Source organism: Pedobacter cryoconitis (assembly GCF_003259615.1).
Classification (GTDB): Bacteria; Bacteroidota; Bacteroidia; order Sphingobacteriales; family Sphingobacteriaceae; genus Pedobacter; species Pedobacter cryoconitis.
Map to the genome: position 1 here is coordinate 1 of NZ_QLLR01000028.1, position 84,603 is coordinate 84,603.

The following is an 84,603-nucleotide window of genomic DNA, read 5'->3' on the forward strand; positions in this document are numbered from 1 at the left end:
ACCTCATCATTCAACCGCCGTTTTGAACGGTTGGCACTATTGTAAACTGAACCTGTCCGTAGATATTGGTTCAACAAAGAAGAGGGTTTATCCTGATCACTTAAGGGAGAAGACTTGAACAACTCATATTCTGCCAGTCGCTCCCGCACGGTTCTACGGTGAATATGGAGTTGCTTTGCTATTTTCCGCTGGCTGAGCCCTTCTCGATAATAGAGTAATATAATCTTATGATTTGTCTCCACTTCTAACATGAATTATGGTTCCTTTAGTTCATTCTAAAGGGACGATTTAATCCTTGCTAACTGGTACACTTTTCAACTGGATATTGGTACACTTTTCAATCGGTATATACAAATGCCGAGCTAAGACAGTACAAAAAGAAATATATGATTTGCCTTTAGGTTTAGCAACAAAAAAATACAAATGTTAATGGCAATACTTGGATCACTTATCATAGCGGTTGTGTTTATCGCAGCCATCATAAACTCAGAAAAATAAAAAATGGATATTAATAAAATAAGAAATATAAAGAATTTCATTAGACAATTACAGTTCAGCCAGCTAGATATAATCACAGATTTTATCCTGGCAAATGAATCAGCAACTATAACAGATTTGAGATCTAGCAGCAGAAAGAAATATGTCGTGAATATTAAGCGGAAAATAGCATTTGTAGCTCGTATATGTTACAATATTACAGGTGATACACTGGTTAGCTATCTAAATATTAGTAAGCCACAGGTGTCAGATTATTGCCATTCTGCATATGAAAAATGCAGGAATGATGACAGATATCTCCAAGAAATAAGAGAAATAATGGTGAAGCTAGTACATTATCACAATCATAACTTAAGACCAGTTATTTAATTGGAGCGAAAAAACAGATTTTAATAATGGGTGTGAATTTTTTATTATATTGGTAATATCTAATTAACCAAATATGTCTCTCATAATTACAATTCTACCGCTTTTTATTTTTATTATTTTGGCCATAATTGGCCAACGACTTTTGAAGTTTAAAGGTTATGAGGGATATTATAATTTTTTGCTTATACTTTCAATTACACCTCTTTTTTGGCTAATAGCTGGTTGTTTAACATCAAAAAACACAAAAAATAATACGGGGCTTGCTAGTGTTCTATCAATTATATTTGCGATTTTTTTGTTAGGAGTTTCTGTCTATATGAAAGGTCAAAGTAGAGGTATATAATTTTGATCGAAAGAGAAGTTTCACACTTCTCTCTTATTAAAGTGGATACTCAAAATTTGCTTTTGTTACATTAGTGTTTTTACTTCCTTTTTATGTTTTTTTTAGAAGAAACATTTAACAATCCAATATGGTATAGGGTGAAATATGGTGGCATAAAAAAAAAGTAAGAGCAAAACACAAGTACTTGGTCATAAGAAAAGCCAGGAGGCAATTGAAAAACTTGGTCAGAAACGAACTGATATAACAAAGGCACGTATCAGTTCAGCTCAAAAAAAGAGGTACCAATAAAATCTTAATGTCATTTAAATGTAATAGCTTTAATATTTTAGCTTATATCAAATAGCTAATAGCTACATTTGTTGTATGGAAAAATTAAATATTATGGATCAGAAAAATTTAGGTAAGGAATTGAAAGAAATGTATGACAATGCGCCTCGTGGTGAACAGGTTGCAATGATTCATTTATTTGGAATTAAGTATCCTAAAGAAATTAAAGAAGCTGGAGTGAAAAACGTGGTTATTGAGGCAGGAATCAGTTCCACCTATGTTACTGAAGTCTCAAAAGGAATGAGCTTATCCAAATATGTAAAACTCATTTGAGGCAAATAGTGATTCTTAAAATACATTATTATGAATTGTAGATAGGAGACATTTTAAGAACTGATCAGCAACTCTTTTTAAAATATTCTTTTTTTAGCCCTGCTCATTTGAGTAGGGTTTTTTATTAATCTTTTTTGTTTTTCTTGGTTTGCCGTTTAATATTTCTTTCAGTATCCATAACTGTTGTCCATACATTAGTCAATGTGTCTCGTCTTAAATTGTGTTTGTAATATGGAAATAATACTAGAGCAGAGTCAACAGTGGATATGCCTTTTATAAAAAAATGAAATCGATCTCCGTCACGGCTATAATCTGGTTTTATCTTGTAATTTTCCAAAACTATACCTAGTAAACCTTTATATATGAAGGTCGAATCACTATTGGAAATTGCCTTAACCTGTAGATTGGTGGAGTTTTTCTTGTACTGCTCACTGTAAAATTTCATTATTCTTAAAGAATCTTTATAAACTTCAGCATCAATAATCGCTTTATTAGTAATCTTTAATAACTCAGGTGTACTAATGGATTTTTTGCCAATTTTGAAATTACAATTTGAGACATATTTAGTAATTACTTTTGCATATTCTTTGGTCTTTTCTGCAAAAACAGAGTCGTTCTTTGTGATGTTTTTTGATAAACTGTCCTTTAGTTCGATCTGCCTTATAAGTCGGCTGTTTGATCTTTCTGAATTAAATAAAAGATATGTACTTATCAATAAACAAACAATCAAGAATACATTAAAAATTGCCTTTTTCATTTTTGTTTTTTTAATGTTTCCACCGTTGCTCTGATCTGATTTATATCATCATCATATTTTTTCATTTTGCCCTCACGACATTCATTTATGGCATTTTGGAGTTTTTCACCATATTCTTGCTTAAGCTCAATTTTTTCGATCTTAAATCCTTCACTATCGAAGTGCGAAGCAATTCCGTAACCGATGGCAATCAGACTAACAATTGATGCAAAAGCGGTAAAAGTAGTTTTCCAGGGATTAGCAAACCAGTCATTAAAAGGGTTTGCTGAGCTGGTTCTACTATCAATGCTTTGGAGTGTTGTCGAGCTTTGTGGAGTTTTAGCCATTAAGAAATAAAATATTTTGAAGATAATGATTTTCCCTTTAAAAATAATGAATTTTTAGCCTTAATCAATATATTATCATTCATATCTGAACATTCTTCGGTTCTTGATTGATTTTAATTGCCATCTGCCAACTATTTATCTGAAACATACATCAGATGGCAGCCAAAAGAGGGAACAACTATGCTGAAAAGTGGAACAAAACCACTGTAATAAAAGCATTAAATAAAATATACTTTCACGTCGAAGATAACAAGGTGGTTTACCTGGCTATTTCATTAGTTGATAGTGAGCTATATCCTGACATCTGGCAGTACTGGACAACTAAGTTCAAAGATGATGATGAAGTTATTCGAGCGATAAAAAGAATCGAAGCAAAAATTGAAGCTAATCTTTTGAGCCAGGCATTAACAAACAAAGTAAATGCTACTGTTGCCATTTTTGTATTGAAAAATAAATATAAATGGTCTGATAAGCAGGAGATAGACCATACCACAGGCGGTGATAAAATCACGTGGAATGAGGAGAAAACCTATGTAAAACCAGCTGGAAAGGATACTGAATAATTGAAATTTAGTATCAAACAAACAGAGGTTCTTGATATTCTTGAAGATAATATTCATAATGAAATTGTTTTCGGTGGTGGTGTTTCTGGTGGAAAATCGGTTGTAGGTTGTTACTGGATATTAAAGCAGTGTTACAAATACCCTGGATCAAGGCATCTCATAGGTAGGTCAATGCTTAGTAATTTACGTAATACCACCTTAAAGACATTTTTTGAGGTATGTAAACTTCAAGGTGTAATCAAAGGGGTTGATTTCAATTATAACCAGCAGACCAATACAATATTATTTACTAATGGTAGTGAAATCCTACTTAAAGACCTATTCCAAAAACCATCTGATTTTGAATTTGATGCACTTGGTGGTGTAGAAGTAACAAGCGTTCTGTGTGAGGAAATAGCCGAACTATCATTAAAAGCATGGCAGGTATTAAAGTCGAGAATTCGATATAAACTGGATGAATTTGGTTTGATACCAAAGATAATGGGAACGTGTAACCCTTCAAAGAATTGGGTATATGCGGATTATTATAAACCAAATCTTGATGGGACATTAGAGCCTTATAAAGCTTTTATTCAATCTCTAATAAGCGATAACCCATTTGTATCAAAAGAATATGTGAAGTCACTAAACCAAATGGATAATGCCTCAAAGCAAAGATTATTATTTGGGAATTGGGACTACGACAATGATCCATCTGCATTACTAACATATGATCAAATCCTGGATTTATTTAATAATTCTCACGTTTTATCCGATGTAAGTAAGAAAGCAATCACTGCTGATATAGCAATGGAAGGGGCTGATAAGATGGTATTAACCTACTGGCAGGGATTTGTTGCGGAGAAAATAAAAGTCATTCCAAAGACCACTGGTAAGGATGTCATAGATGCAATAGAATTAATGGCTAAAACCTACGGAGTGCCAAAGAGTAGGATAGTATTTGATGGTGATGGAGTTGGAAACTTCATTGGGTCAAAGGATGGTACAAGTGGATTTCTCCAGGGCGCAAAGTCATTTAAGAATGGATCAAAAGCACTTAACGATGAAAATTATAAGAATCTAAAGACTCAGTGCATTTATAAGTTTGCTCAAAGAGCATCTGAGGCGGGATACTGGATAAAGGATGTGAGATATAGAGATGAAATTGTACCAGAATTGGAGCAGCTTAAAAGAGCTAACAGTGATAACGATACTGGGAAATTAGAGGTGCTATGTAAGGAGAAGATTAAGCAGATCATAGGCCATAGCCCCGATTTTTCAGATTCTCTTATCATGCGTGAATTCTTAGAGCTTAAAAGAGCGGGCTTCTTTGTCTGACAGCTGACTATTTATATACATATAACCTGCATGGCAGGAATAAAACAATACGATGAACAATACAATTAATGGGATTTTTAGACCTCTTCTTTACTACTACACCAACAATAAAACCAGCAGATCCTTTTAAACAAAAGGCTTATAACCCAGCGGCAATGTATCCGATCTTGGGTAATACTGGAATCAACTGGCTTAATGATAATAGCCAGGCATATATTACAAATGGATATGCAGGTAATCCAGTGATCTACTCAATAATAAAACAGATTACGGATAAGATGTCAGCAGTGCCATTTTACCTCTATGAAATCCAGGGCACAAAGAAACTAAAACGATATAAATCATTTACCCTTAATAAGAATCTAATGAGTGCTGAAGCATTAATTGCTAAAGATCAGTCATTAAAAGAGGTTGACTCACATAAGATTATTGACCTGCTGGATCAGCCAAATGAATACCAACAATGGAGTGAATTTGTTAAAAATGTCATTGGATATAAACTGATCACGGGAAATTCATACATCTATGGCTCCAAGCCAGAAATTGGAATAAATATAGATAAGATTATAGGTTTATCAGTATTACCAGCACAGTTAATGAATATTGTAGCAACAGGTAACATTGTTGAATATTATAATTTAAGCGGTAATAACCAACGATTAGAGAAAGATTCAATTCTGCACCTAAAATACTGGAATCCTGATTTCAATAATAGCCTGCATCTGTATGGTCAAAGTCCGCTGAAAGCAGCTCAGAAAGTTATGCAGCTATCTAATACTGCATATGAGACACAAGCCTCAATTATACAGAATAAGGGTGCATATGGGATGTTATTTGATAAATCACAGTCTTTAGACGATACCCAAATGCAGCAATTGAAAGATAGGTTTATGAATGCAACAGCCAATGAGCTAATGATGGTATCAGCTGATCTTCAATTTACTCAATTTGGTCAAACAGCAGAAGATATGCAAATTGTGGAAAGCATGGGAATGAATCTTAGAGACCTATGTAATATCTATTCTTTTCCTTCATTGCTATTAGGCGATGATACACAGAAAACCTATTCCAATTATGAGCAGGCAGAAAAATCACTGATATACAATGTAGTTGTGCCTGAATTAACAACGCTAAGGGATTCGCTAAATAAATGGTTGTGTCCTGCTTATTCAAAAGCAGATGGAAAAAATTATTTCATTGATTTTGACATTACGGTACTACCTCAACTGGCAGCAGATATGGATAAGGTAGTAGCACAACTGGAAAAAATGTGGTGGACAACACCGAATGAAAAGAGATTGGCAACCAATTATGGAGAGGATACAAAGAATCCATTAATGAATGAGTACTTCATCCCTCAGAATCTAGTGCCTTTATCTGATACTTCAATTAGTCTTAATACTGATCCTAACCAAGATTTATCTGATTATCAATAGCAGATACTAAGCTCTTCAACCCCTTTAGACAGGGGTTTATTATTACCTCTTATTCCATTTGAATCCAAAAATATACTATAAGCAATACAATGACCTAATAAAAAAGCATGAACGTATTAGCTACAGGATTGCTTCAAAAGGGTTAGCAGATATCTATGCTAAAGCCAGCAAATTGTATGATAATGGTACGCCTGTTGAATTATTAGTAAAAGAATCCGATACACTGGATATTCTTAAGAAGATATATGATTCTGTAGGTATTGCAACTGCTGTATTTGTTGATTCAACATTTCCCAGGCAGAAATCATTAGGTGTAATCCTTGAAACAAAGGCAGCTAAAAAGCCAAAACCTTATGTAATTGACAATTCTGATAAAATCAATTATTGGAAACAGGAATTTCTTAGATATACTCAGTCTGCTGATTGCGCTAAAAAAGTAAGAGGTGTAACGGATACCACCAGGGATCAGATCAGAAAAATTATGTCTGATGCAGCAGAGACTGGTGCTAAACAGGTAGCTAAATCAATTCTTGGTTTAGGGGGAGAAATCTCTACCAAAAAAAGAGCTTTACTAATAGCCAGGACAGAGAATGCAGTTTCGAGCAATAAAGCAGCTGTATATGCAGCTCAGTCATCAGGTTTAGTGCTTTATAAGCAATGGATTGCCCGTAGTGGTGATGATAGGACTAGGGATGCTCATGCTGCAATGGTCGGATCGGAGCCAATTCCAATGGATGCTTTATTTACTGTTGGAGATCAAAAGATGCTTCATCCAGGAGACAGCTCAAATGGTGCAACTAGTAAGAATATATGCAATTGTAGATGTGTGGTAGCATTTATTCCAGCCAGTGAGGTTATATCTCATGCAATTGTATCTCAACAAGCAGAGCCAATAATCAACAAGCCACATCAGTTGGATATATTTGAAGCAGTAAAACCATTGAAAAAGGTGTTTACACCAGCTAAAAATCTGCTAGAGGCTGAAAAGTTTGTTACCGATAACAGTATAGCTAAAAACGTTGATTTTGTCTGGATCAAAGATATTGATGTAGCAAATCAAATTAACCAAACTCTGTTTGAATTGCAGGAAACATATGGAGTGAGGGAGTTGGACAGCCTAGGTCAAAATGTTAAAAGCAGAACAGCATATATGTCTGCCAATTTTCAGCGGTTATCAATCAACCATACAACGTTTAAGAATATGAATAATATCAGTACTACCTATGACAAATACGAGGCTGGTTATCAGGATATTCTGGATCGTAATATATTCATCGTTAAACGGAATATTGAAGCAGGCAGAAATCCTATGCAATGGAGGAAGAAACTTAAAGAGCTGGAAGAACAGAAGAAATATGCCAGATATACAGTACATTATGGTAAAGAATCGCTTACATCCGATACGCTAGTCCACGAATTTGCCCACATTTTGCATGATCAGCGTACAGGGGGCATAAATGGTACTAAAGCAATTAATAAAAAGATGCAAAACCCTGATGGTAGCCTTAGTGATCTGGCAAAAGAATTGAACAGAGAAAACTATAAAAACTATGTCAAAGCCAGAAGTAATGGGGATAAGTATAAAATATCAGCCTATGCAGCATCGAATGAGCATGAATTTTTTGCTGAAACTTTCACAATGTACCACCGCAAAGACGCAACGTTACCAAGTTACCTGGTTGAATATTTTGATCGATATTTGGCTTTAACCAAGTAAACTAACTATTTATAATTATGGAAGAAAATCAAGATACTAACACCCGATACTGCAATAAATGTCTTCATTTTGATGCAGATACCAAGTCATGCAGCGCTTTTCCTAATGGTATTCCTTCTGCATTGCTTGCTGGCAAGATTAAGCATTTATCTAAATTTCCTGAACAAACAGGAACTGAGGTGTTTGTTGATGCCAGGGAATATTGGATCAGTCAAGGGCTGGAATTGCATCCAATGGAAGGGGTTGATGACTTTATTATTGAGGATTAAACTACGTCAATAAATAATTCAAATTTTAATATTTCTTGATAATTTTCTGCGTGTAATGTTAGATTTAATTTAATAGATGTACCTATCATTTTATCATAAAAATAAAGTCTTATATCCGAAAGTAGTAATAATTGCGGAAGCTTGTGTTTAATATCATCAACATCAATAAATAATTTATTAGATCCGTCTGGAAGCTTGGAAATTTTAGGATAGTATCTTAAGTCATTATCTTTAGCTTTGCCGTACTCTTCCTTGGTCAAAACTCGAGGAACAATATGAAGACCTTCATATTGTGGAATGTCAATTATTAAAGTAGCATTTTTAAGGGGGAAATCCCCATTGTTTAGAATGCCGAAATTCAATTTATTACTAAGAATCTCACCTAATAAGTAGTAATCCTGATATCTATATGTAATAGTGACATTATTTTGTTGAGCTTTAAGAGTGTGTATAGCTCTTTTGCGGTCTTCATTTTGTCTGAGACCAGCATACTGACTATCTACGGCTTCGTTATCTTCATGATGGATTGCATCTTCCAATCGCATTATTGAATCCTGTATCCTTAACCATTCCTTTTTTGATGGTAGTTCAGGACTTCCGATAGATTTTAATTGTATTCTTGTATCTTCATTATCTTTAAAAAATATTTTGACTTTGCCTTGAAAGTTTGGTTTAGAGTCGAATTTCTTACTATAGATTTTTTCTAAATCTTCTAAACGCATATCAATATTGATATTACCTATTCTAATCTTCATAGAATCTTCTTTAAGTACCACTTTATTGGATGGGTCGTTTAATCGCTTTTTCATCGCATATGGCTTATTCTCTGGGTTCAGAATGGTTAGAATTACAATATTCTTATTTAGATATTGATGTTCAGTATAACTTATTTTTAATGAAGGTTTTATATTGTCAGTAATTGTTTGCTGAATTATTCCTGCATCATCGGCATTTTGTACATCGAAAATGGTAACTACATTTTGTACTTTCTCAATACCTATAATAATGAACTTATCCCCTTGATGTTCAGAATTTGCAAAAGATAGGACATCAATAACTAGTTTATGTTTTTTGATACTCTTATACTCTTCTCGTTTAAAATCTAAAAATTCTCCTTCCTGGTGGTATTTGATGAGTTCGTCGATAGTAGGCATATATCAAATATAAAATATTAACCGAATACTATTCTGTTATTCTCCTGATCAATTATCGATACTCCTGCTATTTATCTGAAAGTACCCAGATAAATGTCTAAAAAATTACTTCACAAATCTTTTGAATTTAATGATATAACAGTTGATACCGAAAGCAGAACCATATGTGGTTATGCCTCAGTTTTCAATGTTATTGATTCGGATGGTGATCTGATCACTCAGGGAGCGTTTTCAAAGTCTTTAAATGAAAATGGTGTAGATAGTCTGAAGCCTCGTATTGTTCACTTATATCAACATAACCCTGTACAACTTTTGGGCAGACCATCAGTTCTGAGAGAAGATAGCAAAGGTTTATATTTTGAGACCACTATAGCTGATACAGCCCTTGGAAATGAAGTACTGGAATTATATCGTAATGGAACAATAAAAGAACATTCAATAGGTTTCCAGACTGTAAAATCAAGCAATAAAGGCTCATACAATGAAATCTCTGAAGTAAAGCTGTTTGAATTCAGCTCTGTTACCTGGGGTGCAAATGAGCAGGCACAATTTACAGGCTTTAAATCTCAATTCACAAGTGATTCAATCATTGAGAACTGCGATAAAATGATAAAAATGTTGAAATCAGAAGTCACGAATGACACTATAGATCAACTCCAAATATTTCTGAATCAGGTTAAAACCACACACTTAAATCTTACCGAAAAATCAGTTACAGAGCAATCAGACCCGTTGCAAGACAGTCCAGATACTGATAACCCGATGGAGCTAGAGCCAGCGATTGAGGTTAAAAACAACGATGCAGAACTTATATCATCCTTCTTACAAGGATATAATAAAAAATAAGAATACCCAATCCAAAAATGGAATTAAACGAAAAAATGGAGCAATTAGGTGCTTCAATTAAAGAAGATTTAAACAAATCAAATATTGAATTAAAAAATGAAATCGCTGAATTAAAAACAGCTAATACAGAATTCCAAAATCATTTGGATCAATTGTCTGCAAAAAATGCAGTTATCGAAGCAAAAGGCTTGTCTTTTGCAGACGAGTTGAAAGCTAATTTTAATTCAACAAAACCAGAATTATTAGCTAAGGGATTCGAGTTCCAATTGAAAGCTGTTTTAAAGCCACAAGCTGATATTAACCCAGAATATAAGCCAGGTATCGTTGCAGCACCATCACGTAAAGTAAATGCACGTCAATTATTTGCTGTAGGTTCTACTGGTTCAGATGCTGTTAAATATGTGCGTGAAACAGGTTACACGAATGGTGCAGCTATCAAAGAAGAAGGTGTTGCAGCAGGTGAATCAAGCTTCTCAATTGCACAAGCTACTGCACTAGTAAAAACTATCTCTACATATATCGTTGTTTCAAAAGAAATGCTTGCAGACGTTGATGGTATCACAAGTTATTTGCAAAATCGTGTTCCAGCTAAAATGGCTGAAGCAGAAGATAATGAATTGTTTTTCGGTGTTGGTGATATCAAAGGTGTAGCAACTACAGCGGTACAGTTTACAGGTACAACCTTCGCAATGGGAACAGGTGCAACAATCAACCAGTATGATGTTTTAAGAGTGTCAGCGAATATGATCGCAAAAGCTAACTATTCTGCAACCGCAATCGCCATTAACCCAACAGATAAGACCAAATTAGAATTAGCGAAAGACTCAACAGGTAATTATATTTTTCCATATGGAAATCTATCAGTAGCTGGAATTCCAGTAGTTGAAACTAATGCTATTCCAGAAGGTAAATTCTTAGTAGGTGACTTCAGATTCGGTGCTGAGATCAAAGATCGTCAGGGTTTAACAATCTCTTATTACCCTTCGGATGCTGACAACGTTAAAAAAGGTTTAATCACCATTTTAGCTGAAGAAAGATTAGCATTACCAGTTTATCATCCAGGTGCGTTCGTAACGGGAGATTTTACTAGTGCAATGGTAGCATTGAAAAAATAGTCTTAGGACTCTTAACAAATACAGAAGGTGGTGGGGAAATCCACCACCTTTTTTTATACAATAATATATCATGATAACATTACCTCTGGCAAAGCAATACCTTAATATCCATCCTTCCAATACAACTGATGATGTAATGATCCAATTATTAATGGATGCAGCAATCATCCAGGCAACACAAATCACAGATGCTGACAATTCACTAATAGATTTAAGTTTACTTAAAGACGTTGCGACCAATTATATGCATCGCGAGAATTACCTGGATGTGGACAATGGTGGATTGATATTATCCAATACAACTGTTCAGATCATAAATAAGTATAGAAAGGTCATCATCTACTAATGAAGAATGCAGTAAAATATAATAAGCTAATTAAATTTTGGAAAGCTGACCAGATCAGTGATGGTCAAGGTGGTACTTATCCGTCATATACTTTCCTCTTTACAGACAATGCAAATATTATAGCCAAAACTGAAAAGAGAGGTTTACAGCAAGGGCAATTAGTTTTGGTAGGATATTTCCATATTTCAATCCGTTTTAGACAGGATATTGATATCGATAAATCAATGCTGATAAAATCAGGTAATCAGTATTACACCATTCATTCTATTATAAATGATCAGGATAGAGAATACCAGCTGGTATGCACAACATCCGATAATAATAAAGAGGTTTTCATGATTGAGAACCCCTATGAGAATTTTAAATAATTAAATGTCACAAGTAAATTTTATAGACAAATCACAAAATGTCCCATATGATCCTACAAAAATAAATGCCCAGGATTTAAACGAAATAAAAGTGTCTGTTAATTCCAAAGCAGATCAGACATCATTTGATGCTCTGAAAACTGTTGCGAAAACTGGATCATTTAATGATCTAATTGACAAACCTACAATAGGAGCTGGTAATGCAAGCATTGATGATGCTGTTATATCTCCTGAAAAAACATATAGTTCAACGAAAGTCGAAACGTTACTTATTGGAAAAGCAAGTAAAATAAATGGTCTAATACCAGAAGCAGAATTACCAGAAGTAGTTTTTAGTAATCTATCGGGTAGTGGCACAAGATCTGACCCTTACCTTTTTCAAGGAAATTCCACAGGATTAACAGTTGAGACGTTAACAGCCTTAATGCGATCATTACCGAACTGGGGAGCTGACAAGATATTCCAAGGTAATATGACCTGGATAGATGCGCCAACTGGTGGTGGTGAACAATTAGATAAGCTTAATACATCAACTTTAGTTGCAGGGATAATAGGTGGCGATATTGTTCCTTTATCGTGGAATTATGTCGCTAACGGGACTACATATACTATTCAACGCGATACTAATTTATCCTTCGCTAATGCGGTGCTAGTTTACTCTGGTTCAGCGAACTCAGTTATAGCAACTGGACTGTCTCCGCTCACTGACTATGTATTCAGATTAAGAGTTACGGGTACTGGATTTGCAGGTTCAAATTATTTTATCTTATCTGTGAAGACTGATGTTCAAGGAAAAGCTACACCAGCTGCACCTATTTTTAATGGTAACGACTCTGCTAATACATTAACATTAAGTCATCCATTGGGAAATTCTGAACTTTTAATTAGTGAAAACGGTGGCTCATTTATTCCTTATACTACTCAAATCAACGTAGGTAATGTAAATAGACCTTTCGGATATTGGGTTGGTAAGACAAGATCCAATGCAGATCGAAATGAATCACCTTTAGCAAGTTCACCTGCATTTACTGGTATAGTTTCAACTCCTGCTAAACCTACACTGCCAGTTAATAATAATTCAAGTTATTCATTCAGTTGGACTTACACAGCTGGTTACACAACTCCTAGTGCCTATGAAGGTACAAAAGATGGTGGAGCTACATTTGTTACACTAACCGCTAAACCTTGGAATATTGGTGCTGGTGATTACTCTTCTGGACAAATTGGAGTGAGGGTAAAGGCCGTAGACGGTATAAACAATGCTTCGCCTTGGTTATTTAATACAGTTGGATTTAGCCTACCATTAGTCTCTGTTGCACTGACTCAGTTAGTTAATGATGGGTATTGCGACATTATTGAAAATAATGTGGTAACAGTAAATGAACAAGGTCAATATGCCTATGTTTCTAGCCCTTTAACACTTCCAATTGGAGGTGCAGGATTTATAATGATGGATCTAAATGAGCCTGATGGGGTACAAACTATGTCTATTGGTTTTCAAACTAGCTCTCAGTTGGCTAATGCACCTAGTTATGAAATGTATAGTGGTTCTAATGGAGATCATAAATTTCTAGCTCACAATGGCAATACATATGCGGGAAGTCCGATATTACCAAGAAGTGCTAATACTAAAGGTAGGATTAGAGCAAATGGTACGATAATTTATTTTGAGTATAGTACTGACGCAGGTGTGTCTTGGACTTCGCTAACCAACGTTCCACAGCCCCAATCTGTTTTGTATATCAGAGCTGTAAGTGGTTCACAAGGCTTTGTATTACAGAATCTACAGTATTCAGGAGGTTTTGTATGATCGGTATAAAAGGTAGAAGAATAGTCAATTCAGGTGGGAGTGTTCCACCTGTTGGCTTGGACGTAATAACTATAGAAGTTGTATTTGCTAATACACCTGTATCACCATCATTTCAATTCGCTGATATGAAATATAATAAGCGTGCTGGAATGATTTTAGTTAAAGATGATGGTGCTACTGATGATAATGATGTTTTTGCTGTATGCCACGGTGGGATAACAGCTTCTAATGGTAACATTTATCCAGGATATCGTTACACAGATGGTTGTGGTAATCCTGTAGAATATCATTACACCTTTGCAATTAACGATGCGATTGTTAGAGGTGATTTAAATCCTGGAGCAACCACTTGGGAAAATTATAAGGCAATGTTTCCTTATGATTACAGACTTTCTAACCATAGCTATGCTCACGGAGGAGGAGCAAAAGGATATGATAAGTATTATCAGATCCGACAGAATGAAATAAGTATCTATAATAATTCTGGTGGATTAAGAACAAGAACATTTGTAATACCGACAGCTGATGAGGGGTATTCATATCTAGCACCATACCTTGGTTATAAATTGATTGGGAGCACATTTGGTAGTGAATCTGTTGCTGACGACAACGGTAATCTGGTGCAATATAGTTCTGCTATAGATGTGAAAACTATTAATAAAGCAAGAATAGATAGGTTCTTATTTTCAAGAGCTTTTGCAGCAAACTGGAACGAAGAAGATTTATATGGGTTAAAGGATTTGGTAAACAGGGTTATAACTGATAGTCTTTCTGGTTCAAAAAAAGTAATGGGACATATGTTCAGCCATCAAATTACTGATGGAAATGAAAGCCTTGATACCTTTGTTGAATTTATGAAATACATACAAGAGCATCCAGGTAATCAAGATAGTATGTGGATACCAAATATGTCTGAATTTGCTGAATATTATGAGACTAAGTTAAATGTTGGGAAAACGACTGTTATTGAAGGGAATAAGATGATAATAACATTGGATCTTTCTTCTTTACCAAAGGAAATGGAATATAGAGATATGTCGCTAGTTATAAATGGTGGATTAATTCAACAGGTCAATATCGTTGGTGCAGATAGTTATTCAGCTAATTATCCAACAGGATTAATAAATGTTTTCAACAGGAATAAAAATATTAAAGATCCAAAATTTGATGTTAGTCTACCTCAGATTTTAACAGCAACTGCTTCTGGTAATAGTATTAAATTAACATATGATCGAGGAATAACTCAAACCTTATTTTCTAACGAAGTTGGTAAGGCATATAGTGTCATTAGTAATACTGTTTTATCTGTTACTGGTAGCGGCTCACAATGGGTAATTAATTGTCAAAAACCTGTTCAACAAGTTCAAACCTTTGATTACCGAATGCAACGTGGTAATGCTACAGACAATATTGGTTTAAAGGTTCCAACTTATATTGGGTATCCAATATCTTGATTGTAAGTTGATTATGTCAAGTAGTTAAACTGTTCATTTTTTTCATTTATAGTATTACACATTTTATTTCAAATATTTATAGGATTTATGTCACCGTTAGTCGTCTCTTTTCCACCGCTGTTGATAAGAACTTGCTAAAATTAATAGTAAGCATTTTATATTTGTATAGTTATATCAAATTATAACAACACACATATGTCGAAATCAGCGAGAAGTGCAAAAACAGGAAAATTTGTAACTATTAAGTACGCTAAAAGTCATCCCAACACAACTGTTGTGGAGACCAGTAAAAAGTCGAAATAAAAGTTTAAAACTGTTTTTATGAAAAATCAATGACTGCCCCTTGGAAACGAGGGGCTTTATTGTTTCTGCTCACTATTTATAGTTATGGCAGATAAATTCAACATACGAGTAGAGGGACTCGATACTACCCTTAATAAGCTGGCTAAATTAGCCCAGCAGAATAAAACTGAAGCTAAACAGGCTATCACTGAAACAGCAATCAACATTGAGAGAAAGGCAAAGCAAAATCTTGCTGCATTACCATTTAAAGATTCAGTAGGCGGAATTGCTCAGTCAGGTTACATCTTATATGATGGTGATGGATATGGAGGTGAGGTCGGGTTTAATAAATTCACAAGTCCATATATTGAATATGGTACTGGAAATCAGGTTGTTGTGCCTATTGGCTGGGAGGATTTTGCATTGCAGTTCAAAAAAGGTGATGGAGTAAATATTAAACCAATGCCTTATTTTCATCCAGCAATCAATTCTGAGTTGGAAAATTTAAAAAGGAATTTAAAAAATAGTATGAAACCTTAGCGTATATTTATTGTTGTTAAGGTAAATATTTTTCATATGTCAGACTATTTTTTTGAAATGCAATTGCTTAAATCAATTGAAAAGGCAAGGAAAAATGCGGAATTCAAATTGAAGTACAGTACAATGCATCCAGAAATTGTGCTCAAAAATACGTTAAATGAAGAATTTCATACACTGAATTTTTTCAATGAAAGAAGACTTATCAATCCCACACATACCTATATTAATGAGATTAAATTAGTTAAAGTTGTTGATACAGTCGATAAACACAACTATTCTACATCCATATATGGTACTTCAATGGTTGCATTGGGATTGCCTATTATAAAAAAGAGATTTGTGACACCTGGCGCAAGTCGAGCCACATCCATAGCATCAAAATACCTTTCCAAACTTTTCCCACAAACTTTAGGTAAGGGGGTGCGAATATTAGGTACCAACGTCTTAGGCAGGGCATTGGGTAGGGCGGTTCCCTACGTAGGTTGGGGGCTGGTTGCTATTGATGCAGTCGAATTAATTATTGAAATTAATGAAAGCAAACATCATGATAAGTTTGGTGGTGGTTCTTTCGGTGGTGGTGGTTATAGTAGTAAATGGTAATATTATGGATAACACTGAACTATATAAATTTCTTGAAAAGTATACTAGTAAAAATCATGATGATTCAATGCTGAATAATAGTCTGTCAGACGATTATGGCATTTATGGGGATGATGCAGATGATCTAATTTTGGATTTTTCAAAGAAGTTCAATGTGGATGTTTCTGAATTCCAAATAGAAGATTATTTCGGAGGTGAGGGGGATGTCATATTTAAGTTTTTCGCTAATTTATTTAATAAACAAAAGCCCAAAAAAATATTAACAATCAACGATCTCAGGTTAGCAATTATATCAGGTAGGCTTGTTTAATTAATCGAATAATATTCGGTTAAATATCCAGTAAAACAGCAGTTCTGATGCTATTTATGGGATATGACCGATTTCGCTAAAGACCCTACTAACACATACCGAAAGGCTTATTTTGATAAGCTCAATAATCATATCTCTATTCTTGCAGGTAAATTTATAACTGTATTTGATAGGGTAGCTGATGATGCGGTTGCTCCATTCATTATATTATCTAATGTCACTTTAGCCCCTGTACTGAATTCAGATTGCTTTCTGTTTAATGCGACAATCGTCATAGATATTGTAACTCGTTTCAATTCAGGCGGGGGTAATAAGTTATCCAATGAGATAGCAAATCAGATTTTCCAGAAAATCTTAACTAGGGGTACGTTCTATCAGGATACTGAATGGAATATTTATACAACTTCATTAGCGGATACAAGAACAATTGAATCAGCAAGTACAGACGGTTATGTTATAAGAAAGCTAATCACTTTCAAAAACTCAATTCAACAATTGTAATCATGCAGAGAAATGTAATTACAGGAAGTGAGTTTGTGCTTTATGATATCAATCAGCAACCAGTTGCATATAGTAAGAATTGTGCGTTATCACTGAAACAAAGCCTTATAGATATTTCTACTAAGGATTCTGATTCTTGGAATGATTCAATGGCAGGTAACAGAGACTGGAATATCTCATTTGATGGACTGGTATCGTATAATGATGGGTTTGATGTAGGATTTTTTACTGATAAAATGTTATCTGGTGAACCGTTCTTTATCAAATTCGGTGTTATACAGGCTAACTTTGATTATAGCTATTGGGGTGAGACTGTAATTGAATCAATAAGTCTAAACTCTAAACTTAATGATGTCTGCTCATATGAAGGTAAGCTAGTTGGAGTTGGAGATCTAAAGTCTACCAATGTGGGTTCACCTGAGCAAAATGGATATTTAAAAGTTGAATCAGACCCTATCTTTCGTGGTTCACCTGCATTTTCTATAACAAACCAGAATAAAATAAATTGGAATGAAGCAAATTCAAAGATTATACAATCAAATGAGTTTAGCACATCAGACAATCGGGTTACTTTAACAACCATTCTCAAAGACGGATCAAAATACACCAGTGGTTTCAATTACAATTTAACGAGTTATTATAACAAGAATCAAACTGATACTAAGATAGCAACTGCTCAGGAAGCAGCAGATACAGCGAATCAGCTATTACTTGATATTGCAGCTGATTATAAATTATCGGCAGGTGAGAAGCCAAACGTATTAAAGGAGTGGCAGATCATAAGCGATGAAAAGCCAAAACTAGAGGAACAGGCAATCACCTATGGTGTTGAAATATTGGATTATGATATTTCATTTACCGAGCTGGATATCTATTTGAAGCCTCTTTTAGTGGATCTTAGTATTACCAGTGATATTGTGCCTGTTCAATTTAGATCATTTTTTAGGAAATATTACGATCAAAAAATACTGCTATTAAAGGCTATTTCCGAAGCAACCAAAAGTTATGTAGACAATATTCAGTTTGGTTTAAGAAATTACTTCATCAATGGAGACAGATCTAAATTTATAAATTCTGTAGTTCCAGAATTGTTGCAGGAAGGAAATTTCCTGTTAAATAGCGAATTTGCCATTTCATTTTTAGCTAAATCTACATCCAATACATTGTTGACGCTATATTTCGAAGGTAGATCAGGTGTAGAGTTTATTATTGACGAGGAATGGAGAAGATATTCTGGTGTATTCAAAACTGGTGATTCTTCTAAATTATTTTCATTTATACCAATTTCTGTTACAAGTGATCAATCATTTCCTTATTCAATGCCTGTCAATTTGAATTATGGTATTGAAATGAAGGATATAATGATTGTTGCTGGTAATAAGCCAATCGATTTTACTCATGCACCAGAGGATTTTTACGATTTAATATCAAGTGCAAAACACGAAGCTATATTGGTGTCAAATGACTATGCTGAAGCCCAAAAAAAATTAGCGATAACTACTGCTAATGCTTACGCTGATGGTAAGATAACAGACGTTGAGCAGATTCAAATTGACCTTGCTAACCAAAATTTGGTCGCTATTAAAGCTTATAGTGATTCACAAGACCTGTACAGTAGGACAATAGCAGCAGCTTATGCAGATGGTAAAATAACCGCAGAAGAGCAAAAAAGAATTAATGCCGTACAATCTTCATTAGATGCATCAAAGGCTTATGCTGAGGCGCAAAAGCAATTAGCAGTTGTCACTTCTAATGCATTTGCAGATGGTATTGTAACTGCTGAGGAAGCCAGGGCTATTGCTGATGCGCAGCTCAAACTAGCAACAGCTAAAGCATATGCAGAAGCACAGGCCGCTAAAGTAAGGGGCGAATTAATTGTAATTATTGATAATAGCATTGCTGTGTCTACTGCTAATTTAATTGCCAAATATACTGCTGCAATCAATGTAGCTAATACAGCAGCGTTAAATTCTGCTCAGGCAGATGCAACAAATAAAGCTGATGCAGCAAAAGCAGCAAGTATTCTTTCAGCCAAAACATATACGAATGCACAAGCAGCTTATGAAAGAGAGGTAGCAATTGCGAACGCAGATGGAAAGATTACTCAGGAAGAACGGGCCAGAATATTCCAGGCTCAGAACAATTTAGAGGCAGCTAAGGCGGATGCAACAAATAAAGCTAATGCAGCAGCTGCATATGGACAGGCTGCAACAGATCTTCACAATGCACTTGTCGGTAATTTAAGGGATTTAGCCTATCAGGATGTTGTAGAAGTAGGGAAATTAGGTACAACAATCGTATCTGGTGGCTACATAAAGGGGACATTATTGGATGTAGAATATATCAAAGCATCAATTATTAACGCTGAATATATTAATGCTTTAGTGACAACATCCAACACTTTACAGACTTCTGCATCAGGTAAGCGTATTGTAATTTCTGGACTTAACAACAATATGATCTTCTATGATCAGGACAATCACGAATCACTGAGGATCGATTCTAACATTGATTCTGGGCAAGCTGGTAATCCGCTTGGTGGAATAAAGATGAATACTCCAGCTGGTGATACAGCTTATTGTTCAGGCAATGGATTCTTTGCTAATGGATCTGGAATGCAGTTCCTTTCTTCAACTGTTGGTGTTGCCACCAATGCTTCAGTTGTAGGATTATTACGTTATCGTAATAATGATTCTAGCGGAATAAGTGCTGCTGTTGTTGGAGTAGATCAAAGCACAGGAGGAAGTAGTAAATCGTATGCAGGTTACTTTAATGGAAAGGTTAAAATAACAAATGGTATTGAAGTCAGTACTGGACAAGAAGGAATTAATGCAACCCAAGATATAAGGGTAGGAGGTGATGCCTTTTATCGAATGACTTGGGTTAATGGTTTATTAGTTTCCTCAACAAGAAATTAAAAAGGGGAAAAAGTAAATCTGAATCCCCAATTTTAGGTGTGTTTTGTTAATACTTAAATATACTAATTATAAACTCTTATTCTTAATTGTGTAAGAGTTTTTTTTATGATTAAAAATTAATAGCAAAATACATTTCTGTTTTATCAGCCTTTGTGCACTCCATTTCGAGCTATTTATCTGAAATGACCTCATCAAAAGAGGATTAAAATTCAAATAAATACAAAAAAATATGAGTGCACCAATACTATTCAATGGATCTGATCTATTATTCTTCATCGGGGAGTTACCGATAGCAATGAGCAGATCATGCTCAATTAGCCTAAATGCAACACTTGTTGATGTCACGACTAAAGATTCAGGTAGTTGGGGAGAGAGTATGCCAACCTCAAAGAAATGGACAGGAAGCTGTTCAGGCCTTGTAGTATGGAATGAAAACTTAGTGAAATTTACAGATGCTTTTATTAATAAAGAAATGCTTGCAGTATCATTTAAACAGCGTGTTGGAGAAGCTGGTGATATGATTTACAGTGGTAATTGCTTCTTAGAATCAATTGAAATTTCAGCTGAACAAGATGCTGCGGTAACATTTACTATTAAAATGACTGGCACAGGAGCACTAGCTAAAACTATTAAAGCATAATGAAAGGATTATTAAATATTGAAGTCAATGGCCAAAAGATCATTGCTCTGTTTGGAATGTTCGCTATTAAGCTTTTAACTGAGAAAAGGAAAATCACAATGAACGAGATCGGTGATCTATTCAATGGGGTAGAAGACGATGCAATAAAAGCATTTGATCTAATGGTAGATCTTCTATGGTCTGGAATTATGAATCATAATCTAGTTAACGGTATTGAAGAAGCGGTCAACTATCACAAATTATATAATGATTTTGGATCAGTGCCAGAAACCAAGTATAAGGACATTTTTGATAAGTTCTTAGAAACACAGATTTCTGGTAAAGCTTTATCAGGAAGCAATGATGATATGGACAAAGAAGCAACAACTCCTGCTAAAAAAAAGTAGAGTTTGTTGATCTGCTTGGGATGGCAGTAGGTGAAATTGGAATGAGTTTAAAAGATTTTTATTCAATCACTTACATAGAATACCATTACATCTGTAAAAGTTATATGGCTAAAGATGAACGTGAGTGGCTGAGAACGAGATTGCATGCAAGTTTAATGATCAATCTTCAAATGCCAAAAGATCAACATATCAAGCCAGAGGACTTATTTAGTTTACCATCAGATAAAATTATAAAGGAAAAAAAAGACCTTCCAACTCTAGAAGAAATGCTGAAAGCAGCAGAAAGATACCGAAAGGAATAACAGGTTTAAGACCTGATTGAAGCCCCTTAACCTTAAAAAGATAAGGGGTTTTTTAATACAACAATACATTGTCTGAGAATTTAAATTTCAAATTTACCGCTGACATATCATCATTTCAATCTGCAATCGCAACAGTCCAATCTGGTCTAAAAGCTACAGGCGAGAAGATGAAAGATATTGGTGGGCAATTGTCTACCTATGTTTCACTTCCTTTAGCTGCACTAGGTACTGCTGCAATCAAAGCATTTGGAGACATTCAATCATTGAAGAATGGTTTAACTGCTGTTACTGGATCTGCTTCATTAGCTGAAAAGCAATTTATCAGGTTAAAAGATATTGCAAGATTACCTGGATTAGGTTTGGAAGAGGCTGTCGCTGGATCGATTAATTTACAAGTAATTGGATTCAGTGCAGAAAAAGCTGAAAAGGCAATGAAGGCATTTGGTAATGCAGTTGCTACAGTTGGGAAAGGTAAAGAAGATTTTAAAGGAGCTCTTTATGGCCTTCAACAATTAGCGAACACTGATTTACCATTGGCCGAAGATTTAAACATCATCAAGGAACGGATACCACAGGTAACACCATTGTTAAAAGAAGCATTCGGTACGGCTCGTTCTGATGAATTAGCTAAAATGGGTATTACCTCTGCTCAACTTGTTGATACTATTATAGATGGTCTGGCCAAACTACCACCAGTAACAGGAGGTATTAATGCAGCGTTTGAAAACCTAGGCGATGGTATAAAGAATAATCTGGCTGATGTTGGGCAAGTAATTAATAACGCATTTGATATTTCTGGAATCATTGACTCTGTTGTTGAGAGTATAACTGAGTTAGTAACCTATTTTAAAGATTTAAGTCCTGAAATTCAGAAGACCATAGTCATATTTGGTGGCTTAGGTGTGGTCATACCACCACTTTTAGTCGCATTAGGCGTATTTGTTGGAACAATTTTGCCTGCATTAATAGCTGGTTTTGCTGCATTATTATCACCCGTTGGTTTTGTTGTGGTTGCTATTGCTGGTGCAGCAGTTCTTATTGTTGAAAATTGGGATTCTGTTGTAGCATATTTCAAATCTGGTGAAGGTGCTGAAATTTGGCAAGGTATAAAGGATGGAGCGATAGAACTCTTCAATTCATTGAAAAACATCTTTATTTCCATTAAAGATTTTGTTAAAACAGTATGGAATCTGATTGGTATTGATCTCATCGCAATTATAACAACGGCTTTTGGAGAAATAAAATCAATTATTGTAAATGTATTGGACGGTATTTCTGCAATAGTTAAAGTATTCACCTCAATATTTAAAGGTGATTGGGCTGGTTTAGGTGAAGGATTAGCAACATTAACTCATGCTATCTGGAACGGTGTAGTAGATATCATCAAAAACGCACTGAAAATTACAGCCAACTTATTGGGTGCTTTTTTCAAAATCATTGGAATGACTCAATTGGGCGATGCTTTATCCGCTACTTCTAAAGGGTATGATAAAATGTTTGATTCTATCAAATTTGGTGCTGACAAAGCGTCTAAAGCGATAAAATCACTTAAAAAAGAAGCTTTGTCTGATGATGAAGTTAGCCCTAAAACAACTGCTAAATCTGTAACCAAGAAATCAAAAGATGAAAAGAAGATTGATGATGTTTATTCCAATTTAGAGATTGGTCTAAAACAGGTTGATGTTTCATTTCAAACAACATTCGATGAGAGAGCATTACAAAAGATTGGTGAATACCAGCAAGCTATTAATGGCTTAATCAAAAATGGAGTTAATCCTTTATCTGACGCAGTAAAAGCGTTGCAGGAACAACAGCAAAGGCACGTTCAGTTACCTCAATTAAAAAATGCTCCTTCTGTTGCATCAGCTGCACCAGAAACAAGAAATTCTAAAGGTACTATAGGTGTAAAGTTTGATGGAACGAGAGCAAAAGATGCCTTCAAAGAAATCACTGATGAACAGCGTAAAATATTTAGAGAGACTCAAAAATTCAACGAAGAATTCAATTCAATGGTTACATCTGGATTGGGGACAGGTATAGCTGACGCGTTTAATTCTATAGGTGAAGCTTTCGCAAGTGGTGGTAATGCAATGCAATCTTTCGGTGAATCAATCATCAAATCATTTGCGGGGTTTTTAAGTTCATTTGGTGATTTACTGATCAAATACGGTATTGCAGCAGTCATCAAAGGTAAATTGGATATAGCAGCAGCTTTGCCAGTAGTAGGTATAGGTGCAGGTATAGCAGCAATTGCAGCAGGTGCGGCTTTGAAATTAGCAGCAGGTGCATTTAGTGGTTTAATGGGAACGGGATCAAAAGGTTCATCATCAAAAGCCAGTAAAGAAAATCAAACTGCATTTGCAAATGGAGGTATTGTTTCAGGTCGTTTAACAAATGCAATGGTAGGTGAATATCCTTCAGCGGGACGTGGGAATCCTGAAATTATCGCACCATTAAATAAGCTTAAATCATTGATTGGTGAAACAGGTGGTATGAGTGGGGACGTAATATTTACTGTGCAAGGCGACAAGCTAGTAGGGGTCTTGAATAACTATAATAAACGTCAATATAGGGCAAGTTAATGAGTTACGGTATCAAATATAAATGTGAATTCACTTCAACATTAAACAAAAATATAAAGGTTTATATCCTTAAAAAGGATTATAATTCAGCACAGATTGAACTTAGAATGGGTGGTGAACCTGCTCGTATTAATTATACTGGTGGTTCAGAATCTAAGTTTGATATCATAAGAGGTAGCGAATGTATTCTGGAATTCTATTCCGAATATGATGGACAATTTCAGGAAATAATGCTTGCGGATGCTCAGGATTATCAGGTGCAAATTTGGAAATCCGATCAAATGATTTGGCAAGGTTATGTAATTCAGGATAATTATTCTGAACCGTTTCTTGCTGCACCATACTTAGTTTCAATTCGTGCAACTGATGGACTTGGTAATTTAAAGCATAATGATTTTATGGCTGATGATACTTCATTTTATTTAGATAAGATGACTTGTATTGAAGTGATCCAGAAATGTTTAGCTAAATTGAAAAATGGCACGCAGGTAATAACATCTGTTGATCTTTTTGAAACCAGAATTAGTAGATCAGAGGCAAATAATGAGGCTTTAAACTGTATTTCAGTTAACCCATATTTGTTCATTAAAGACGACTTAAACGCGCTTAAATGTAATGTGGCCTTATCTTATATACTAGAAGTTTTTAACGCTTACATCTATTATAAAGCAGGTAAATACTACATTGAAAGACTTAGTTACAAACTGAATGATATAATCACTAGGCGTGTCTATAATATCAATTTTGATGGTTCAATATCTGCTGTTGTAAAATCTTACACGGAAAATATATCAAGAATAATAAGCAGGGACAGTGGATTGAGATTAATCAATGCTGATCATAATATCACTTATCAAACACCATTTAATAAAGTTCAGATTGATTCTGATGTGGTGAATAGTAATAATATCGTTGTAAACTCATTCTTTAGAAATTGGAACAACAGTATTGGTATTCCTTTCAATTGGGTAAAATCAGGAATATTCGCAATCAGTAAACTTACCTATATAACTACAGGTGATGCGATCAGAGTTACTCAGAAGGCAACAGATGCTCAGTTAAACTATACGACTAATAAACTAACTGCTGGTAATGTTAATTTTTCTGGATATAAAACCACAGCCAAATTATCTATAAAGTTTGCCTCAAATGGTAACGCAAGATTTATGGTTAAGGCTTCAACTGCAACAAAGAGCTATTACTTGTATTGTACCAGCTCTGTTCAGACTGGGGATATTACTGATCCAAATTTTGAATTTAAATACACTGGAAGTTGGAAAGATTATGCTACCCATTGTACCATAGAGAGAGGAACAGATTCTCGTTCTGAGATTGATGCTTGGTATGTAAGTAATATCACCGATATGAATTTACCAGCAGATATCAAAAGTTTAGAGTTTTCATTATTGCCAGCTTTTGATACTAGCAAGTTTACTGGTGGATACAGAGTCCGACAGTTTACACCAATCATTACCACTAGTGAGGCAAGTGATTATTATGGGCAGAGGTATAATATATCATCCAGTAAGGTAAACAGAGAAACTTTTACCGATTTAAAACCTGCTTTGGGGGAGTTTGGTAATGTTTCGTTAGTTAATCAAACCAGGTTAAATGATGATTTTACACTAAACTGGTACAGAGATGGGAAGACAGAAACTAGGCCATTATTAGAGCTCGTAGGACAAACCATTTTGAATCAATATAGATGCCCTTTTAGGCAGTTCTCAGGTAGTCTTTATGGTGAGTTTGATTTCTCTATGGTATATAAAATAAATGGATTAGACGGTAGATATATCCCTTTCAAAGCTGGGATAAGCTTAAAGTCTGATACAATAGATGTTGAATTTTTTGAATTATTAAATGATACTGATGAGGTGTCAGATAAGATTGGGAAGGTTACAAATTATAAGGATTCAAATTATACAACTAATCCAGATCCGACAAGTGAGTACCGTCCGCAACCTAGTAGAAGCGGAGGTGGTAGAAATTAACAGAATAATACATTGAAAATTAACAAATTAGGTAGGGATTTTATTTACCATGAAGAGGGAGTTGTACTCAAAGCATACCTAGACCAGGTTAAAATCCCAACAATAGGAGTAGGGTTTACCTTTTATCCAGGCACAGGTAAAAAAGTAAAAATGGGTGATAAAATCACTCAGACAGAATGTGATCAGATATTTGATCAAATCATAAAAATATATGAAGAGGGTGTCAATGGTGCTGTTAAATTAGTTTTAACACAAAATCAGTTTAATGCATTGGTATCGCTATGTTTCAACATTGGTGTCGCTGCATTTAGCAAATCAACATTGGTGAAAAAGATTAACGCTAAATCTCCTATTGCTGAGATTGAAAAGTGGCTACTGGTATGGTGTAATGCAGGTGGTAGACCTATCCTGTTACCACGCAGAAAGCGGGAATTTAAATTGTATACATCATGATATCAGAAATTCTTAAACAGGCTGTAGTCTGGTTTTTAAAACTCTGTACTTTCATTTTGATTTATATAACCCCGATTCACTCAATTTTGATTACAGTCTATCTGCTATTGAGTTTTGACCTGGTCAGCGGAATAACAAAAGCGTTAAAAGTTGGAGAGAAAATAACAGCTGCAAAATTGAAATTATCAATAATCAAATTTATGTATTATAGCCTGGGCATAATTGCAGCATTCCAAATTGATACTGCTATGATCAGTCCTGATTCATTGTTATTGACCAGGATTATTGCTGGTTATATTACTATGGTAGAATTTAAAAGTCTAATTGAAAATATCAGCGTTATCACTGGTAGAGATATTTGGATGGCAGTAAAAGATAAAATAATTGATATTTTTAATCTGAAGGTGATGAAGAAAGGGGAGTAATTATTACATTTTGGCTTTATTATATATATCTAATAAGTCAATATTATCATGCACATAAGGCTCAAGTCTGGTTCTGTAAAAATTCTTCAAATCACCTTTATATCCTTGCGTTTTTGAGTAAAAATTTAGGAGAAACAGTGATGGGTAAAATGCTATAGCTTGTGGTTCTGAATTTGCTTCAGCACCTGTCTTAAGTCCAAATAAATTATTGGATTTTAAAATTGACATTTCAGCATGAAGTTGATAAACATCGTCAATACCAGTTAATTTACATAATTCATCGACAAGCAAGATATATTTCTTGCCTACAAGAGTCGAGTTTGATTCTCCATAATCGAACACTTTGCAGTTTTCACACACATTATTAATCATTTTGGCTTGTGTAGGGGTTAAGTTTTTAAGGATATTAGTAAACAATAAATTTGTTTCATCAGCCGCTGGATTTGCAGACGCAACTAAAAGTCCAGCCCACATATCTTGCAATTCTTCTTTTTCACATAATGATCCTGATTCCAAAAAATCATTCATAATTCGTGGGTGAATAGTCAATTCATTATTTGTGAAATCAATTTTTTTGTCAGCCTTTTCAACCATCTCAATGATGTTTTTAAGTCGCCAATGCCTTACTTTGTCCTTTAAATATAGGCCAAATTCTTCTGTAGCGGGAAGACAAACACGACTTAATATTGCGCTTACGCCATCAAAAGATTTTTCTACAAATAACTTTACTGTTTCACCATAAGGTGCTATTCCAAATAGGTCTACTGATTTTGTAGTTGATTTTTCTTCCATTCAATCTTAATTACTGCTTACCAATATTACAAAAACTTTTCAACATCATATTCGTTTACTAAAAATATTAGTAATATTTGTATGTGGATTGGTCTGAGCAAACAATTGATAAATTTAATATTAGATGTAAATCGTTTATTACAGGTAATAAATATCTGAGGGGGCACACTTGTGATTGGGGCGAAATAATTACCCTGGGTGCTGATAATTTTGTTCACATTAAGCTTGATTATATGAGTTCTCATTATCATGAAAAATGGATTACTGATAAAGCTTTGGAATATTGTGCAGCTTTTGTAAACAAGCTAAAACCTACAATACAAGAGTTTATGATTGAAAATAATCTTCCAACCCGACCTTTCACATTTAGATTTTTAATTGATAATAAGCCTAGTTTTCAATTTTTGACCGTTGAGAACGAAGTAGTATATAAATAATATCAGTATGAATAACGATGTATATTTTGCGAATCGAGATAGGGTTTTAAAGCATTTTGTAAATGAAGCGATCAAATCTGGCTACTGGATTTATGAGCCTGACTCTAAAATGTGGTACACGCCAGAAGAATTTCTTCACAAATATTCTGATCGAAAATTGAATCTAAGAGATGGTTGGTTAGATGCATTTAAAATAATGAATCCGCTTAGAGGCTTGGATGCTGCTGACACTATAGTTCAAAAAATCAATGAAAAGAAAGCTGGATTTCAGAAGAAAATACTTGAATATTATCAATCTAAAATCAAATAACTATGGAAACGCTATACTATAACACAGGAGAAATGATTCTTACTATTAATTATCCAATTGATGAAAGTGGTCATTACTGCATAGAGACCGAATATGACACGGAGATAGGACATTTATTTGTTGATGGTATTAATGAAGCCACCCAAACTCCAATTTGGAAAGGCACCACTGAAGAGGTGAATCAAATCGCTGCCGAATTAGGAGAATTTATAGAACGTTCTGATCTGTAATTTTCCTTATGAGTCCAGGGGATTATTAGGGGATAAAAAAGGGGATAAAATGCTCTAAAAATATATACTTTTCAACACTTTTAATTTTTAAAATACCTCTCTAAGTATATTTAAAGAGGCTTTTGTTTTGCTCTTCTTTAAACAGTTTAAAGTATGATTTTAACGGAAAAATATTTTTAACGTCACAAATGTTGATAATTTTCATGACACCGCTCAAACAGATTCCTCTTAACAACGGCAGATTTCAGGCTTTTAATTTATCTTTCATCCCCATGATCCCCAATAAGCCGCCAGTATGCAAAGCCACAATTTTTTCCTCCTTCGCAAAATAACCCTGAAGCGCTAAATCGTTAATTGCGAAAAACATTTTTGCCGTATAAACAGGGTCGATCAACATTCCATGCTCAGCCGTAAAACCCTTTATAAAGTCCAGCAAACCGGGAGTAGTTTTTGCATAACCACCAAAATGATAATCCGTATGTAAAATCAATCGCGGATCATCCGTAGCAACATAACTGCTCATTTCCTCCCTGATAAACTCACCACCCTTTAAGACAGGAATCACATGGAGCTTCGTTTTTAAACCAGCCTTTTGAATTCCCTGTAACAAACCTGCAGCCGTTGTACCAGTTCCCGCTGCACAAAACAAATGAGCAGTATCCTGCGGCAGCCCGGCAATAATTTCAGCACAACCCAGTACTGCTTCAGCACAAGCACCACCCTCATCTATAAAATAAGTGTCAGGATGTTTTAATGAAAACGACGAATAGCAACCAGCCTTATCCTTATAAGTTTCCCTGTCAATGAAAATCAGTTCCATCCCATATAAAGAACAAAGCACCAGCATTTCATTGTTTACCTTTTCACCCCTCACAAAAGCCGTTGCCTTTAATCCTGATCTCGCAGCTGCGGATGCAGCAGCCACCAGGTGATTCGAATAAGCCCCGCCAAAAGTGACCAGATGCGTTTTTCTTTTGGCTATAACATCCTGTAAAATATACTTCAGTTTACGCCACTTATTCCCTGAAATATAAGGATCAATTAAATCATCTCTTTTGACCCAGAACTCAGATAAATGCGCATGTTTTAACTGCTGTAACGGGCTATGTAAATCTGTAAACATGAACAAATTTAACGCGTTTAGCTTAAAATTAAACTATAAACAATTTTATCAACTAAATTTCAACTTTTCTACAACTTAAAGATTAGTTTTGTAAAATGGTATTATTATAGGGTCTGCTCTCCTGAAGAGTGCCAGGCTGTGTATTTGTCCATAACATTTGACAAAATAAATAATGGAAAACAATAACAACGGACTGGAATTAGAAGAGCAGGATTTATACGAACATTTTAATATTGTTGTAGACAAAGGGCAGTCCTTATTGCGAATAGATAAATTTTTGATGCACCGTATGGAGAATGCTTCAAGAAATCGTATACAAAATGCGATTGAAGCAGGGAACGTACTGGTGAATAAAGCCACTATAAAAGCAAGCTATAAAGTTAAACCAGCTGATGAGATTTCGATCGTGTTTCCTCATCCGCCAAGAGATACTGAAGTTTATCCCGAAGATATTCCTTTAAATATCGTCTATGAAGATGATGATTTACTGATTGTGAATAAGGTGGCAGGAATGGTTGTACACCCTGGATTTAACAACTATACAGGAACATTGGTCAATGCACTTGCCTTCCATTTTGAATCCTTACCACAATTACCAGGTAATGAAGGCAGACCGGGACTGGTACACCGTATTGACAAAGATACTTCGGGACTGCTGATTATCAGTAAGAACGAAATTACGATGACTAAACTGGCTAAACAGTTTTTTGACCACAGTATCACCAGAAAATACCTGGCACTGGCCTGGGGTGACATTAAAGAAAATGGTACCGTTTCCGGTTATATTGGCCGTAGCGCTAAAAACAGGATCGTCATGGATGTTTATGACGAAGAAGACAAAGGAAAATGGTCAGTTACACACTATACTGTATTAGAGCGTTTAGGTTATGTGACTTTAATCAGTTGCCAGCTTGAAACAGGACGTACACATCAGATCAGAGCTCACATGCAGCACATCGGTCACCCTTTATTTAACGATGCGAATTACGGTGGAGATAAGATCCTTAAAGGAACGACGTTTACAAAGTATAAACAATATGTAGCCAACTGCTTTGAAATGTTACCGCGACAAGCCTTACATGCACAGACTTTAGGTTTTATACACCCAACCACCAAGGAATATATGGAGTTTGAAGCACCATTGCCTCCGGACTTTGATTCTGTACTTAACAAATGGAGAAACTACATCGCACAGCCATAACAATTTAATGCAACAAGAATATATTTTACATAACGATCAATTCATTGCGATAGACCAGGCTATCCTGACAGCCAAAAACAGAGGCTTCAGGTATGGCGACGGCCTGTTTGAATCTATGCGCATGTCTGGCGGTAAACTAAAGTTTGCTGAACTGCATGCGGATCGTTTGCAAGCGGGGATGAATGCGTTAAAAATGGAAGGGGGGATTCTGTTTGATGATTACTTCCTGAAACAGAAAACTGCTGAGCTTTGTAAGCGCAATAAACTAAAAGATAATGTGAGGTTCCGCCTGTCCGTTTACCGCGAAGGTGAAGGGCTTTATACCCCTGATGGTAACAAATCAGGATACGTACTGGAAGCAGGCCCGCTCGCTCCGGGAGGTTACGAACTGAATAAAAAGGGGCTGATCATCAATGTTTACGACGAGATCACTAAACCGATTAATAAACTTTCTACTTATAAGACCAGTAATTCCTTACTCTATGTGATGGCAGGTTTATATAAACAACAAAACCGGCTGGATGAAGCTTTTATATTAAACCAGCATGGGTTTCTTTGCGAAAGTATCAGCTCCAATGTTTTTGTGGTTTACGATAAGCAGATTTATACCCCAGCCCTTTCCGAAGGATGTATAGCCGGGGTAATGCGTAACGTAGTGATGAAAGTGGCTAAAACCAACCAGATTCCTGTAATCGAAGCACAAATTAATCCTGAAGTCTTAAATGAGGCAGACGAGGTATTTATTACCAACGCCACATCCGGTATACGCTGGGTGATGGGCTATGGTAAAAAGCGATATTTTAATGAAATCACCAAGTCTTTAAGTTCTTTACTCAATGCGTTATAGCTGATTAGCTATAAACGCATTCCTCTTAAAAATTCATCAACCAGCATTCTTTTTTTACCCTCATACTGTACATCTAGTAAAGTAATATAGCCATCCTGAGCAGCAAACTTTAAATAGGTCTTACCATCTGTCAGAAATGTTCCCGGAGCTGCCGAAGGAGCTGTTTCTTCAAAACCTGCTTTGAAAATCTTAATTGTTTTTTCATTCAGTTCTGCAAATGCAGTAGGGTATGGACTAAGCCCTCTGATCAGGTTATAGATTGTTTTTACAGGATTGTTCCAGTCTACTTTACAGAACTCTTTGAATATTTTAGGCGCATGTTTCAGCTCAGCAGAAAAAATCTGAGGTTGTTCTTTATAATCATTGGCTTCAATTGCTTTGACTGTTTTAACCAGTAAACCAGCACCAGCTTCCATCAAATGATCATGCAGATCGCCAGCTGTATCATCTTCAGCAATAGGCACTGTCTCTGAGAAAATTACATCCCCGGTATCGATTTCATGTTTCAGGAAGAACGTAGTTACTCCGCTTTCTTTTTCCCCATTGATGATCGCATGATTAATTGGCGCGGCCCCACGGTATTGTGGTAAAAGGGAACCATGCAGATTAATAGTTCCTTTGGCAGGCATATTCCATACGACTTCCGGTAACATACGGAAAGCCACAACCACATGCAGGTCTGCATTTAAAGCTTTCAGCTCCGCGATAAAATCAGGATCTTTTAACTTCAATGGCTGCAATACCTTTAAACCTTTTTCTACAGCATATTTTTTAACCGCACTTTCCTGTAATTTCTGCCCTCTTCCTGCTGGTTTATCCGCTGCGGTAACGACTCCCACGATTTCAAATCCGGCTTCCGCTAAAGCATTTAAAGAAGCAACGGCAAAATCTGGCGTTCCCATGAAAACTATTTTCATATGTGTTTGTTTGGTTTATTCGTGATCAAATTATTGTAAGGCCATGATGTTTGAACATCCTGTCTTTCTTTAGCAAAATAACTAAAAATTTAACGCATATTTTGTTTAATCTATATGGTTCAGACTTCAGAAGAAATTAAAGAAATTGGTTTGGTATATGTTACTGACAGTATGCCTGGTCTTTACCGTAAAGGAAAACCCGGAAAGTTTTATTACGAAGACCATAACGGTCAGCGGGTAAAAGACGAGGCGCAGCTGGAAAGAATTAAGGCACTGGTCTTACCACCCGCCTGGACTGAAGTGTGGATTGCTGCAAAAAAGAATGCCTATTTGCAGGCAACAGGAATGGATGCCGCAAAACGCAAACAATACCGTTACCATACCAAATGGACTTCCAGAAGGTCTGATCTTAAATATTACCGGTTGCTGGAATTCGGGAAAGCTTTGCCGCAAGCCAGGAAGAGAATTGCAAAAGACCTGAAGAGGCCTGTATACGACGAACAAAAGGTTTTGGCTATTTGTGTGCAGCTGATGCAAAAGACGCTTATCAGGGTAGGTAATGAGGCTTATGCGCAACTCTATGGTAGCTATGGTTTATCCACCTTAAGAAACAAACACGCTAAAATAAATGGAAATGTGCTCCAGTTAAAATTTGTAGGTAAGAAAGGGGTGAAGCAAAAAGTTGCACTGAACGATAAGAATCTGGCAAAAATGGTGAAAAGTTGTATGGAGATTCCAGGGCAGGACTTATTCCAGTATTATACAGCCGATTCAGAACGCAGGGCGATAGATTCAGGGATGATTAATAACTATATCAAAGAAATTACCGGGAGTGATTTTACCGCTAAAGACTTTCGTACCTGGGGCGGCACGCTCGAAGCACTAAGGCAGCTTGCTATTTGTACCGGCAATGTGGAAGAAGAACGGCCTAAGAAAAAGATTGTTACCGAAGTTTTGAAATGTGTAGCCAGTAAATTAGGAAATACACCCGCTGTCTGTAAAAGTTCTTATGTATATCCGCTGCTGCTGGAAGCTTTTGAAAATGACAGGCTATTAAAGTATATGAAGAAAATACATACCACCAAACCTGATACTATTCAGGCGATGGAAAACGACGAAAAAGTATTAATGCAGTTTCTCAAAGCCGTCCAGAAGAAAGTATAACCAGTTTCTTTATTCCAGCCTGATGCCCAGATCACGATAACTTTTAAGGTTTTCATGGTTAGGGTCTGTATCCGTAATAATAATATCAAGGTCACTTGTACTGGTGATATAATAAGACTCTGTGGTGTCCAGCTTTTCAAATGTGGCAATCGCGATAACTTGTTTGGAAGTCTCTACCATTGCTTTTTTAATCTGGCAGTCTTCATAACTGATACCCGTTACCCCAGAGATCAGATCGATGCTGCATATACCAAGAAAACAGATGTCCGGCCGGATACCGCGGATAGTTTGTATCACTTCAAAACCTGTTGTGGAAAAAGAGGATTTATTTAACCTGCCGCCTAAAAAGATAACTTCAATGAAAGGGTGATCTTCCAGTACAGTTGCCACAGGAAAACTATTGGTGACCACGGTGATCTGCAAATCTCTCGGCAAATGTGTTGCAATAGCCAGCACAGAAGTACCTGAGTCAAATAAAACCACCTGACCGTTTTTAATCAGCTTTATTGCCTTTTGGGCGATGATTTCTTTATGAGATACGTCGTAATGTTCTCTTTCCCGGAAATGCTGCGGGATGGGGGAGCGGGAAATCGCCCCGCCACGCACTGCTTTTAACAATCCCTGGTCAGATAATTCTTTAATATCACGTCTTACAGTATCTTCAGAAACTGCTAATAATGTACTTAAATCACCTAAAAGTACTTTTCGCTCTTTACGGATATGCTCAATAATCAGTTGTAATCTTTCTGCCTTAATCATCTTAGTTGCAAAGATACAAATAAAAACTATTCTATTATTGCAATATATTGCAGCTTATTGCTATATTTGTTGCAATATATTACGAATTATGAATAGAAATAGAAAAACAATAGCCATCGATATGGATGGTGTGATTGCCGATACAGAAGCACAGTTTATGGATTGGTATGAAAAAGAACATGGAATACGGGTTCCAAGAGAAGAAAGATTAGGAGTACCAGAACCTGATGGGTTTCCTGACAAAACTGCGATCAGAAGATATGTTTATACCTCTGGGTTTTTCAGGACAATCCCTGTTATGCCGGGAGCAATTGAAGCGGTGAAGACTTTAATGGAAGATTACGAGGTTTTCATTGTATCTGCAGCAACAGAATTTCCGCAATGTTTATCCGAAAAACTGGAATGGTTAAATGAATATTTTCCTTTTATCAGCTGGACAAATATTGTTTTGTGTGGTGATAAGAGTATCATTGATACCGATTACCTGATTGATGACCATTGTAAGAACCTTGACTTTTGCAAAGGCAGGCCAATTATGTTTAATGGATCACATAATGTAAATCAGTTGCACCATACCCGGGTAATGAATTGGGATGAAGTACTGGATTTGTTTGAGAAAGAAAAGCTTTCAGTCGTATAGCTATTTAATATAGCCGGATAAAGATAAAAACCTCCTCCCGATTTGGGAAGAGAGTTCTTTATGCGTCTTTTTTAGGTGCTTTCTTTATAGATTCAACAGGTTGTTCTTCCCGTTCTCTCTTTTTTGCAGGATTTTTAAAATGAGGCTCATCCTGAGTATAATCTTCATCCTCAGGTTTTTTTACTGCCTTATTTCCTTCATCAACCTCAGGAACCGGCTCTTGAAAGTTGCTGCTTGGTTTCTCATTTTTTCTTTTAGGGTCCTTGTTCATCACTGATCAGTTTAAGGTTAAGGATACAGCAAGTATTTCTTGCGCATCTTTTTATACTGACTTAATCCTGGTTCCCAGCTTGCCCTGATTTCTTTTTCAGATTTGCCTGCAATAATTTGCTCCCTTAAGCTATAAACACCAGCAAGCTTATCAAAATTATTCATTTGCTTGCTGAGCTTGAAGTTGAAGAAATCTGCTTTATCGGGATAAGCCTGGTACAATTCAATAAGCCACTTAAGATTTAACACCTTATCCTTCCTAAGGTTTGAAATATTATAATTTCTCAGATCTAAACCATAACATTCCTGGTTTTGATGTAAGGGAGTTTCTGCCATTCCCTTGATACTTTTGGGCGTAAACGAAAAACTATATTTTCCTTTCAATGCTGGTGCACCTAAAACTGTAAATGGAAACAGGGTTCCCCGTCCCTGGCTCAGATACGTGCCTTCAAAAAGACAAAGCGTAGGGTAAAGTAAAATTGATTGTTGTGTATTTAGATTTGGAGACGGCTTCACAGGTAAATCGTAGGGCATATCGTGGTTATAATCTGCCACTTTAATAATCGTGATTTTACACTGGACTTTATTTTTCAGCCAGCCTTCCCCATTTAACATTTGTGCGTATTCGCCGACAGTCAATCCATGGACAATTGGAATTGGTTTCAAACCGATACCCGATACCAGTCTGGAATCCAGAATAGGGCCGTCTATATAAAACCCGTTAGGATTTGGTCTGTCCAGAATAATCAGTTCTTTCTTATTTTCTGCGCAGGCCTGCATCACATACTGCAGGGTATTGATATAAGTGTAGAAACGTACGCCCACATCCTGAATGTCAAAAACCATTATATCGACATCAGCTAAGTCTGCCGGGGTAGGGATTTCATGTTTACCATATAAGGAAACTGCTTTAATCCCTGTTTTCTGATCGATCGCATCGTCTACTTTTATTCCCGCACTGGCATCACCTCTGAAACCATGTTCCGGGCCGAAGATTTTGACAATATTTACACCGCGTTTTAAAAGGCTGTCTACCGATGTGGTTTCATTAATCACAGAAGTTGGGTTGACTACCATTCCGACCCGTTTTCCTTTCAGCAACGGCAGATATTTCTCCGTTTGCGCTGCCCCGGTCAGCATTTCATGGCCAGTGGTTTTTTGTACTGCTGGTTTGACGCTGGAACTATCACTATCAGTCATTTTGGAATTAGCACAGGCCTGTATGCTGAGCATAGCCAGGCAAATCGGGAATATTACGGAAGAAGATAGTTTCATAAGACCTTTTTTTACTTATTATAGTTGAATTCAAAATCAAATAACCATTTTTGCTATTGTCTGTTTTTGTTTAACCAGGCTCTAAGTTACAGTTTATTAAAAATTTTGAATACAGAATATTTCATAGCCAGGCGAATTGCCATCAAATCAGAACGCACATTTTCTAAGCTTATCGTCCGTATTGCTATTGCGGGGGTAATGCTGAGTCTTGCGGTCATGATGTTATCGATTGCCATTATCAAAGGCTTTAAAACAGAAATACAAGAAAAAGTAAGAGGATTTGTTGGGGATGTAAGAATTTTTAAACTCGATTTAAACAATTCTTTTGAACTGACACCTTTTGTTCCTACCGCCAAAACTCTGGCTGATCTGAAACAAAATAAGGATATTGCTTACTTCCAGGCTTATGCTACAAAACCAGCTATTATTTCGGCGAACGACGAAGTAGAAGGGATTAATTTCAAAGGTATAGACCGTAATTTTAACTGGGATTATATCACCAAACACTTAGTGAGTGGCAGGATCATGGATTTTTCAGACAGCACTAAAGCGACAAAAGAAATCCTGATTTCTTCTTTCACTGCCAACCGGCTGAAGCTTAAAACCGGAGATAGCTTTGTCATGTACTTTGTACAGAACCCGCCGCGTAAACGTCCTTTTAAAATTGTAGGTATTTATGATATTGGCGTAGAAGAAATTGATAAAAGTTTTGTACTGGGAGATATTAACATCATCAGGCGTTTAAATAACTGGCAGCCCAATGAGATTGGCGCTATTGAAATCAAACTTAAAAACTTTTCACGTCTGCAGGCTGCCTCTGACAAGATTTATTCTTCGATGGAGATTAACCTTAAATCAGAATCTGTCAAAGAATATTTTCCCAATATCTTCACCTGGTTATCCTTGCTGGATGTGAATACCAGGGTATTGCTTGTTTTAATGATGATTGTCGGGGTAATTAATATGATTACTGCCTTGCTGATCATGATTCTGGAAAGAACCAATATGATTGGCATGTTAAAAGCCTTTGGGATGACTGATTTTAGTGTGATGAAAGTCTTTTTATACAATGCTTTGTACCTGGTTGGGGTAGGCCTGGTACTCGGCAACATCCTGGGTCTGGGTTTGGGCTTCCTGCAACAATATACCCATGTCTTCAGGCTGAACCAGGGGTCTTATTATTTGTCTTATGTGCCGATAGAATTTCATTTTACTGATGTGCTGCTTCTTAATGTTGCAATAATTGTAATTTGTTTCGTGGTATTGATCCTGCCATCCCTGCTGGTGAGCAGAATATCTCCGCTCAAAGCGATACGCTTTAAATAACGGTTTTACTCTTATAAAAAAAGGTTGCAATCTATGTAGATGCAACCTTTTTTTATAAGAGTATTTAGTCTTTTACTTTGCGTTTTTTACATATTTATCTAACCACGCATTCATTTCCCAAAGGCAGTGCAAGATGTTTTCTTTACCACGGTAACCGTGTGCCTCATAAGGTAGAAAGACTAATCTTGTTGTTCCGCCATGGCCTTTGATCGCATTGAACAAACGCTCACTGTTAATTGGGAAAGTACCTGTATTATCATCAGAGTCTCCATGAATCAATAAAAGCGGGGTTTTAATCTTATCCGCATAACTGAAAGGGCTCATTTCATAATATAGCTTTGGCACTTCCCAGTAAGTACGGTCTTCATTCTGGAACCCAAAAGGGGTCAAAGTTCTGTTATAAGCACCACTGCGTGCAATACCAGCTTTAAACAGGTTGGTATGCGCCAGTAAATTTGCAGTCATGAATGCGCCATAACTATGTCCGCCTACAGCCATTCTGTTTCTATCTCCAACACCAAGGTCGGCAAGTTTATTGATCGCGGCTTCTGCATTTAATTTTAACTGATCCACGAAAGTATCATTAGGTTTTTTTCCTTCTTTCGCTACAATTGGCATTTCAGCATTGTCAAGGACTGCATACCCTTGGGTAACCCAGTAAATCGGAGTACCCCAGCTCAGTACTGTAAAACGATCTTTAGATCCTCTGATTTGTGCTGCATCTGCTGCAGAGTTAAATTCACGTGGATAAGCCCAGATCAGTGTTGGCAACGGGCCGTCTTTGGCTTTGTCATAACCTTTCGGCAAATATAAATTACCAGTAAGATCTATACCATCAGCACGTTTGTAAGTGATTTTTTCTTTAGTAGTTCCTTCCAGACCCGGGTATGGGTTAATAAAATCAGTTACTGGTCTGTCGGCCATTCTAAGTACCAGGTTTTTAATGTAATAGTTTGGTACTTCTTTTTGCGACTCTTTCCTGGTTAACAATACTAACTTGTTAGCATCCAGCACATCTACCACATATTCATAAGAACCTTCCGCACTGCGCCAGATAATCTCGTTCTTTTTAGAAGCCAGATCAAATTTCGCCAGGAACGGTAAATCGCCTTTTGGAGAAGAACCAGTTATATTGTTCATTAATAACTTAGTACCGTTATCGACAGTTTGCACTACCTTCCGGCCAAATGCGTTCTTTTCTGTAACCGGGTTACCTGGGTTATTGTAATTATCAGTCTCATTCAATTCATAAAGAGTTTCTATTGTACCTGTAGTTGGGTTATAGCGGCTCAGTTTGATGGTTTGTTTCCCATGAAGTTCTTCTTTAACCAGGGCCAGGGTTTCATTTCCCCAGATGGTTTCGCGGTAACGGGTTGCTGTTTTAAAAAGCTCTTTAGCCTCACCAGAGAATGGTGCACTTAAGGCAAAAACCGCATCATGAAAAGGTACTGTTTTTTTGATCAGCCCGCTGTCCAGTGGTTGAGCCCAGGTAATGGTAGCCGCCTGATCTGCTCTCCACTCGTAGTTGCGGGGAACGTTTTGTGTATTGTCATAGCCCGACGGAGTACTTTCTTTAGAAGGTAATTCTGCCAGAACTTTAATCGATTTACCAGACAGATCCGTGATTTTTACTGTAGTTGGAAAACCATAAGCAGGAACCAGGTAAGAGAAAGGCTTGCTGATTGTTTCCTGCAGCAGATATTTTTTATCCGGAGAAACATTAACATCAGCATACATTGCCGGCTGGCCGATTAAAGTTTGCTTTCCACTTTTATATTGAACCAATTGCGAGGTTGCAAAGAATTCAAATAACTGCTCATCAAACGGAGTTTTGATTAAATCCTGGTAAGTTGGGTTTGGTGCCGCTTTACCAATATTCTGTTGTATGGAAGGGCCTTTAGGTAATAATGGCTTAACCGGGATCGCACTGGCTGGTTTTGTAGCTACCCTGTATAAAATGGTCTGATCATCTACCCAGGTAATTCCAGCTCCTAAAGTTACATTTAAAGGTTGTTGGTTAATTTTAACAGCTTTTAAAGTGGCAATATCTATAGTATATAAATCAACACCCTTTTGAGTAGTCTGTGTGAAAGATATTTTATTTTGTGAAGGATTCCATGCTGCGTTAGCTGCAGCTAATGGAACAGGAAGACCAGTAATTTTGGCGATTTTTCCTGTTTTAATATTTTTCAGCGTAAAGTCGTTAATAAATGTCTGTCTGCTCGGAGAGAAATTATTAGGGTTGATGCGTAATCCTGCAATACGGAATTCAGGCATGGCTAATTCTTCCACAGAAGGATAAGAGTCTCTGGTGCTTAGCAGCATCCATTCTGCTTTACTGTCAAGACTAACAGTAGGTGTGGGTTTGGCTAATAAAAGATCAGCAATTGCTTTTGGCGGCAGTTGGTAATTGACCGCATCCTGTGCAAATACGCCAGTTGCAGCCGTAAATAAAAATAAGGTGAGTAGTGATTTTTTCATATTGATGGGAATTTGTTAATCTGGTAAAACTACAAAATCCCGTTACCTGATTAGCTTTAATCGTATCAAAATATTGATACAATAGGAATTTAAACCTGATATTTTACGGTTTCGTATAGATTATACCGGATATTGTGCTTATTTCCGTAAATTTGGCGAAATATCAATTTTAACTGAAATACTGTGTCGTTAGATAAATTAAAACTAAGTAAGCCCCTGATCACCGCAATGACTGATGCAGGGTACTTAACTCCCAAAGAAATCCAGGCGAAAACTATGTCTAGAATTCTGGGTGGGCAGGATATACTTGCTGTAGGTCCGGAGGGATCAGGTAAAACAACAGCCTATATCCTTGGCGTTTTAATGCGTTTGAAGTATACCAAAGATGATGCGCCAAAAGTATTAATCCTGGTGGCAGATAAAGATCGTGCAATTGCTGTAATCGATCAGTTTATCTCCTTAAGTAAAAATAGAGATCTGAATATTGTTGGTCTTTATGGTACTGGTGGGGTAGAAGCTGAAGTTAATGAATTGGTTCTGGGTATCGATATTGTTGTCGCTACCCCAACCAGAGCAAGAGCTATCTATTTAAAACTTGGTTTAAACTTAAGTAAGCTTCAGACTTTTATTGTGGATGATGCCGCGCTAATTGTACAGCAGGGAATGCAATTGCCTGTTTGTGAATTGGCGAGAAGTGCGGGTAAATGTCAGCACCTGGTTTTCACAGAAGTTATTCATGAAAAATTAACTAAAATGACTGATCAGTTCCTGAATTTCCCTACTGTAATTGAAGTAGAGGATTTTGGGGATTCAAAAACTGAAACTGTTGCACAAGTTCTTTACCAGGTTCCAAACTATAAGACTAAAATAAATCTGCTGCGTCATTTATTACGTGATGATGAAGTATTCGATAAGGTAGTGGTCTTTGTGAATTCAAGACTTACTGCACAAAAAGTGGCTATCAGTATTGCAAGCCCTAAGGAAATGGAATTTTCTATGTTCAGACCGTTACATTTTGATGAGAATGGTTTTGATGATTTTGAAGATTTCAAACAAAGTGAGGCTGCCAGAGTACTGGTTGTTGCCAATCAGGGTGAAGGCCCGTTAAATCTGGATGGTATTCCGTTTATCTTCCATTTTGATGTACCTGAAGAAAAGGAAACTTTCTTAAGCCGTATTATTAAAAACAAAGAAAACCCTGATGAAGTGGTTGCCATTACTTTTGCTACAGATATGGAGCTTGTTCAGGTGAAAAAGATTGAGCAGTCTATTGGTCAGAAACTTGAATTAATGGAACTGCCAGAAGAACTTTTGGTAGAGAAGACATTGAGGCCAAAAGGTTTTGATAAAAACCGCGTGGTCAAAGTGAAAGCTGAAGAACCTGCTGGTGGCGGAGCTTACCATGAGAAAAAAGAAAGTAATTCAAAGAATTATAATTATGGTATCGGCCAGAAGGCAAAGATGACCATGAAGAAAAAACATTCTTAATCCTATAAAAAAAGAAGGGGCCTGTTTTTATGAACAGGCCCCTTCTTTTTTGTAGTTTAAGCTGGCTACAAGGCTTCGATTTCGCTGATTTTCAGATCAGTAATTTCTGCGATCTGCTGAAAAGATAAGCCCTTCTCTTTCATTTTAACAGCAGTTTTTCGGATGCTCTCCCTGGCTCCCTGTTCAATACCTGATTGATGACCTTCCTGATGACCTTCCTGGTGACCTTCCTGGTGACCTTCCTGGTGACCTAGTTCATGACCTTTCTCTCTGGCTTCGTTAAGCGCATAATCCAATACATTTTGATTATCCCATTTTCGCTTTAAATTGTTATCCCACAACATTTTTTCCTCCTTTGTTAGATTAGTGTATTGAGCAATATTAAATAGTTTTTCAAATACCGGTGTGGCGAAACCAGCTGGTACTTTATCCATGGTGCCCATGTTTTTGAGTGCAAACAGCCATTTATCAAGACCAGTCTCCAGTTCATCGGCTGTCTTTACAAACTTATGTAATTCTATGTAAATATAGCCTAGTTTTTCATAAAATACTTTTCCTGTATTTCTGTCGCATAGGTTTATTTCGTGAAGATATTGTTCTTTTGAGAAATCACTGGCAATAGTGTCTTCCAGTAAAGCAATCAGAAATACTTCGGTTAACTTATATCCCCAGGCGCTTCTCTTGCCCTTAGGAGCCTGGTCGCTAATTAAACGGCTGGTATAAAACAGCGCACGCTGTTTAAAATTCTGCTGTTTACCGCGCTGTATCTCAATGATGAAATGATCATTATGATCCCCGGTACAAAGTAAGTCAAAGATGACCCCTCCATCTTTTTTGAGTTCACCCGGATGTTCATTCTTATTGTAAATTAAATCTACAATATGCTTTCGGCCATTAAACACCTCATTCAGAAAATCTATCAATAAATCTTTATTAGAATCACTTCCGAATATCTTTTTAAAGGCGAAATCGATCAGCGGATCTATATACTTTGTGGTTTGGAGCATAAGAACTAAGTTTGAAAAGAATCATTATTATTTCTTTTGAGCAAACTTAATTCACTTTAATGTAATGTTGGTAATTTTTTATGTAATATTTATCGTTGTAAAAATAATTCAGGTCAGTTACAGTTTTTTAGCCTCATTCCAGTACACATCCATTTCTGCTAAAGTCATGTCCTGCAGTGCCTTTCCATTATCCTTTGCCTTACTCTCTATATATTGAAAACGCTTGATGAATTTCCTGTTTGTTTTTTCCAGTGCATTCTCAGGATTGATCCCAATAAACCTTGCATAATTGACCAGGGAGAAAATAAGGTCCCCAAATTCCGATTCCGCTTTTTCAAGATCTATCGCTTCATTAGCAATGACATTATACTCATTTTTAAACTCCTGAAGTTCCTCTTCTACCTTTTCCCAAACCTGTGTTTTATTTTCCCAGTCGAAGCCGATTCCCCTGGCTTTTTCCTGAATCCTGCTGGCCTTCACCAAAGCGGGAAGAGAAGCAGGTACACCACCCAATACAGACTTATTGCCTTCCTTTAACTTAATCTGTTCCCAATTGCGTTTCACATCATTTTCATCCTGTACCTCCACATCACCATAGATATGAGGATGGCGGTTTATCAATTTATCACAAACACTATTCAGTACATCAACTATAGTGAAATCGTTCGTTTCTGAAGCGATCTTTGCGTAGAAAACCAGGTGCATCATCACATCGCCCAATTCCTTTTTAACCTCCGTTAAATCCCCGTCCAGAATCGCATCAGACAACTCATAGGTTTCCTCTATGGTGAGGTGACGCAAAGTTTCCATCGTTTGCTTTTTGTCCCACGGGCACTCCGTTCTTAAAGTATCCAGTACAGTTAATAACCTTTGAAATGCAGCAGAAGGATCGGCTGCGGTAATAGGAGGAATGTTGTTTGGCATGGGATTTTATTTAATATATGGTGCTAAAATAACAAACCCATTCTATTTAAAAGAATGGGTTTGTCCGGGAAAAATGCTGTAAACCTATTACTCAGGCTCTTCCAGCTTAATTTTCTTTGTAATATGGTATACCTTTCTTTTGCGCTCCGGCTTTTCGTGCTCACCCAGGAGAATGCCCCAGGGCTTTAACTCATCCACGCGGTCGAATATGATCTTCAGCATTGCCAGGTAAGGGATACATAAGAACATTCCTGAGATCCCCCAAATCATTTCGCCAACAACAATTCCGATAAAGGCGAATAAAGCATTGATTTTTACTTTCGAACCCACCACCAGCGGCATCAGAATATTGCCATCCAGTGCATGTATAGCTACATAGGCAATAAGAACGAATAAAACTTTAGTTGCACCAGCTGTAGCGAATGTAATCAGTACACTAATCAGTAAGGAAGAGAATATCCCGATATAAGGCACCAGGTTAAAAATACCTGTAATCAAACCCAGCAATACCGCGTACTTTACCCCAAGTAATGACAGTACCACAATTGTCAAGGTAGTCACAATCAGCATCTGAAGGAATAACCCTAAAATATAACGCTTAATAATGTACTGTATTTGCTCCACTATTTGTTTTACCTTTTCCGCATGTTCCTCTTTAAAAACAGTGATCAGGAAAGTAAACAGGATACCGCGGTAATTTAAAATGAAGAAGGTAAACAGTAAAAGGAAAGCCAGAAATAATAAAGTCGAAGACAGCGTCATTAAAGTAGCCCCTAATACAGTTGCACTGGATGCCAGTGCACTAGTTGCGCTATCTTTCAAATAATCAATCTGTTTATGCGCATTTACATTAAAAGTATGGGAAACCCACACTTGAAGTGACTCAAATGAATGTATGGCCTGTTGCTTCAATAAAGGCCAGTCCTGCCCTAAATCAGTAAGTTGGCTGGCCAGAAAAAGCATAATGCAGGCAATGACCGCAATCATGAGGATAACGGAAACAATAGAAGCCAGGCTTCTTTTAAACCTCCATTTCTTTTCCAGGAAATTTGCCAGCGGCAATAACAAGAGTGCTAATAAAAAAGAAGCCAGTAACGGTGCCAGAAGACTATGGCCCAAAATGGCCAGATACCCCAAACAGATAATTGAAAATAAAACCAAAGCAAGTTTGGCGTAAAAAGGAGGAGAGATGTTTTTCATGCTTAGGTGAATTTAATAATAAAGTCTGGCTAAAAACAAATGCCCTGCCAAAATAATTGGCAGGGCATGATAAACAGCATGTTATTAAAATCTTATTCCTACGCGCTTGCCGCATCCAATATAGAAATGACTTCCACATCAAGCCGTAAAGCTGCTGCTTTGGTCAGGTTATTTAACTGCGCCAGGCTGGTTACACTCGCAATTGGCGAAGTAACCGATGGTCTGGCCATTAACCAGGCTAAAGCAACACTTGCCAGTGAAGAATTATATTGCTCTGAAACTTCATCCAAAGCCTTTAAAATGCGGAAGCCTCTTGGGTTCATAAATTCTTTGACAGCACTGCCTCTCTGACTTTTGCCCAGGTCAGCCTCTGAACGATATTTTCCTGTCAAAAATCCGCTGGCTAATGAATAATAATTGATCACACCAACTTGGTTGTCCAGGCAAATCTGTTCCAGTTCTTTTTCAAATCCCTCCCTTTTGTATAAATTATATTCCGGCTGGAAAGTCTGATACTTTGGTAAGCTCAAACGCGCACTGGTTTCCAAAGACTCTTTAAATCTTTCAGCGCTGAAATTTGACGCGCCTATCCACCGTACTTTTCCTGCTCTGATCAATTGATCATAAGCCTCCAGTGTTTCCTGTACCGGAGTTTCCAGATCATCATAATGAGACTGATAAAGATCGATATAATCAGTTTTTAACCTCAGCAGAGAAGCATCAACAGCTTCCAGTATATATTTTTTTGAAAGGCACTTTTTTCCGTCCAAAGCCATATTGCTGCCCACCTTTGTGGCTAATATGATTTGATTACGGTTATTCCGTGCCTTCATCCAATTTCCAATAATAATTTCAGATTCGCCGCCCTTGTTTCCCGGTACCCATCTGGAGTATACATCAGCAGTATCAATAAAATTGAATCCCGCTGCTATAAAACCATCAAGAACCTCAAAAGATTTTTTCTCGTCTAACGTCCATCCAAAAACATTTCCCCCAAAAGTTACCGGCGAAACCAGTAAATCTGTATTACCTAATTTTCTTTTCTCCATTTTTAAATATTTGTTTCTCTTAGTAAGTAGTTTTATCCAAGGTCGCCCTCAAAACAAATCTAAATGGCAAAAGTTCAAATATAGTCCGGAAATTGTAAATTAAATCTCCGTCTGTTCCGCAGGGACTTTAGTTGCGCGCAGCATTTCACGTTTTCCAGGAGCTCCGGGAAGTTTTTCGATTTTCATCCCGCAACTCTTTAACGCACGCTTTAGTTTTCCGGTAATCGCGTAGGTTACAAAGATCCCGTTTGGTTTCAAAAATGAGCAAACATGGCAAATGATTTCATCCGACCACATTTCCGGTTGATGTTGTACCGAGAAAGCATCAAAATAAACCAGGTCAAACAGCTTCTCGGCCTTAAAAGCATCCAGCGTAGTATGCGCGATAGTAAGTTCCTGATCCGTATTCAAAGCAGTTGCTGCACATAATGCGCTCGCATAAACATTCATCAGGCTATCCCAGATCGGCGCAGGCACATATTGGTGATACTGAGTAGAGATTAATTCTTCTTTACTTAGCGGATAAGCCTCAATTCCAGTATAACTCAAGGAAAGTCCATGCTCATCAGCATAAGCAGAAGTCAGCAGGAAATTCAGCCCCGTACCAAACCCGATTTCCAGGATCGCTATAGTCTGATCAGGGAACGTTAACTCGGCCTGTTTTAAGCCTGCATCAATAAATACATGTTTACTTTCCTGTAATGCACCATGTTTAGAATGGTAGTGTTCACCAATAGTTTCATTATATAAGGTGTTAGAGCCGTCTGCAGTTTGGGTGATGATATTCATTTCTACAAATTTACCACATAAATTCTAAACAAGCTTTGTAGATTAGCGCCAAATTATTAAGATTAAAATACAATTATGAATAAAAAGATTTACCTGATCATTATTGTTTCAATATTTTCAAGTACTATAGCATTCGCACAAGGAAGCCTTGACATCCATTTCAATGGAATGGGCTTTATGGATAACAGGGAATATAAAGATTACATTTCCAGATCTAACACTTATTCAGGCACCAGGCTTGCCCTTGATGTAGGATTAAACCTGGACAGCAATAACCACTTCATTGTGGGGGTAAACGGATTACATGAATTCGGTTCCAGCCGTTTTATGAAGGTAGACCCTGTTGCTTATTACAACTATACCAACAAAAACTGGAATTTTAATATTGGTGCATTTTCCAGAGAAGGACTGCTCAGTGACTATCCGCGTGCCTTATTAAATGATACTTTGCGCTATTACCGTCCGAATGTACAAGGGATGTTATTAAAGTATCAAAATGAACACTTTACAGAGACAGTATGGATTGATTGGCTGAGTAAACAATCACCAACCGACAGAGAGCAGTTTTTAGTAGGATTATCGGGTAAATATCGCCCGGTCACTACAGGACCTTTTTATATCACGCATTATTTTCAGCTGATGCACAATGCGTATACATCCAATGAACAAGCAGGTGATCATATCGAAGATAACGGAGGTTTACAAGTGAAATTAGGACTGGATTTCAGCCATAAAACCTTTCTGGATTCCCTGACTATTGAAGCCGGGGCGCTGATGTCTATTGAAAGGATCAGAAATGTCACAGATCTGAATACTCCAAAAGGATTTGTAGCCAGCGCTTATCTGGGTTACAAACGTTTTGCTTTATATGATGAATTTTACAAAGGCCAGGGATCTCATATCAATTATGGTGATGGCTTTTATCAGAACAAAACTTATAACAGGCTTGATTTAATGTTTACTCCTTTGATTTTTAAGAATATCAAAGGATCATTTGTCTTTAGTTTGCATAATACGCCATCCAGAATGAGCAGTCAGCAAGCATTCCGGTTAACCTTTGACTTAGGCAGAAAAGTCTTAACCAGGTTTTAAACAAAAAAGGCCGCTGTGATTTTTTCACAGCGGCCTTTTTTGTTAACCGGATAATTTACCAAAGACGGATTCTGTCTTCTGGTTTTTTATATAACTTATCACCAGGCTTCACATCGAATGCTTTATACCAGGCATCCATATTTACAGGCGCTCCGATAGTTCTGAATTCTCCTGGAGAATGCGGATCAGTTTTAATCAACTGTGCAGCATTGTCCGGTAAAATATTACCTCTCCATACCTGTGCCCACGACAAGAAGAAACGCTGATCAGGTGTGAACCCGTCAATTTTCTCTTCAGACTGACCTTGTTTAGTTAATTTAAAAGCAGTATAAGCCGCATTTAAACCTCCTAAATCACCAATATTTTCACCCATAGTCAGTTTACCATTCACATGAATAGTATCCAGTACTGCGTATGAATCATACTGCTCACCCAAAGCTTTCGTTTTGGCTTCAAATTTTGTACGGTCCTGATCTGTCCACCAGTTACGCAGATTACCATCTTTATCATACTGGCTGCCGCTATCATCAAAACCATGCGACATTTCATGGCCAATTACTGCACCAATACCACCATAATTAATTGCATCATCAGCGTTTGCTGCAAAGAAAGGGAACTGTAAAATTCCTGCAGGGAATACAATCTCGTTCATTGTTGGGCTATAATAAGCATTTACCGTTGGCGGAGTCATGCCAAAACGCTTGCGGTCAACAGGTTTGCCTAACTGATCAACCATGTCATTATATCCCCATGCCCCTACATTTCTAAGGTTCTGGAAATAAGTTTTGCGGTCAATATTTAATCCATCGTAAGTTTTCCACTGATCAGGATAGCCAATTTTAGGGACAAAAGCATTTAGCTTGGCCAGCGCTTTTTCCTTGGTTACCTCGCTCATCCATTCTAACCCTTTAATTCTGATTTCGAATGCAGTACGCAGATTTTTGATCATTTCAGTCATGCGTGCCTTAGCCTCAGGCTTAAAGTATTTAGCCACATAAAGTTGTCCCAATAACTCACCGATTGAACCATCAGTTTTGGAAGACATCGTTTGCCACCTTGGTGTTTGTACTTTCTGTCCGGTTTGTGCCTGGTTGAAGGCGAAAGTTGCTTTTACAAAAGGAGAACTTAAGTTTGATGCTGAATTTTTAAGCACGTTCCATTCCAGGTAAGTTTTCCAGTCTGAAACAGGTACAGTACTCAGCATGCCATTCAGGCTGACAAAAAACTTAGGAGCACCTACTAAAACAGTATCCTGTCCTTTGACCAAAAGTTTTGGTAAAGTCGCAGTCCAGTTAATATTTGGTGTTGTTTTATCAAAATCAGCAACTGTAAATTTATTATAGGTCTTGTAAGGGTCACGCATTTCAAGACGTGACATCTGAGCCTCAGCAAGCTTTTTCTCAATCGAAAGTACCGTGTTTGCCTTTTGTTTTGCATCCGTAGCAGAACTGCCCGTCAGCGTAAACAAAGTAGTCATGTAATTCAGATAAGCCTCACGGATTTTTAAGGTCCTGCTATCATCTTTTAAATAATAATCGCGGTCAGGCAAAGTTGTTCCACCCTGACCAAGCTGGGCTACATACTTCGTTACATTTTTCCTGTCCTGTCCTATATAAAAGCTATACATCGGAGATCCGATACCAGAAACCCGCATAGCGACAACTTCATCCAGTATACCCTGTATATCTTTAATCTTGTTAATTTTAGCCAGGTCAGCTTTAATAGGTGTGTACCCTAACTTTTCAATCGTAAGGCTATCCATTGCAGCGGCATAAAAATCACCTACGCGTCTTTTTGCTGATCCCGCAGGCGCAGAACGATCTGCAGCGGCCTCTTCCACAATGCCTTTGACTGCATTGATGTTAAAATCTCTTAACTCATTGAAACTTCCCCAGCGTGTTTCCTTGGCAGGGACAGGGTTGTTTTTAATCCAGGTTCCACTGGCATATTCGTAAAAATCGTCTCCGGGTTTTACCGTAAGATCCATATTTGCAGGATCAATAAACTTTGTGGGAACCTTTTGTGCATAAGAAGAATAGCTTGCTGCTAATATTCCTAAGACTGCAAAATAGTTTTTCAGGTGTTTTGTATTCATCAGTTTTTTTAATAAGGCTTGCCTAATGCGCTCAAAATAGCGAATGAGATTTACAAAAACTTATTCTAATGAAAATATTACTGAGAAAACGCGTACTTTTTCCGCTATCTGTTAAACCAATAATAGAGTTTGGTCAGTCCCAGTTTTTTAATGATTAATCCCGGAAGGAGGAATACTTTGATCGCTTTCATAAAATATAACCAGATGAATTAATTACAGTATTAACATAATTTAACATTTATTATTGTGCTGATACGAAAAATTAGTTTATCAAGGCATTTTCCAAATTGGGTAAAATTCATCCCGCTAAGCCATAATTGCTATATTTGGCCATCAAATTCAAATCAATGAAGAAACTAGTTTTATTCGCCGTATTGCTTTCTGCCGCTGTAATTGTAAACGGTCAGCAGAAAAATCTGAGCATGACCGATGCCATGTTCAATGCACGTACGACGCTTGCCCCACAAAAATTAAATAAACTGCAATTCCTTTACGGAAAAGAAGATTATGTATATAGTAAAGCTGTAAATGGGGGAACGGCCTGGTTTACAGGGAGTGCAGCAGCAAAAGAAGAAAAACTATTATTGAACTTAACTCAACTCAATCAAAAACTACGTTCAGCAAAGCAGGATACCTTAAAGGCGATGCCTGATATTTCTTTCAACCAGGGAGCAGACTGGATTATTCCTGTGAGCGGGGCATCCTTAGCTTATAACCCGGTAAAAAATACTTTCACCACTTTGATGGACTGTAAACTGGCCGGTCAAAGTAAAGCAGAAAGAAGTGTTGCCGGTTATACCGCTTACCTGGATCATTACAATTTATTTGTGAACGATGGGAAAACAGCCAGACAAGTAACCACTGATGGCACCAACGATATAGTTTATGCTTCATCAGTACACCGTGACGAATTTGGAATTACAAAAGGGACTTTCTGGAGTAACCAAGGTAAAAAACTTGCTTTTTACCGGATGGATCAAAGTATGGTTTCGGATTATCCAATTATTGACTGGACCACCCGTCCTGCAAAAAATATCAATATTAAATATCCTATGGCGGGGGATAAAATCCATGAAGTAACCGTAGGTGTTTACAATGCCGAAACCCAGACTGTTGTTTATCTTCAAACCGGCCAGCCTGCAGAACAATACCTTACTAATATCGCCTGGAGCCCGGATGATAAATTTGTATATATCGCTGTTTTAAACCGCGGACAAAATCATATGGAATTTAAGCAGTTTGATGCGCAAACCGGTCACTCTATAAAAACACTTTTCGAAGAGCGGGATGAGAAATATGTAGAACCACTTGTTCCGGCATTATTCCTTAAAAATGATCCTCAGCAATTTATCTGGCAAAGTAACCGTGATGGATGGAATCAATTATACTTATACAATACCAGCGGTAAACTGGTTAAACAATTGACTAAAGGAAACTGGGAAGTTACTGAAGTAAAAGGCTTTGATGCAGCAGGTGAGAATTTATTTTATGTTTCCACAGCTGAATCTCCGATTACCAGGAACCTGTATGTCGTGAATATCAAATCTGGTCAGTCGAAGAGAATTACCTCAGGTTTTGCAGTACATAAACCAGAAATCAGTACTTCGGGAAATACAGTCCTTGATAATTTCAGCTCCACTAAAAATCCCGGTACTATTGAACTGCTGGACGTTAAAAAAGGAGCGAAGAAATTAATCTTCCAATCAGCAGATCCGCTGAAGGATTATACTTTGGGTGCGTCTTCAATTTTTACGATCAAAGGGAAAAATGGCGATCCTATCTATTGTAATTTATTCAAGCCTGTAGCGCTCGACAGCACTAAAAAACATCCTGTCATAGTTTACTGGTATGGTGGCTCGCATGCGCAATTAATTCTTGACCAGTGGAATGCAGGGGGTAGTAATTACTGGTTCCAATATCTTGCGGAACAAGGTTTTGTGGTGATGGTCATTGATACCAGGGGAAGTGATAACCGTGGAAAAGCATTTGAACAGGCTATGTTCAGAAAAGTAGGTGATGTGCAGATAGAAGATATGATGTCTGCTGTAGACTATCTGAAAGGACTATCTTATACTGATGAGAAAAATATGGGGCTGTTTGGCTGGAGTTTCGGAGGTTTCAATACGGTAGATTTTATGCTGAACCATCCTGATGTTTTTAAAGCGGCAGTAGCTGGCGGAGCTGTGACCAACTGGAATTTCTACGAAGCGATGTATACAGAACGTTATATGGATACACCACAGGAAAATCCTGAAGGTTATGCGGCAACGGATCTGACGAATCAGATTCAAAAACTAAAAGGTAAATTATTGCTTATTCATGGATTACAGGATAATGTAGTAGTGCAGCAACATACCGTTGATCTGGTAAAAAAGGCTGTAGATAACAATATACAACTGGATTATATGATTTATCCGGGACATGAACACAATGTATTGGGTAAAGACAGAACTCATCTTTACCAGAAAGTAACAGATTATTTTATGCAAAATCTTAAATAGGAGCATGGTAGTATTGAAATTTTTTACGGAAAGACTAAAACTGAGACTGGTAGAAATGGCTGATCTTGAAGCGATTCATGTATTGCACCATTTGGCTGAAACAGATCAGTATAATACTTTGGGGATTCCTAAAGATCTGGAAGAGACAAATATAATTGTAGATGGCTGGATCAATGACCATCAGAAAAAGACGATTAAGAATTACACTTTTGCCGTTGAATTTGAGAAAGGTGGTTTTGTCGGACTGGTGTCTCTTAAACTGTCGTCGTCTAAATTCAACAGTGCAGAAATATGGTATAAAATTAATGTAGATTTCTGGAATCAGGGTTATGCTACAGAGGCAATCAGGGCAGTGATCAGGTTTGGATTTGACCGCCTGAAATTACACCGTATTGAAGCTGGCTGTGCGGTAGAAAATTTAGCTTCTATCCGTGTATTGGAAAAAGCAGGCATGACTCAGGAAGGCAGGAAACGACAAATTTTACCTTTAGTAACCGGCTGGATGGATAGTTTTGAGTACGCCATTCTGGACGAAGAGTGGAAAGCCTGAATATTTTCCGCTAAAAACCTTATTTTTGCATTTTAATCAGCACCCTATAAATGAGCATTTCGACTAAATACGATCCCGCCGAAACCGAAGACAAGTGGTACAGCTACTGGCTGTCAAAAAAGTTCTTTCATTCTGAACCAGATGAACGTGAACCCTATACAATTGTAATCCCTCCGCCAAACGTCACTGGAGTATTACATATGGGCCACATGCTCAACAATACAATTCAGGATGTCATGATTCGCCGTGCACGTATGCAGGGTAAAAATGCGTGTTGGGTTCCTGGAACTGACCATGCTTCTATTGCTACAGAAGCGAAGGTCGTTGCGATGCTGAAAGAAAGAGGTATCAGTAAAAAAGATCTGACCAGGGAAGAATTCATGGCCTATGCGTGGGAATGGAAAGAAAAATACGGTGGTATTATTCTGGATCAGCTGAAGAAACTGGGCGCAAGCTGCGACTGGGACCGGACGCGTTTCACGATGGAAGAAGACCTTTCTGAATCTGTGATCGACTGTTTTATTGACCTGTATAAAAAAGGGAAAATTTACCGCGGTATCCGTATGGTGAACTGGGACCCGGCCGGTAAAACTGCCGTTTCTGATGAAGAGGTAATCCGTAAGGAAGTGAATCAGAAGTTGTATTATATTAAATATTCTATTGCTCCTGCTACAGGTGCGGATACGGAATTTTTAACAATTGCAACTACACGTCCTGAAACGATTATGGCTGATGCAGCGATCTGTATCAATCCGAATGATGAGCGTTATACACATCTGAAGGGTAAAAAAGTATTTGTTCCTTTAATCAATCGTGAGATTCCTATTATTGAGGATGAGTATGTAACGATGGATTTTGGCACGGGTTGTTTAAAGGTAACGCCTGCGCATGATTTAAATGATTATGAGCTGGGCGTGAAACATAAACTTCCGGTAATTGATATATTAAATGATGACGGTACTTTAAATGAGCTTGCTGTGATCCTGGTAGGTGAAGACCGTTTTGTTGCCCGTAAAAAGATTGCGGTATTACTGGACGAAGCTGGTCATCTGGAGAAAATAGAAGATTATAAATCACAGGTTGGATTCTCTGAGCGTACTGATGCTGCCATTGAGCCAAAGCTTTCTTTGCAATGGTTCTGTAAAATGGACGAAATGGCCAAGCCTGCTTTAGCTGATGTGCTGAATGGTGATGTGAAGCTTATTCCTGAGAAATTTGTGAATACATACCGTCATTGGATGGAGAATGTAAGGGATTGGAATATCAGCCGCCAGTTATGGTGGGGGCAACGTATTCCTGCCTGGTTTGATGATAAAGGAGACTGGGTAGTTGCTAAAACTAAAGAAGATGCTTTAAATGAGTTTTTAAAGCTTAAAGATATTGATGGTAAATTTACTGAGGAAGAAGCAAATGGGTTTAAGCACCAGCTTTCTGCTTTTATCAGACAGGATGATGATGTATTAGATACGTGGTTTTCTTCGTGGTTATGGCCGATGTCGGTGTTTAACGGGTTGAAAGATCCTGGAAATAAGGATATTAATTATTATTATCCTACGAATGATCTGGTTACTGCTCCTGAGATTTTATTCTTCTGGGTAGCGCGTATGATTATGGCGGGCCACGAGTTCATGGGTAAAAAGCCGTTTACAAACGTGTACCTGACTGGTATTGTACGTGATAAGTTAGGCCGTAAAATGTCTAAGTCTTTAGGTAATTCTCCTGACCCGATTGGTTTGATCGGGAAGTATGGTGCGGATGGGGTTCGTGTAGGAATGTTATTATGTTCTCCGGCTGGTAATGATCTGATGTTCGATGAGAGTTACTGTGAGCAGGGAAGGAATTTTGCAAATAAGATCTGGAATGCTTTTCGCCTGGTGAAAGGGTGGGAGGTTGATGAGACTTTAGCAAATCCTAATGCGCAGGCTATTTTATGGTTTGAGAATCGTTTCAATGAGGCGTTAGCGGAGATTGAAGATAATTATAAGCAGTATCGTTTGTCGGAAGCTTTAATGACAACTTATAAGTTGGTGTGGGATGACTTCTGTGCGTGGTACCTGGAAATGGTAAAACCTGTTTATCAGCATCCGATTGATCCGGTTTCTCTGAAAGCGACGATTGGTTTCTTTGAAAAGATTTTGAGTTTGCTGCATCCGTTTATGCCGTTTATTACGGAAGAGTTATGGCATGATGAGATATTTGGGGTCAAAGGGGAAATGGACTGCATTATTGTAGCACCTTATCCTGTTGCGGGTTCTGCTGATATAGCTTTGTTGAAGGATGTGGAAGTGGTGAAGGGGATTGTTGCTGAGGTACGTAATATCAGGAATACGAAACAGATTTCTCCGAAAGAGGGTTTGCCTTTGAGTGTGAAGGTTAATTCTTCTTTAGCTTATGATAAATGGTTAACGATTATTTCTAAACTGGCAAATATTACTGAGGTAGATTTTGTGAGTGATAAGGTGTCTGGTGCCTCGGGTTTCATGGTTGGAAATGATGAGTTTTTTATACAGCTGAATGAGACGATTGATGTGGATGCGGAACGGGAAAGGTTGAATGGAGAGCTTGTTTATTTGCAAGGGTTTTTAAAATCTGTAGATGCGAAGCTGAGCAATGAAAGGTTTGTACAGAATGCGAAACCAGAGATTATTCAGAATGAAAGGAATAAGAAGGCGGATGCTGAAGCGAAGGTGAAGATTATTCAAGAGTCTCTGCTAAGTTTATAAAATAAAAAAAGAAGGGTCGATTTCCTTGCTTACGGTGCGAAGAGCATCCGAGGCAAGGAAATCGACCCTTCTTTTTTTATTTTACTTTCTGCAATTTGATATGGACCATAGATGGTGTTGTCTTTTTTTGTGGTTTGTTTGGTAGTATATAAAGATGTATAGATGTCTTTATTAGGTTTTTTTGTTGTTGAACCCTGTTCTTTTAATGTTTTGCTTATGGTGTATAGATATTTATGTTTCTAGATATATAGATGTCTTTATAATATTGACATCTGATTTGATATGTCGGTTGTATTTAGTGTTTAATCGCACTGAGGTCTTTAATTGCCTTCTTATTGCTGTTTTAAAGTGTTTTATTTATGTATAGATGTCTTTATGTATAGGTGTCTATATGTGTTTTTGTGCTTGCGCTTCTTTATTTTTGAGTGTGTTTAAATCTATGTTTTTGTATATCTAAGTTCTTAGACATATATGTTTTTAGATATATAGATTTCAATGTGTCTTGGTATCTATGTGTAAATACATATAGGTTTCAATTATCACCAGATAAATGCTTTTGTGTTTTTCAGTTTTATTAGAAATAGCTTGTTATCTTTTTTCAGGAATCTGATTAACTTATGGAAGTTCAGCAGCTTTGTATTGACTTTGATTTCTATTTGGGAGTCATTGATGTTGTCTGATACTATTAATAAATCATAGCATTTTCGGAATAAGGAGGAGTAGCCAAGTGTGCGCTCGTCAAATGGGTTATAGAATCCTCTGGCATAATCTATATACTTAAATTTGGTAAGGTTGATTAATACATTTTTGTCCCATGGGAAGAAGTAAGTTATTCTCATTTCGTTTTTGGCTGTTATTTCAATTTTAGAACTGTGTCTGCAAAAGAAAGTATAGAATAACAGCATGGCTACGGGTAAATTAATTAGTAAGGCCAAAATGCTGAGTTGATAGAAGACAAAAATTCCTGACGATACAATAGGAAATGATAGGAATAGATATAAACTCAGTGGGAAGCCAGACTTGTAAATTATAGGTGCTTTAGCAGGCGATTTTGGCATAGTCCGGATATTTGGGTTTATGTCGCACATCTTTATTATATCGCATAGGTTATTATAGCTGAACCAATCTATTATAGAAGCTAACTTAATACTTAATCAACAGGGATAGCTGTAAAAACATAGCTATGCTAATACTACTGCTATATAAGATAGATTACTAAAAGATTTTTACAGTTTAATTTGTACTTAGTTTAAAAAGCTACCGCAATAAACACTTTTGGAAACCTCATCACTCATGACATCTTTAAAGACTATAAATACCTCATAAGTCCTGCCCCTGGTCCTGACAGGACTGGAATCGAGGCATAAAGTATCTTTTAATTCGTCTCTCCGTGCCCCGCTATAATTGGCAAAGAAATGCTGGTATTCCTGGTTATATAACAGGATCATAGTTCTGTCATTTGGAGAAGCCAAACCTGTTTTATCTTCATCCCAGGTGAAATTAAACGTGTTATTTGCGACTTTAACCACTACATTTTCCGGTTTAACCAGTTCTCCGTCTGCAACCAGTATAGTATCCCAGTTAATCTGTTGCTCAGGAAACTCCCCTTTAATGGCATGCTTCATATTCACAGACTTAGCAGCATTGTTTGCAGACATATCCTGACCTTTAACTTTTTGTTTGAAACCTACCTGAAGAAAAGGGGTAATCTCATTTAAAAATGAGCTCACTACCTTCAATTTATTGGATTGAGCTTGCTGCTTCACACTTCTGACAGCCTTTTTATGAGGTTTTTTGGGTTTAGAACGCGCGCATACTTTACTCTTCCATGGATAAATTACAATGTTCCCGATTTTTCCTCTGATACCTGCCAATACTGTGCCTTCTAGTAAAATTGCCATAACTATATCTGGTTTAGTATTACCAAGTTAGTTAAAGTATTGAGTAATACTATTATAATTAAATTTTAATTATAAAATAATTTATAAATGTTACACTTTTTATTCGGTAACAATTGAGTGAAATTTGAAGAGGATATGAAAGGCCTTTGAATGATGTCTGAACAAGGTAGGTTAACTACATTGATAGTCAGAGTGTTGTAATAGGCTTAATTCCTTTATTCTATGAAGTAATAGCTGTTTCTGCCGTAATTGAAAGCCCTTACTGAGCCGGTATTTTACATATTCACTAAATTCAAATGATTCAGTGAGTAATTAATAACCAATACTTAATTATTTTTTTTGAGCTGTAATTAAATTTTACATTTAACTCAAAGAATAAGCTATGTAAAGTTGTTCTATCCAGGAAAGGATAAGCTCTTATAATGATGGAGAAACCAGCTGAAGGAGTTTTAAAAAGTAAAAAGGGTTTGATCAGGAATAAAAAAAACATGTTCTATGTTTCGAGGCCTTCAAGCACCCTTCAGGGCTTGGCCGACTTGAAACATAGAACATGTTTTTTTTATATTAAAGAATAAATTAAATATTGAAGAATAAATAAAACCACCTTACAACAAAGAGTAATCAGGAAGTTCCTCGATAAATAGAAACTGAGAAGCAACATGATCAATCTGCGCATAACAATGCTTCAACCCATTCGTCACTACAAGCCATTTAGCCTTATGTACAGAATTATATCTTGCAGCCTGATCAAACACCCCCTGAGAAATTTTAATCGACGGAGCCTTGCACTCTATGACCATAATCCTTTCTCCACTCGTATTAAAAATAACAATATCAGTTCTTTTCTGAAGCTGATTCAGATTCAGTCCCCCTTCAATTTGTATCAAAGACCTCGGGAATTTTTTATACGTTATCAAATAATGAATAAAATGCTGCCTTACCCACTCCTCAGGAGTTAAAACCAGGTGTTTCTTCCGCACTTCATCAAAAATAAAGTACTGCTCTTCCTTCTTTGTTATCCGGAAAGGATGCTGCGGTAAATTCAATGCTGTAGGTGTAAATGCCATTTGTGCAAAAATAACCTTTAAAAATTAGTAATTAGCCGTTACATTTGGATAATTATGACTGCTGCTGATATTATCAAAGACCTCAAAGCTAAAAAATTCAAGCCTGTTTATCTTTTGCATGGTGAAGAACCCTACTATATCGACCAGATTATTCATTATATGGAAGATCATATATTGAATGATATGGAGAAAGGTTTCAACCAGACTGTATTATATGGTAAAGATACAGATATGGCCACGATTTTAAATGCAGCAAAACGCTATCCGATGATGTCAGACTATCAATTGATAGTAGTGAAAGAAGCGCAAGACCTGAAATGGTCTAAAGAAACAGAAGGAAGCAGTAAAGAAGCCGGGTTTATTCAGAACTATTTTGAGAACCCGCTGGATAGTACCATCCTCGTGCTGGGTTATAAATATGCGAATTTTGATAAACGTAAAAAGATATTCAAATCAATTACTAAAAGCGGTGTGGTCTTTCAGTCAGACCCGGTAAGAGACTACAAACTTGCCCAATGGATTGAAGAACTCGTTAAAGGTATGGGCGCAAAAATTGCACCGCAGGCCTCAGCACTGATGGCAGAATATCTGGGGGCTGATTTATCTAAAATATCAAATGAGCTGGAAAAACTATTGCTGAATATCAGTAAAGAAACTATCATTGATACAGACCTGGTACAGCGCAACATCGGCATCAGTAAAGAATATAATGTTTTTGAATTGCAGAAAGCACTGGCCTCGCGTAATGTGCTGAAATGTAATCAGATTATTAATTACTTTGCTGATAATCCAAAAGCCAACCCGATGGTGATGGTCATGGCAAATCTGAACAGCTATTTCTCGAAAATCCTGAAATATCATTATCTGCAGAACAAAGGTGATGCAGCGAAAGAACTTGGCGTAAATCCATACTTTGTAAAAGATTATGAAACTGCAGCGAGAAATTATAACCTCAATAAAACATTTGATATTATCAGTCTGCTCCGGGAATATGATTTGAAAAGTAAAGGGGTTGACAGTACAGGGAATATAACTGATGGGGAATTACTGAAAGAATTGCTATTTAAGATGATCCATTAATCCATGAAAGCTAACCGCTAATCCAGGGAAATTAATTGATCAGTATCGAACCTCACTGGAAACTGAAATAGCAAAGCTATTTTCCCTATAAAAACCAGGGGCCTGTTTGAATTGATTTCCTGAAGTTAAACAAGTAAGTATCCCCTGCAATCAGGCCTGCTTTTGATTTTGTATTATTTATTTAACCACATATCCTTTCTCTTTTATTAGTTTTGAATACGAATATACAAGCGCAGGAAAACCGGCCATTTGAATGGAGGGGTATTTTCCTGTCAGCGCTAATAAAGCAGATACAAAATGAATTATTTCTTAGTCAAATCAGAACCTTTTAAATATAGCTGGGAACAGTTTAACAAAGACGGAAGAACCTTTTGGGACGGTGTACGTAACTATCAGGCGCGCAATAATCTCAAATTGATGAAAGAAGGGGATCTTGTCCTTTTTTATCATAGCAATGAAGGTAAACATGTGGTCGGGATTGCCAAAGTAGTGAGAGAGTTTTATCAGGACCCGACTACCGATGATGCAAATTGGGTAGTGGTAGATCTTGTTCCCGTAGAAACGCTGAAAAATCCGGTTACTTTAGAGCAGGTTAAAGCTGAAGAAAGTCTTAAGGATATTTCCCTGGTCAGACAAGGCCGTTTATCTGTGATGGAACTTAAGGCTACCGAATTTGACAAGATATTAGAAATGGGCAGCTAAGCAGGGATTTCCGCTTTCACCATTTTTTTGCTTGCCAAAAGGCCGATGCTCATCACCAGACTTGAACCCAATACCACCAGGAACAAGAAAGAAGTACCAATCTCCGGCAGTCTCAATGACGGAGGTAAATTGTAATATAATAAAATACTGATCAGTCCGCGGGGAGCAATGACGCTCTCCGTACCGCTGTTCTCTTTCCTGAATAGTTTTAAGTAGATGATCCTGATCAGGTAAATAGTCATCAGAATGAATACGCCGTTCATCAGGGTAATCCCATTGTTCAGCTCATAGATATTCATGGTGAAGCCAAAGATCACAAAGAAAAAAGTACGGATAATAAAGGCCGTTTCAGCCGATAACTGATGCAGTTGTTCCAGATCCTTTGAGAGGTTTTTGTAAATAAACATACTTCTGAAATAGAAATGCTCAATCGCGTCGGCATTGTTTAAGAATAATCCGAAGGAAAGTACCAGTACCAATGACGATAAATGATAAGACTGGCCTACTGCATATACCAGGATCAGGATGGAAATGATCAGGAAGAACTTGATATGATGAGAGATCTTCCCCATCAGATACAGCAGTAAGATGCAGGAAATGATGGATAATACGATAATTAATAAGGTGCTTAAGCCCAGCCCTGTGAAAGAAGAAATAGAAATATGCGGGTTGGTCACCGCAAAATTGAATAATATAATGCCCAGAATATCTGAGAATGAAGACTCATAAATAATGAATTCCTTGCTTTTACCTGTTAGCGCAGCGGCGGAAGGAATTGCAATCGCTGAACTGATGACACTAAAAGGGATGGCATTCGTGAAACAGCGATAAAAGTCTTGCCCGGTGATCTGATAAATGATAAACGTGATTGCGGAAACAGTTGCAGCCAGAATAAAAAAAGCGGAGAGAAAAGCCCCTCTGATCAGCTTATTCTTTTCCCGCTCATACTTTAATTCCAGTGCGCCCTCAAAAACAATCAAAATCAGCCCCACTGTACCCAGCGTCGGTAATACCTTTAAGAAATCGAAAGTCTGGATGTGCAGCTGATCTACCAAAACATGTAAACCTATCCCCAGTAAAAGGAGCAGTAACACTGAAGGTAATTTTGTTTTGCTGGCTACTAAATCAAAGAGATAAGAAAATATGACCAGTCCGCTCAGAATAATCAAGGTAGTGTACGTGGTCATATTATTCGTTTAAAAAAGGCTTCCTGTTACTCGTTGAAGAATAAAGCCTTTAGTTCAATGGCATCATTTGCTTTCATTTTGCCGGCTAAGATCAAACGTAATTGTCTTCTTCTTAATGCACCTGCATATAATTCAATCTCATCTTCCGTTTCAGGTAACAATTCAGGAACAGGAATTGTTCGGCCACTCTGGTCAACTGCTACGAAAGTATAATAAGCCTCATTTGATTTAACACGGGTTCCTGAAGGAATGTTTTCTGCCCATACATCCATACGTACTTCTACAGAAGTATGAAAAGCACGGGTTACTTTCGCCTCAATGGTAATCACATCACCTAATTTAATAGGCTGTTTGAACGATACATTGTCTACTGAAGCAGTAACAACAATCCGGTTACAGTGTTTTTGTGCTGAAATTGCTGCCGCAATATCCATCCAGTGCAGTAACCTGCCACCCATTAAATTGTTTAGCGTATTGGTATCATTGGGTAGGACCAATTCATTCATAATCGTGAATGAATTTTTAGGATTTTTTACTATTGTGCTCATATTACTGCAAAAGTAAACAAAATGTGAGACTTCATGTTATCCTATTGTTTCCACCCAATTAATAAGCTGTTTATATATGAGTAACCAAACACTGATCCAGTACTTTCACTGGTACTATGACGAAGAACAAAAATTATGGCAAAAAGCTACAGAACAAGCGCCTGCACTAAAAGAAATCGGAATTACCGGAGTCTGGTTTCCGCCATCCTATAAATCTACAGAAGGTGCAGATTCTGTTGGCTATGATTGCTATGATTTGTTCGACTTAGGTGAATTTGATCAGAAAAACAGCGTGCCCACCAAGTATGGGACGAAAGATGAGTATCTGCAAGCTGTTAAGGCGTTGCAAGAACAGGAGCTTATGGTACTTGCAGATGTTGTTTTTAACCATAAAGCAGGTGCCGATGAACTGGAAAAGATACCTGTACGCAGAGTCGCTGAAGATAACAGAGAAGAATATACTTCAGATGTCTTTGAAATTGAAGCCTGGACAAAGTTCACTTTCCCGGGTAGAAAAGGAAAATATTCGGAATTTATCTGGGATAAAAGCTGTTTCAGCGGGATAGACTGGGCTGAAGATTTGCAGGAAACCTCAATATTCTCTATACAAAATGAATACGGAGAAGGCTGGGAAGATGTGCCTTCAGATGAATTGGGTAACTATGATTACCTGATGTTCAATGATATTGAATTCAGGAATAAGGCTGTTCGTGAAGAGTTGAAGCGTTGGGGAGAATGGTATTATGAAACCACAGGGGTAGATGGGTTCCGTTTAGATGCGGTCAAACATATAGCAACAGATTATCTGAAGGAGTGGCTTGACCACATGAATGCGAAGTTTGATAAACAGTTTTTTATTATTGCTGAAAACTGGGTGGTGGATGATGTGATGAAATTGAGGAGTTATATTGACCTGACTGAAGGTAGAATGCAGCTGTTTGATTCGATGTTACATCTAAACTTTCACACCGCTGCTGATGCAGGTGATACTTATGATCTGAGTAAAATATTTGAAAATACACTGGTAGAATCTCATCCGCAACTGTCCATTACATTTGTAGATAATCATGATTCACAGCCTTTACAGGATCTGGAAACTTATGTTGATTTCTGGTTCCGCCCGTTGGCTTATGCTTTGATCCTGTTAAGAGAGCAGGGAATACCTTGTGTCTTTTATACGGATTTATACGGCGCGAAATATAATGACCACGATGATGAAGGGAATGAGGCAGAAGTTGAACTGGTTGCACTCGAAAGCCTTCCTTTAATGACCAAACTGCGCAGAGATCTGGCCTATGGTTTTCAACGTGATTACCTGGATCATCCGAACTGTATCGGCTGGACCAGAGAGGGAGTACCGGAACTTGAAAATTCAGGTATTGCTGTAGTTTTAAGCAATGGAGAGCAGGGTACTAAAACGATGGAAATGGGAATGGGACATGCTGGCAAAACATTTATCGATGTATTGGGCTATAGAAAAGAAGAAGTGACGATCGATGAAAATGGCTGGGCAGAATTCTTTTGTGAAGCCGGAAGCGTTTCTGTCTGGATTACAAAAGGAATTTAGACGAGTATATTATTTTTTCTGCAGATTATTAAACAGGCTGTATCCGATGAGTTCATCCCATCTGCTGCCTGGTCTGCGGAAATATACGTAAGCCTGGTAATTGTTTTCTGTTTCAAAGAAAGAGCCTTCCAGAACAGTATTGTCTACATTTCCTGTGGTATTGTCTTTCCATACATACTGATAATCGTATAATCCCTGTTTTAAATAGAGACTGCCATAATATTTCTTTTTAGCAGCAACATAACTCAGTTTGTTTTCGTCGGTAAGCGTGAAATTATTAAATCTGCCGACTACATAAATATCGCCATCCTTACCCGGAGCAGCCGTATTTAAGCTGAACTGAATGTGTCCGTAATCGCTATCCGTATCATTGTCTATATTATCCTGATTACGGATAAAGAATGCGCCGTCCTCATCAATCTGCTGGGTGTATTTCGGAGCAGTACCATTCAGATCTGTGAATAACACTACGTTATTGGTGCTGTCCATAAAAAGATCCTGTACATTTTCACCTTTGTAACGCACGCTGCGGAAATCAAATTTTCTGAATTCATTACTGCCCATGAAATTGTTTCCGTCCAGGTCATTGTAAATCAGGGAACCCGGTTTAATATAAGTAGGTTTAGTATTCAGCTTTGCCGTCAGCGGATTGCCGTTCTGCATCAGCACCAGTTTAATATCCTGATAGGGGTTCTGGATTGGATTGGTATGAAGAATGGTAATATTCACTTTCTGGTGACTGAACCTTAAAGCGACATCATTACTCGGGATAAGCTCATACTGGATATTAACCTGCTGGTCAGTAATATAAAAGCGCTGTGACAAAACTGGTCTGTTCACATCACCATTTTCATAAACCTTTAACAGGTAATTGCCCGAAATTTTGGGCTTGATCTGATCATTTGGGAAAGTAAGAGAATAATGAGTGAACTTTTGAAGTGTTTTAGAAGAATAAGCATAGTCAATGATGCGATCTTCATTCATTCCGTCCAGGTAATCCAGTACAGATAAATTAGAAGACTTCCAGTCATAAGTACAATGCTCAACCGTATACCAGTAGTTTTTGCTTCCGCCTCTCAGATCATCAAAAGAAAAGCTCAGCTTCTCTGAAGTTCCCAAAGCGATCACCGGGATAGATTGCTCTTTTTGTGTGTTGTAAAGCTGTACAGTTTTAATTTGCGAAGAATAAACGTGGTTATCATAAGTAAATTTCTGCTGCGCCTGCAAAGTTTGCAGACTGAACAAACATAAAAAGAGCAATATTCCGGTTCTGATCATTTTTTATTATTCTAATTCCATGATTTCTGCTGCAAGATTTTCCCATTTACTCTGAGCAGTGTCTAACAACTGTTTTGCACTCTGATATTTTTTATTGGCTTCAGCAAGTTTGGCCTGATCTGCGTAAACTGCTTCATCAGCAAGTTCAGTTTCAATAGCCTTTACCTTATTTTCTAACTCTACAGTTTCCAGTTCGACTTTCTGTAACTGATCATTTAGTTTTTTCAATTGCTGCTGGCTGCTTACTGTAACAGGTTTCGGCTCCGCTTTAGGCTTCACTTCTTTCTCCTGTTTTACAGGGATGCTTTTGGCAACAGGAATTTCTCTTTTGCTGTTCCAAACTTCATACTCTGCATAAGTTCCAGGGTATTGTTTGATTTGCTCTTCTTCGATAAACCAGATTTTGTTGGCTACGTTGTCTAAGAAGTACCTATCGTGGGATACTGCAATGAATGTTCCTTCGAACTGTTTCAAAGCCTGGATCAGGATATTTACCGATTGGATGTCCAGGTGATTCGTTGGCTCATCCAGGATCAGGAAGTTGGAATCTGTTGTTAATGACTTCGCCAGTGCAACCCTTGATTTTTCTCCTCCGGAAAGGACTTTAATTTTCTTAAACACATCGTCCCCTGTGAAAAGGAAACAACCCAGAATAGAACGAAGTTCAGTATCTGTATGTTTAGGGGCGAAAGCCTGTAACTCTTCCAGTATCGTATTACCCAGGTGTAAAGACTCCAGCTGATGCTGTGCAAAGAAAGTAGTCGTTACATTATGTCCTGTTTCACAGGATCCTTCGAAAGCTTCCACACCAGCAACCATTCTCAATAAGGTAGACTTACCCTTACCGTTGGCACCAATTAAAGCAATTTTATCTCCTTTTTCAATGACAGCTTCTGCATTTTCCAGGATGTCAATGTTAGGGTATCTCTTGGTTGCGTTCTCAATGCGGATTACGTGACGGCCAGAAGGCTTGGTAAATTTAAAGCTGAAGTTTACGGTTGGGTTGTCATCATCCACATCGTCTACACGCTCCATTTTATCCAGTGCTTTCATACGGGACTGCGCCATTTTAGCTTTACTCGCTTTAGCTCTGAAACGTTCAATCAGTTTTTCTTCCTGTTTTATTTTAGCCTGCTGATTCTTGAATTCTCCTTTTTGGATCTCTCCGCGTAAAGATTTCTCTTCCAGATAGTAGGTATAGTTACCAGCATAGGTCGTTAACTTTCCTTTGCGGGATTCCACTGTACGGTTTACAATTTTATCCAGGAAGTACCTATCGTGAGATACAATTACAATCGCACCTTCAAATCCTGCTAAATAAGTCTCTAACCATTTGATGGAAGGTAAATCCATGTGGTTGGTTGGCTCATCCAGTAATAGAATGTCGGGAGTCTGTAAAAGGATCTTCGCAAGCATTACGCGCATTCTCCATCCACCGGAGAAAGTATTCAGCGGACGATGCTGATCGGCCGTACTGAATCCTAAACCTGCAAGGATCTCGTTTGCTTTATATTCAATGTTATACCCATCCAATGCCTCAAACTCCTGCTGCTTATCGCTCAGTTTGTTTAATACATCTTCAGAATAATCAGTTTCTATCTTTTTTAAAAGTTCTTCAATCTCATCATGTATCTGGTTCTGGCGTTCAAAGGCCTCCATCGCAACATGTAAAATGGTATGGTGAGATTCATACGAAAGTAAATCCTGGTTCAAATAGCCTATTTTTAAATCTTTAGACATTGAAATTGACCCGGATGAGGGTGCGTATTCTCCTACAATTATTTTTAAGAGTGTAGATTTTCCCGTTCCATTGGCACCAATAAGGCCAATTCTTTCTCCCGGTTTGATGTGCCAGTTCGCCTCGTCGTATAAAGCCCGGGAACCTATAAGGAATGTTAAGTCGTTTATCGAAATCATGTTGGGTGCAAAAATACAATTTTTAGGCGCATATTGTTTGAACACAGTGCATATAGCAGTGGATTTCTACGTTTTTATTACAAGTTCATGCGATTTTTGTCCCAAAAGATGAATACAGCAATTGTAATCCTATAAAAACGTTCCTATCTTCGCACTCATGTATCGTTTAATCAAGCCTTTATTTTTCAAATTTGACCCGGAGAAAGTTCATTATTTCGTAGTCCAGCGACTCAAATGGTTTCATGAACACTTCCCTTTAGGTAAAACTATCATCAGAAGCAGTTTTGATATCCATATCAAAGGACTGGAACGTGAAGTTTTTGGTATCAAATTCAGAAATCCCGTAGGCCTTGCCGCAGGTTTTGATAAAAACGGAGAATATGTAGAAGCATTGAGTGATCTTGGCTTCGGATTTATCGAAGTAGGAACGGTAACACCTTTGCCTCAGCCGGGAAATGATCAGCCCAGGATGTTCAGATTGACTGAAGATGAGGCGATCATCAACAGGATGGGCTTCAATAATAAAGGAGTAGATACCCTGGCAGAACGTTTAAGGGTATTGAAGCTGAAAGATAAGAGTATTGTGATTGGCGGGAATATCGGTAAAAATAAAAACACGCCGAATGAAGATGCTGTTTCTGACTATGTAAAATGTTTCGACCGCTTATTCGATGTGGTAGATTATTTTGTAGTCAACGTGAGTTCTCCAAATACACCGGGCTTAAGAGCTTTGCAGGAAAAAGGGCCGCTTACTTTATTGCTTAAAACTTTACAGGAACGTAATCATAAAGATGGAATATCCAGGCCGATCTTATTAAAGATTGCACCTGATCTGACCAATGAGCAACTGGATGATATTGTAGAGATCGTGATGGAGGCTGGTATTGCTGGTGTCATTGCGACCAATACTACTATTGACCGTTCAGGCTTAACTACAGCAGCAGAAATAGCGAATGAAGCAGGCGGGCTAAGCGGTAAACCTTTAACGGCACGTTCAACAGAAGTGATCAGGTATTTATCCCAGAAATCAAATAAAGCATTTCCTATTATAGGAGTAGGAGGGATTCATTCTCCGCAGGATGCTAAAGATAAAATTGAAGCGGGTGCTTCACTGGTACAATTGTATACAGGTTTCATTTATGAAGGCCCGGGTATTGTGAAAAGAATCTGTAAGGCATTGGTTGAATAACCAATGCTTTTAAAAGAATAAAGCTGCTTTGAAAATACCGGGCATAAAAAAAACCTTTCTGATTTCAGAAAGGTTTTTTTTATGCTTTTAACTTTAGAACTTATGCTCTTAAAGCTGCAGAAAGTTGATCTAATAAAAGATTGTTTTTAGCTAACTGATCTTTTTTAGGTTGTTGTGAACGACTACCTAATTCAATGTTTGTAGCTAGTTTCAAAGTTTTAACTTCTAAACGTGAAGTTGTTTTATTCTTTCTGTCTTTTCTTTTTAGTCTTGTAACTGCCATGGTCTTAACCTTTAGTTTTTTTATTTAATATAAATCTGAGGTCGAGAGCGGATTCGAACCGCTGTACGAGGTTTTGCAGACCTCTGCCTAGCCACTCGGCCACTCGACCTGTTTTGAATTCAGGTTGCAAAAATAGCAATTAATACTTAACCTGCAATTTATTTCTGCAAATTTCTACTAATATCTGCACAAAAGATTGCTGCCGACACCGCAACGTTCAATGACTCAGCCCCTCCGACTCTTGGAATCGTTACCGGATTATTAATTAAAATATTCACTTCATCGCTCACTCCCTGTCCTTCATTGCCTAAAATGATCAAACCTTCAGTTCCCCATTTTGTTTCATAAAGACTATTTCCATCGAGCATTGCGCCAAACATAGGAAGTTTAATGTCTTTTAAAAACAACGGCAGATCCTGATAGCTCACATTTACCCTGCACAAAGAACCCATGGTTGCCTGTACAGTTTTCGGATTATAAACTTCTACGGTATGCAAAGAACAAATTACATTTTTAAACCCAAACCAGTCGGCTGTTCTGATAATGGTACCCAGGTTCCCCGGATCTTGTATACCATCCAGGACAAGAGAGAAATTGTTTTGCAGTGTGCTTTTATCGAATGCCGTAGTTTCAGGGATATGAACCAGTGCCAGAATACCTTGTGGGGCCTGTAAAGTACTAATCTTCTCTAATTCGGCACTGTTTACTTCAAATAACTTTATATTTGAAGGTAATTTAGGTAGTAAAGACTGATATTGGGCCAGAAAATAGATGCTATGGATCTGGTAAGCTGAAGGAATGAATTCTACTATTGATTTTATTCCTTCAATAATAAATAGCCCATGCGCTTTGCGGTACTTTTTTTGATGTAACGATTTTATAAAACTTATCTGAGACTTTGAAAGCATATTCTATTTGTAAAAAGAAATTCCAGTTTCCCGCAATATTACTATTTATTATTCTTTTTGCTGCTGCCTGTTCCTCTACAAAATTTATTGAGAGCAATCAATCGATAGTAAAAGTAATTGAAATAGATAGTATTCCTTCCAGATATAATGAAGAAGCACAGAATTATATTCAGAAAGATATTCGCCCGGCATCCCGCCTTGGGATCAACGTCGGGCTGTACAATATTTTTTACACTTTGTTCAAGACAAAGTCCGTAGGAAAAAAGGCACCTGTACTGGACAGTACTTTGGTAGAGATTTCCAGAGGTCAGATCGAAAAGTACCTGATGAGCAAGGGATATTTTATGGCAAAAGTCAAATCTGTGATCAAAGTGAAAAATCAGCGGGCACAGGTTGATTTTATCGCCACTCCGGGGCCAGCCTTTTTTATAGGGAAAGTAACGACTACTATCCCTGATACGGCCGTCAGAAAGCTGTATAAAGAGGATAAATCGTTTAATAGTCATTTGCATGAAGGCGTTCAGTATGATGATGACTCTCTGTCTGTAGAACGGGAGCAGATTTATACAATGATGAAAGAACATGGGTATTATGACTTCTCCAGGCCTTATGTGAGATTTGAGGTTGATTCTACGATGAACAAGAGCCGGGCGAATGTGGCGCTCTTTATCGATACTCCTGCAAATAAGGGAAGTCATACGCAATATATGATTGGGGAAACCAATATATTGGTTGCACCCTCAACCGAAGGATTCACTGATTCAATTACTTTAAATCCCCGGATTTTCAGAGGTATCCGTTATACTGATCTGTCGAAACGTTTCAGGAGAAATCCAATTGTCAGGTACGATTTCCTAAAACAAGGGGAAGTTTATGATGTCAATAAAGAGACTTTAACCTACGACCGTTTATATGAGCTGAATGTTTTTAAAAACGTGAAGATCGAATATGTTAAATCTAAAGACAGTGCAAACATCCTGAATCCGCTGATCCAGTTAACGCCGCAGAAGCGGATGAGTAACCGGGTAGAGGGGGAGGTTCCTTTTAATGCAGGTACAGTAGGGTTTACTTTGAGTAATACTTATACGAACAATAATATTTTCAGGGGAGCAGAGCGTTTTGAATTTCAGGTAAAAGGCGGCCTTCAGTCCAGAATCGGGCAGGGAGGTTCACTATTCAGTGATATTTATCAGCGTGATTTCTCTGTCAGTGCTAACCTGGCAGTGCCGAGATTAATGGTCCCGTTTAGTATTCCGTTAATGGGTAAAAATGGAATGCCGACCACTACGTTTTCTACAAGTTATATTTACTCGCTGCAAAAAGATTTCTTTGTACGCCGGGCATTGTTGAATTCCATCACTTATGAATGGGTAGAAACGAAGTCGAAACTGCATTCATTTACGCCGCTCAATTTTGAATACAGGTTTGGAGGATTATTAATTGATACAACCACGATAGACGGAAGAACTACTTTTCTGAACAATATTTACAATATCAACCTGCTGACAAGAAAAGATCTGACCATTGGGATGAAATATGCGTATTCCCTGAATGCGAATAAACTATTGCTGAATAAAAGCTTTATTTATTTCCGTGGGAATATAGATATTGCCGGTAATATGCTGGACGGGATCTCCAGGATTATTGATACCAAGCATGATCCTTCCCAGGGAGATTATGCGAAGATTCTGGGCTTGCCTTTTAATCAGTATGTGCGGCCGGAAGTGGATATAAGGTGGTACAAGAATTTAGGGCTGGACAGGCAGTTTATTGCAAGGATCAATGGAGGTGTCGGGGTTGCTTATGGTAATTCTGTAGCTGTCCCTTTTGAGAAATTATTCTTTGCTGGTGGTGCCAGTGGGGTCAGGGCATGGCAGGCCAGAACTTTAGGGCCGGGAAATTATAACCGCGGAGTCAGCCTGCCTACAGAGCAGCAACGGAGAATTTCTTACGGTATAGATCAATTGGGCCAGATGCACATTGAAGCCAACCTGGAATACCGCTATAAATTAATTGATAACTTTTTTGGGGCGAAGCTTAAAGGTGCTGTATTCCTGGATGCGGGTAATGTTTGGAATATATCTCCGGGCAACCCAAATCCTGAGACTTATTTTAATTTTAAAAACCTGGGCAATCAGATTGGTGTAGGTACAGGTGTGGGATTCAGGTATGATTTACAATATTTTGTATTCAGGTTTGATGTGGGTTTGAAGCTGAGAGATCCTCAGTTTGAGCCTAAAAACCAGTGGGTGATTGAGAAACTATTTAGCGGAAGAAAAGAGTTTCAGGATGCTTATAAATTGGCTAACAGCCCTGACAGCTACCGGTTCTTCCAATACAACTTTGGGATAGGGTTGCCGTTCTAGGCAGCGCATAAAAAAAGGGGTATATCTTTTGGATATACCCCTTTTTTTATGTTTAAATTCGCTTAAAAAGCCTTTTTTAAAGTATCAAATGCAGTTTCAAAAAAGGTAGAAAGATCCAGGCCGTTACTGTGGTTAAAGTATATAAATATCAGTAAGATAACCACTGCGTAAATGATGAGTTTCCTGAAAGCAAAGGCAATGAAAACCAGTAACACAGGGAAAAGAATCATCCAGATACTATTGATGGTGAATGGGTTCAGGCTTCCTTCTTTTTTATAGATATAAAGCAATTTACTGTGTGTGCCTTTATCATTCTGATGTTTTACATACACAAAAGCTGATTTGTCAATTTGTAAAGGCAGGATAGCTACACCATCATTGAATTTTAAGGTTTGCGTGAAACCGCTCACCGTGAAGGTGTACAGGCCATTGATTTTTTCCAGCGGACGATCCAGTGAGTCAGCAGCGATAATAGCGAGTTTGCTGTTTTTGAGCAGGCTTTCTTTAACGATGAAATTGTCGATGTCTGACTTTTGGGCATAGCCAGCGCTGGAGATCAGCAGGAATACTAAACAGTAATATATTGTTTTCATTTTTCTTGATATGGGTTTATCCAGGAGCAGGCACCTTATGGTTTTACTCTATGGAGCGTTTATTATAAATGAGATACCCCAAATGTAGTAAAACGCCGTTTCTTTTTATCGGATCATCATATAAATTATAGCTCAGGCTGACCGGGCCGACTGGCGTATGGTAAACCAGGCCTGCGGTTCCGGCATAATGAATATGATTGAATGTCGGGCTGTTTTTTACGTCCTGAAACCCATTCTGAGCGATTTCCTGGTAAGGCAGAAATAGAAAAGCTTCTACTCTGAGATCCAGGTTTTTGCGGACCTTGTAAATGTTTTTTAAACCTCCGGCCAGGTAAGTACTTGCTCTGAATTTCTCCAGGAACAGAGATCTGCTATCCTGTAAAGGGTAAAATGCGGGCGCTACCAGCAGCGTAGAATAATAATTTGAGAACAATGGCTGGTTCGATATTACGCCTTCCACAAGATAGCCAAGCGTGTATTTACCTTTGTGAAAGAAATAATTTTCATCACTCAATTTGACATTGAACCAAGCTCTGTTTTTCCTGTTTTCTTCTATATCTGTTGAAACACCACTATTTCTGGAGATATTACCGGGAGTGTAGGTTTCCATTCCATTGAAATAATTGAGGCTGAGCAGGAAATTTCTGCCGCGTGTAGCATATTGCTTACGGTTAAAAGTGTTTTGTTCAAAAGCTACTGTCGTTCTCAATCCGTTGAAAATAGTTTTATCTAAAATGTCACCAATATTAAAGGAATTGGTAGGGCTATAGTGATCATTGTTATTGATGAATGAGGTACTGAGCGTGATCCTGGTATTGCGGTTGAGCGGAATTCCTGCTTTAAGTTCAATCTTTCTGTCCGACTGCTCAATGTAGGTTGGATGTGGGTTTTCAATAAAAATCTGGCTGGTATTGTAGAAGTTAAAGTGATTGTAAGTCATTTCCCCGCTTAAAAAGAAGGGCAGCTTTGACGGATAATCAATACGGCCATTGAGTTGAATAGATTCATAAAAACGACCTGAATAAAAATTTGTGCCGAAAGTATAAGCTTTGCGGTCGAGGTAATTATACTGCAGGCCAAGGAACACATTACTGATCGGCCTGCTGGAAATATTACCACCAAAGTCCAGCTTAAAACTTCTTTTAGGTTTAGCTACGATACCGAAAATATAACTGTCAGATTCAGGGTTATAGGTGATTGTCGGATAAATAGTTTCGAAAGTTTCATCTGCTACCAGTTTATAATAACCTTGTTTGATGTCCGCCAGATTGAAAGTCGGTTTATCGCTTTTAAACAGGCGCTCGATATACCGTTTCTGCTGGCTGTTCACACCAGTTACTTTGACATCACTAAATACCAGCTGCGGCTTTTTATTGTTGAAAATGCTTCTTTTAAGCGCGAGTTCTTCTTTGCTGACTCTGTGCTGTACTGATTTTAATATTCTGGGCATATCAGCGATGGTTGCATCATAGCCTTGTTTAATCAGTTCGGCAACAGGGCTGAAATTACTGGAACTAAAATCCTGCAGGTCAGGCTGAATGTAAATCCCGTTTTTACCAACTAAGGTGGAATCTGATTTAGATAAAAACATGAAGAGCATCAGCCTGTTGATCAGGCGTTCGTCCCCGGTTTTTGGGTATTCTTTGAAGTTTTTAGAGGATACATTCGCCCCGATAATATAGTCGGGCTTGAATTCTTTTTGCATCACATCGGCAGGGAAATTATTATATAACCCACCATCAAAAACATATTTATTGTCCAGTTTAATTGGCCTGTAGATCATTGGGACGGTCATCGTTGCCCGTACTGCTTCGGCCAGACTACCGCTTTTTACGGTGATACTGGTTTGTGAAAATATATCAGAAACCATACAGCGGTAAGGCACAAAGAGATTGTTGAAATTATCTTTGGCTATGGCTGATGCTTGTGACAGCAACTCCATTAATGCGAAGTTTAAAGGGATGTCATTCACCAGGTTCGACCGGAAGTTTACCCGTAAGGCGGTGTCAACAGAAAGTTTAGCGGTAATCAAAGAGGCATTGATACTGCCTTTCTGAAAGAAGAAACTATAATCACTTTTAAACCTGCCGCTTACCCAATCCTGAAAGTCAGTCGTGAGGGCTATCTTTTCAATTTGTTCCGGAGAATAGCCTGCTGCATAAAGCGCGCCTACAATCCCGCCCATTGAAGTTCCGGTGATATAGTCAATCGGAATGTTATTTTCTTCGAGTGCTTTCAGCGTTCCGATATGTGCCAAACCTTTAGCACCCCCTCCACTGAGCACTAGTCCAACCTTTTGCGCATAAACCTGCAATGTGCAAAAACAGAGTAAACCGAGAAAGATTTTCTTTAAACAGATCACTTTCCTAAAATACAGGTTTTCTTTTAGAAGCGCTAGTTTAACACGTAAATATTATAAGTAAGCAGCGTTGCAAAACTCACCCATAAAAAGTAGGGAATATAAAGTAACCCTGCAGTTTTGTCGATTTTATAGAAAGCTATGCCATTCACTACAATCGCGGCAAGCAGGAAGATGATCTCAATCAGGGCAGCGCCAATCAGCTGATGGTAAAAGAATAAATAAGACCAGCACAGGTTCAAAATAAGCTGGATAAAGTAGAATGCGACCGTTCTTGGCAGATGGGTTATCTGAGCTCTTTTATTCCATACCAAATAAGCAGAAATACCCATAAGAATAAATAATAAAGACCATACCGGGGGAAATAGCCAGTTGGGCGGGTTAAAAGATGGCTTTTCCAGTAAAGGATACCATGATTTGATTGTCTTTTGTGTGATGTATCCTCCTATGGCACCAAAGGTTAGCGGAATGAGCATGTTAATCAGGAAAGGAACGGATTTAAAGCGGTTTTCGGTGCTTGTCATGTACAAGTATACAAAAAAAGCTAAATTGCAATCAAAAAAATAACATGTCAGCATATAAACCCGTTGCAAGTTCCCAGGTTACTTTAACAGAACTCATGATCCCTTCTTACTCGAATTTTGGAGGTAAAATACACGGTGGGATTATCCTGGGCTTAATGGATAAAGTAGCCTACGTTTGTGCTGCAAAACACGCCGACGGATACTGTATTACGGCTTCTATTGATGTGGTCGATTTTCTTGCCCCGGTAGAAGTAGGGGAGATTGTTTCTCTGATGGCTTCGGTCAACTATGTAGGAAACAGTTCTATGATTATCGGCATCCGGGTCGTTTCAGAAAACCTTAAAACACACGTGATCAAACATACCAACACCAGTTATTTTACCATGGTGGCCATTGGAGAGGATAATAAGCCAAAACAGGTTCCTGCACTGCTTTTAAAAAGCAGGGAAGATGTCAGGCGTTTCTTTCAGGCGATGAACAGAAAAGAACTGAAGAATACGTATAAAAAAGATGAAGCTATGCTGAAGCAAACAACGTATGAACACCATAGCTTTATGGATGCCTTAAGCAGAGAACGTTGTAAAGTTGAACTGGAATCCTGAATTTAATCCCTGACAATGGTTACGCTGATCCCTTTATTCTCCATGAGTTTAACAAGGGCAGGTGATATGCCATCGTCGGTAATCACATGTTGAATCTGATCGAGAGAACAGATCTTTCCCAGCCCTCTTTTGCCCATTTTTGAGCTGTCTGCGAGTACGACCGTAATCTGCGCGGCATTGATCATCTTTTGGTTCAAACGTGCTTCCATCAGGCTGGTTGTGGTTAACCCGGTTTCAATATCAATTCCGTCTACGCCCAAAAATAACATGCTGCAAGACACATCCTCTAAAATCTGTTCCGCATAAGGGCCCATGACTGAAGATGAATTTTGTCTTAACTGACCGCCAAGCTGTAAAACTTCCACATGTAAATGATGGGAGAGTTCCAGGGCAACATTGAGTGCTGAGGTGACTACGGTGAGGTGTTTCTCCGGATGTATAGCCCTGGCCAGGGCTAACATAGAAGTTCCAGAGGCGATGATGATAGAGTCATTGTGACCAATCATATCTGCAGCAGCTTTAGCGATCTGCCTTTTCTTATCTGCGTGGATCTGCTCTTTTTCCGCAACCGGTTTATCATTCGTGTAAGGGTTGGTTTTGGAGCCTCCGCCATGCGTGCGGAAAAGTAGTTTCTTATCTTCCAGTAACTTCAGGTCCTTCCGGATGGTAACATCAGAAACCCGCATTTGTGTACTGAGTTCCTGTACATTGACAAAACCTGTTTCCTGAAGTTTTTTTAAAATTAGCTGATGTCTTTCGGTAATACTCTTCATTCCGGTTTGGTTATTTGTAGGTTGCGTTAACCAAAAATAAGCAAAAACCGGAAGTTTTTTCAGTTTACTGACTTATATATTTCAATGATTGTTTCGTTTTGTTTCGATTTCGACTGATTGTTTTCTTCTCTTTGTAGATAAACATTCTTTATATGGTGTTTTTGATCCTTTTTAAAATAAATGAAGGTTCTTATTGATTTTAATTTGTTTTGAAATGTTTTATTTTATAAATTTGATATAGAAAGCGAAACAAATCGTTAGCTGATATAAGGAGGCCATCACACATGAACACGAATAGAAAAGAACTCATAGGAAATATTGTTGATCCGGAAAAGGTTTGGGATGTAATTGTAGTTGGTGGCGGAGCAACAGGCTTAGGTGCTGCACTTGATGCGGCCAGCCGTGGTTATCAGACCTTATTGTTAGAACAGGCTGATTTTGCCAAAGGAACATCCAGCCGGAGTACCAAATTAGTCCATGGAGGCGTGCGTTATTTAGCGCAGGGTGATATTGGACTGGTCAGAGAAGCGCTATATGAGCGTGGTTTGCTTTTAAAAAATGCAGCCCACTTAGTGAAAAACGAATCGTTCATTATTCCGAATTATGAATGGTGGGGTGGTGCTTTTTATACCATAGGATTAACACTATACGATCTGCTTGCTGGTAAATTAGGTTTCGGCCGTGCCAGGCATATCTCTAAAAAAGAAGTGATCAGCAAGCTTTCTACTATACAACCTGCACATTTATACGGAGGCGTAGTTTACCATGATGGACAGTTTGATGATTCCCGTCTGGCAGTTAACCTTGCGCAGACCAGTCTGGAGCAAGGAGCTACCATCTTAAATTATATTCGCGTTACGAGTTTAATTAAAGATGCGCAGGATAAAGTAGCGGGTGTTGTGGCGACTGATATAGAATCGGGCGTTACTTACCAGCTGAAAAGTAAAACGGTCATCAATGCAACCGGGGTATTTGTAGATGATCTTTTACAAATGGATAAACCGGGTAAAAAGCCATTGGTCAGATCAAGTCAGGGTGTCCACTTAGTAATTGAGCGTTCATTTATGCCTGGCGAAGATGCAATCATGATTCCTAAAACGGATGATGGCAGGGTATTATTTGTAGTGCCGTGGCATGATAAACTGGTCGTGGGAACTACCGATACGCCATTAGATCAGCATAGCCTGGAGCCGGTAGCATTGGAAGAGGAGATTGAATTTATTATGCGTACAGCAGCAAAATATTTAGTTAAAGCACCAACACGTAAGGATGTACTGAGTGTATTTGCAGGTTTACGTCCTTTGGCTGCGCCAGAAGACGGTTCTTCTAAAACAAAAGAGATTTCAAGAAGTCATAAGCTGATTGTGACTACATCGGGACTGATCACCATCACCGGTGGTAAATGGACAACTTACCGCAGAATGGGTGAAGATACGATCGATAAAGCCATAGAGGTCGGGAAATTAAAAGCCCGTCCTACCAAAACGAAAGAACTTTCTATCCATGGTAGTAAAGCAGATGTAAACCGCAACGATCATTTATATGTTTACGGAAGTGATGAAGCTGCCCTTTTAGCGTTAGGGGATGAAAACCCGGCCTGGAAAGAAAAACTGCATGTGCGTTTACCTTATATCAAGGCCGAAGTGGTCTGGGGAGTGAGACATGAAATGGCCCGTACGGTAGAAGATATTTTAGCCAGAAGGGTGAGAGCATTATTCTTAGATGCACGTGCTGCAATTGATATGGCACCTGCTGTAGCCAAATTAGTCGCAACAGAACTTCAATATGATGAAGCCTGGGAAAAAGAACAGGTCAAAACCTTCAGAAAACTAGCTCAATCTTATTTATTAGAACCTTATACGCCTGAATAGAAAATATTCAGCATCAATTAAACCAATATAAATCAATAAAGTTATGGAAGATTACATTTTGGCTCTGGACCAGGGCACAACGAGCTCTCGTGCAATTATTTTTGATCATAAAGGACAAATTAAATCAACGGCACAGAAGGAATTTACCCAGATTTTTCCACAATCAGGATGGGTAGAACATGACCCGAATGAGATTTGGTCTACGCAGGCAAGTGTAGCGGCAGAGGCAACGGTAAAAATAGGAATTAATGGTTCTAATATCAAGGCAATCGGAATTACTAATCAGCGTGAAACGACCATTGTCTGGGATCGTGAAACTGGTGAACCTGTTTACAATGCGATTGTCTGGCAAGACAGGCGTACCGCAGAATTCTGCGATCAGCTGAAAAAAGACGGTAAAACTGATATGGTCCGTGCTAAAACGGGATTGGTTATTGACTCTTATTTCTCAGGGACTAAAATAAAATGGATTCTTGATAATGTTGAAGGAGCCCGGGACAGGGCAAATAAAGGTGAACTGGCTTTTGGAACAGTAGATAGCTGGCTGGTCTGGAAATTTACAAGAGGCCATGTACACGTAACCGATATAACCAATGCAAGCCGTACCATGTTGTTTAACATCCGTACTGAGCAGTGGGATGATGAATTATTGGAAATGCTGGATATTCCTAAAAGTATGCTTCCTGAAGTGAAACAATCGAGCGAAATCTACGGAGAAACAACTACTACTATTTTCGCTTCAAAAATACCAATCGCCGGAATTGCGGGAGATCAGCATGCTGCGCTTTTTGGACAGATGTGTATTGAAAAAGCTATGGTTAAAAACACTTATGGGACTGGCTGTTTTATGCTGATGAACATTGGTGATAAATTTATAGAATCAAAAAACAACTTATTAACTACTGTTGCCTGGAAAATTAACGGCGAAATACAATATGCGTTTGAAGGAAGTATTTTCATCGGAGGAGCGGTTGTGCAATGGCTGCGTGATGGTTTAGGCGTAATTAAGAAATCTGCTGATGTAGAAAAACTGGCTGCAAGTGTTAAAGATACGCAGGGAGTTTATTTTGTACCTGCTTTTGCTGGTTTGGGTGCGCCTTACTGGAAGCCTGATGCAAGAGGTACAATTGTAGGATTGAGCAGAGGGAGTACATCGGCACATATCGCGCTTGCTGCATTAGAATCTATCGCCTACCAGACCAGGGACGTTTTGAAAGCAATGGAAGCGGATGTGGGAATGGAAATTAAAGAATTAAGGGTGGATGGTGGCGCAACAGCGAACGATTTGCTGATGCAATTTCAATCTGACTTGCTGAACTGTAAAGTAATCCGTCCGAATGTAGTAGAAACTACAGCTTTGGGAGCGGCCTATTTAGCAGGATTAGCAGTTGGTTTCTGGGATAGCGTAGAAGAGATTCAGCAGTTATGGAAGTCTGAGAAAGAGTTTGTGCCTGCAGGAGATCAGACAGTGATTAAAAAGGGAATTAAGGATTGGAAGAGAGCTATTCATGCTGCACAAAGCTGGAATGAAGAGTTGCCTGATACAGATTTAAATTAATTATTCATCCTTAATTTTACCAGAATGACTCCATTCATAGCAGAACTTATAGGTACAATGTTACTTATACTTTTAGGCGATGGCGTAGTGGCCAACGTATTATTAAATGATACCAAAGGAAAGAATGGTGGGTGGATAGTAATTACCGCCGCCTGGGGACTGGCAGTTTTTGTGGGCGTAACGGTTGCAGGCCCGTACAGTGGTGCGCATTTAAACCCTGCAGTAACGATTGGTCTGGCAATAGCCGGAAAATTTGCCTGGGCAAGTGTGCTTCCTTATATCACCGCGCAGTTGATAGGGGCGGGAATGGGTGCATTCCTGGTTTGGATCATGTATAAAGACCATTTCAACAAGGACAATGATCCGGCAGCTATGCTGGCCTGTTTTTGTACAGGCCCGGCTATCCGTAATTATACTTCGAATATAACCAGTGAAATTATCGGTGCATTCGTATTGGTGTTTACGGTTTTCTATATCACCGGAGCTGAAATTACACCGACTAAAATACCTGTTGGTTTAGGCTCTGTTGGTGCTATCCCTGTTGCTTTTCTGGTTTGGGTAATTGGCCTTTCACTAGGAGGAACTACCGGATATGCAATTAACCCGGCCCGTGATTTAGCTCCGCGGATTATTCATGCTTTAGTACCTATCAAAGGGAAGGGCACCAGTGACTGGACTTATGCCTGGATTCCTATTCTCGGTCCGATTATGGGGGCAGCGATAGCAGCGTTTCTGTATTTACAACTTCACTAATCATCAGTTAAACAAAACAGAACTTCTTAAACAGATTTTTATGAAAACGATTTTTAAAGGTAGCCTTGGGGCTATACTAGGGCTATGCCTTTGCCTTTCTGCGGGGGCCCAGGATCTGACAACGCCTAAAACTGATACTGTCGCAGTAAAAAAATACAAACCTTTTAATGTGAACCTGCAAGTGCGTAATTTATACTTGTGGCGTGGATTTAAGGTTTCAAACAGCCCGATTACTGATGTGGATATGCACTATACCACTAAAGACGGAAGTTTCTCTGCAGGTTTTTGGGGAGGAGCGGGTTTTAACGGAGAGTACAAGGAATTCGATTATTATGTGAGTTATGTTAAAAAGGGCTTTAACTTTTCGGTCTGGGATATTAACAATGTGACGGATTTCCCGAATGCTAACCTGTTCGATTATAAAAGGGCTACTACGTCTCACTTTATCGACGTAACTGCGGGATACCAGTTTGGAGATGCTTTTCCGATCAGTATTAACTGGAGTACGATTGTACAGGGCAGGGATACGCATATGAAGAGTAATGGAGATCTGGCCAATAATTATTCCAACTATGTAGTTCTTGATTACAGAGTGTGGAAAGATGGAGGGTCGAATGTTCATCTTTTTGCAGGTGGCGGATTTGCTTTTGGCAGAGACGAGAATTTTTACGGTTCTAAACCCAATGTTGTCAATGCCGGGGTCACTTTAAATAAAGACCTGGTCGTTTTCACGCATCATATGCCAATTGCAGCAACAGCGATGTTTAGTCCTGAACACAATTACGGCGCTATACAATTAATCATCAACGCATTTTAATAAAGGGTTTCTTTTTCCTGTAAACACAAAAAACCAGCCGGAAGGCTGGTTTTTTTGTAGTGTAAAATATATACATTACTGTTGTGTGTGTTCCATAGGTAGATGATTCACAGTTCAATATTAAGCTTCTCAATTGACTTATCATTTCATTATTACACCAACGCCCGTTTTCCTGAGGTGAATGCGTCAAATAATTGATGTTTATTTGATAAATCGATATTTCTTAGCTCAAAGTGGTAACATTCGTTGGTTTTGTTACGTGAAATATTTGGAAGATTCAAATCTTATCGTGGGATAGTCACTGTGATCCTGCCGTCTTTAACGCCGCCAAAAAAATTGCTGGAGCGCCTATCCAGTTTCTGACCTTTAAATTTAATGGTGATGTCGCAATCGCAGAACATAGTATAAGTGATGTCAATTATATCTCCGGGAAAAACGTCCTGGGTTTCGTAGTCACCAGTTCTTCTTTCGCGGACACTCAATATGTTTCTTCCTGTTCTGTTATTAAAAACATCAATAACATAAGGATCTCTGGAATAATAAGGGTCATTGTTGTTGATCTCTACTTTTAATTTATTGGAATTCAGGTCATCTTTTTTGCATCCGGCCAGAAATAATAGCAGGATGGCTGAAATTGTAATCAGGTATTTCATGGGTGTGTCAATTGTGTTTAATGTATTTTGATTACATTAAAGACGATAAATCTGTGGATACCCCTATCAAGGTTTATGAGATTCCTGCTGATCAGCAAAAAAGCAAAAACGGCTAATCTCGTTATCACAAGATCAGCCGTTTTATTCTTTTTATGTGTCCCTGAAGGGATTCGAACCCCCATCGTTGGTACCGGAAACCAAAATTCTATCCATTGAACTACAAGGACATTTCGGCAAATATATCAATTTGATTCATTTATTCTGAATTCTCCTGAAAAATAGATGCCCAATTTGTTTGAATCGCATGAAATAAATTATAATCTATATCAAAAACAACATTTGAAATATCAATTTCTACATTTTCTGCCCGGCCCCCAAAATTAACTTTACATCAATAGCTTATTATTCATCCTAATAATTCAGAAATTGAAAGTAAAAAATGTACTTGCTGGATATTCCGCTCCATAGTACGCCACCCATTCCGGAGTAAAGTCCACCAGTATTCCGCTGGAAAGGTTACCAATTATTCCGCTGCAAAGTCCACCACTTTGCTACCGGACTGATTTTGTTGAGGTCTGACATTCCGACACAAAGTACACCACTTATTCCGCGCCAAAGTTCACCACTAAGCTGAGTTTAACCGCCAATTACTATAAGTTTGGTTTGTAACCAAAACCACTTGCAGTATGGCAAATAAGCTACTTAGTATGCAAAAGATAAGACAGATACTTTTATTTCTTGAACGCGGTATTTCCCAGCGGGCGATAGAAAAAGAAGTCAAGATTACCAGGAAAACAATTGCCCTCTACTTGCAGAAATTCCTTCAAACAGGAATCGATTTTAAGGAACTACTAAAGCGTTCTGATGAGCAGCTGGAACAGATACTGGGCTTATTAAAGCCCGTTGTTCCGGAGGGTACTGACCCCCGTAAAGTTCATTTCAACAGCCTTATTGAGTATTTCAATAAGGAACTCAGCAGAATTGGCGTAACCCGTTTATTACTTTGGGAAGAATATATTAAAGAATATCCGGCTGGCTTTCAATATTCCAGATTCTGTGAGCTTTTACAGGATCAAATGAAGGTTAATAATGCGGTGATGCACTTCGTTCATTATCCGGCAAAGCTGCTGGAAGTGGACTTTGCGGGCGATATGCTGCACTACGTTGACCCTTCAACAGGCGAACTTATCGCTTGTCCGGTATATGTCGCTGTGCTTCCCTTTAGTGGATATGGCTATGTGGAGGCCTTACCTGATGCCAAACTTCCTCAGGTGGTCAAGGCGTTGAACCACACTCTTGATTACTTTGGTGGTGTTCCCCTGGCTGTCAAATCAGACAACATGAGACAGTGGGTATCTAGAAGTGGTCTTATACGGATATAGGTTTACAGTTTTGAGTTAATTGACTCAAATGAAAGCACTAGAAACGGAGCCAAAAACTTACTCCAAAACCTTTAGAGAAAAGCTAGTTATTATGGTAGTTTATCAGAATCTACCTGCCAAAGCTGTTGCAAAAATGCACCATTTACCCAGTGTCCATATGCTCACCAATTGGGTAAGTATTTATAAGAAAAAATTAGAAAAAGGAGCTGTATCTTTATTACCTATGGATCCCAAAGTTAAAGATTCCAAAGCTCTTCAGGCTAGAATCAGGCAATTAGAGAAATCCTTGGATAAAGCGAATGTGCTTATCTATGGAC

Annotated in this window: 80 protein-coding genes and 2 tRNA genes; 49 read left to right on the forward strand and 33 right to left on the reverse strand. The window is 37.9% G+C overall.

Annotation, left to right across the window (positions count from 1 at the left end):
* Window positions 1-242 (reverse strand): helix-turn-helix domain-containing protein (locus LY11_RS20675; protein WP_170132738.1); only part of this gene is annotated, 242 nt, incomplete at its 3' end.
* A gap of 1,331 nt (window positions 243-1,573) precedes the next feature.
* Between LY11_RS20675 and LY11_RS20690 the strand changes: the two genes are divergently transcribed.
* The gene (locus tag LY11_RS20690; RefSeq protein ID WP_211321617.1) at window positions 1,574-1,810 is read left to right on the forward strand and encodes an HTH-like domain-containing protein; all 237 of its coding nucleotides are present in this window, start codon (window positions 1,574-1,576) and stop codon (window positions 1,808-1,810) included.
* A gap of 124 nt (window positions 1,811-1,934) precedes the next feature.
* Here the strand turns inward: LY11_RS20690 and LY11_RS20695 are convergent, their stop codons facing one another.
* Together LY11_RS20695 and LY11_RS20700 are read right to left on the reverse strand one after the other, a co-directional pair.
* Window positions 1,935-2,567 carry a hypothetical protein gene (locus LY11_RS20695; RefSeq protein ID WP_111635539.1) on the reverse strand — a complete coding sequence of 211 codons (633 nt, stop codon included), beginning with the start codon at window positions 2,565-2,567 and terminating at the stop codon, window positions 1,935-1,937.
* Window positions 2,564-2,893 (reverse strand): hypothetical protein, encoded by a 330-nt coding sequence (locus LY11_RS20700; RefSeq protein WP_111635540.1) that lies wholly within the window; start codon window positions 2,891-2,893, stop codon window positions 2,564-2,566. The genes LY11_RS20695 and LY11_RS20700 overlap by 4 nt, the downstream gene beginning before the upstream one ends.
* 155 nt (window positions 2,894-3,048) lie before the next feature.
* On the opposite strand from LY11_RS20700, the gene LY11_RS20705 reads away from it, so the two are divergent.
* The 5 genes from LY11_RS20705 to LY11_RS20725 all read left to right on the forward strand — a co-directional run bounded on the left by LY11_RS20705 (window position 3,049) and on the right by LY11_RS20725 (window position 8,195).
* Window positions 3,049-3,456: a terminase small subunit gene (locus tag LY11_RS20705; RefSeq protein WP_111635541.1), complete on the forward strand. Its 408-nt coding sequence runs from the start codon at window positions 3,049-3,051 to the stop codon at window positions 3,454-3,456.
* Window positions 3,457-4,773 (forward strand): phage terminase large subunit, encoded by a 1,317-nt coding sequence (locus LY11_RS20710; RefSeq protein WP_111635542.1) that lies wholly within the window; start codon window positions 3,457-3,459, stop codon window positions 4,771-4,773. It abuts the gene before it with no gap.
* A gap of 68 nt (window positions 4,774-4,841) precedes the next feature.
* On the forward strand, window positions 4,842-6,209 hold the full coding sequence (locus LY11_RS20715) for a phage portal protein (protein ID WP_111635543.1): 1,368 nt from the start codon (window positions 4,842-4,844) through the stop codon (window positions 6,207-6,209).
* A gap of 58 nt (window positions 6,210-6,267) precedes the next feature.
* A complete protein-coding gene (locus LY11_RS20720; protein WP_111635544.1) occupies window positions 6,268-7,926 on the forward strand; it encodes a zinc-dependent peptidase in 1,659 nt (552 codons plus the stop codon).
* A 17-nt stretch (window positions 7,927-7,943) separates the two neighbouring features.
* On the forward strand, window positions 7,944-8,195 hold the full coding sequence (locus LY11_RS20725) for a hypothetical protein (RefSeq protein WP_111635545.1): 252 nt from the start codon (window positions 7,944-7,946) through the stop codon (window positions 8,193-8,195).
* Here the strand turns inward: LY11_RS20725 and LY11_RS20730 are convergent.
* Window positions 8,192-9,349, reverse strand: a complete 1,158-nt coding sequence (locus LY11_RS20730; protein ID WP_111635546.1) for an AlbA family DNA-binding domain-containing protein — start codon at window positions 9,347-9,349, stop codon at window positions 8,192-8,194. The two genes, LY11_RS20725 and LY11_RS20730, sit on opposite strands and share 4 nt — an antisense overlap.
* A gap of 93 nt (window positions 9,350-9,442) precedes the next feature.
* Here LY11_RS20730 and LY11_RS20735 point away from each other — a divergent pair, with 93 nt between their 5' ends.
* From LY11_RS20735 to LY11_RS20820, 18 genes are all read left to right on the forward strand, one after another.
* Window positions 9,443-10,195, forward strand: a complete 753-nt coding sequence (locus LY11_RS20735) for an HK97 family phage prohead protease (RefSeq protein ID WP_111635547.1) — start codon at window positions 9,443-9,445, stop codon at window positions 10,193-10,195.
* Between the two features lie 17 nt (window positions 10,196-10,212).
* Window positions 10,213-11,310 carry a phage major capsid protein gene (locus LY11_RS20740; RefSeq protein WP_111635548.1) on the forward strand — a complete coding sequence of 366 codons (1,098 nt, stop codon included), beginning with the start codon at window positions 10,213-10,215 and terminating at the stop codon, window positions 11,308-11,310.
* A gap of 70 nt (window positions 11,311-11,380) precedes the next feature.
* Window positions 11,381-11,656, forward strand: a complete 276-nt coding sequence (locus LY11_RS20745; protein WP_111635549.1) for a head-tail connector protein — start codon at window positions 11,381-11,383, stop codon at window positions 11,654-11,656.
* Window positions 11,656-12,024: a phage head closure protein gene (locus LY11_RS20750; RefSeq protein ID WP_111635550.1), complete on the forward strand. Its 369-nt coding sequence runs from the start codon at window positions 11,656-11,658 to the stop codon at window positions 12,022-12,024. Before LY11_RS20745 ends, LY11_RS20750 begins: the two co-directional genes overlap by 1 nt.
* Before the next feature lie 4 nt (window positions 12,025-12,028).
* Complete coding sequence (locus LY11_RS20755) at window positions 12,029-13,834, forward strand: phage tail protein (protein ID WP_111635551.1); 1,806 nt, start codon at window positions 12,029-12,031, stop codon at window positions 13,832-13,834.
* The gene (locus tag LY11_RS20760; RefSeq protein ID WP_111635552.1) at window positions 13,831-15,288 is read left to right on the forward strand and encodes a hypothetical protein; all 1,458 of its coding nucleotides are present in this window, start codon (window positions 13,831-13,833) and stop codon (window positions 15,286-15,288) included. The genes LY11_RS20755 and LY11_RS20760 overlap by 4 nt, the downstream gene beginning before the upstream one ends.
* Before the next feature lie 387 nt (window positions 15,289-15,675).
* Window positions 15,676-16,110 (forward strand): hypothetical protein, encoded by a 435-nt coding sequence (locus tag LY11_RS20765; protein WP_111635553.1) that lies wholly within the window; start codon window positions 15,676-15,678, stop codon window positions 16,108-16,110.
* A 36-nt stretch (window positions 16,111-16,146) separates the two neighbouring features.
* Window positions 16,147-16,710 carry a hypothetical protein gene (locus tag LY11_RS20770; protein ID WP_111635554.1) on the forward strand — a complete coding sequence of 188 codons (564 nt, stop codon included), beginning with the start codon at window positions 16,147-16,149 and terminating at the stop codon, window positions 16,708-16,710.
* Window positions 16,711-16,714: 4 nt separating this feature from the next.
* Complete coding sequence (locus tag LY11_RS20775; protein ID WP_170132739.1) at window positions 16,715-17,020, forward strand: DUF1493 family protein; 306 nt, start codon at window positions 16,715-16,717, stop codon at window positions 17,018-17,020.
* Window positions 17,021-17,083: 63 nt separating this feature from the next.
* The gene (locus tag LY11_RS20780; RefSeq protein WP_111635556.1) at window positions 17,084-17,521 is read left to right on the forward strand and encodes a hypothetical protein; all 438 of its coding nucleotides are present in this window, start codon (window positions 17,084-17,086) and stop codon (window positions 17,519-17,521) included.
* A gap of 2 nt (window positions 17,522-17,523) precedes the next feature.
* Window positions 17,524-20,439, forward strand: a complete 2,916-nt coding sequence (locus LY11_RS20785; protein WP_111635557.1) for an HlyD family secretion protein — start codon at window positions 17,524-17,526, stop codon at window positions 20,437-20,439.
* Between the two features lie 229 nt (window positions 20,440-20,668).
* A complete protein-coding gene (locus tag LY11_RS20790; RefSeq protein ID WP_111635558.1) occupies window positions 20,669-21,079 on the forward strand; it encodes a phage tail tube protein in 411 nt (136 codons plus the stop codon).
* Window positions 21,079-21,465, forward strand: a complete 387-nt coding sequence (locus LY11_RS20795; protein ID WP_111635559.1) for a hypothetical protein — start codon at window positions 21,079-21,081, stop codon at window positions 21,463-21,465. The genes LY11_RS20790 and LY11_RS20795 overlap by 1 nt, the downstream gene beginning before the upstream one ends.
* A gap of 20 nt (window positions 21,466-21,485) precedes the next feature.
* Complete coding sequence (locus LY11_RS20800; protein WP_111635560.1) at window positions 21,486-21,767, forward strand: hypothetical protein; 282 nt, start codon at window positions 21,486-21,488, stop codon at window positions 21,765-21,767.
* Between the two features lie 68 nt (window positions 21,768-21,835).
* Window positions 21,836-24,349: a tape measure protein gene (locus LY11_RS20805; protein ID WP_111635561.1), complete on the forward strand. Its 2,514-nt coding sequence runs from the start codon at window positions 21,836-21,838 to the stop codon at window positions 24,347-24,349.
* On the forward strand, window positions 24,349-26,340 hold the full coding sequence (locus LY11_RS20810; protein ID WP_111635562.1) for a hypothetical protein: 1,992 nt from the start codon (window positions 24,349-24,351) through the stop codon (window positions 26,338-26,340). Before LY11_RS20805 ends, LY11_RS20810 begins: the two co-directional genes overlap by 1 nt.
* 12 nt (window positions 26,341-26,352) lie before the next feature.
* Entirely contained in the window at window positions 26,353-26,793 is a 441-nt protein-coding gene (locus LY11_RS20815; protein WP_111635563.1) for a lysozyme, read from the forward strand.
* Window positions 26,790-27,218 carry a phage holin family protein gene (locus LY11_RS20820; protein ID WP_111635564.1) on the forward strand — a complete coding sequence of 143 codons (429 nt, stop codon included), beginning with the start codon at window positions 26,790-26,792 and terminating at the stop codon, window positions 27,216-27,218. Before LY11_RS20815 ends, LY11_RS20820 begins: the two co-directional genes overlap by 4 nt.
* A gap of 3 nt (window positions 27,219-27,221) precedes the next feature.
* Here LY11_RS20820 and LY11_RS20825 read toward each other — a convergent pair whose 3' ends face one another.
* Window positions 27,222-28,010, reverse strand: coding sequence for an Abi-alpha family protein (locus LY11_RS20825; RefSeq protein ID WP_111635565.1), 789 nt, complete (start codon window positions 28,008-28,010; stop codon window positions 27,222-27,224).
* An 83-nt stretch (window positions 28,011-28,093) separates the two neighbouring features.
* Between LY11_RS20825 and LY11_RS20830 the strand changes: the two genes are divergently transcribed.
* Genes LY11_RS20830 through LY11_RS20840 form a run of 3 tightly spaced genes read left to right on the forward strand, consistent with a single transcriptional unit; the run spans window position 28,094 to window position 28,987 of the window.
* Entirely contained in the window at window positions 28,094-28,447 is a 354-nt protein-coding gene (locus LY11_RS20830; protein ID WP_111635566.1) for a hypothetical protein, read from the forward strand.
* 7 nt (window positions 28,448-28,454) lie between these two features.
* On the forward strand, window positions 28,455-28,757 hold the full coding sequence (locus LY11_RS20835; protein ID WP_111635567.1) for a hypothetical protein: 303 nt from the start codon (window positions 28,455-28,457) through the stop codon (window positions 28,755-28,757).
* Window positions 28,758-28,759: 2 nt separating this feature from the next.
* Window positions 28,760-28,987 (forward strand): hypothetical protein, encoded by a 228-nt coding sequence (locus LY11_RS20840; protein ID WP_111635568.1) that lies wholly within the window; start codon window positions 28,760-28,762, stop codon window positions 28,985-28,987.
* Between the two features lie 244 nt (window positions 28,988-29,231).
* Here the strand turns inward: LY11_RS20840 and LY11_RS20845 are convergent, their stop codons facing one another.
* Window positions 29,232-30,110 (reverse strand): 1-aminocyclopropane-1-carboxylate deaminase/D-cysteine desulfhydrase, encoded by an 879-nt coding sequence (locus LY11_RS20845; protein ID WP_111635569.1) that lies wholly within the window; start codon window positions 30,108-30,110, stop codon window positions 29,232-29,234.
* Window positions 30,111-30,282: 172 nt separating this feature from the next.
* On the opposite strand from LY11_RS20845, the gene LY11_RS20850 reads away from it, so the two are divergent.
* Both LY11_RS20850 and LY11_RS20855 read left to right on the forward strand, forming a co-directional pair.
* Window positions 30,283-31,311 carry an RluA family pseudouridine synthase gene (locus tag LY11_RS20850; protein ID WP_111635570.1) on the forward strand — a complete coding sequence of 343 codons (1,029 nt, stop codon included), beginning with the start codon at window positions 30,283-30,285 and terminating at the stop codon, window positions 31,309-31,311.
* A 7-nt stretch (window positions 31,312-31,318) separates the two neighbouring features.
* The gene (locus tag LY11_RS20855; protein ID WP_111635571.1) at window positions 31,319-32,158 is read left to right on the forward strand and encodes an aminotransferase class IV; all 840 of its coding nucleotides are present in this window, start codon (window positions 31,319-31,321) and stop codon (window positions 32,156-32,158) included.
* Between the two features lie 8 nt (window positions 32,159-32,166).
* On the opposite strand, the gene fmt is transcribed toward LY11_RS20855, so the two are convergent.
* A complete protein-coding gene (fmt, locus tag LY11_RS20860; protein WP_111635572.1) occupies window positions 32,167-33,075 on the reverse strand; it encodes a methionyl-tRNA formyltransferase in 909 nt (302 codons plus the stop codon).
* Window positions 33,076-33,189: 114 nt separating this feature from the next.
* Here fmt and LY11_RS20865 point away from each other — a divergent pair, with 114 nt between their 5' ends.
* Window positions 33,190-34,239: a DNA topoisomerase IB gene (locus LY11_RS20865; RefSeq protein WP_111635573.1), complete on the forward strand. Its 1,050-nt coding sequence runs from the start codon at window positions 33,190-33,192 to the stop codon at window positions 34,237-34,239.
* A 9-nt stretch (window positions 34,240-34,248) separates the two neighbouring features.
* Here the strand turns inward: LY11_RS20865 and LY11_RS20870 are convergent, their stop codons facing one another.
* Entirely contained in the window at window positions 34,249-34,998 is a 750-nt protein-coding gene (locus tag LY11_RS20870; RefSeq protein WP_111635574.1) for a DeoR/GlpR family DNA-binding transcription regulator, read from the reverse strand.
* A gap of 88 nt (window positions 34,999-35,086) precedes the next feature.
* Between LY11_RS20870 and LY11_RS20875 the strand changes: the two genes are divergently transcribed.
* Window positions 35,087-35,638 (forward strand): 5' nucleotidase, NT5C type, encoded by a 552-nt coding sequence (locus tag LY11_RS20875; RefSeq protein WP_111635575.1) that lies wholly within the window; start codon window positions 35,087-35,089, stop codon window positions 35,636-35,638.
* Between the two features lie 58 nt (window positions 35,639-35,696).
* Here LY11_RS20875 and LY11_RS20880 read toward each other — a convergent pair whose 3' ends face one another.
* Window positions 35,697-35,909: a hypothetical protein gene (locus LY11_RS20880; RefSeq protein ID WP_111635576.1), complete on the reverse strand. Its 213-nt coding sequence runs from the start codon at window positions 35,907-35,909 to the stop codon at window positions 35,697-35,699.
* 17 nt (window positions 35,910-35,926) lie between these two features.
* The gene (locus LY11_RS20885; protein WP_111635577.1) at window positions 35,927-37,183 is read right to left on the reverse strand and encodes an exo-beta-N-acetylmuramidase NamZ family protein; all 1,257 of its coding nucleotides are present in this window, start codon (window positions 37,181-37,183) and stop codon (window positions 35,927-35,929) included.
* 105 nt (window positions 37,184-37,288) lie between these two features.
* Here LY11_RS20885 and LY11_RS20890 point away from each other — a divergent pair, with 105 nt between their 5' ends.
* The gene (locus LY11_RS20890; protein ID WP_111635613.1) at window positions 37,289-38,509 is read left to right on the forward strand and encodes an ABC transporter permease; all 1,221 of its coding nucleotides are present in this window, start codon (window positions 37,289-37,291) and stop codon (window positions 38,507-38,509) included.
* A 72-nt stretch (window positions 38,510-38,581) separates the two neighbouring features.
* Here the strand turns inward: LY11_RS20890 and LY11_RS20895 are convergent, their stop codons facing one another.
* Window positions 38,582-40,990 carry an alpha/beta hydrolase family protein gene (locus LY11_RS20895; RefSeq protein WP_111635578.1) on the reverse strand — a complete coding sequence of 803 codons (2,409 nt, stop codon included), beginning with the start codon at window positions 40,988-40,990 and terminating at the stop codon, window positions 38,582-38,584.
* A gap of 183 nt (window positions 40,991-41,173) precedes the next feature.
* Between LY11_RS20895 and LY11_RS20900 the strand changes: the two genes are divergently transcribed.
* The gene (locus LY11_RS20900) at window positions 41,174-42,478 is read left to right on the forward strand and encodes a DEAD/DEAH box helicase (protein ID WP_170132740.1); all 1,305 of its coding nucleotides are present in this window, start codon (window positions 41,174-41,176) and stop codon (window positions 42,476-42,478) included.
* A 65-nt stretch (window positions 42,479-42,543) separates the two neighbouring features.
* Here LY11_RS20900 and LY11_RS20905 read toward each other — a convergent pair whose 3' ends face one another.
* The 5 genes from LY11_RS20905 to mnmD all read right to left on the reverse strand — a co-directional run bounded on the left by LY11_RS20905 (window position 42,544) and on the right by mnmD (window position 47,447).
* Window positions 42,544-43,485, reverse strand: coding sequence for an Rpn family recombination-promoting nuclease/putative transposase (locus tag LY11_RS20905; protein ID WP_111635580.1), 942 nt, complete (start codon window positions 43,483-43,485; stop codon window positions 42,544-42,546).
* A 117-nt stretch (window positions 43,486-43,602) separates the two neighbouring features.
* The gene (gene mazG / locus LY11_RS20910; protein WP_111635581.1) at window positions 43,603-44,409 is read right to left on the reverse strand and encodes a nucleoside triphosphate pyrophosphohydrolase; all 807 of its coding nucleotides are present in this window, start codon (window positions 44,407-44,409) and stop codon (window positions 43,603-43,605) included.
* Between the two features lie 87 nt (window positions 44,410-44,496).
* Window positions 44,497-45,609 carry an AI-2E family transporter gene (locus LY11_RS20915; protein WP_111635582.1) on the reverse strand — a complete coding sequence of 371 codons (1,113 nt, stop codon included), beginning with the start codon at window positions 45,607-45,609 and terminating at the stop codon, window positions 44,497-44,499.
* 98 nt (window positions 45,610-45,707) lie between these two features.
* Complete coding sequence (locus LY11_RS20920; RefSeq protein WP_111635583.1) at window positions 45,708-46,658, reverse strand: aldo/keto reductase; 951 nt, start codon at window positions 46,656-46,658, stop codon at window positions 45,708-45,710.
* 99 nt (window positions 46,659-46,757) lie between these two features.
* A complete protein-coding gene (gene mnmD, locus LY11_RS20925; protein WP_111635584.1) occupies window positions 46,758-47,447 on the reverse strand; it encodes a tRNA (5-methylaminomethyl-2-thiouridine)(34)-methyltransferase MnmD in 690 nt (229 codons plus the stop codon).
* Between the two features lie 75 nt (window positions 47,448-47,522).
* Here mnmD and LY11_RS20930 point away from each other — a divergent pair, with 75 nt between their 5' ends.
* A complete protein-coding gene (locus LY11_RS20930; RefSeq protein WP_245952849.1) occupies window positions 47,523-48,539 on the forward strand; it encodes a hypothetical protein in 1,017 nt (338 codons plus the stop codon).
* Window positions 48,540-48,594: 55 nt separating this feature from the next.
* On the opposite strand, the gene LY11_RS20935 is transcribed toward LY11_RS20930, so the two are convergent.
* The gene (locus LY11_RS20935) at window positions 48,595-50,634 is read right to left on the reverse strand and encodes a M13 family metallopeptidase (protein WP_111635586.1); all 2,040 of its coding nucleotides are present in this window, start codon (window positions 50,632-50,634) and stop codon (window positions 48,595-48,597) included.
* Window positions 50,635-50,981: 347 nt separating this feature from the next.
* Between LY11_RS20935 and LY11_RS20940 the strand changes: the two genes are divergently transcribed.
* From LY11_RS20940 to LY11_RS20950, 3 genes are read left to right on the forward strand one after another with little or no spacing between them, the layout of a single operon-like run.
* Entirely contained in the window at window positions 50,982-53,135 is a 2,154-nt protein-coding gene (locus LY11_RS20940) for a S9 family peptidase (RefSeq protein WP_111635587.1), read from the forward strand.
* Window positions 53,136-53,139: 4 nt separating this feature from the next.
* Window positions 53,140-53,685 carry a GNAT family N-acetyltransferase gene (locus LY11_RS20945; RefSeq protein WP_111635588.1) on the forward strand — a complete coding sequence of 182 codons (546 nt, stop codon included), beginning with the start codon at window positions 53,140-53,142 and terminating at the stop codon, window positions 53,683-53,685.
* Window positions 53,686-53,735: 50 nt separating this feature from the next.
* On the forward strand, window positions 53,736-56,408 hold the full coding sequence (locus tag LY11_RS20950; protein WP_111635589.1) for a valine--tRNA ligase: 2,673 nt from the start codon (window positions 53,736-53,738) through the stop codon (window positions 56,406-56,408).
* 539 nt (window positions 56,409-56,947) lie between these two features.
* Here LY11_RS20950 and LY11_RS20955 read toward each other — a convergent pair.
* The 3 genes from LY11_RS20955 to LY11_RS20970 form a co-directional block, all read right to left on the reverse strand.
* On the reverse strand, window positions 56,948-57,466 hold the full coding sequence (locus LY11_RS20955; protein WP_170132741.1) for a hypothetical protein: 519 nt from the start codon (window positions 57,464-57,466) through the stop codon (window positions 56,948-56,950).
* A gap of 186 nt (window positions 57,467-57,652) precedes the next feature.
* Complete coding sequence (locus tag LY11_RS20960) at window positions 57,653-58,309, reverse strand: DUF6266 family protein (RefSeq protein ID WP_111634425.1); 657 nt, start codon at window positions 58,307-58,309, stop codon at window positions 57,653-57,655.
* A gap of 605 nt (window positions 58,310-58,914) precedes the next feature.
* Entirely contained in the window at window positions 58,915-59,376 is a 462-nt protein-coding gene (locus tag LY11_RS20970) for a type I restriction enzyme HsdR N-terminal domain-containing protein (RefSeq protein ID WP_111635592.1), read from the reverse strand.
* A gap of 54 nt (window positions 59,377-59,430) precedes the next feature.
* Here LY11_RS20970 and holA point away from each other — a divergent pair, with 54 nt between their 5' ends.
* Both holA and LY11_RS20980 read left to right on the forward strand, forming a co-directional pair.
* Window positions 59,431-60,456, forward strand: a complete 1,026-nt coding sequence (holA, locus tag LY11_RS20975) for a DNA polymerase III subunit delta (protein WP_111635593.1) — start codon at window positions 59,431-59,433, stop codon at window positions 60,454-60,456.
* A gap of 297 nt (window positions 60,457-60,753) precedes the next feature.
* A complete protein-coding gene (locus LY11_RS20980; RefSeq protein WP_068402848.1) occupies window positions 60,754-61,158 on the forward strand; it encodes an EVE domain-containing protein in 405 nt (134 codons plus the stop codon).
* On the opposite strand, the gene LY11_RS20985 is transcribed toward LY11_RS20980, so the two are convergent.
* The gene (locus LY11_RS20985) at window positions 61,155-62,345 is read right to left on the reverse strand and encodes a cation:proton antiporter (protein WP_111635594.1); all 1,191 of its coding nucleotides are present in this window, start codon (window positions 62,343-62,345) and stop codon (window positions 61,155-61,157) included. The two genes, LY11_RS20980 and LY11_RS20985, sit on opposite strands and share 4 nt — an antisense overlap.
* Before the next feature lie 26 nt (window positions 62,346-62,371).
* The gene (locus LY11_RS20990) at window positions 62,372-62,893 is read right to left on the reverse strand and encodes an acyl-CoA thioesterase (RefSeq protein ID WP_111635595.1); all 522 of its coding nucleotides are present in this window, start codon (window positions 62,891-62,893) and stop codon (window positions 62,372-62,374) included.
* Between the two features lie 76 nt (window positions 62,894-62,969).
* Here LY11_RS20990 and amyA point away from each other — a divergent pair, with 76 nt between their 5' ends.
* The gene (amyA, locus tag LY11_RS20995) at window positions 62,970-64,460 is read left to right on the forward strand and encodes an alpha-amylase (RefSeq protein WP_111635596.1); all 1,491 of its coding nucleotides are present in this window, start codon (window positions 62,970-62,972) and stop codon (window positions 64,458-64,460) included.
* A 9-nt stretch (window positions 64,461-64,469) separates the two neighbouring features.
* Here amyA and LY11_RS21000 read toward each other — a convergent pair whose 3' ends face one another.
* On the reverse strand, window positions 64,470-65,738 hold the full coding sequence (locus LY11_RS21000; RefSeq protein ID WP_111635597.1) for a type IX secretion system plug protein: 1,269 nt from the start codon (window positions 65,736-65,738) through the stop codon (window positions 64,470-64,472).
* 6 nt (window positions 65,739-65,744) lie between these two features.
* Window positions 65,745-67,655, reverse strand: coding sequence for an ABC-F family ATP-binding cassette domain-containing protein (locus LY11_RS21005; RefSeq protein ID WP_111635598.1), 1,911 nt, complete (start codon window positions 67,653-67,655; stop codon window positions 65,745-65,747).
* Window positions 67,656-67,812: 157 nt separating this feature from the next.
* Here LY11_RS21005 and LY11_RS21010 point away from each other — a divergent pair, with 157 nt between their 5' ends.
* Window positions 67,813-68,844, forward strand: a complete 1,032-nt coding sequence (locus tag LY11_RS21010; RefSeq protein WP_111635599.1) for a quinone-dependent dihydroorotate dehydrogenase — start codon at window positions 67,813-67,815, stop codon at window positions 68,842-68,844.
* 100 nt (window positions 68,845-68,944) lie between these two features.
* Here the strand turns inward: LY11_RS21010 and LY11_RS21015 are convergent, their stop codons facing one another.
* The 3 genes from LY11_RS21015 to LY11_RS21025 all read right to left on the reverse strand — a co-directional run bounded on the left by LY11_RS21015 (window position 68,945) and on the right by LY11_RS21025 (window position 70,035).
* Window positions 68,945-69,127, reverse strand: a complete 183-nt coding sequence (locus LY11_RS21015) for a spore protein (protein ID WP_068402833.1) — start codon at window positions 69,125-69,127, stop codon at window positions 68,945-68,947.
* Window positions 69,128-69,165: 38 nt separating this feature from the next.
* Window positions 69,166-69,236: transfer RNA gene (locus tag LY11_RS21020), tRNA-Cys, on the reverse strand.
* A gap of 49 nt (window positions 69,237-69,285) precedes the next feature.
* Window positions 69,286-70,035, reverse strand: a complete 750-nt coding sequence (locus LY11_RS21025; RefSeq protein ID WP_111635600.1) for a TrmH family RNA methyltransferase — start codon at window positions 70,033-70,035, stop codon at window positions 69,286-69,288.
* On the opposite strand from LY11_RS21025, the gene tamL reads away from it, so the two are divergent.
* Entirely contained in the window at window positions 70,026-72,401 is a 2,376-nt protein-coding gene (gene tamL, locus LY11_RS21030) for a translocation and assembly module lipoprotein TamL (protein ID WP_111635601.1), read from the forward strand. The genes LY11_RS21025 and tamL overlap by 10 nt on opposite strands.
* 62 nt (window positions 72,402-72,463) lie before the next feature.
* Here the strand turns inward: tamL and LY11_RS21035 are convergent, their stop codons facing one another.
* From LY11_RS21035 to LY11_RS21045, 3 genes are all read right to left on the reverse strand, one after another.
* Complete coding sequence (locus LY11_RS21035) at window positions 72,464-72,994, reverse strand: hypothetical protein (RefSeq protein WP_111635602.1); 531 nt, start codon at window positions 72,992-72,994, stop codon at window positions 72,464-72,466.
* A 43-nt stretch (window positions 72,995-73,037) separates the two neighbouring features.
* Window positions 73,038-75,278 carry a patatin-like phospholipase family protein gene (locus LY11_RS21040; protein WP_245952850.1) on the reverse strand — a complete coding sequence of 747 codons (2,241 nt, stop codon included), beginning with the start codon at window positions 75,276-75,278 and terminating at the stop codon, window positions 73,038-73,040.
* A 110-nt stretch (window positions 75,279-75,388) separates the two neighbouring features.
* Window positions 75,389-75,877: a TspO/MBR family protein gene (locus tag LY11_RS21045; RefSeq protein WP_111635603.1), complete on the reverse strand. Its 489-nt coding sequence runs from the start codon at window positions 75,875-75,877 to the stop codon at window positions 75,389-75,391.
* 44 nt (window positions 75,878-75,921) lie between these two features.
* Here LY11_RS21045 and LY11_RS21050 point away from each other — a divergent pair, with 44 nt between their 5' ends.
* Entirely contained in the window at window positions 75,922-76,479 is a 558-nt protein-coding gene (locus LY11_RS21050) for an acyl-CoA thioesterase (protein ID WP_111635604.1), read from the forward strand.
* Window positions 76,480-76,481: 2 nt separating this feature from the next.
* Here LY11_RS21050 and LY11_RS21055 read toward each other — a convergent pair whose 3' ends face one another.
* The gene (locus LY11_RS21055) at window positions 76,482-77,252 is read right to left on the reverse strand and encodes a DeoR/GlpR family DNA-binding transcription regulator (RefSeq protein WP_111635605.1); all 771 of its coding nucleotides are present in this window, start codon (window positions 77,250-77,252) and stop codon (window positions 76,482-76,484) included.
* Between the two features lie 284 nt (window positions 77,253-77,536).
* On the opposite strand from LY11_RS21055, the gene LY11_RS21060 reads away from it, so the two are divergent.
* From LY11_RS21060 to LY11_RS21075, 4 genes are read left to right on the forward strand one after another with little or no spacing between them, the layout of a single operon-like run.
* Window positions 77,537-79,123, forward strand: a complete 1,587-nt coding sequence (locus LY11_RS21060) for a glycerol-3-phosphate dehydrogenase/oxidase (protein WP_111635606.1) — start codon at window positions 77,537-77,539, stop codon at window positions 79,121-79,123.
* 43 nt (window positions 79,124-79,166) lie between these two features.
* Complete coding sequence (gene glpK, locus LY11_RS21065; RefSeq protein WP_111635607.1) at window positions 79,167-80,681, forward strand: glycerol kinase GlpK; 1,515 nt, start codon at window positions 79,167-79,169, stop codon at window positions 80,679-80,681.
* A 24-nt stretch (window positions 80,682-80,705) separates the two neighbouring features.
* Window positions 80,706-81,434, forward strand: a complete 729-nt coding sequence (locus LY11_RS21070) for an MIP/aquaporin family protein (protein WP_111635608.1) — start codon at window positions 80,706-80,708, stop codon at window positions 81,432-81,434.
* A 40-nt stretch (window positions 81,435-81,474) separates the two neighbouring features.
* The gene (locus tag LY11_RS21075) at window positions 81,475-82,251 is read left to right on the forward strand and encodes a hypothetical protein (protein ID WP_111635609.1); all 777 of its coding nucleotides are present in this window, start codon (window positions 81,475-81,477) and stop codon (window positions 82,249-82,251) included.
* Window positions 82,252-82,535: 284 nt separating this feature from the next.
* On the opposite strand, the gene LY11_RS21080 is transcribed toward LY11_RS21075, so the two are convergent.
* Window positions 82,536-82,904 carry a hypothetical protein gene (locus LY11_RS21080; RefSeq protein ID WP_111635610.1) on the reverse strand — a complete coding sequence of 123 codons (369 nt, stop codon included), beginning with the start codon at window positions 82,902-82,904 and terminating at the stop codon, window positions 82,536-82,538.
* Between the two features lie 155 nt (window positions 82,905-83,059).
* Window positions 83,060-83,131, reverse strand: a tRNA-Arg gene (locus LY11_RS21085).
* Between the two features lie 480 nt (window positions 83,132-83,611).
* Between LY11_RS21085 and LY11_RS21090 the strand changes: the two genes are divergently transcribed.
* Both LY11_RS21090 and LY11_RS21095 read left to right on the forward strand, forming a co-directional pair.
* Window positions 83,612-84,286, forward strand: a complete 675-nt coding sequence (locus tag LY11_RS21090; protein ID WP_170132742.1) for a DDE-type integrase/transposase/recombinase — start codon at window positions 83,612-83,614, stop codon at window positions 84,284-84,286.
* Window positions 84,287-84,314: 28 nt separating this feature from the next.
* Window positions 84,315-84,603: hypothetical protein (locus tag LY11_RS21095; protein WP_211321618.1), on the forward strand; the 289-nt coding region annotated here is incomplete at its 3' end.

Excerpts from the sequence above, each read along its gene's own strand:
- LY11_RS20690 (WP_211321617.1), top strand. The coding sequence starts at position 1,574 with ATGGAAAAATTAAATATTATGGATCAGAAAAATTTAGGTAAGGAATTG.
- LY11_RS20695 (WP_111635539.1), bottom strand. The coding sequence starts at position 2,567 with ATGAAAAAGGCAATTTTTAATGTATTCTTGATTGTTTGTTTATTGATA.
- LY11_RS20700 (WP_111635540.1), bottom strand. The coding sequence starts at position 2,893 with ATGGCTAAAACTCCACAAAGCTCGACAACACTCCAAAGCATTGATAGT.
- LY11_RS20705 (WP_111635541.1), top strand. The coding sequence starts at position 3,049 with ATGGCAGCCAAAAGAGGGAACAACTATGCTGAAAAGTGGAACAAAACC.
- LY11_RS20715 (WP_111635543.1), top strand. The coding sequence starts at position 4,842 with ATGGGATTTTTAGACCTCTTCTTTACTACTACACCAACAATAAAACCA.
- LY11_RS20725 (WP_111635545.1), top strand. The coding sequence starts at position 7,944 with ATGGAAGAAAATCAAGATACTAACACCCGATACTGCAATAAATGTCTT.
- LY11_RS20730 (WP_111635546.1), bottom strand. The coding sequence starts at position 9,349 with ATGCCTACTATCGACGAACTCATCAAATACCACCAGGAAGGAGAATTT.
- LY11_RS20735 (WP_111635547.1), top strand. The coding sequence starts at position 9,443 with ATGTCTAAAAAATTACTTCACAAATCTTTTGAATTTAATGATATAACA.
- LY11_RS20740 (WP_111635548.1), top strand. The coding sequence starts at position 10,213 with ATGGAATTAAACGAAAAAATGGAGCAATTAGGTGCTTCAATTAAAGAA.
- LY11_RS20745 (WP_111635549.1), top strand. The coding sequence starts at position 11,381 with ATGATAACATTACCTCTGGCAAAGCAATACCTTAATATCCATCCTTCC.
- LY11_RS20750 (WP_111635550.1), top strand. The coding sequence starts at position 11,656 with ATGAAGAATGCAGTAAAATATAATAAGCTAATTAAATTTTGGAAAGCT.
- LY11_RS20755 (WP_111635551.1), top strand. The coding sequence starts at position 12,029 with ATGTCACAAGTAAATTTTATAGACAAATCACAAAATGTCCCATATGAT.
- LY11_RS20760 (WP_111635552.1), top strand. The coding sequence starts at position 13,831 with ATGATCGGTATAAAAGGTAGAAGAATAGTCAATTCAGGTGGGAGTGTT.
- LY11_RS20765 (WP_111635553.1), top strand. The coding sequence starts at position 15,676 with ATGGCAGATAAATTCAACATACGAGTAGAGGGACTCGATACTACCCTT.
- LY11_RS20770 (WP_111635554.1), top strand. The coding sequence starts at position 16,147 with ATGTCAGACTATTTTTTTGAAATGCAATTGCTTAAATCAATTGAAAAG.
- LY11_RS20775 (WP_170132739.1), top strand. The coding sequence starts at position 16,715 with ATGGATAACACTGAACTATATAAATTTCTTGAAAAGTATACTAGTAAA.
- LY11_RS20780 (WP_111635556.1), top strand. The coding sequence starts at position 17,084 with ATGACCGATTTCGCTAAAGACCCTACTAACACATACCGAAAGGCTTAT.
- LY11_RS20785 (WP_111635557.1), top strand. The coding sequence starts at position 17,524 with ATGCAGAGAAATGTAATTACAGGAAGTGAGTTTGTGCTTTATGATATC.
- LY11_RS20790 (WP_111635558.1), top strand. The coding sequence starts at position 20,669 with ATGAGTGCACCAATACTATTCAATGGATCTGATCTATTATTCTTCATC.
- LY11_RS20795 (WP_111635559.1), top strand. The coding sequence starts at position 21,079 with ATGAAAGGATTATTAAATATTGAAGTCAATGGCCAAAAGATCATTGCT.
- LY11_RS20800 (WP_111635560.1), top strand. The coding sequence starts at position 21,486 with ATGGCAGTAGGTGAAATTGGAATGAGTTTAAAAGATTTTTATTCAATC.
- LY11_RS20810 (WP_111635562.1), top strand. The coding sequence starts at position 24,349 with ATGAGTTACGGTATCAAATATAAATGTGAATTCACTTCAACATTAAAC.
- LY11_RS20820 (WP_111635564.1), top strand. The coding sequence starts at position 26,790 with ATGATATCAGAAATTCTTAAACAGGCTGTAGTCTGGTTTTTAAAACTC.
- LY11_RS20825 (WP_111635565.1), bottom strand. The coding sequence starts at position 28,010 with ATGGAAGAAAAATCAACTACAAAATCAGTAGACCTATTTGGAATAGCA.
- LY11_RS20835 (WP_111635567.1), top strand. The coding sequence starts at position 28,455 with ATGAATAACGATGTATATTTTGCGAATCGAGATAGGGTTTTAAAGCAT.
- LY11_RS20840 (WP_111635568.1), top strand. The coding sequence starts at position 28,760 with ATGGAAACGCTATACTATAACACAGGAGAAATGATTCTTACTATTAAT.
- LY11_RS20845 (WP_111635569.1), bottom strand. The coding sequence starts at position 30,110 with ATGTTTACAGATTTACATAGCCCGTTACAGCAGTTAAAACATGCGCAT.
- LY11_RS20850 (WP_111635570.1), top strand. The coding sequence starts at position 30,283 with ATGGAAAACAATAACAACGGACTGGAATTAGAAGAGCAGGATTTATAC.
- LY11_RS20855 (WP_111635571.1), top strand. The coding sequence starts at position 31,319 with ATGCAACAAGAATATATTTTACATAACGATCAATTCATTGCGATAGAC.
- fmt (WP_111635572.1), bottom strand. The coding sequence starts at position 33,075 with ATGAAAATAGTTTTCATGGGAACGCCAGATTTTGCCGTTGCTTCTTTA.
- LY11_RS20865 (WP_111635573.1), top strand. The coding sequence starts at position 33,190 with ATGGTTCAGACTTCAGAAGAAATTAAAGAAATTGGTTTGGTATATGTT.
- LY11_RS20870 (WP_111635574.1), bottom strand. The coding sequence starts at position 34,998 with ATGATTAAGGCAGAAAGATTACAACTGATTATTGAGCATATCCGTAAA.
- LY11_RS20875 (WP_111635575.1), top strand. The coding sequence starts at position 35,087 with ATGAATAGAAATAGAAAAACAATAGCCATCGATATGGATGGTGTGATT.
- LY11_RS20880 (WP_111635576.1), bottom strand. The coding sequence starts at position 35,909 with ATGAACAAGGACCCTAAAAGAAAAAATGAGAAACCAAGCAGCAACTTT.
- LY11_RS20885 (WP_111635577.1), bottom strand. The coding sequence starts at position 37,183 with ATGAAACTATCTTCTTCCGTAATATTCCCGATTTGCCTGGCTATGCTC.
- LY11_RS20895 (WP_111635578.1), bottom strand. The coding sequence starts at position 40,990 with ATGAAAAAATCACTACTCACCTTATTTTTATTTACGGCTGCAACTGGC.
- LY11_RS20905 (WP_111635580.1), bottom strand. The coding sequence starts at position 43,485 with ATGCTCCAAACCACAAAGTATATAGATCCGCTGATCGATTTCGCCTTT.
- mazG (WP_111635581.1), bottom strand. The coding sequence starts at position 44,409 with ATGCCAAACAACATTCCTCCTATTACCGCAGCCGATCCTTCTGCTGCA.
- LY11_RS20915 (WP_111635582.1), bottom strand. The coding sequence starts at position 45,609 with ATGAAAAACATCTCTCCTCCTTTTTACGCCAAACTTGCTTTGGTTTTA.
- LY11_RS20920 (WP_111635583.1), bottom strand. The coding sequence starts at position 46,658 with ATGGAGAAAAGAAAATTAGGTAATACAGATTTACTGGTTTCGCCGGTA.
- mnmD (WP_111635584.1), bottom strand. The coding sequence starts at position 47,447 with ATGAATATCATCACCCAAACTGCAGACGGCTCTAACACCTTATATAAT.
- LY11_RS20930 (WP_245952849.1), top strand. The coding sequence starts at position 47,523 with ATGAATAAAAAGATTTACCTGATCATTATTGTTTCAATATTTTCAAGT.
- LY11_RS20935 (WP_111635586.1), bottom strand. The coding sequence starts at position 50,634 with ATGAATACAAAACACCTGAAAAACTATTTTGCAGTCTTAGGAATATTA.
- LY11_RS20940 (WP_111635587.1), top strand. The coding sequence starts at position 50,982 with ATGAAGAAACTAGTTTTATTCGCCGTATTGCTTTCTGCCGCTGTAATT.
- LY11_RS20945 (WP_111635588.1), top strand. The coding sequence starts at position 53,140 with ATGGTAGTATTGAAATTTTTTACGGAAAGACTAAAACTGAGACTGGTA.
- LY11_RS20950 (WP_111635589.1), top strand. The coding sequence starts at position 53,736 with ATGAGCATTTCGACTAAATACGATCCCGCCGAAACCGAAGACAAGTGG.
- LY11_RS20955 (WP_170132741.1), bottom strand. The coding sequence starts at position 57,466 with ATGCCAAAATCGCCTGCTAAAGCACCTATAATTTACAAGTCTGGCTTC.
- LY11_RS20960 (WP_111634425.1), bottom strand. The coding sequence starts at position 58,309 with ATGGCAATTTTACTAGAAGGCACAGTATTGGCAGGTATCAGAGGAAAA.
- LY11_RS20970 (WP_111635592.1), bottom strand. The coding sequence starts at position 59,376 with ATGGCATTTACACCTACAGCATTGAATTTACCGCAGCATCCTTTCCGG.
- holA (WP_111635593.1), top strand. The coding sequence starts at position 59,431 with ATGACTGCTGCTGATATTATCAAAGACCTCAAAGCTAAAAAATTCAAG.
- LY11_RS20980 (WP_068402848.1), top strand. The coding sequence starts at position 60,754 with ATGAATTATTTCTTAGTCAAATCAGAACCTTTTAAATATAGCTGGGAA.
- LY11_RS20985 (WP_111635594.1), bottom strand. The coding sequence starts at position 62,345 with ATGACCACGTACACTACCTTGATTATTCTGAGCGGACTGGTCATATTT.
- LY11_RS20990 (WP_111635595.1), bottom strand. The coding sequence starts at position 62,893 with ATGAGCACAATAGTAAAAAATCCTAAAAATTCATTCACGATTATGAAT.
- amyA (WP_111635596.1), top strand. The coding sequence starts at position 62,970 with ATGAGTAACCAAACACTGATCCAGTACTTTCACTGGTACTATGACGAA.
- LY11_RS21000 (WP_111635597.1), bottom strand. The coding sequence starts at position 65,738 with ATGATCAGAACCGGAATATTGCTCTTTTTATGTTTGTTCAGTCTGCAA.
- LY11_RS21005 (WP_111635598.1), bottom strand. The coding sequence starts at position 67,655 with ATGATTTCGATAAACGACTTAACATTCCTTATAGGTTCCCGGGCTTTA.
- LY11_RS21010 (WP_111635599.1), top strand. The coding sequence starts at position 67,813 with ATGTATCGTTTAATCAAGCCTTTATTTTTCAAATTTGACCCGGAGAAA.
- LY11_RS21015 (WP_068402833.1), bottom strand. The coding sequence starts at position 69,127 with ATGGCAGTTACAAGACTAAAAAGAAAAGACAGAAAGAATAAAACAACT.
- LY11_RS21025 (WP_111635600.1), bottom strand. The coding sequence starts at position 70,035 with ATGCTTTCAAAGTCTCAGATAAGTTTTATAAAATCGTTACATCAAAAA.
- LY11_RS21035 (WP_111635602.1), bottom strand. The coding sequence starts at position 72,994 with ATGAAAACAATATATTACTGTTTAGTATTCCTGCTGATCTCCAGCGCT.
- LY11_RS21045 (WP_111635603.1), bottom strand. The coding sequence starts at position 75,877 with ATGACAAGCACCGAAAACCGCTTTAAATCCGTTCCTTTCCTGATTAAC.
- LY11_RS21050 (WP_111635604.1), top strand. The coding sequence starts at position 75,922 with ATGTCAGCATATAAACCCGTTGCAAGTTCCCAGGTTACTTTAACAGAA.
- LY11_RS21055 (WP_111635605.1), bottom strand. The coding sequence starts at position 77,252 with ATGAAGAGTATTACCGAAAGACATCAGCTAATTTTAAAAAAACTTCAG.
- LY11_RS21060 (WP_111635606.1), top strand. The coding sequence starts at position 77,537 with ATGAACACGAATAGAAAAGAACTCATAGGAAATATTGTTGATCCGGAA.
- glpK (WP_111635607.1), top strand. The coding sequence starts at position 79,167 with ATGGAAGATTACATTTTGGCTCTGGACCAGGGCACAACGAGCTCTCGT.
- LY11_RS21070 (WP_111635608.1), top strand. The coding sequence starts at position 80,706 with ATGACTCCATTCATAGCAGAACTTATAGGTACAATGTTACTTATACTT.
- LY11_RS21075 (WP_111635609.1), top strand. The coding sequence starts at position 81,475 with ATGAAAACGATTTTTAAAGGTAGCCTTGGGGCTATACTAGGGCTATGC.
- LY11_RS21080 (WP_111635610.1), bottom strand. The coding sequence starts at position 82,904 with ATGAAATACCTGATTACAATTTCAGCCATCCTGCTATTATTTCTGGCC.
- LY11_RS21090 (WP_170132742.1), top strand. The coding sequence starts at position 83,612 with ATGCAAAAGATAAGACAGATACTTTTATTTCTTGAACGCGGTATTTCC.